This is a genomic window from Amycolatopsis sp. NPDC024027 (genome assembly GCF_040638975.1).
Classification (GTDB): domain Bacteria; phylum Actinomycetota; class Actinomycetes; order Mycobacteriales; family Pseudonocardiaceae; genus Amycolatopsis.
This window is the reverse complement of the sequence record NZ_JBEZYY010000008.1, coordinates 285,312-400,654: the sequence shown is the minus strand read 5'-3', so window position 1 is coordinate 400,654 and position 115,343 is coordinate 285,312. Positions and strand designations below refer to the sequence as shown.

Sequence of the window (115,343 nt, the reverse complement as noted above, 5' to 3'; positions counted from 1 at the left end):
AGCTGAGGGGTCAGTTTTTCAACGACCCGCGATCAGCCGGCCACCCACCGGCCGGCGCTGCCGAGGCCGATCGAGCAGCCCACTTCGATAGCCGCCGGGGCAGGGCTTCGCCGACCAGGCTCACCCAGTCCAGTGCCCCGCCTCGGGGACGAGAACCGGCCAGGGTGAACAACTCCTCGTTCTTCCGGCCCGATCTGCTCCAGCCGCACGGCAACGCAGCGGCCACCGAGCGCGGGGGCGGCCCGGACCACGGATACGGGTAAACCCGAGCTGACGGGTGTCGATTTCCAACACGTGGCCACCACCTCGTGCTTCGGTCGTCTTCAGCTCCGACGCCGGCGTCTTGCCCGACGGGGAGGCGGCGAGCCGGGGCAACTCGGTCAGGACATCCGGCGGCCTGCGGGACCGGTCAGTCCGCTACCCGCCGGAACCGCGGAACCCGGCCGGCCGGTGTCTCGACGGTCTCGGTGAACATCGCGGCCGGGCGGACCCACAGCCCGCGCTCGCCGTACAGGGCCCGGTACACCACGAGTTCCTCTTCGGTCTCGCTGTGCCGGGCCACGCCGAGCACCTCGTACTCGCCGCCCTTGTAGTGGACGTACCGGCCCGGCTCCACGTCAGACACGTCGAACACGTCGGACACGTCAGAACAGCCGGAACTCGTCGGACTCGATGCCGCGGAGTTCGTCGTAGTCCAGGGTCAAGCAGCGGATGCCGCGGTCCTCGGCCAGCGTGCGGGCCTGCGGCTTGATGATCTGCGCCGCGAAGACGCCCTGCACCGGCGCCAGGAGCGGGTCGCGGTTGAGCAGTTCCAGATAGCGCGTCAGCTGCTCGACGCCGTCGATTTCGCCGCGGCGCTTGATCTCGACCGCCACCGACTTGCCGTCGGCGTCGCGGGCCATGATGTCGACCGGGCCGATCGCCGTGGGGAATTCGCGGCGGACCAGCGTGTAGCCGTCGCCGAGGGTCTTGATGTGCTCGGCCAGCAGTTCCTGCAGGTGCGCCTCGACGCCGTCCTTTTGCAGGCCCGGTTCGACGCCCAGGGCCTGCGAGTAGTCGTGGAAGACCTCTTCGATCGAGATCACCAGTTTCTCGCCCTGCTTGTTTTCGACGATCCAGAGCTTGCCGTCCTCGATCAGCCAGCACGGCGGGCTCATCCAGTTCAACGGCTTGTACGCACGGTCGTCGGAGTGCACCGACACCGAGCCGTCGGACTTGACGAGCAGCAGGCGGGTGGCCATCGGCAGGTGGGCGGTAAGGCGGCCGGCGTAGTCGACCTGGCACCGCGCGATCACGAGACGCACTCGAGGAGGGTAGGACAGGGTCGGTGATACTGGGCGCGTGGACCCCATTCAGCGTGTCGCGTCCCGCGAGGTGTACCGGAACAACTGGATGACGGTGCGGGAGGACGAGATCCGCCGCCCCGACGGCTCGCCGGGCATCTACGGCGTGATCGACAAACCCACCTACGCACTGGTCATCGCCCAGGACGGCGACCGGTTCCGGCTGGTCGAGCAGTTCCGCTACCCGCTCGGCGAGCGGCGCTGGGAGTTCCCCCAGGGCACCGCACCGGACCTGGCGGACGTGCCGCCGGCCGAGCTCGCCGCGCGGGAGCTGCGCGAGGAGACCGGGCTGAGCGCCGGCTCGATGGTCCTGCTCGGCCGGCTCGACGTCGCCGCCGGCATGAGCAGCCAGCGCGGCTGGGTGTTCCTCGCCACGGACCTCACTGAAGGCGAGCCGGAGCGCGAGCACGAGGAGCAGGACATGCGCAGCGCGTGGTTCGCGCGCGCGGACATCGAAAAGATGATCCTCGCGGGCGACATCACCGACGCGCAGTCGATCGCCGCGTGGGCGCAGCTCATGCTGGCCGAGCGGCACCGGCCCTGAGCATCCCGCGGATCACCAGGTGGTGGAACGGCTTGATCAGCGCGAAGTAGGCCGGGCCGACGCGGTTGTGGAAGTGCACGATCGTGCCGAGCCGGAAGCCGCGCGGCACCGCCTCGAAGGTCAGGTACCCGGTCAGGTGGCTGTCGTCCACGCCGGCCACCAGGTACCGCTCCGGATCGCCGGACCGGACGGTGAAGAAGGCGACCCGGTCGCCGGGCGCGAAGCCGACGTCCTCGGGCCGGAGCCGGCCGGTGCGCGGGACGGACGCGGTGTCCAGCCGCAACGCCTTGGCGAGCACGTACCGGACCCCGAACAGGGCCTTCACCCAGGGCGGCGACCAGCCGAAGACACCCGCGACGAACTCGCGCAGGCTGTTCTCGCTCTCGATCTCCTTGAACTCGACGTAATCGGCGCCATCGACGTACGGCTCGGTCATTTCCGTCTCCCCAGTACGAGTTCCAGTGCGTCCTTGAGCTGCCGGCCGGTCAGCGGCGGCACGACCTGCCCCGCCCCGACGACCACCAGGTACAGCGCCCGCGCGAGGCCGGCGTCGCCGCTGATCTCGGTCAGGTAGGCCACGCGGGTCGAGTCCACGCGCTCCTGGACCGCCCGGGCTTCGGCGTCCTGCAGGGCCCACGCCCGGACGGCGATCTCCAGCTCCGGCCCGGGCCCCGGCGCGAGGACGAGTTTCAGCAAGGCGCCCAGCCGGTCGCCCTCCGCCGCTTCGGCCTGCGCCACGAACCGCGTGGTGCGTTCGGCCTCGAAGTGCTCCAGCAGCGCGGTGCGGTAGCCGGTCATGCCCTTGAAGTGGTGGTAGAAGGAGCCTTTCGACAGCCCGAGCCGCTCGGTGAGCCGCTCGATGGTCACCGAAGGCGCGCCCTGCTCCGCCAGCAGCACCAGTCCCGCGTCCAGCCAATCCCGTTTGCCCGCCATGGCCATACCATACCGTATGGTACGGCCCTCGAGCACGAAGAAACCCGGCCGGAGCCGGGAGGGTTCAGTCGGGCCAGGAGGGCTTGCGCTTCTCGAGGAACGCCGCCATGCCTTCACGGGCGCCGGGCAGCTGCGACGCCGCCGCCATGACCTCCAGCGCGATCGCGTACGCGTCGACCTCGGGCCGGTCGAGCTGGGCGTACAGCGTCACCTTGCCCATCGTCTTGCTGGCGCGGCTGCCGCGCGTCGCCCGCGCCAGCAGGTCCCCGACGGCGTCGTCGAGGTGGTCGTCGGGCACCACCCGGTTGACCAGGCCCCAGTCGAGCGCGGTCGCCGCGTCGATGACGTCGCCGGTCAGCGCCAGCTCCATCAGCCGCTTGCGGCCGATGGCGCGCGCCACCGGCACCGCCGGCGTGTGGCAGAACCAGCCGCCCTTGCCGCCCGGCAGCGCGAAGCCCGCCGACTCGGCGGCCACGGCCAGGTCGCACGACGCCACGAGCTGACAACCCGCCGCGGTGGCCAGGCCCTGCACCCGCGCGATGACCACCTGCGGGATCGACTGCATCGTCTTCATCAGGTCGGTGCACAACGCCAGCAGCTCGCGCACGCCCATCAGGTCGCGCTTGGCCACGTCGCCGAAGTCGTGCCCCGCGGAGAACACCGGTCCCGCGCCGGCCAGCACGACGCCGGTCGCGTCGGACGTCCCCGCCGCGCGGAACGCGGCGAGCAGCTCGGCGAGGTGGTCCGCGGACAGCGAGTTGCGCCGCTCCGGCCGGTTCATGGTGATCGTGACGGTGTCGCCGTCCCGGCTCATCTGGAGGTGCTCGTACATTCCCCGACCGTAGCCCCTCCGGACCGGAAAGTGCGCCGATAGCCGTCCGGGCCGACGCCGACCTCGGCCCGCATCCGCCGGCGCAGGTTGGCCGCCGTGCCCAGCCCCGATCGCTCGGCGACGCGCTCGACCGGCAGCGCCGTCGTCTCCAGCAGGCGCTGCGCGTACCGGACGCGCTGGACGCGCAGCCAGCGCCCCGGCGTGACGCCGGTGGCCGCCGCGAACTCGCGGTGGAACGTCCGTTCGCTCATCCGCGCGTGCCCGACCAGGTCCTCGACCCCGATCCCGGCGCCGAGGCGGGCCAGCGCCCAGTCCATTGTGGACGCCATGCCGGGCTGGGCCGACGACGGCGGCGGCAACGGGCTGTCGACGTACTGGCGCTGCCCACCCTCGCGAGCGGGCGGCATCACCAGCCGGCGCGCCAGCCTGGCGGCGACGTCGGCGCCGTGGTCGCGCCGGACCAGGTACAGGCAGAGGTCGAGGCCGCCGACGACGCCCGCGGACGTCAGGACCCCGCCGTCGTCGGTGTAGAGCACGTCACGCTGCAAATCCGCCCGCGGGGCGACGCCGGCGAGCGTGTCGAGGTCGCGCCAGTGCGTGGTGGCCGGGCGGCCGTCGAGCAGGGCGGCGGCGGCCAGCGTGAACGCGCCGGAGCACAGCCCGGCGACCGTGCGCCCGTCCCGGTGGGCCCGCCGCAACGCCGTGACCGCCGATGCGGGCACCGGCGCGAGAGGATCGTCGCGGCCCGGCGCCAGCACGAGGTCGCAGCCCTCGAGCCCGGCGAGCCCGTGCGTGGCCGCGACGTCACCGAACGGCGATGTCGGGGTCCGCACCCGGCCCGGGCTGCACAGGCGCACGGTGAACGGGCCGATGCCGCTGTCGGTCCGGTCCTGGCCCCAGACCTCGCCGATCACCGCGAGGTCGAACATCCGGGTGCCCGGCAGCAGGAGGACGCCGATCGTGCGCATGGCAGAAAAGTACCGCATCGCGCGCCTTCTGCCACTCCCCTTGCCGTGCCTGGGACGGCAACACTCGGCACCATGACCGAAACGGCACTCATCCTGATCGACGTCCAGCGCGGGTTCGACGACCCGGAATTCTGGGGCCCGCGCAACAACCCGGGCGCCGAGGCGAACATGAAGGCCCTGCTCGACGCGTGGCAGGAGCGGCGGCTGCCGGTGGTGCTGGTGCACCACGACTCGCCGAAGCCCGGCTCGCCGCTGCGCCCCGGGCAGCCGGGCAACGACTTCAAGCCCGAACTCGACGGCGCGCGGCCGGACCTCGTCTTCGGCAAGCGGGTCAACTCGGCCTTCATCGGCGACGTCGACCTCGACGCGTGGCTGCGCAAGCGCGGCATCACGAGCTTCGTGCTGGCGGGCATCCAGACGAACTTCTGCTGTGAGACCACCGCGCGGATGGGCGGGAACCTCGGCTACGACGTCACGTTCGCCCTCGACGCCACGTTCACGTTCGACCTCGAAGGCCCCGACGGCAGCGTGCTCGCCGCCGACGAGCTGTCCCGCGCGACGGCGACCAACCTGCACGGTGGCGGCTTCGCCACCGTGCAGTCCACAAAGGACATCCTCGCCGAACTCAGCTGAGGCCGTTCCGCTCCCGGATCAGGCTGACGATGCCGTCCATGATCCCGGTGAGCTCGTAGTCCTTCGGCGTGAACACCCGGGCGATGCCGCGTTCGGTCAGCAGCGCGGCATCGTCCGGCGGGATGATCCCGCCGACGATCACCGGCACGTCGCCGGCGCCTGCCGCCCGCAGGCCGTCGACGACGTGCGGGACGACCTCGAGGTGCGAACCGGAGAGCACGGAAAGCCCGACGACGTGCACGCCTTCCTGCACCGCGGCGGCGACGATCTGCTCGGGCGTCAGCCGGATGCCCTGGTAGACGACCTCGAAACCGACGTCGCGCGCCCGGACGGCGACCTGCTCGGCGCCGTTGGAGTGCCCGTCCAAGCCCGGCTTGCCGACCAGGATGCGCAGCCGCTCGCCCAGCTCCGCCCCGGTTTCCCGGACCCGCGCGCGCACCCGCTCCAGCTCGGGGTCGCCCACGCCGGCGACCGCGGCGGCGGACACACCGGTGGGCGCCCGGTATTCGCCGAACACCTCGCGCAGCGCGCCGGCCCACTCGCCGGTGGTCACGCCGGCCCGCGCACAGTCCACAGTGGCCTCGAAGAGGTTCTCCGTGGTCCGCGCGCGTTCCTTCAGCGTGGCCAGCGACCGCTCGACGGCGTCGTTGTTCCGCGCGGCGCGCCATTCCTCGATGGCGGTGACGGCGGCCTTCTCGACGGCGGGGTCGATCGTCTCGATCGCCTTCGCCCCCTCGGCCTGCAGCGGCGACGGCTCGGTCGTCCCGAACTTGTTGACCCCGACCAGGACCCGCTCGCCGTTCTCCATCTCGCGGCGGTACTCGGCCAGCGAGGCGACCAGCTGCGACTTCATGTAGCCGCTCTCCACCGCGGCGACCGCGCCGCCGAGGTCCTGCACGCGCGCGATCTCCTCGCGGGCACCGGCCATGATCTCGTCGACCTTGGCCTGGATGACGTGCGAGCCGTCGAAGATGTCCTCGTACTCCAGCAGGTCCGTCTCGAACGCGAGCACCTGCTGCATCCGCAGCGCCCACTGCTGGTCCCACGGCCGCGGCAGGCCGAGGGCTTCGTTCCACGCGGGCAGCTGGATCGCGCGGGCGCGGGCACCGCGGGAGAGCGACACCGCGAGCATCTCGAGCACGATCCGCTGGACGTTGTTCTCCGGCTGGGCTTCGGTGAGGCCCAGCGAGTTGACCTGCACGCCGTAGCGCAGCCGGCGGGCCTTGGGATCCGTTACGCCGTACCGGTCCCGCGTGAGCTCGTCCCAGAGCGCGGTGAACGCGCGCATCTTGGCCATCTCCTCGACGAACCGGACGCCGGCGTTGACGAAGAACGAGATCCGCGCGACGACCTTCGCCATGTCGGCCGCGTCGACCTGCCCCGAATCGCGGACGGCGTCGAGCACGGCGATCGCGGTGCACAGCGCGTACGCGACCTCCTGCGTCGGCGTCGCGCCGGCTTCCTGCAGGTGGTAGCTGCAGATGTTGATCGGGTTCCACTTGGGGACGTGGTGCACGGTCCAGGCGATCACGTCGGTGATCAGCCGCAGGCTCGGCCCCGGCGGGAAGATGTAGGTCCCGCGGGACAGGTACTCCTTGATGATGTCGTTCTGCGTGGTGCCGGCGAGCTTCGCGAGCACCTCGTCGACGTCCCGCCCCTCGGCTTCGGCCTGCTCGCGCGCCACGGAGACGTACAGCGCGAGCAGCCACATGGCCGGGGCGTTGATGGTCATCGACGTGTTGGCTTCGGCGAGCGGGATGCCGTCGAAGAGCCGCCGCATGTCGCCGAGGTGCGACACCGGGACGCCGACCTTGCCGACCTCACCGCGGGAGAGCTGGTGATCCGGGTCGTAGCCGGTCTGGGTGGGCAGGTCGAACGCCACCGAGAGGCCGGTCTGCCCCTTCGCGAGGTTGCGCCGGTACAGCTCGTTCGACGCGGCCGCGGACGAGTGACCCGCGTAGGTCCGCATCACCCACGGTCGGTCTCGCTCGCGGTCCGTTGGGTACGGCACTGGACACCTCCGGCGGTGGACGTTTCGTCGAGTGTACCGACCGGTAACTTATGGTGGCAGTGCAATCGGACACGTCCGGGTGACGTCAGTCCTGCGCCCGCACGATCAGGGCACCCAGCCCGTCGGCGTCCGGCACGTCGAACAGCTCGATCGGGGCCGCTCCACCCCGCTTCGGCATCGAGTAGCCGATCAGGTTCACGGACGCGTCCCGCCTCGTGAGGGTGAGCCTGCCGCCGCCGTCCTGGTCGCGCCGGACGACCGGCGGCTCCAGCTCACTCAGGTACTCGTACGCGCGGGTGCGGCCCGAGACGCGGTCGGCCACCACGACCCGCTGGTCGGTCACCGCGTACACCTCGCGGCGCGTCGTCCGGAGCCGCCAGAGCACCGGCCCCCAGACGACGGCGAGCCCGACGATCCCCAAGGTCACGGCCACCCCCGGGGCCGGCAGCCCGATGGCGGCGGCGAACCCCGCCACCATGACCGAGCCGAAGACGATGCGGTACCACTCGAGACCCGTCGGGGCGATCCGCCGCGGCCGTCCCGACCACAGCAGCCGCTCACCCGGTTCCAGGGCGATCAACGGTTCGTCCACGGCGACCTCCTCTTTGCCGGGCTGACGCTCCGGGAGGCCGTGCGGGTTGCCCGGCTCAGGCGGCCGGGCTGTCCGCTTCCGGCGGGGCCTGGCGGGCCTTGGCCTCGTCGATCGCCTTGGTGAGCAGGTCGCGGACCCGCTTGGGCTCGCCGATGCCCATCAGCGTCACGGTTCCCGGGCCGCCGAAGGCGATGGTTCCGGTGCGGGACGGCCCCGCCTTGAGCACCGGGGCCGGCAGGCCGGCCAGCTCGCTGGAGCGTTCCTTCTGCCGGAACAGGCCCGAACGCGCGATGATCCGGCTGTCCGTCAGCGCGTAGGTGGTGCGCCCGAGCGCGAGGTACCGGACGACCGACCGGCCGACAGCCCCGTAGCAGCCGAGCACCAGCGCGACCACCGCGGCGGCCATGGTGAGGCCGCTCGGCTGCTTCGTGAGCAGGAACCAAAGGGAGGCGGCGGCGAGGACGAGACCCGCCGGGGCGATCACCCCGTCCGCGGCGACGTAGAGCGGGCGCTGGACCGGCTCCCCCGCCCAGAGCACGCGTTCACCGGGCAGAAGATCGATTTCGCCTGCTGACATGGCCGAACACTACTCTGCCGGAGCGTCTCCCGCCGAGTCCCGCGCGCGCCGCACATGCTTGTGCACCCTGTGTGCGTGGCTGATCGCGCGGAGCACCAGGTCGCGTTCGGCGGACCGGTCGATGTGGACGTTCCGGCGCCGTCGCCGGTCTTCCGCGCCGGCGAAGGTGATCGTGCCGGTGCTGTCGGAGCACCGGGGCGGGCAGCTCGGCGGCGTCCTGCTGCCGCTGGGCGAAGAACGCGCAGATCCCGCCGAGGCGATCAGGAAGACGGCGCCCGTGACGTGCCCGCCGAGGGCGACCCGGCCGGTGCCGCCCGCGGCCTCCGCCCCCAAACAGGAGCCCCCATCCTCTCCCAGGGTTCCGCCAAAGTCGGTTGTGCTGGTCATGGGGTGATTCCGTAGAGGGTGAGTGGTTGGGTGGTGTCTTAGGCCATGTGCCGTGGCGCTCCGGCGCTGGTGTGGCCGGCCTTGCGCAGGGCGCTGATGGCCAGGTTGCGCAGGGTGGCCATGGCTCGGGACCGGTGCCGGTGCGGACGCGGGAGGCGTCTTCCCGGTATGTGACGTCGCGGACCCGGTGCAGCCGGTTTTCGGTTTCCCAGTGACGGCGCAGGTAGGTGGCAATGGTGGCCGGGCTGGTGTCTGCGGGCAGGCTGGTGATGCCGTAGCCGGTATGAGTGTGGCGGGTGCCGGTAGCGCGGTCGGTGCGGTAGCGGGTGATCTGGAAGACCCTGGGCGGTGGCGGGGAAGCCGAGGTCGTCGGGCGCGGGCAGGATTTCGATGGTGCGCCGTGACCTGCTGCTGGGCCAGCACGGTTCCGTTCCGGTGCGTGAGCACGGACAGCAGATGAACACCGGCTCCGCCGGCGCGGGGGAAGGTGCCGCGCAGTGCTTTGCCGTCCACCGCGATCGCCGGTGGGATGTCTGCGGTGGTGGTGATCCAGCCGCTGATCGCAGCGTCGAGGTCGTCGCCGTCAATGTCACAGAGCACTCGCCGCATGGTGGCCTCATCCGGTGCGATGTGCCGGTCGCGCCGGGGATCGAACCGGGTGCCCAGCCGGGCCAGTACACGCTGCGGTGCGTCCGCGGCCCATTCCCCGATCGCCGTGAACGACTGCGCGCCCGCCGCGACCGCTGCCGCGGCCAGCGCCAGGATCGATACCAGCGAATGCCGCACCCCGCGCCGTTTCCGCGGGTCGGGTCTCAAGGCCAGAGATATTCACGCAGGTCAGCTACCTGATCGAGGTCAGCGCAGGCCAGTCGGGTCAACACGGTCGGGAGGGGAGAAGATGCAATGGCAGGCACGGCTCTCTCACAGACCATGGGCTTCGACAACCACATGATCAGCACTGCCTACAACGACACGACGTTGCCGGAACCCTGCCACCCTCTCCGGGGCGTGCCCAAGTCCAGTCTATCGGCCGGGGCGGACGAAATCGGCGGAAAGCCCCTCCGGCGGCCGACTTGTCCACACCGTGCGCGAGATGTGGACTGTGACCGACTGTGCGACCGGCTGTGGGACCGACTGTGTGACCGAAATCCGCGAGACCGGGCCGGTCCCGTCGGTTAGCGTGGGCAGCCGTGACGTGGAGTTCGTACGGGAGTTACCTGGTCATCGTGGTCTTGATCGTGCTCGCGCCGGGGCCGGACACGATGGTCATGCTCAAGAACGCGCTGTCCGGCGGGTTCCGGGGCGGGCTGCTCGCGTCGCTGGGCATCTTCGCCGGCAACGCCGTGCAGGGCAGCGCCGCGGCGCTGGGGCTCGGTGTCCTCATCGCCCGCTCGCAGCCGGTGTTCCTCGCGCTCAAGTGGGCCGGCGCGGCCTACCTCGTCTTCCTCGGCGTCCAGGCGCTGCGCGGCGCGTTCCGCGGCAGCTACCACGCCGTCGAAGAGGCCCAGCGACGGCGGGGTGGCGGGTTCCGGCGGTTCCGCGAAGGCTTCCTCTCCAACATCACCAACCCGAAGGTGCTGGTGCTGTACCTGTCCGTGCTGCCGCAGTTCCTCGATCCGGGGCGCACCACGACGTGGGACGCGCTCGCGCTGGCCTATACCGTCGCCGTGCTCGGTGTGCTGTGGCTGCTGGTGCTGCTGGTGTTCGTGCACCGCGTGCGGGCGTGGCTGGAGCGCCGCCGGGTGCGCCGGGCGCTGGACGGCGTCACCGGTACCGCGCTGCTCGGCTTCGGCGCCGCCCTCGCCCTGGAGGCCTGATGACCTGGAGCACCTACGCGGGATTCGCCGGGATGATGGCGTTCCTGGCGATGATGCCGGGCCCGGACACGATGGTCGTGCTGAAGAACGCCCTGACCGGCGGCGCCCGCGGCGGCGGCTGGGCGTGCGCGGGGATCACCGTCGCGAACTTCCTGCAGGGCACGGCGGCGGCGCTCGGCCTGGGCGCGGTGATCACCCGCTACCGCCCGGTGTTCGAAACGGTGAAGTGGCTCGGCGCCGCTTACCTCGTCTTCCTCGGTGTCCAGGCCCTCCGCGGCGCCTGGCGCGGGAACTACGAGGCCCTCGACGACGTCCGGCGGGCCCGCGCCTCCCGCGGACGGCGGTTCCGCGAAGGGTTCCTGTCCAACATCACCAACCCCAAGGTGATCGTGCTGTACCTGTCGGTGCTGCCGCAGTTCCTGACGCCGGGCGTGACGGACCAGGGCGACGCGCTGCTGCTGGCGTACACGGTCGCGGCCCTGGGCGTCGTGTGGCAGGTGCTGCTGCTGTTCTTCGTGCACCGGGTCCGTGGCTGGCTGGGGCAGTGGAAGGTGCGCCGGGCGATGGACGGCGCGACGGGCACCGCGCTGGTGGGCTTCGGCGCGGCGCTCGCCCTCGAAGGTTAAAGCGTCCGGTCCAGCCAGTCGTAGATCCGGCCCGTCGCCAGCCGCTGGGCGCCGACGTGGCAGTGCGCGTCCGCGCCCTCCTCCGCCGTGAACGTCAGCAGCGTCTTCGGTGCCTCCAAGTGCGCGTACAGCCGTCGGGGCTCGGTCTCCCGCGAACCGCCGAAGAAGAGGTCGTCGGCCGCTTCGCAGACCAGGACCGGGCAGGTGATCTTCTCCGCCACGCCGTCTTCGAGCGTGTACTCCAGGTACTTCGCGACGAACTCGCGGTCGGTCGCCGCGCCCAGCACGTAACGGCCGTGGTCGCACGCCCAGCGCAGCGTCGGGCTCGTTCGACGCCCCGCGGCGAGCAGCGCGTCGAACTCCTCGTCGTGCGGCGCCCGGGCCCGGCGCACGATCTCCTCGCGCGGCCACGGCAGCATCGACGTCACCGCGGCACCCGCGTCGTACACGCCGTCCACCGCGACCACCGCGGCCAGGCGGGGCTCGAACGCCGCCGCGCGCGGAGCCAGCATGCCGCCCAAGCTCACGCCGAGCAGTGCGATGCGCGCCGGGTCGACTCCGTCGAGCGCCAGCGCGAAGTCCACCACCGGCGTCACCACGTGCTCCCAGTCCGGGCGGAACAGGAGCTTCTCGCGCCGGACCGCGCTCGGCTGGCCGGGGCCGTCGAACGTCAGAACGTGATAGCCGTGCGAAGCGCCGGCCGCCGCGCCCAGGTGGTGCAGTTCCTCGGCGCTGCCGTCGAAACCGTTGTGCATGATCAGCAACGGCTTCGGGCCGTCACCCGGCGCGCGGTAGAAGTAGCCGTGCAAAATCGTGCCGTCGTAAGGGATTTCGACCGGCTCGGCCACCCCCGCGCGCCGGAAGCACTCGACGCTGCGGTCGTACGCCGCCGCGATCCGCGGGTCCGCCGGGTTGCCGTGCAGGAAGAATTCCGAGGAGAAGTAGTACGTCGACGCGCGCAGCAGCAGGTCCCGCGCGGTGACCGGCCCCGCCTCGGCCGCTTCGGCGTACAGCCGGTCGGCCAGCGCGCGGTAGGCGTCGTGCCAGCTGTCGTAGTCGCCCGGCGTCACCGTCGAGGCCGCCGCGAGGACCTCGCCGAAGTCCGAGCCGCCGTAGGCCGCGTGCCCGAACAGGCGCAGGGTTTCGAACCAGAACTGGACGTCGTCTTCGAACATCAGCTGCTTCACCGGATCTCCTCCTGCACAAAAGTTTCGAACGACCGGGCCGGCCGTCCGGTGACCTGCTCGACGACCGTGGTGACGCGGTCTTCGGCGCCGCGGCGGACGTCCTCGTCGAGGGCGGCCAGCACGCGGGCGAGCTCGGCGGGAATCCCCGACGCCGTCACGTACTCGGCGAACTCGGCCGTGCCGACGGCGCGGTGCCGCACCGGGCGGCCGAGGTGCGCGGCCACGATCGCGGCCGCTTCGGCGTAGCTCAAGGCAGCCGGTCCGGTCAGGACGTGTCCGGTGTTGTGCGGTACCGGATCGGTCAGCGCGCGGACGGCGACCGCCGCGATGTCGCCGGCGTCGACGAACGCGACCCGGGCGTCGCCGGTGGCCGTGACGATCTCGCCGTCCCGCACGCCCTGGGCGACCAGGTGCTCGCCGGTGAAGTTCTGCATGAACCAGGACGGCCTGAGCACGGCCCACTCCGGCGCCGCGCGCACCAGTCGCTGCAGTGCGCCGAGCCCGGGCGTGTCCTCGGTGACGGCCGACGAGCTGAGCAGGACGACTCGCCGCACGCCCGCATCGAGGGCGTCCGCCAGGAACGGCTCCACCAACGCCGCGGGCGAAGCCTCGCCGATCGGAGCCAGCAGGTACACCGCGGAGGCGCCGCGCAGCGCGGCGGCGTGGGTCGAGCGGTCGGCCCAGTCGAACCGGACCTGACCGGGCTCCGCCGGCTTCCTCGTGGCCGCCCGGGCCGGGACTCCCGCGGCGCGCAGGCCCGCGACGACCCGGCGGCCGGTCGTGCCGGTGCCGCCGAGGACCAGGACGTCAGCCACGGTCGCCCCCGGCGAAGGCCGCCGTCAGCTCTTCGACGCCGCCGAGGACCTCGGCTGCGGCCAGCGGGCTCCAGTAGTCGCGGTAGCTGCGGATCTCGCCGTCTTCGACGGTGATCACGGCGATGTAGGACAGCTCGTACGGCTTCCGCGTCGCCACCACGACCCCGGCGACGGTGAACTCGACCACGACCACGGCCGGGTCGCTGGTTTCGTGCACGGTCTTCGCGGTGACTTCCCGGATGTCGAGCAGGTTCGGGTAGTCGCGCAGGTATTCGCGGATCGCGTCTCGCCCTTCGACGCGCTTCGGGTAGCCCGGCCCGGCGAACGGGAACTCGAGGACGCCGTCCTCGGCCCAGAGCCCGGCGAACCCGGCCATGTCGTGCTTCAGCAGCAACTCGAGCGCGTGCTCGACGAAGTCGTGCATCGCAGCCTCCTTCAACGTTCGGACGATACGGTACCGTCCCGTCGCAACCATAGACGGAACGGTACCGTCTCGTCCACCCGTTAGACTGCGATCCATGGCACGCACCCCGACCGGCGCCGCGGTCCTCCAGCCCGAGGTCACGCAGGCGATCACCGACGCCGTCCTGAACGAACTCGCCGAGCAGGGCTACGGGCGCCTGTCGATGGAAGCGGTGGCCAAGCGGGCGGGCGTCGGCAAGAGCGCGCTGTACCGCCGCTGGCGGTCGAAGCAGGAGATGATCACCGCGGTCGTGGCGGAGTTCAGCGTGGCCCGCGCGGCCGGCGCCGACACCGGTTCACTGCGCGGCGACCTGCGCGAAATGATGCAGGCCCTGATCGACTGGCTGACGCACCCGCTGTTTTCACGCATCCTGCCGGATCTGGTCGCCGAGGGCGTGCGAAACCCCGACACCGCGGAGAGCACGCGCACGAGCATCGGCGGGCCGCGGCGCGAGGTCGGCGAGGCGATGCTGCGCCGCGCCATCGCGCGCGGCGAACTGCCCGGAGACCTCGACATGGGGATGGCGCTGGACGTCTTGGCCGCGCCGATCTACTGGCGCCTGGTGGTCCGGCAGGCGCCCGCCGAGCCGGACTACCTGGACCGGCTCGTGGAGTACGCCCTGCGCGCACTGGGCGCGCAGGGCGGGTGACTCACTTCCGTTCGGGCTCGCCGGCGACGCGCTTGATGTTCGCGCCCAGGCGGTTCAGGTTCTCGACGAAGTGCGGGTAGCCGCGGTCGATGTGGAAGACGTCCCAGACCTCGGTGACGCCGTCGGCGCACAGGCCGGCGAGCACCAGCCCGGCGCCCGCGCGGATGTCCGACGCCCAGACCGGCGCGCTCGAAAGCCGTTCGACGCCGCGGACCACCGCGTGGTGGCCGTCCGTGCGGGCGTCGCCCGACAACCTGACCATCTCTTCGATGAAGCGGAACCGCGCCTCGTAGACGTTTTCCGTGATCATCGACGTGCCTTCCGACACCGCCGACAGCGCCACCGCGAACGGCTGCAGGTCGGTCGCGAAGCCGGGGTACGGCAGCGTCACCCAGTCGACCGCCTTCGGGCGCTCCGGCTGGACCACGCGGAAACCCTTGTCCCCGAACGTTTCGACGTCCGCGCCGGCCAGCTGGAGCTTGTTCAGCACCAGGTCGAGGTGGTGCGGGTTGACCCCGCGCACGGTGATGTCGCCGCGGGACATCGAGGCGGCGAACGCCCAGGTGGCGCCCACGATCCGGTCGCCGATCACGCTGTGCGTGGTCGGGTGCAGCTGCTCCACGCCGTGCACGGTCAGCGTCGACGTGCCGGCGCCTTCGATCTTCGCGCCCATCTCGATGAGCATCGTGCAGATGTCGACGATCTCCGGCTCGCGCGCGCAGTTGTCGATGACCGTGGTGCCCTCGGCCAGCACGGCCGCCATCAGGATGTTCTCGGTCGCACCGACGCTCGGGAAGTCCAGCCAGATCTGCGCGCCGACCAGCGTCTCGGCCTTCGCGACGACGCAGCCGTGCTCGATCGTGCTCGTCGCGCCCAGCTTGCGCAGGCCGTTCTGGTGCATGTCCAGCGGGCGCGAGCCGATCGCGTCGCCGCCCGGCAGCGCCACGACGGCCTGCTTCAGCCGGCCGACCAGCGGCCCCAGCACGCAGACGGACGCGCGCAGCTTGCCCATCGCCGCCGAATCCGCGCGGTGCGACAGCTCGGCCGGCGTCGTGATGGTGGCGGTGTCGCCCTCGATCACGACCTCGCAGCCGACGCTCCGCAGCACGTCGCCCATCAGCGGGACGTCGAGGATCTGCGGGCAGTTCGTGATGGTCGTGGTGCCCTCGGCCAGCAGTGCCGCGGCCATCAGCTTCAGCACGCTGTTCTTGGCGCCGACCACGTCGACCTCGCCGACCAGCCGGGCTCCGCCATGCACGTCGAAGTGCTCGCTCATGGCCGCCAATCATGCCCTCTCGCCCGGATTCGGCCCGGGCGGGGGCCGCTATGGTGGGTTCATGGTCGTTCGCATCAACCGCGTCTACACGAAGGTCGGCGACAACGGCACGACCGCGCTCGGCGACGGGTCCCGCGTGCCGAAGACGTCCCCGCGCCTGGGCGCGTACGCGGACACGGACGAGACGAACTCGGTGCTCGGCCTGGCCATCGCGGTCGGCGGCCTGCCGGCCGAGGTGACGGACGTGCTGCGCTCGGTGCAGAACGATCTCTTCGACGTCGGGGCCGACCTCTGCCTGCCGATCTCCGACGACCCGCCGTACCCGCCGCTGCGGATCACCGAGGAGTACGTCTCCCGGCTCGAGACCTGGTGCGACGAGTTCAACGAGCGCCTGCCGAAGCTGACGTCGTTCATCCTGCCGGGCGGCACGCCGGGGGCGGCGTTCCTGCACCAGGCGCGCACGGTGTCGCGACGCGCGGAGCGCTCGGCCTGGGCCCTCTACGAGACGGAGCCGGAGACGACGAACCCGATCGCCCTGAAGTACCTGAACCGGCTGTCGGACCTGCTGTTCATCCTCGCCCGGCTGGCCAATCCCGAGGGTGACGTGCTGTGGCAGCCGGGCGGGCAGCCCTAGATCCCCCAGCTCTGCCGCAGGGTCCCGAGCGCTTGGTGGAAGCCGGGGAAGGTCTTCTTCACGCACTCCGGATCATCCAGGGTCACTCCGTCGACCAGCAGGCCCGTGATGCTGAACGCCATTGCGATCCGGTGGTCGCGACGGCACGCCACCAGGGTGCCCGTGGGCTCCCCCGGCTGGATCTCGATCCAGTCGCGGCCCGTCTCGACGGCGATCCCCATCGCGCGCAGGTTCTCCTCGCACGCGTCGAGCCGGTCGCACTCCTTGATGCGCGTGTTGTAGACGTCCTCGATGCGCACCGGGCCGGAGGCGAACGGCGCGATCGCCGCCAAGGTCGGGACCGTGTCGGAGATGTCCCGCATGTTCACCGTGATGCCGCGCAGGCCGTCCGACGGGCCCGCGACCGTCACCGAGTCCGGCGTCAGGTCGACGTGCGCGCCCATCTCCCGCAGCACGTCGGCGAACTTCACGTCGCCCTGCAGGGCGTCCGAGCCGAGGCCCGGGATGGTCACTGTGCGGCCGGTGACCGCCGCCGCGGCCAGGAAGTAGCTCGCCGTCGACGCGTCCGGCTCCACCGGGTACTCGCACCCCTGGTACGGCTGCGCCGGGACCACGAACGTCTGCCCCTCGCGGCGGACGTCGACGCCGAAGCGGCGCATCATCTCCAGCGTGATCTCGACGTACGGCACCGACACGAGGTCGGTCACCGTGATCCGCAGGCCCTCCGCGGTCAGCGGCCCGACCAGCAGCAACGCCGTCAGGAACTGCGAGGACAACCCCGCGTCCAGGGTCAGCTCGCCGCCCTTGATGCCGTTCGCGCGGACCGTCAGCGGGTGGTGCCCCGGCTCGCCGCGGAACTCGAGGTCGACGCCCAGCTCCTGCAGGGCGTCGGTGAGCGGCCCGAGCGGGCGGCGGCGCATCTGGTCGGAGGCGTCGAAGCGGAAGGTGCCGGTGCCGGCCGCGGCCAGCGCGGGCAGGAACCGGGCCGTCGTGGCGCCGTCCCGGCAGAAGACGTCGGCTTCGGCGACCCCCGGACCCGACGGCCGGCCCTCGATGGTCCACTCGCCCGGCTGCCGGTCGACGCCGTAGCCGAGGTTGACCAGGCCCTCGGCGAAGCCCTCGGTGTCGTCCGAGTGCAACGGACGGCCGAGCACGGTGGTGCCGTGCGCGGCGGCGGCGAGGAACAGGCCACGGGCGGTGACGGACTTGGAGCCGGGGATCTCGACGAGAGTCACACCGTGAGTTTAGTGGGGGGAAATCTCGGCCATCGGGCCCCAGTCGGAGGCGTCCTGGACGTTGATGATCCGCGGGTTGTCGCTGATGTACGCACCCAGGTTCTCGACCGCCCACTTGAAGTGGTCGGAGCCGACGTGCGCGACGGCCGCGTCCTGGCCGTCGAAACCCTCGACCAGCACGTACGTGTTCTTGTCCTCGAGGCTGCGGGACCATTCGAAGAACCGGTTGCCGGCCTCGGCCCGGGTCTTCGCGGTGTAGTCCGCGACGAGGTCCGGCCAATTTTCCGCGTGCTCCGCCTTGACGGGGAACTTGACCACGATGAAAATCATGCGCTCAACCGTAGGCCAAGACCCTAGCCGCAACTGTCTCAGTTTGAGACAGTTATGGCTAGGGTTCAAGAGGCGCGCGGAAGGCGCCGCCCGGGTGGGGCGGATTCGAGCCACGAGAGGAACCCGGTGAGTGCGCCCGGGCCCATGGCGATTTCGATCGCCTCCTGGGTCTCCGACTCGCAGCGCAGGACCGTCGAGCCCTCGGGAACGGCGTAGGCCTCGGTGCCGGACGGGTCCCGGCGGTCGGCGATCTGCATGCTTTCGCGCTGGAAGACGCGGTCCGCGCCGGTGCGCAGGCTCCACACCCGGTACCAGACGAACTCGTCGCCCTCGTAGCGGCCGAGCCCCAGGTGCCAGCTGGACCGGGGGTTGTCCGGACGCCACCGCAGCGCGACGCTCACGCCGCCACCGCGGCGCATCCGGATCCACCGCTGGCCGTACCAGGCGGCCAGCACCGCGAGCACGATCAGGAGCCCTGCTACGACCACGGTGATCTTCACGGCCCGGCTCCTGCCCGTCTCGCGCTCAGGCCGTCTGGCCCGCTGCGCGGAGCTGGGCCGAGGCCCTCGCCCGCTCGATTTCGTCGTCCCCGGTCAGGGCCGCCTTCGCCGCTTCTACGTCGATCTCGTCCGAAAGCTCGGCGCTCTCGGCGAGGATGCTCACCCCGGTGCCGGTCACGGAGAGGAACCCGCCGTGGACGGCCGCGCAGACCGTCTCCCCGTCGGTGGTCGTCACCTTGACCACGCCACCCTCGACCAGCTGCCCGAGCACGGGTTCGTGACCGGCCATGATGCCGATCTCGCCCTCGGTGGTCTGGGCCACCACGAAAGTGGCAGTACCCGACCAGAGACGGCGCTCGACGGCCACCAGCTCCACGGACATCTCAGCCACGTAGCACTCCTTCGCTCGGGGTGTTACCACCGAGTGTAATAGGTCTGTCTCCTGGTATGAGAACGGCGGGGGCCGGAGTCCAAATAGGACACTGCCCCCGCCGCCCTCGACTGCGTCTTCTAGCGCATCACTTCTTGGTGATTTCCTTGTACTTCTTCTCGAGGTCCTCGAGGCCACCGATACCCAGGAACGCCTGCTCCGGGTAGTGGTCGAAGTCACCCTTGGTGATGCGGTCGAACGACTCGATGGTCTCCGACAGCGGCACCGTCGAGCCCGGGATCTGCGTGAACGCCTCGGCGACCAGCATGTTCTGCGACAGGAACCGCTCGATGCGGCGCGCGCGCTGAACGGTCAGCTTGTCCTCTTCCGACAGCTCGTCCATACCGAGGATCGCGATGATGTCCTGCAGTTCCTTGTACTTCTGCAGGATCCGGATGACCTCGGAGGCGACGCGGTAGTGGTCCTCACCGACGATGGCCGGGTCGAGGATCGTCGACGTCGACGCCAGCGGGTCCACCGCCGGGAAGATGCCCTTCTGGAACACCGACCGGGAGAGCTCGGTGGTGGCGTCCAGGTGGGCGAACGTCGCGGCCGGGGCGGGGTCGGTGTAGTCGTCCGCGGGGACGTAGATCGCCTGCATCGAGGTGATCGAGCGACCCCGGGTCGAGGTGATCCGCTCCTGCAGCTGCCCCATCTCGTCGGCCAGCGTCGGCTGGTAACCCACGGCCGACGGCATGCGGCCCAGCAGGGTCGACACCTCCGAGCCGGCCTGGGTGAACCGGAAGATGTTGTCGATGAACAGCAGCACGTCCTGGTTCTGGACGTCGCGGAAGTACTCCGCCATGGTCAGCGCGGACAGCGCGACCCGCATGCGGGTGCCCGGCGGCTCGTCCATCTGGCCGAAGATGAGGGCGGTGTCGTTGATGACGCCGTCCTCGGACATCTCCAGGAAGAGGTCGTTGCCCTCACGGGTGCGCTCGCCGACACCGGCGAACACCGAGGTACCACCGAAGTTCCGGGCGACGCGGGTGATCATCTCCTTGATGAGCACCGTCTTGCCGACGCCGGCACCGCCGAACAGGCCGATCTTGCCACCCTGGACGTACGGGGTGAGCAGGTCGACGACCTTGAGGCCGGTCTCCAGCATCTCGGTCTTGCCTTCGAGCTGGTCGAAGGACGGCGCGTTGCGGTGGATGCCCCAGCGCTCGAGGTCATCGCCGTAGCCGGGCTCGTCGAGGCACTCGCCGAGGGCGTTGTAGACGTGGCCCTTGACCTTGTCGCCGACCGGGACCGTGATCGGGCCGCCGGTGTCGGTGACCTCGGCGCCGCGCACCAGGCCGTCCTGCGGCTGCAGGGAGATGGTGCGGACGAGGTTGTCACCCAGGTGGGAGGCGACCTCGAGCGTCACCGTCTTGCGGAGCTGCTCGAACTCGATCTCGACCTTGAGGGCGTTGAACTGCTCGGGGACGGAACCGCGCGGGAACTCGACGTCGACGACCGGACCGGTCACCGACACGATGCGCCCCTTGGCGCGCGGGGCTTCAGTACTGGTCATCAATCATCACTTCCTGCTGCGGTGAGCGCGTTCGCGCCACCGACGATTTCGGAGATCTCCTGGGTGATCTGCGCCTGGCGGGCCTGGTTCATCTCCCGCGTCAGGTTGCCCACCAGGTCGTTCGCGTTGTCCGAGGCGGCCTTCATCGCCGTCCGGCGGGCGGCCAGCTCGGACGCCGCCGACTCGAGGAAGGCCGCGTAGAGCCGCGTGTTGATGTACTTCGGCAGCAGAGCGTCCAGCAGCGTGTCGGCACTCGGCTCGAACTCGTAGCTGGGGAGCAGGTCGCCCGGCTTCGGCTGCTGCTCCTCCTCGCCGTCGGTGTACTCGACCTCCAGCGGCGCGACGCGCTTGGCGACCGGCCGCTGGGTCAGCATCGACACGAACTCGGTGTAGACGATGTGGATCTCGTCGACACCCGTGACGCCGTCGGTGTTGCCGTGCTCGTCGTCGACACCGGCCATGAACGACTCGACCAGGGTCTCACCGGCCGCCACCGCGCCGGCGTAGGTCGGCTGGTCGGAGAAGCCCGTCCAGCTGTCCTCGACCGGGCGGTTGCGGAACCGGTAGTAGTTCAGGCCCTTGTTGCCCGTGACGTAGACCTGGGGCTCCTTGCCCTCCGAACGCAGAAGGGCGAGCAGCTCTTCGGTCGCGCGCAGCACGTTGGAGTTGTAGCCACCGCACTGGCCCTTGTCACTGGTCACGACCAGGACAGCGGCCCGCTTCGGGTTCGGACGCTCGACCAGCATCGGGTGGTCGAGGTTGGCCGCCGCACCGGCCAGCGCCGAGAGCACCTTGGTGATCTCGTCCGCGTACGGCCGGGAGGCAGCGACCTTCGCCCGCGCCTTGGTGATGCGCGCGGTGGCGATGAGCTCCATCGCCTTGGTGATCTTGCCGATCGACTTGGTCGCCTTGATGCGCGACCGGAGTTCCCGGAGTTGTGCGGCCATGAGCTATCAGCTCACTTCTTCGGGGCGGGCTTGTTGACCTTGACGGTCTCGTGCCCGACCTTGTCGGCGTCCATCGCGTCGGCGTCCGCCTCGACCAGGGACTTGCCCTCGGAGGTGGTGAACTCCTTCTTGAACTCGTTCACCGCGGCGACCAGCTTGTCGGCGGTCTCGTCCTCGAACTTGCCGCTCTCGCGGATCGTGTCGAGGATCTCGGCGTGCTTGCGGCGGGCCGAGTCGAGGAACTCGTGGTTGAAGCGGCGGACGTCCTCGGTCGGGACCGAGTCGTAGTGGCCGTTCGTGCCCAGCCACACCGTGCAGACCTGCTCCTCGACCGGGATCGGCGAGTACTGCGGCTGCTTGAGCACCTCGTACAGGCGGGCACCGCGCTCGAGCTGCGCCTTCGACGCGTCGTCGAGGTCCGAGGCGAAGGCCGCGAAGGCCTCCAGCTCGCGGTACTGCGACAGGTCGATCCGGAGCGAGCCGGAGACCGACTTCATCGCCTTGACCTGCGCGGCACCACCCACGCGGGACACCGAGATGCCCACGTCGATGGCCGGGCGCTGGCCGGCGTTGAACAGGTCGGACTGGAAGAAGCACTGGCCGTCGGTGATCGAGATGACGTTGGTCGGGATGTAGGCCGACACGTCGTTCGCCTTGGTCTCGATGATCGGGAGACCGGTCAGCGAGCCGGCGCCCAGCTCGTCCGACAGCTTCGCGCAGCGCTCCAGCAGGCGGGAGTGCAAGTAGAAGACGTCGCCGGGGAACGCTTCGCGGCCCGGCGGGCGGCGCAGCAGCAGCGAGATCGCGCGGTAGGCGTCCGCCTGCTTGGTCAGGTCGTCGAACACGATGAGGACGTGCTTGCCCTCGTACATCCAGTGCTGGCCGATGGCCGAGCCGGTGTACGGCGCGATCCACTTGAAGCCGGCGGAGTCCGAAGCCGGGGCCGCGACGATGGTGGTGTACTCCATCGCGCCGGAGTCCTCGAGGGACTTCTTGACCGCGGCGATCGTCGAGCCCTTCTGGCCGACGGCGACGTAGATGCAGCGAACCTGCTTCTTCGGGTCGCCGGTCTCCCAGTTGGCCTTCTGGTTGATGATCGTGTCCACGGCGACGGCGGTCTTGCCCGTCTTGCGGTCACCGATGATCAGCTGGCGCTGGCCGCGCCCGATCGGCGTCATCGCGTCGATGGCGGTGATGCCGGTCTGCAGCGGCTCCGACACCGGCTGGCGCTCGACCACCGAGGCGGCCTTCAGCTCCAGCGCGCGGCGGTCGGTGGTCTCGATCTCGCCGAGGCCGTCGATCGCCTGGCCCAGCGGGTTGACGACGCGGCCGAGGTAGCCGTCGCCGACCGGTACCGACAGGACCTGCCCGGTGCGCTTGACCTGCTGGCCCTCTTCGATGCTTTCGAAGTCACCGAGGATCGCGGCACCGATGGAGCGCGCGTCCAGGTTCAGGGCGACGCCCAGGACGCCGCCGGGGAACTCGAGCAGCTCGTTGGCCATGGCCGAGGGAAGGCCTTCGACGTGGGCGATGCCGTCACCCGCGTCGATCACGACGCCAACTTCTTCCCGGCTCACGTCCGGGGCGTAACTCGAGACGTAGTTCTCGATCGCGCTACGGATCTCATCCGAGGAGATCGTCAGCTCGGCCATGTCTTTCCCGCTCTCGCTTCGTTCTTGCCAGTATGCAAAGTCTTGTGTGACCTGGGGCTATGCCCGGGCCAGCCGCCTGCGCAACGCCGCGAGCTGTCCCGCCGCGCTCCCGTCGATGACCTCGTCGCCGACGCGGACGACGAGCCCGCCGCCGAGCCGGGGGTCGACCTCGACGTGCAGCGCGATCTGCCGCCCGTAGATGTCGTTGAGCTTCGCGCCCAGCTGGGCGGTCTGCTCGTCGGACAGGGCATTTGCGCTGGTCACGTAGGCGACCGAGCGCTGGCGCCGCTCCGCGGCCAGCTTGACCAGCTTGTCGAGCCCGACGCCGACGCCGCGGCCCTTGGCCCGGCGCACGACCTGCTCGACGAGGGTCTCGGTGACCACGTCCACCTTGTCGGCGAACAGCCCGCGCACCAGCGTGCGCTTCGCCTCGGCGGAACCGGTCAGGTCCGACAGCGCCTTCTCGAGCTCGGGGTGGTTGGCCACGACCCGCGCGACCTGGAAGAGCTGGGACTCGACGGTGTCGACGTTCCCGGTCTTCTCCGCCGAGGTGAGCAGGGCCGAGCGACCGAGCGACTCGAGCCCGTCGGTCAGCTCACGGGGGCTGGACCAGCGGCTGCCCGCCACGGCGTCGAGGACCTTGAGAGCCGGTTCGGACAGCTTGCCGTCGAACAGCCGGCGCACCAGCGCGGTGCGCGCCTCCGGCGCCGCCGAGGCGTCGCTCACCGCCCGGCGCAGGCCGATCTCCCGGTCCAGCAGGTCGACGACCGAGAGCAGCTCGTCGCCGACCGTGGCCGCGTCGGCTCCCGCATCGGCCAGAACCTCGCCGAGGCGTTCCTCGGCGAGGCCGAGCGCTTCACGGCTCGCAGCATGCAGCGTCATCTCTGGTTACTTCCCCGCTCCGTTGGAGGCACCCGAGGTCTCCAGCTCCGCCAGGAACCGGTCGACGGTGCCGCGGCGGCGCGCCTCGTCCTCGAGCGACTCGCCGACGATCCGGCTGGCCAGCTCGACGGCGTTGCGGCCCATGTCGGCCCGCAGCTCCGCGATGATCTGCGCCTTCTGGGCCTGCAGCTGGGCCTGCCCCTGGGCGACGATGCGCTGGGACTCGGCTTCCGCGTCGGCCCGCAGCTCCGCCTTGATCTGCTCGGCTTCGAGCCGGGCGTCGTCGCGGATCTTCGCGGCTTCGGTCCGGGCCTCCTGCAGCTGGGCCTTGTACTTGGCCAGCGCCTCTTCGGCCTCGGCCTGGGCCCGCTCGGCCTTCTCGATGCCTCCCTCGATCTTCTGCGCACGCTCTTCGTACGCGGCCTCGAAGCGAGGGACGACGTACTTCTTCAGAACGAGCAGCAGGATCACGAAGGCGACGATCCCGAGAATGACCTCGGGAATGTGCGGGATGATCGGGTTTGGCGCCTCTTCGGCGGCCAACACCAATTCAGTCTTCAGCACGACGTCTCCTTAAGCGATGAGCTGACGAACTCAGGCAGCGGAGGCGATGAAGTAGATGACGATACCGATCAGGGCCAGCACCTCGGTCAGCACGAAGGTCGAGAAGCCGATGCCCTGGAGCTTGCCCTGCGCCTCAGGCTGACGCGCGGTGCCGTTGATGACGGCGGCGAAGATCAGACCCACACCGATGCCCGGGCCGATCGCGCCCAGGCCGTAACCGATGGCGGCGAGACCGGGGTTGATGTTGACGGCCTGCTCCGCGGCCTGGGCCAGAACGATGTTGCTCACGTGCATTTCCCTTCACTTCGGTCCACGCGCTCGCGCGGATCGGGGGCTTGTGTTCTCAGTGCTCCGACGCCAGCGCGGCGCCGATGTACCCGGCCGACAGCAGGGCGAAGATGAAGGCCTGCAGCACCTGGATGAAGGCCTCGAGGAAAGTCATCAGGATCGCGAAGGCGAACGCCACCGGCGAGACGAGCTTCAGCCCGAACCCGTCGGTCTCGGTCAGCAGGAAAGTGCCGCCGAGGGTGAACACCATGATGATGAGGTGACCGGCGAACATCGCGGCGAACACTCGGATGGCGAGCGTGGCCGGCGCGATGAAGAACTTCTGCGCGAACTCGATCGTCGAAAACAGCGGCAGCACGAAGCCCGGCACTCCGGCCGGCGCGAGCTCCTTCTTCAGGTAACCCTTGAAGCCGTGGCGCTTGAAGCCGACGTAGTGGTACACCGGGTAGACGACCAGCACCGAGAGCGCGAGCGGGAAACCGATCCGCGCCATCGTCGGGAACTGGAAGAACGGGATGATCCCGAACAAGTTGTTCACCAGTACGAAGGTGAACAGCGCGAGGATCAGCGGGATGAACGGCTTGAAGTCCTTCGAGCCGATCTGTTCCCTGGCGATGTTGTTGCGGCCGAAGTCGTAGATGGATTCGGCGATGAACTGCGACTTGCCGGGGACGACCTTCAGCTTCCGGGACGCCAGTACGAAGTAGGCGATGATGATGACCACGGAGATCACCACGAGCAGCATCGGCTTGGTGAAGCTGCCCCAGTACCCGGAGCCGAAGAGAGGCGGCAGGTTGAAGTCCGCCACACCGGGGGGCTTGAATGTCTCACCCTCGGTCAGTACCAGCGCGCCCACTGGGCTCCTTCCGGTTCTCCCGGCCGGCGTTCACTCCGCCGGGGGAATCGTCACGATCTGGACTTAACGTACCCGATACGTATCGGGACGTCGGAGGCGGCTGCCCCACTGTGCGATGAACACGTCTTCACGTTCTGCACACGGGGTTGTCTCGCGTGAACACTGCCCTGCGGTCTACTTCGGACCAGCGGCCGGACGGCGGAACTACACGGTCGCCACTCTGCTGATCGCGGTTCGTCTGAGGGAGTGCGCGGTCGAGGCCACCACCCTTGACGCGGACCATACCAGCAGGTCAATCAGTGCCGGACAGGCGTACTCCTAACCAACCGATCAGCCCAGGACTTAGGTCCCGGGTGGTCCCGGGACCCAGGTCCGGTGCGGGCCGGGACCCGGTCCGGATCACCGCAGGCGAGGGGTCCCGGTCACCGTCCGCAGTCCGCACGAAAGCGCACCTTTGTGGCGCCGGTCACACTCGGGCGGCCGCAGGTGAGGGCACGAAGAGTAACGGCGTCAGGACGGGATGATCGTCGGGATCTTCGTCTTGCGGAAGGCGGCGAATTCGGCCGCGGCGGCGAGGAGAATGGCCACGATCATCGTGATGCCGAGCGACATCGGGTGCAGCGCGGTGACGCCCTTCAGCAGCGTCAGCGCCCCGAAGAGCAGGACGACCTTCACCACGTACCCGCCGAGCGCGATGACCATGACGAACATCGGGTCCTGGCCCGCGCTGAACTTCATCATGCCCAGCGTGGACAACGACGCCAGCATGGCGAGCACGCCGCCGACGAGCGAGCCCAGGAAGCCGGGCAGGCCGTTGAGGATGCTGAACAACGCGATGCACACTCCCACCGCGGGCGGGGTCACCAGCAGCGAGGCCTTCGTCATCGCGCGGGCCGCCTGCAGCACCACCTTGGCGTGCGGGTTCTCCTGCTCGTGCGTTTCGGCTTCGCTCACACCTGGCTCCCTGCTCGGTTGCCCCCGAGTGTAGAGACTCCCGCGGGTCAGGTCCCCGGCTGGTTGCGCGAGCGCAGCCGCGGGACGACCGAGACCACCACCGCGAACACCAGCCCGACGCCGATGATCCACAGCGCCGCGGCGTCGTCGAACAGCGTCACCGACACCGCGCCGAAGGCGAGGATGCCGGCCCACAAGTAGATCAGCAGGACCGCGCGGCGCTGGGAGTGACCGATTTCCAGCAGGCGGTGGTGCAGGTGCATCTTGTCGGCGGCGAACGGGCTTTCGCCGCGGCGGGTGCGCCGGACGACCGCCATGATCAGGTCCAGCATCGGCACGAACAGCACCGCGGCCACGACCACGAGCGGCGAGAGCAGCGCGATGGCGTCCTTGCCGCTGAACTGCGGGTACGGCACGCGCCCGGACGCCGACGTCGTCGCGCCCGCGAGCATCAGGCCGATCATCATCGAGCCGGAGTCGCCCATGAAGATCTTCGCGGGCTGGAAGTTGTACGGCAGGAAGCCCAGACACGCGCCGGCGAGCGTGGCCGCGATCAGCGCGGGCGGGTAGGTGCCGACGTCGCCGCCGGAGCTGTCGAGCAGGCCGAGGGAGAACGCGCAGGTGGCGGCGGCCGCGATGAACCCGAGGCCGCCGGCCAGCCCGTCGAGGCCGTCGACGAAGTTCATCGCGTTGACCATCACCACGACCATCACCACGGTGAGCAGCGCGCCCTGGTTCTTGTCGAGCACCAGCACCGAGCCGAACGAGGCGCCGGTGCCGCCCCACGGCACCCAGAACGACACCCACTGCACGCCGAAGATGACCAGGATCCCGGCGCACATGACCTGGCCGGCCAGCTTCGTCCAGGCGTCCAGCTCGAACCGGTCGTCGAGCGCGCCGATCAGGGAGATGACGCCCGCGGCCAGCAGCACGCCGACCGAGTCGAAGGAGGCGTCGAAGCCGTGCGACAGCGCGGGCAGCTGGTGGGCCAGGCCCATCGCGCCGGCGACGCCGAGGAAGATGCCGATCCCGCCCATCCGCGGGATCGGGGCGACGTGCACGTCACGGGCACGGGGGTTGGCGATCGCACCGACGCGGATCGCGATCCGGCGGACGACGCCGGTGAGCAGGTAGGTCACGGCCGTCGCGGTCAGCGCGACGAGGATGTATTCCCGGATGGGGAGGAGACCGGATGTGGGCGGCACGGGGACGTCACGCTCGCGAGGTCGGGGTCACCCGCGACACGCTATCGTGCCGCGGAAATCCCGGAGATCCGGCTTCAGGCCAACGATTCCGCGGGTACACCGAGCACCTCCGCGATGGCTTCCTTGCCGACCGCGCCCTCGCGCAGCACGACCGGCTCGGTGCCGGTGAGGTCCACGATGCTCGAGGCGACGGCCTCACCGCTCGACCCGCCATCGAGGTACACCGCGACCGAATCGCCGAGCTGCTCCTGGGCTTCCTGCGCGGTGCTGGCGGGCGGCCGCCCGGAGACGTTCGCACTCGAGACGGCCATCGGGCCGACGTCACGCAGCAGCTCGAGCGCGACGGGGTGCAGCGGCATCCGCAGCATCACGGTGCCGCGGGCGTCGCCGAGGTTCCACTGCAGGCTCGGGGCGTGCGGCAGCACGATGGACAGGTCGCCGGGCCAGAAGGCTTCGATGAGCGCCCGCGCCTGCGGCGGCACCCCGAGCACCAGCCCGTCCACAGTGGACCAGGACCCGACGAGCACGCCGACCGGCATGTCCGGGCCGCGGTTCTTGGCACGCAGCAGCGCCTGCACCGCGCCGGCGTCGAAGGCGTCGGCACCGATGCCGTAGACCGTGTCGGTCGGCAGGACGACCAGCCTGCTCGACCGCACCGCCCCGGCCGCCGCGGCCAGCCCGTCGGCCCGGGTCTCCCGCTTGCTGCAGTCGTAGACCACGCTCATGGGGGCCAAGGGTAGTCCGGCCGGTCGCGGGGGCGTTCGCCGCGTCACGCCGGCCCGGTCCGGTCCGCCGGCACCGCGGATGCGGTGAATGACTCATTCCTGTCGTCGGAGGACATGAATGAGTCATTCACGGCGTCGCGGGCGGTCCCGGCGGCGTGACAAACCGGCCAGACTTTCGTCGTGGGGCAAGCGGGTAAACCTCGCCGCGAGGCGGAACCACGACAGTGCGGCTCAATACGGTCGATCTTCGGGAACCACCACCCGTGGGTTCCCAGTGAAGGAGCCGCACATGCGCCCCAGCACCCCGAAAGCACTCGCCCTGCTCGCCGCGGTCGCCGTCCTCACCGGGCTCGGCACCGGCACCGCCGCGGCCGAACCGCTCACCCGGGGCTGGCCCGCCCCGATCGATGCCGCGCACTGGGAGAACCAGGACCACATGACCTGGTCCGACTACCGCAAGGTGCCCGGCACGAACTGGGCCGATCCGAACCTCAAGCCGACCCAGCGCACCTTCAAGGGCGCCGTCGTGCTCGCCGACTACCCGGACCAGGACTTCGTGGTCACCCGTCCCGCCAACTCGACCGTGTTCGGCAACCCCGCGCCGACGGCGGCGAACATCCCGCGGGCGAACGTCGCGAAGTACTACCAGGACTTCCTCAACAAGCCCGAGGCCCTCAACAACGGCCACACGATCAACGAGTACTGGATGGAGGACTCCGGCGGCCGGTTCGGCGTGCAGCTGACCGCCTTCGGGCCGTACCGGATGCCCGGGAAGTCCTTCGAGTACGGCATGGAGTTCCAGCCGAGCGCGTGCCCGCCCGGCGCGAACTGCGCCCGCGACCTGCGCAAGGACGCCGGGGACGCCTGGCGCGCCGACGTCGGCGACGCCGCGAAGCAGTTCGACTTCGTCTTCTACCTCTCCGCAGGCCAGGACGAGAGCTCGACCTGGCAGGAGTTCGGCGAGATGAAGTTCGGGACGAAGGAGAACGTGCCCGACAGCTTCGGCCCGCCCAACCACGACCTGCCGAACTACGCGGCCACCCGGTACGTGCCGTGGACGTCGTGGGCGTCGGCCGCCAGCATCTGGCCGAACGCCCAGGACGGCAGCTCGGTGCAGGCCGAAAGCTCCGGTCAGTCGACCTACGCCCACGAGTTCAGCCACATCCTGGGCATCGGCGACAACTACAACAACCCGTTCGGCGTCCCGCCTTCGCGCAGCTACAGCGGCCCGTGGGACATGCTGTCGCGCGGCACGTTCAACGGCCCCGGCGGCCCGCACACGCGGTGGCAGATCCCGGCGACGCAGGGCAGCTCGATGGGGGCCCAGCACCAGCTGCGCAACAAGCTGAAGCTCGGCATCGTCGACCCCGCCGACGTGCTGCGGCTGGACCGCGCCGAGCTGGCTGCTTCGGGGCCGGTGTCGGCGCGGTTGACGGCGCGCGAGGCCGAGGCGCAGCCCGGCGCGTTCACCGGCCTGAACATCACGCTCACCGGCGGCGACAAGGCGCCCAGGTGCGACCGGTCGAAGGACCCCTTCTGCGACGGCGGCGGCTACGACAACTACACCGTCGAGGTCGTCGACCGGATGGGCGCGGACTCCTTCGCGCCCGACTCGGGCGTGCTGATCACGAAGACGAAGAACCAGGACAACGCCCCGTTCGACTGGGTGATCGACGCCAACCCGCGGGACATCGGCATCACCGACTACACGAAGCCGGACGGGACGCCGGTGAAGATCACCATCGGTGACTACCGGCAGCTCAACGACGCCCTGTTCAAGGCGGGCACCGAAGCGGCGAGCCCGTACGAGTACACCGACGAGGCGAACCGCCTGCGGTTCCTGATCACCGACGTGGCCCGCGACCGCCACGGGATCCTGTCGTACACGGTGACGGTGGCTTCGCTGGACGGCTCGGGCGGCCAGGCCCGCGGGGCGGCGCTGACCCCGGCCCTGCCGGCCATCGCCCGGGGAGGCCTGGCCACCTGCGAGTTCGGCCTGCTGAACACGGGCTCGGCCCGGGGTGCGAAGGCACCGTACGACACGGACACGTACCGCCTGAGCGTGTCGACGGACGCCCGGGGCTGGGAGGTCCGCCTCCCGAACGAGCTCACCACGGCGAAGTTCGGCGGGCACGTGAAGGTGCCGTCGAACGCGAAGCGCGGCCAGGGCGGCGACTTGGCGGCGAGGGTGAAGCTGACGGCGACATCGGTGAGCGACCCGTCGAAGACGGCGACGGCGAGCTGCACGGCGTTCGGTTTCTGAGCGCCGCGCGGGTTTCACCGGCCGGGTGAACGTCGCGAATGACTCATTCGGGACCTCGGAGGTCCCGAATGAGTCATTCGCGACCTGCGGGTTCGCCGGGTCGCGGGCGCGGGCGGGGGCGCGGGCGCGGCGAGCAGCCTGCGCGGCGGCGTGCGAGCCCGCTGTGCCGAGGTTGTGCACAGGGCCGCCGTGATGTGGACAGCGAAGCCGAAGAAAGCCCTTTTCCCGAATTTCCGTCGGACGTCGCCGATACGCTGGACCCGGGGGGCGCCCCCGCGGGTCAGCCCAGCCGGCGGGCGGTGACGAACCGGGCGCGGCCCGTCAGGTCCGCGTGGCCCTCGACCCCGGTCAGCACCCGGCGGGCCCGGACCAGGGCCGGGACCGCCGAACCGTGCGTGTCGTCGTGCTCGATCGCCAGGCCGCCGCCCGGGCGCAGCAGCCTCGCGCCCGCCGCGATCGCGTGGCGGATCACCGCCAGGCCGCTCTCCTCCGCGAACACCGCGCGCGGCGGGTCGTGCTCCGCGACCTCCGGGGGCACCGGGGTGCCCTCCGGGACGTACGGCGGGTTGCACAGCACCAGGTCGACCAGGCCGTCGAGCTCGGCGAACATCGTCGGGTCGCCGATGTCGCCCGAATACAGCCGGATCGGGGTGTTGCCCGCGTCGGCGTGCACGTCCGCGTTGTGGCGGGCCCAGGCCAGCGCCTGCGGGTCGATGTCGACCGCGTAGACGACCGCGTCCGGGCGCGCGTGGGCCACCGCCAGCGCCAGCGCGCCGGAGCCCGTGCACAGGTCCACCACCACCGGGAACTCGCGGCCCTGCAGGAACTTGACGCCCCACTCGAGGAGCAGCTCGGTCTCCGGCCGCGGGACGAACACCCCGGCGCCGACCGCGACCGTGATGTCGCCGAGCGCGGCCCAGCCGGTCAGGTACTGCAGGGGGATGCGCTTGGCGCGCTGCTGGACGAGCTGGCCGATGGCCTCGATGACCGGCGGGTCGACCAGCGGCACCATCGGCAGCCGGCCGCGTTCGACCCCGAGCACGTGCGCGGCGATCACCTCGGCGTCGAACCGCGGCGAGGCGACGCCCGCGCGCTCGAGGATCCGGGTGGCCTCGATGATGGCCAAGCGCAGCGGCTGCCGATTCACTCGTCGTCCTTCACCTCGTCGAGCCTGGCACACCAGGCGGAACTCCCCCGTGAGGACACGCGCCGGTCCTACCCGACCAGCGTATCGAGGCACCCGCACGGTTTGGCCGACAAGTACCCCGCCGGCTCGGTGCCGATCGTGCCGCCGCGGGAGCCGTTCGCGCCGGCCCAGCAGGTTGCCACGCTCGACGGGCGGGAACCAGCCGGAGTTCGCCGAGGTCGGCGCGGACTTCGGCAGCCGGAGCCGGCGGCCGATGCCACCCTCGACCTGCCGGCCGAGCTGTTCCGCACCGGCCGCGAGCCCGGCGGCGGCCACTTCGCTCCCCGGCCGGCCGGGGTGGGCTGACCCGGGTCCGGGGATCGCGCCCGGTGCGGATCTTCTAGGATGCAGGGCACCAGGACGGGGGAATCGCCTGCTCGACGGCGCCGCCCGCACCTTCGACACCGAAACTCCGGGGAGCCCCGCAGTGCCCACAGAGCCGATCACCCGCCGGGTGGCGTTCATCTTCCCGATCTACAACGAGGAAGAGAACATCGACCTGCTGCACCGGACCGTGGACGAGGTGACCGCCCCCCTCGCCGGGAAGTACGACTTCAGCTTCCTCTACGTCGACGACGGCAGCCGGGACGGCTCGCTGGCCAAGCTCACCGAGCTCAGCGCCCGCGACGATCGGGTCACCGTGGTCGAGCTGTCCCGCAACTTCGGCCACCAGATGGCCGTCACCGCCGGGCTGGACCTGGTCGACGCGGACGCCGTCGTCATCATGGACAGCGACATGCAGGACCCGCCGCGGGTGGCGCTCGAGCTGATCGAGAAGTGGGAAGAGGGCTTCGACGTCGTCTACGCGCAGCGGCGCTCGCGGCAGGACTCGGCGTTCAAGAAGCTGACCGCCGGCGGGTTCTACTGGTTCCTGCGGAAGATGGCCGCGGTCGACATCCCGAAGAACACCGGCGACTTCCGGCTGATCGACCGCAAGGTGGTCGACGAGCTGCGCAAGTACCGCGAGCGCGACCGCTTCCTGCGCGGGCTGGTCAGCTACATCGGCTTCAAGCAGACGGCCGTGCTGTTCGACCGCGACAAGCGGCACGCCGGCGTCACGGGCTACCCGCTGCGCAAAATGCTGCGCTTCGCCGCCGACGGCATCCTCGGCTTCTCGGTGACGCCGCTGCGGATGATCACGCGCATGGGGTACCTGATCTCGTTCCTGAGCTTCGTCGGGGTCCTCTACGTCGGCGGCGTAAAGCTGTTCGCCCCGCAGACCGCGGTGCCCGGCTGGGCCTTCCTCGGGATCGCGATGTTCTTCCTCGGCGGGATCCAGATCATCATGCTCGGCGTGCTCGGCAGCTACATCGGCCGCACGTACTCCCAGGTGCAGAACCGGCCGCTCTACGGCGTCGCGTCGGTGCGCACCGGCCCCGGGGTGCCGGTCGAGGCCCGCGAGGGCGCCGAAGCGGGAAGAAGCGCCCGGTGAAGCTGATTTCGGCGACCCAGCTGCGCTTCGGGCTGGTCGGCGTGGGGAACACCCTCGTCGACGCCCTCGGCTACGCGCTGCTGGTGACGCTGGGCGTCCCGCTGTTCGTGGCGAACTTCATCTCGACGACGGCGGGCATGCTGCTCAGCTTCACCCTGAACCGGAACTTCACCTTCCGCGCGAAGGACGGCGACGTCCGCCGCCAGGCGCTGCTGTTCTTCGGCGTCACCGCGTTCGGGCTGTGGGTGGTGCAGGCGGCGATCATCTTCGCCGTCACCGCGGCGTTCCCCGGGGTGAACCTGCTGGTCCCGAAGTTCGCCGGGATCGCGGTCGGCCTGGTCTGGAACTACGTGCTCTACCACAAGGTCGTCTTCCGGCAGCGGCCCGCGGCGGCCGAGCCGCCGGTCGCCGAGGTCACGCATGACTAGGACGGCCGTCCCGTCCCGGCTCGCCGACGAGGTCGAGCCGGAACGTGCGGAACCGGCCCCCGCCGGTCGCTGGGCCTGGCTGAACGGCGACTACGCCCGCGTCTTCGCCGTGGTGCTGGCCTGGAACGTGGTGCTGCTCGCGGTGGCGTACCTGTTCGCGCCGTCCAGCCCGGTCGACGAGGGCATCCCGAAGACGGGCATCGGCTCGACGATGAGTCTCCTGGCGCACACCTACCGCTGGGACGCCGGCAACTACGGCGAAATCGCCGTGCACGCCTACACCGGCAGCTACGCCCCGACGCGGGCGTTCTACCCGGTGTTCCCGCTCCTGGTCTGGCTGGTGCAGACGGTCAGCTTCGGCACGCTCGGCCTGCTCGCCGCCGGCTTCGTGGTCAACCTGGTGGCCACCTGGCTGGCCGCGGTGGCGCTGCTGAAGATCGGCCGTCACTTCTTCGACGGCGAGCGGGCCCCGTGGCTGGTCGTCGCGGCGTTCCTCACCGCGCCCGCCGCGTTCTTCCTGCACTCGTTCTACAGCGAGGCGGTGTTCTGCGCGCTGGGCTTCTGGGCCTACCTGTTCGCGCTGCGCCGCCAATGGCTCTGGATGGGCCTGACGCTCATCCCGCTGACGGCCTCCCGCATCACGGCGGCGGTGTTCGTCGGCCTGTGCTTCCTGGAGTTCTGGCGGTCGAAGGACTGGAAGCCGCGCGGCCTGCTGTCGGCGAACGTGCTGTGGTTCCCGGCGGCGTTCCTCGGCCTCGGCGGCGTGCTGGTCGCCATGAAGATCCAGACCGGGGACTTCTTCGCCAGCTTCAACGCGCTCAAGGGCGTGCGGGAGTGGTCGTACCACCAGTTCAACCCGAACATCCTCGGAACGCTCTGGCGCGAAGCCAAGATCACCGGCCACGCGCTGCTCGGGGACACCCCGATGGACGCGTGGACGTTGATGAGCCACGTGCTGCCGATGATCGGCCTGGCGCTGCTGTTCGCGTCCTCGGTGTACGTCCTGGTGGCGCTGCGCGCGAAGGGTGTCCCGCTGGCGCTGTTCGGGTTCGCGTCGATCGTGATGCTGACGATGAACAACAACGTGGTGTCGGTGCACCGCTACCTGCTGCCGTGCCTGGTGATGTACGTGGCGCTGGTCCTGTTCGGCGAGCGGCGCCCGAAGCTGCGCGGCGCGGTGCACGTGGTCCTGTACGCGAACGCGCTCGTCTGCGGGATGATCTACCTGCGCTTCATCACCGGCTTCTGGTCCGGCTGAGCGGCCCGGGCACCCCAGCAGGTCCGCCTCGGCCTGCTGGTCGCCCCCGCTGCCGTCAGCCTGACTGAGCCGCCAGGCGCTCCTCGCGGTCCGCGGTCGCCAGGGCGTCCAGCACGCCGTCCAGGTCGCCGTCGAGGACCTGGTCCAGGTTGTACGCCTTGTAGTTCACCCGGTGGTCGGAAATGCGGTTCTCCGGGAAGTTGTACGTCCGGACGCGCTCCGAGCGGTCCACCGTGCGGACCTGCGAACGGCGGGCGTCGGACGCCTTCGCCGCCGCCTCCTCCTCCGCGACCGCCTGCAGGCGGGCCTGGAGCACCTGCAGCGCCCGGGCGCGGTTCTGGATCTGGGACTTCTCGTTCTGGCAGGACACCACGATGCCCGTCGGCAGGTGGGTGATCCGGACCGCCGAGTCGGTCGTGTTGACGCTCTGGCCGCCCGGGCCCGACGACCGGAACACGTCGATGCGCAGGTCGTTGGGGTCGATCTCGACCTCGACCTCCTCCGGCTCGGGGTAGATCAGCACGCCGGACGCCGAGGTGTGGATGCGGCCCTGCGACTCGGTCGCCGGCACGCGCTGGACGCGGTGGACGCCGCCCTCGAACTTCAGGCGGGACCACACCCCGTCCGCGGCGGCCGCCTTGGTCTTGATCGACAGCGTCACGTCCTTGAAGCCGCCCAGGTCGGAGTCCACCGAGTCGAGGACCTCCGCCTTCCAGCCGTGGCGCTCGGCGTAGCGCAGGTACATGCGCAGGAGGTCGCCGGCGAACAGGGCCGACTCCTCGCCGCCCTCGCCGGACTTGATCTCCATCACGACGTCGGAGCCGTCGTACGGGTCGCGCGGGAGCAGCAGTTCGGTGAGCCTCGACTCGAGGTCGGGGATCCGCGCGGCCAGCACCTCGGCCTCGGCGGCGAACTCCGCGTCCTCCGAAGCCATCTCCCGCGCGGCCGAGAGGTCGTCGCGGACGGTGTCCAGCTCGTGGACGGCCCGCACCACCGGCGACAGCTCGGCGTAGCGGCGGCCGAGCTTGCGGGCGCGCGCCTGGTCGGCGTGCACCGCCGGGTCCGCGAGCTGGGTCTCCAGCTCCGCGTGTTCGGCGAGCAGCCCCTTGAGCGAGCTCGAATCCACCTCTGCCACCTCTCAGCCCGGGTCAAGACGAGAAACGGCGCCCACCCGCGCGAGCGGGTGGGCGCCGTGCAAAAAGCTACTTGGCGTCGGCGTCCTTCTTCTGCCGCTTGCCGTAGCGAGCCTCGAAGCGCGCGACCCGGCCACCGGTGTCCATGATCTTCTGCTTGCCCGTGTAGAACGGGTGGCAGTTCGAGCAGATCTCGACGTGGATGTTGCCGCTGGTCTTGGTGCTGCGCGTGGTGAAGCTGTTGCCGCAGTCGCAGTTCACTTCGGTGACTACGTACTCGGGGTGAATGCCGCTCTTCATGGTGTCCTCTCTCGTTGGCTCCGGGTCCCCAGTCGTTCCCACGGGGTGAACCGGCGCCGGACTTCAGCGGGTAATTCTGCCAGACGGGCTGACGAGTACTGGAACGTACCCCGCTGACCAGCTATTCCCGGCGCGGAAGGGCCTCCCCGGGCACGCCGGGAAGGCCCTTCCGCAGGGCCAGGACTCAGTCGTCTTCGCCGCCACCGAGGGCGGTCTTCGACACCTGCATCAGGAACTCGGTGTTCGTCTTCGTCTTGCGCAGCCGCGAGATCAGCAGGTCGATGGCCTGCTGCGAGTCGAGCGCGTGCAGCACCCGGCTCAGCTTCACGGTCACGGCCAGCTCGTCCGGGTTGAGCAGCAGCTCGTCCTTGCGAGTACCGGACGGGTTGACGTCGACGGCCGGGAACACCCGGCGCTCGGCGATCTTCCGGTCGAGCTTGAGCTCCGCGTTACCGGTGCCCTTGAACTCTTCGAAGATGACCGTGTCCATCGTCGAGCCGGTCTCGACCATCGCCGTGGCGAAGATGGTCAGCGAGCCGCCGTTCTCGATGTTGCGCGCCGCACCCAGGAACCGCTTCGGCGGGTAGAGCGCGGTCGAGTCGACACCACCGGACAGGATCCGGCCGGATGCCGGGGCCGCCAGGTTGTAGGCCCGGCCCAGGCGGGTGATCGAGTCGAGCAGCACGACGACGTCGTGGCCCATCTCGACCAGGCGCTTGGCCCGCTCGATCGACAGCTCCGCGACCGAGGTGTGGTCGGCCGGCGGCCGGTCGAAGGTCGAGGCGATGACCTCGCCCTTCACCGAGCGCTGCATGTCGGTGACCTCTTCCGGACGCTCGTCGACCAGGACGACCATCAGGTGGCACTCGGGGTTGTTCGTGGAGATCGCGTTCGCGATGTCCTGCATGATCGTGGTCTTACCGGCCTTCGGCGGCGACACGATCAGGGCGCGCTGCCCCTTGCCGACCGGCATGATCAGGTCGATCACGCGGGTGGTGAGCTTGTGCGACTCGGTCTCGAGGCGCAGCCGCTCGTTCGGGTACAGCGGGGTCAGCTTGGTGAAGTCGGGGCGGCGCTTGGCCTCGTCCGGCTCCAGGCCGTTGATCGAGTCGACGCGCACCAGCGGGTTGAACTTCTGCCGCTGCTGCTCGCCGTCACGCGGCTGCCGCACGACGCCGGTGATGGCGTCACCGCGGCGCAGGCCGTACTTGCGGACCAGCGACAGCGAGACGTACACGTCGTTCGGGCCGGCGAGGTAGCCGGAGGTCCGCACGAACGCGTAGTTGTCGAGCACGTCCAGGATGCCCGCCACGGGCAGCAGGACGTCGTCGTCGCGGATCTCGGTGTCCGGCGAACCGCCCTCGCGCTGGCCGCCACCGGTGCCCCGGCGACGGCGATCGCGGAAGCGACGGCCGCGACGGCCGCCTTCCTCGTCGTCGTCCGGCTGCTGGTTGCGGTTGTCCTGCCCGCCGCGGTTGCCGTCCTGCTGGTTGTTGCGCTGGCGGTTGCCGTCCTGGCGGTTGCCGTCCTGGCGGTTGCCGTCCTGGCGGTTGCCGTCCTGGCGGTTGTCCCCGCGGTTGTCGCCGCGGTTGCCACCGCCCTGGCGCTGCTGGTCGCGGTTGCGGTCGCCCTGCTGGCGGTCGCCGCCCTGACCCTGCTGGCGGTCGCTCTGACCCTGCTGACGGTCGCCCTGTCCCTGCTGGCGGTCGCCCTGCTGGGCGTCGGGCGATCCGGCGGCCCGGTTGGACCCGCGGCGACGGCGGCTGCGGCCACCCTCCTCGGGCTGGCCGTCCTGCGGGGTGTCCTGCCGGTCCTGCTGCGGGCGCTCGGCCTGCGGCTGGGCGTCCGACGGCGCGGACGCGGGCGCCTCGGCCTTCGGCTCCGGCTTGGTCTCCGCCGGAGCGGCGGGCGCCTCGGCCTTCGCCTTGGGGGCCGCCTTCGGCGGCTCGCCGACGCCTTCCAGCGGCAACGTCTCGGCCGCCGCACGCGGCTTGCGGGACTTGCCCTGGCGCTCACGGATCGCGGCGATCAGATCGCCCTTGCGCATGCCCGTCGTCTCGCCGACGCCGAGCTCCCCAGCCAGCGAACGCAGTTCGGCGACGGTCTTACCGGTCAGCCCGCCGACCGCCCGCTTGGGAGCGGGGGCCGTGCCGTTCGATCCGGCCGTGTCGCTACCCACGTCGCTCAAAAGATCGGTGTTGCTCACACATGTCCTTCCTGACCGATCCACGCCTCCAGGCGGATCAGCGGACTGCCGCTCGCTTCTGATCGCGAACCGGCGTAATTGCCCCCCGATACGCGAGATGAGCTCTTCGGCCGTGCGGAACACAGCTGGAGCGCCTCCACCACAGGGGTTTGCGTCCTCCATTCGGAGGACACGGAATTCGGCACCGCCGAGACCGGAAACCCGCCTGCGTCCCTCCGCGTTACCCCGCGTGCCAGGCGGTGCGGATTCGGCGGATCGACGAAGGATGCGATCCGGGGGAATCCCCGGGACCGGCATCGGGTGCGGAAACGCACGGTGATCGAACGCCCCCGAGGGTAGACCGCAGCGGTGCCGGGTGCAACAACCACCCCCCGCGTGGCGGGCGTGGCGGCGGGCACGTGACCCACCCTTTACTGAGCCGCAACCCGCACGCCCGCAAGATCCACGGGCAGCTCGAAGACGTCGAAGGCCTCAACGCCCACCTCCGGCGGAAGTATTCCCGTGGTGGTCAGGGCGAGCACCGTGGGACCGGCGCCGGAAACGGCGGCGGCCACGCCGCGTGCACGGAGCGTCGCCACCAGCTCCGTGCTCGCCGGGTACGCGGGGGCGCGGTAGCCCTGGTGCAGGCGGTCTTCGGTGGCCGGGAGCAGGAGCTCGGGCCGCGCCGTGAGCGCGTGGACGGCGAGCGCGGCGCGGCCGGCGTTGTGCGCGGCGTCGGCGTGCGGCACGACCGCGGGCAGCAGGCCGCGCGTGGTCGCGGTGGCCGAGCGGACCGAGGGCACGGCCACGACCGGCCGGATCGACGGGTGCGGCGTGAGCCGTTCGGCGTGGAAGCGGCCGGCGTCGCACCAGGCCAGGACCAGGCCGCCGAGCAGGCTGGCCGCGGCGTTGTCGGCGTGGCCTTCGAACCCGGCGGCCAGCTGCAGCGCTTCGGACGCGTCGAGTTCCCGGCCGGCGAGGGCGTACCCGGCGGCCACCCCGGAGACCACCGCGGCCGCGGACGAGCCGAGGCCGCGCGCGTGCGGGATGGCGTTGGAGCAGCGCAGGTGCAGGCCGGGCGGCTCGACGCCGAGGTGCTCACAGGTGGTGCGGATCGCCCGCACGACCAGGTGGGTCTCGTCGGTGGGGACGTCCGCCACGCCACCGGCGCCGGCGTCCTCCACCTCGACCTTGAGCCCGGAGCCGGTGACCCGCACTTCGACGACGTCGTACAGGCTCAGGGCCATCCCGAAGGCGTCGAAGCCCGGCCCGAGGTTCGCCGTGGACGCGGGAACGGTGACCGTGAAGGCACTCACCGCAGGTCCAGCGCCGCCGCGACCGCCGAGGGGTCCACGGCGAGGGGTTCGACCTCGACGTTGCCCGCCAGCGCCGTCTGCGGGTCCTTCAGGCCGTGTCCGGTGACCGTGCAGACGACCCGGGAACCGCGCGGGAGCCGGCCGTCGGCGGCCGTGGCCAGCAGGCCCGCCACGCTGGTGGCCGACGCCGGCTCGACGAAGACGCCTTCGCGGCCGGCCAGCAGCCGGTAGGCCTCGAGGATCTTCTCGTCGGTGACGGCTTCGAAGAGCCCGTCCGACGCGTCCTTGGCCTTCACGGCGGCGGTCCAGGACGCCGGGCTGCCGATCCGGATCGCCGTCGCGATCGTGTCCGGGTCGCGCACCGGCTCGCCGTGCACCAGCGGCGCCGCACCGGCCGCCTGGAAGCCGAACATCCGCGGCGTGTTCTTCACCACACCGTCGGCCGCGTACTCCGAATACCCCGCCCAGTAGGCGGTGATGTTCCCCGCGTTGCCGACCGGCAGGCAGTGGATGTCCGGTGCCGTGCCGAGCACGTCGCAGATTTCGAAAGCCGCGGTCTTCTGGCCGGCGATGCGCACCGGGTTGACCGAGTTGACCAGGGTGACCGGGTAGTCGGCGGCGGTCTTGCGGGCCAGTTCGAGGCAGTCGTCGAAGTTGCCGTCGACCTGCAGGATGCGCGCGCCGTGCAGGACGGCCTGGGCGAGCTTGCCCATGGCGATCTTGCCCTGCGGCACCAGCACGGCGCAGGTGAGCCCGGCGCGGGCGGCGTAGGCCGCGGCCGAGGCGGACGTGTTGCCGGTCGACGCGCAGATCACCGCCTTGAGGCCGCTGGCCAGCGCGTGCGTGATGGCCACGGTCATCCCGCGGTCCTTGAACGAGCCGGTCGGGTTGGCGCCCTCGACCTTGAGGTACACCTCGCAGCCGGTCAGCTCGGACAGGTGGTGGGCGGGCAGCAGCGGCGTGTTGCCCTCCCCGAGCGTGACGACCCGCGCCCCGTCCGGGACCGGGACGCGGTCCCGGTACGCCTCGATGAGTCCCGGCCAGGGCTGCCTGATCATGCGTCTTCGCCTTCCACGCGCATCACGCTGACAACTTCGTGCACGACATCCAGCCGGCCGATCTCGTCCACAGTGGACTGAAGAGCCGCGTCGGGTGCCTGGTGCGTCACCACGACCAGGCTCGCGCGGTCGCCGACGTCGCTCTGGCGCACCGCCGCGATGCTGACGCCGTGGCCGGCGAACGCCTGCGCCACCTGGGCGAGCACGCCGGCGCGGTCGGCGACGGACAGGCTGACGTGGTACCGGGTCGGCGTCTGCCCCATCGGCCGCACCGGCAGGGCCGCGTGCGCGGATTCGCGCGGGCCGCGGCCGCCGACGACCCGGTTGCGGGCCACCGCGACGAGGTCGCCGAGCACCGCGCTCGCGGTCGGCGCACCGCCCGCGCCCTGGCCGTAGAACATCAGCTCACCGGCCGAGTCGGCCTCGACGTAGACGGCGTTGAACGCGCCGCCGACCCCCGCGAGCTGGTGGCTGCGCGGGATCATCACCGGGTGCACGCGGGCGGACACCGACTCGACGCCGTCGTCGTCGATGACCCGCTCGCAGATGGCCAGCAGCTTCACCGTGCGCCCGAGCCCCCGGGCCGCCGCGAGGTCGGAGGCGGTGACGTCGGCGATGCCCTCGCGGTGCACGTCCGACGCCGTCACGCGGGTGTGGAAGGCGAGGGAGGCGAGGATCGCGGCCTTCGACGCGGCGTCGTAGCCGTCGACGTCGGCGGTCGGGTCGGCCTCGGCGTACCCGAGCCGGCTGGCCTCGTCGAGCGTCTCGGCGTAGCCCGCGCCGGTGGAATCCATCGCCGAGAGGATGTAGTTCGTGGTGCCGTTGACGATGCCCATCACGCGGGTGATCCGGTCGCCCGCGAGGGATTCGCGCAACGGCCGCAGCAGCGGGATCGCCCCGGCCACCGCGGCCTCGAAGTAGAGGTCGGCGCCCGCGGCGTCGGCCGCTTCGAACAGGTCCGCGGAGTGCTCGGCCAGCAGCGCCTTGTTCGCCGTGACGACCGACTTCCCGGCCTTCAGCGCGGCGAGCAGCCAGCCGCGCACCGGCTCGATGCCGCCGACCAGCTCGACGACGACGTCGACGTCGTCGCTGGTCACGAGCTTCTCGGCGTCGGCGGTCAGCAGCTCCGGCGGCAGCTCGGGGTGCTTGTCCGGGCGGCGGACGGCGATGCCGGCCAGCTCGACCGGGGCGCCGGCCCGTGCGGCCAGCTCCCCCGCCTGCTCGGTGAGCAGCCGGGCGACCTCGCCGCCGACCGTCCCGCAGCCCAGCAGCGCGACCCGGATCGGACGTCGTTCGGCTGCGGGCAGTTCGGAAGCAGACACGGTGTTTCAGACCTCCAGGCGCAGCATGTCGTCGGTCGTCTCCCGCCGCAGCAGCAGCCGTGAGCTGCCGTTGCGCACGGCGACCACGGCCGGACGGGGCATCCGGTTGTACGTGCTCGCCATCGAGTAGCAGTACGCGCCGGTCGCCGCGACCGCCAGCAGGTCGCCGGGAGCCAGCGTGTCGGGCAGCCAGCAGTCTCGTACGACGATGTCGCCGGACTCACAGTGTTTTCCCACGACCCGGGACAACACGGCCGGCACCGGCTGATCGTTGTCGGCCGCGGAGCGGGAAACCAGCCGGACGTCGTAGACCGCGTCGTAGAGCGCGGTGCGGATGTTGTCGCTCATCCCGCCGTCGACGCTGACGTACCGCCGCGCCGACTCGTCGCCGAGCGAGACGTCCTTGATGGTGCCGACCTCGTAGAGCGTGATCGTGCCCGGACCGGCGATCGCGCGGCCCGGCTCGCCGGCGATCCGCGGCACCGGCAGGCCCGCGTAGGCGCACTCCTTGCGGACGATCTCGCGGATCTGCGTGATCATCTGGGCGGGCGGCGGCGGGTTGTCCTTCTCGGTGTAGGCGATGCCGAAGCCGCCGCCGAGGTCGACCAGGCTCAGCTGGTCGAGCAACTCCGGGCCGTGCTCCTTGGCCAGGTCGGCGAGCAGCCCGACGACGCGGCGGGCGGCGACCTCGAAACCGTCGGCGTCGAAGATCTGCGAGCCGATGTGGCTGTGCAGGCCGACGAGCTTGAGCGAACGCGCGTTGAGCACCCGGCGGACCGCCTCGGCGGCGTCGCCGCTGGCCAGGGAGAACCCGAACTTCTGGTCCTCGTGGGCGGTCGCGATGAACTCGTGCGTGTGCGCCTCGACGCCGACGGTCACCCGGATCAGCACGGACTGCACGATGTCGTGGCGGGCGGCGATGTCGGCCAGCCGCGCGATCTCGAAGTAGGAGTCGAGCACGACCGTGCCGACCCCCGCGACGACCGCGGCTTCCAGCTCGGCGGGCGACTTGTTGTTGCCGTGGAAGGTGATCCGCTCGGCCGGGAAGGCCGCCCGCTGCGCCACGGCGAGCTCGCCGCCGCTGCAGACGTCCAGGCTCAGCCCCTGCTCGGCCACCCAGCGGGCGACCTCGATGGACAGGAACGCCTTGGACGCGTAGTGCACCAGCGACGGGTCGTCGAAGGCTTCGGCGTAGTCCGCGCACCGGGACTTGAAGTCGGCTTCGTCGACGACGAACAGCGGCGTGCCGTGCTGCTCGGCGAGCTCGCGGACGTCGACGCCGGCGATCCGGACGACGCCGTCGGCGGCGCGGAAGGTGTTGCGCGGCCACACTTTCGCGGGCAGCTTGTCGAGCTCCTCGACCCCGGACGGCTGGAGCCCGGAGGTGTCGGCGTGGGTGTGGACGTCGGCGTGCCTGGGGCCTGCGGGGTGCGCCATTTCTTACATCCGTTCCGGAGCGGAGACACCGACCAGGGCGAGGCCGTTGGCGAGCACCACGCGCGCCGCCTCGCAAAGAGCCACGCGGGCGTGGTTGGCGGGAGTGGCCGCCTCGTCGCCCTTGGGCAGCACGCGGGCCTCGCGGACCGCGTAGAACTTGTGGAGCGCGCCCGCCAGCTCCTCCAGGTAGCGCGCGATCCGGTGCGGCTCCCGCATTTCGGCGGCGCGGCGCACGGTCTCCGGGAACTCGCCGATCGTGCGGATCAGGTCGCCCTCGACCGGGAGCGTCAGCAGTCCCAGATCGACGTCCTCTGTGGACTTGAGACCGAGGTCCGCCGCCCCGCGCAGCATCGTGCACAAGCGCGCGTGGGCGTACTGGACGTAGTAGACGGGGTTGTCGTTGGAGTGCTTGCGCAGCAGGTCCAGGTCGACGTCCAAAGTGGAGTCGACGGAGTAGCGGATCAGCTCGTAGCGGGCCGGGTCGACGCCGACGGCCTCGACCAGGTCCTCCATGGTGATCACGGTGCCCGCGCGCTTGGACATCCGGACCGGCTTGCCGTCGCTGACCAGGTTGACCATCTGGCCGATCAGCACCTCGACCGTGCCCGGGTCGTCGCCGAAGGCCGCGGCGGCCGCCTTGAGCCGCGCGGTGTAGCCGTGGTGGTCCGCGCCGAGCATGTAGATGCACAGGTCGAAGCCGCGGTTGCGCTTGTCCTTGAAGTAGGCCAGGTCACCGGCGATGTAGGCCGGGTTGCCGTCCTGCTTGATGACGACGCGGTCCTTGTCGTCGCCGTACTCCGACGACTTCAGCCACCAGGCGCCCTCGTTGAAGTACAGGTTCCCGGAGTCCTTCAGCTGCTGGACGGCGGCGTCGACCGCGCCGGACTCGTGCAGCGAGTTCTCGTGGAAGTAGACGTCGAAGTCCGTGCCGAAGTCGTGCAGGCTCTGCTTGATCTCGGAGAACATCAGGTTGATGCCGATCCGGCGGAACGTCTCGTGCCGCTCGGCCTCCGCCAGCGACAGCGCGCTCGGCTCGGCCTTGAGGACCTCGGCGGCGATGTCGTTGATGTAGCCGCCCGCGTAGCCGTCTTCCGGCGCGGGCTCGCCCTTCGCGGCGGCGATCAGCGACCGGACGAACCGGTCGATCTGGGCACCGGCGTCGTTGAAGTAGTACTCGCGGGTGACATCCGCGCCCTGCGCGGCCAGCACCCGGCCCAGCGCGTCGCCGACCGCGGCCCAGCGGGTGCCGCCGAGGTGGATCGGGCCGGTCGGGTTCGCCGAGACGAACTCGAGGTTGATCCGCGTGCCGGCCAGCGCGTCGCCGCGCCCGTAGGCCGCGCCGGCGTCGAGCACCTGGCGCACGATGTCGCCCTGCGCGGCCGCGGCGAGCCGGAAGTTGAGGAAGCCCGGGCCGGCGACCTCGGCCGAGGCGACGCCGTCGTCCGCCGAGACCGCCTCGGCGAGCGCCTCGGCGAAGTCGCGCGGCTTGAGGCCGGCCTTCTTGGCCACCTGGAGGGCGAGGTTCGTCGCGTAATCGCCGTGGTCGGGGTTGCGCGGGCGTTCGATGGTCACCTGCTCCGGCAGCACGGCGTCGTCGATGCCGCGTGCGGCGAGCACCTGCACGGCGGAGCTGCGGACCAGGTCGGCGAGAGCGGCGGGAGTCACTTGCCGAATTCTAGGTGTGCCCAGGTCCGGCGCTTGCAGCGGTCTCGGCCACGTCACGGGACGTGGGTGTGTGAGGCGTTAACGGTAGTCAGACGCGTGGTCTCTACACTGGCCCGGGCGGGAATCCGTCCGCAGCCACCAGAGGGAGAACGCGGGAGCCATGGCGAACGGGACAACTCGGAAAAAGGGGTCGGCGGTGAAGGCGGCCCGTGGTTCCGTGGTGAGCAAGAAGGGCACCCCGTGGGGCACGATCATCGCCGTCGTCGCCATCGTGGCGCTGGCCGCCTCGGTGATCATCTACTACATGGTGCAGTCCGCCCCGAAGCGCGCGCAGGCCGACCGCGAGGCCGCCGCCGCGTCGTTCGCGCCGACCGCGTCGGACCCGGACCCCTCGAAGCGCATCCCCGGCGTGGTGACCGCGACCTACACGGGCAGCGTGCACGTGCTGCCGACCGAGCGCGTCGCCTACGACAAGACCCCGCCGTTCGGCGGCCCGCACGACCAGACGTGGGCCACCTGCACCGGCACCGTGTACCCGACCGCCGTCCGCACCGAGAACATGGTGCACGCGCTCGAACACGGCGCCGTCTGGATCGCCTACAACCCGCAGCAGGTCACGGGTGACGCGGTCAACACGCTGAGCGTCCGCGCCAAGGGCAAGCCGTACACGATGCTGTCGCCCTACCCGGGCCTGGACAAGCCGATCTCGCTGCAGTCGTGGGGCCACCAGCTCAAGCTGGACGACGTCAACGACCCGCGGATCGACGAGTTCATCGCGGCGCTGCGGAGCAACCCGAACGGCGTCTACCCCGAGGTCGGCGCGTCCTGCGACGCGGTGCCGGGCCAGTTCGACCCGGACAACCCGCCGCCGTTCGACGCGTCGAAGCCGGGCCCCGACGCGAAGCCGATGGACTACAAGGGCAGCACCGCCGCGCAGGGTGAGCAGGGCATGCCGCCGTCCGCCCCCGCTTCCGCACCGGCTTCCGCCCCGACCACGAAGTGACCACCGAAGCCGGCCTCGACACCGACGAGGTCACCGAGCAGCCGACCTGGTCGCGCTGGGTGATCATCGGCGGGACGCTCCTCGCGGTCCTGCTGATCGGCGGGACGGCGGGGATGTTCCTCACCCGCGCCGTCGACGACCCGCCCGCGGCCACCCCGGCCGCCGGCTCGGTCGAGGTCGGCTTCGCCCAGGACATGTCGACGCACCACCTCCAGGCGGTGACGATGGCGGGCATCGCCCGCGACCGCACGACCGACCCGGAGATCAAGCAGCTGTCGTTCGACATCGAGCGCACGCAGCTCGAGCAGGTCGGCCGCATGAAGGGCTGGCTCATGCTGTGGGACCAGCCCGAGCAGCCGATCGGCGCCCCGATGCAGTGGATGACGGAACCGATGACGGGCCACGGTGGCATGCCGGGAATGTCGATGGCCCCGGCATCGGTCAACCCGGCGGGCGGCCCGCTGATGCCGGGCATGGCGACGGACGAGGACCTGAAGAAGCTGCGCTCCCTGTCGGGCCGCGACTTCGACGTGTTCTTCCTGCAGCTGATGTTGCGCCACCACCAGGGCGGGACATCGATGGCCCAGTACGCGGCCGCGCATTCGACGCTGCCGGCGTTGAAGGCGCTGGTGAACAGCATTCTGACGTCGCAGGGCGCGGAAATGGACCAGATCAAGCTGATGCTTTCCGGCCGGGGCGCCCAGCCGCTGCCGGCTTAGAGTGCAGTCGTTGATCCCGGAGTTCCGGCCCCGTCCGCGAGGAGGCGGGACGGCTCCGGTGGACGCTCGTGCGGTGCCGTTCCAGACCGCGCACCACCGCTTGCGACAAGCTCTTAGCCGGTTCCGGCGGCCGGGCGCTTCGGCGTCACCAGGAGAGTTCCTGGCAGCGGCGGGCGCACTGCGGCGCCTCCACCTGCAGCGTCGCGTGCTCGATCGCGTACCGCGAAGACAGCAGGTTCTGCGCCTCGGTCAGCACGTCCGACTGCTTCGCCGGCGGCGCCAGCGTCAGGTGCGCCGAAGCCACTTCCATGCCGGACGTCAGGGTCCAGACGTGCAGGTCGTGCACGTCGGCCACGCCCGGCAGGGCCGCCAGCTCCGCGTTGATCGCTCCGACGTCGACGCCCTGGGGCGCGTGCTGGAACAGGATGCGCAGCGCCCGGCGGGCCAGCGTCCACGTGCGGGGCAGCACGAACAGCCCGATCGCGACACCGATGATCGGGTCGGCGTAGCGCCAGCCGGTCAGCAGCGTCACCGCGCCGCTGATCAGGACGCCGGCCGAGCCGATCAGGTCGGCCAGCACTTCGAGGTACGCGCCGCGGACGTTGAGGCTTTCCTTCGCCCCCGACCGCAGCACGGCGAACGACACCAGGTTGGCCACCAGGCCGGCCGCCGCGACCAGCAGCACCGGGAGACCCGGGACCGCCGGCGGGTCGCCGATGCGGCCGATCGCCTCGATCAGGACGTACGCCGCGACGCCGAACAGCAGCAGCGCGTTGGCCAGCGCGGCCAGCACCTCCGCGCGGTAGAGCCCGAAGGTGCGGCTGACCGTGGGCCCGCTGCGCCGGGCCAGGATGATCGCGGCCAGCGCCATGCCGACCCCGAGGACGTCGGTGAACATGTGGGCCGCGTCCGAGAGCAGGGCCAGCGAGCCGGTCGTCACGCTGACGACGAACTCGAGCACCATGAACCCGGCGCCGATCCCCAGGGCGATGGCCAGCCGTCGCACGTGGCGCCCCGACGCGCTCGCCGGCGCGATCGAGTGCCCGTGGCCGTGTCCCTGACCCATGCCGCCTCCGTTCCCGGTTCGCCGTCGGGTCAAACATATAGTCGGATGCGCATATGTGCAACAGAGGACAGCCTAAGATCACCCACCGGCAAGCTACCGCGCGCGGTGCGAGCCACCCAATCCACCAGGCGGGGTTTCCCGCCAGGCGGACTCGTCACGCTTCGGCGTCGACGATTCGCCCGAGCAGGTCCCGCAGCCGGACGCGGTCCTCCGGCGCGAGCGCGGCCAGCGGTTCGGCCGCGAACCCCAGCGACCCCCGGAAGTTGCGCGCCAGTTCGGCCCCCGCCGGGGTGGCCACGATGTTCTTGATCCGCCGGTCCCGTTCACCCGGACGGCGCTCCACCAGGCCGCGGGCCTCGAGCCGGTCGATGATCCCGGTCACGTTGGACCGCTCGGACTTCAGCTTCTCGGCGATCCGGTGCATGGGCAGCGGTTGGTCGAGCGCGACGAGCACCTTCGCCTGCACCGTCGTCAGCCCCTGGGCCGCCGCCGCGGACTCGTAGGACTCGACGAACCGGTCGACGATCCGCCCGAGCAGGGCGACGACGTCTTCGGTGATCGGGTCAGCGCTCATCACGCGAGTGTATGCCGATAGTTGACTGCATGAACCATCCATGCCTATAGTCATTTTAGTTCACTACATTAACCATCACTCCCCTGAACAGATCGAGGTTCGTCGGATGAGCAACGACCGCGTCGCCCTGATCACCGGCACGTCTTCCGGGATCGGCCTGGCCACGGCAGTACTGGCGGCCCGGCGAGGCTTTCGCACGGTCGCGACGCTGCGCGACACCGGCCGCGCCGGCCGCCTGCGCGAGGCCGCCACCGACGCCGGCGTCGAACTGGACGTCCGCCCGCTCGACGTCACCGACGCCGAGTCCGTCGGCACGGCGCTCGAAGGCGTCCTCGCCGACTACGGCCGGCTCGACGTCCTGGTCAACAACGCCGGCGCCGGCCACCTCGGCACGATCGAGCAGGAGCCCGTCTCGGCGGTCCGCGAGACGATGGAGGTCAACTTCTTCGGCGTCGCCGAGACGACCAAGGCCGCGATGCCGGCCCTGCGCGCCGCCGGCGGCCGCCTGATCACGGTGACCAGCGTCGGCGGGGTGATCGGCCAGCCGTTCAACGAGGCCTACTGCGCGGCGAAGTTCGCCGTCGAAGGCATGATGGAGGCGCTGGCCCCGGTCGCCGCGGCGCAAGGTGTCACGGTGTGCGTGGTCGAGCCGGGAGCGGTCGCGACGGAGTTCGTCAACAACGTCGGCGTCGACGAGCGGCTCTTCGCCGAGGCCGGGCCGTACGCCGAATCCCTGCGGAAGTACATCGCCAACGTCACGAAGTCGTTCCAGGGCGCGCAGACCGCCGACGAGGTCGCCGAAGTGATCCTGGACGCGATGACGACGGAGAGGCCCGCCTTCCGCATCCAGACGTCGAAGTGGGCCGAGGAGTTCGCGGCGCTCAAGTTCGCCGACCTGGACGGCGCGGCCGTGCAGCGGCTGACCGGTGGCTGGCTCGCCTAGCGCACCAGCCGGAAGAACCCGCGCACCTGCTCGACGAACAGCCCGGGCTGTTCCAGCGCGGCGAAGTGCCCGCCGACGGGCAGCTGCTCGAACCAGCGCAGGTCGGTGTAGCGCTGCTCGGCTTGCCGCCGCGAAGGCCGCACGATCTCCTTCGGGAACACCGAAATCCCGGCCGGAACATCCACAGTGGACAAATCGCGGTCGTTGTTCGCCCAGTACATCCGCGCGGACGAGGCCGCCGTCGCGGTGAACCAGTAGACGGAGACCGCGTCCAGGATGCGCTGCCGGTCGACGGCGTCCTCCGGGCGGCCCTTGTGGTCGGTCCAGGCCCAGAACTTCTCGGCGATCCAGGCGGCCTGGCCGGCGGGCGAGTCGGTGAGACCGTAGCCGAGCGTCTGCGGACGGGTGCCCTGCTGGGCCGAGTAGCCGCTGCCGCTCCGCCGGAACTCCTCGAGATCGGCGAGGGCCTGCCGCTCCTCGGGCGTCGGATCGGCGGTGTCCATCCGCACGGGCGCGAAGTTGACGTGCACGCCGGCCACGTGACCGGACCGCGCCAAGGCGTTCGTGACGGCGGCACCCCAATCGCCGCCCTGGGCGCCGTAGCGGTCGTAGCCGAGCGACGTCATGAGCTGGTCCCACAGCTCGGCCACGCGCCCGATCTTCAGCGCGGGCTTGTCACTCCACCCGAACCCGGGCAGCGACGGCGCGACGACGTGGAAGGCATCGGCGGGATCACCCCCGTGCTTCCCGGGATCGGTGAGCGGCCCGAGGACATCGAGGAACTCCAGCACGGACCCGGGCCAGCCATGGGTGAGCACGAGCGGCAGCGCATCGGCCACCGGCGACCGGACGTGCAGGAAGTGCAGGCCGACCCCGTCGACGGTGGCCCGGAACTGGGGAAAGGCATTGAGCCGGCGAGCGAACCCGAAGTCGTATTCCTCGCCCCAATCCCGGCACAGCTCACGCACATAGGCGAGCGGAACCCCCTGCGACCAGTCATCGACGGTCTCGGCCTCGGGCCACCGAGTCCGCCGCAGCCGCTCCCGCAGATCGGCGACATCGCCCTCATCAAGAGCAACCTGGAACGACTCGGCCATCTCGGCTCCTTCAGGTGGGCCACCCACGCTAGCGACGACCCGCCGAATCGATCAACTTCACCGGGCTGACCAGCGGGATTGCCAGTCCGGCCACCTGCGGGAGGCGGGTCGCGGGGCATGCGCTAAGCTTTCGAAGTCGCCCAGCGATGGGCCCTCGTAGCTCAGGGGATAGAGCACTGCCCTCCGGAGGCAGGTGTCGCAGGTTCGAATCCTGCCGAGGGCACCCTTTTTGAATACGCAAAACCGGCCCCTACCAGCGAGAACGCGGTAGGGGCCGATTCGCGTCTAACCCGGTGGACCACGGCCGAATCCGGGCATCCGTGCATGGCGCCAGACCAGCCGACTCAGGTCCGCTCAGGTGGCCAGCATGGTGCGCCCAAGGTAGTCGCCACCCGCGCCCGTACTCGCCGGGAGGACGAAGAAGTAGCCTCCGCCGAAGGGCAGGGTGTACTTCTCCAGTGCCTCCCCCGCGAGCCGGCGTTGGATGGTCGTGAAGCCCGACTCCAGGTTGCGCTGGTAGCAGACGAAGATCTGGCCGGCGTCCTCGTCCGAACGGCGGTACGAGTGGCCTCGGCGCAGGATCCGATGTGCTTCGCTCTCCGGCGTCCGCGGGTTGGCTCGGCGGATGTGCGCGTCGAGGGCGATGACGCCGCCCTGGGGGTCGCCCGCGAAGTCGGGCTTTGCGCGTTCATCCCCCTGACCCAACGGGGCGCCGGAGTCCTTCCGGCGGCCGAACACGCGTTCCTGTAGCGGTACCGGCTCCGCGTCCCAGATCGGCATCGCGAGCCGGATGAGGCGGACGACCTGGTAGGTCCCGCCCGCGCACCAAGCGGGTTCGTCGTCGCCCGGCTGGACCCACACGTGCTGGTCCATGGCGCGCTTATCCGCGACGTCGGGGTTTCCCGCTCCTTCGCGGAAACCGAACAGGTTGCGGGATTCGCCGTCCGGGTGGAAGCCGGTCAGCTGCCAGCGTGGCGTCGTACCCGGAATCCGGCGGGCCAGCGCCGCGTCGAGCGCCTCCTGGCTGTCCGCGCTCACCTGGACGAGCAGATCTCCGTGGCACCACTGCGGATCCAGCACGTCGTTGCGGAACGACGGCATCGACGTCAGGTGGCGCGGGCGCTCGAGACCGAACCGGCCGTCGAACAGTGAAGCGCCCACGGCGACCGTCATCGTGGCGTCCGGGACCGGTGAGGCGCACGCCCGCAGGGTTTCGGCGAGGCCGCTCCGGTCCCGCGTGGTCACGTCGAACGCCGCGAGCGCCGTCTTCGAGCGCGCGGCCGTCACCACGCCGGGCTGCCCCGGCGCGGGCCGGGGAGGCCGTGGCGGAGGCGGCGGTGGCTGGCCCGCGCAGCCGGCGAGGCCCGCCACCCCCACCGCGGCCAGGAACGACCGGCGGCCGAGGCGGGGGGCCGTCATGGCGTCCTGACCAGGCCGACCGCGATCGAGCCGGTCTCCGCGGACGCCGGATCGAGCAGCACCCGGTAGCTGCCCGCCGTGGGGAGCGTGGGCAGGTCGTACGGGTTCTGGTCGGGTTTGTACGCCCGGTCCACGAGGGTCGTCCCGTCCGGCTTGAGCACCGTGAGCCGGAACGTCTTGCTTGCGAACGTGCTGCCGCTGAACGTCAGCCGGAGCTTGTCGCCCGCGGCGCCGGTGAACGCGACCTGACCGTCCTGGCCGGCCCGCGTGACCGGAACCGTCGCCGCGGCGCCGCCGATCGTGATCGTCCCCGCGTCGGCGAGACCGGACAAGGTCAGGGTGACCGTGCCGGTGGCGCCGCTGGTGGGCGCCGCCACGAGCTCGTAGGTGCCCGTCACCGGCATCGCGCCGAACGCGGCACTGTCCGCGCCCGTGGTGTTGTCCCCGTAGTTCAGCGCCGTGCCGTCCGGTTTGTACACCCGGAAGAACTGCTGGTCGAAGCCCGCCGTCGCGTTGGTCACGCCGAGGCTGAGGCGTTGCCCCGCCGTGCCGTCGAACTTCAAGCGGGTGTGCTGCCCGACCCGGCCGACGCTGATCGGCTTCGCGGCGCCGCCGACGGCGAGCGTGCCCGCCGCGATCTCTTCGGACAGCCAGGCGGTCACCGTCCCGGTTCCGGAGCCACCGTTGACGAGCACGTCGTAGCTGCCGGTTTGGCTCAGTGCGGGGAAGATCGCCCCGGCCCCGTAACTTTCCGCGTTCAGCAGTGCGCCGCCTGGGCCGACGAGAGCCGCCCTCGGCGAGCCGTTGGACAACGCCGCGCCGGCGAACCCCAGCCCGAGCCGCTGCCCTTGAGTTCCGTCGAACCTGAGCCGCGCCTGCTGTCCGGGCCTGCTCAGGGTCAGCGCTTTGCCCGCGCCGGTCGCGCTGATGTCCCCCGCGGCCACCTCCGTGGAAAGCCACAGCTTTCCGCTGCCGGTGCTTTCGCCGAAGTACTGGCCGACGACCAGCCGATACCTGCCGGCCACCGGAATTCGGAACCGGTCCGAGGAACTGGGAGTGACCACCAGTGGATTGCCCACCCGGGAGCCGCTCGGGTCGAACACGTACACCATGAGGTAGGTGGAGCCGGGCTGATCCGTGACGCCGACGTCGTACCAAGTGTCCTGCGCGCCGTCGAAACCGAGATCCACGAATTGGCCGGATCGACTCCGGCTGTAGGCGAATCCCGCCGAAGCGGTGTCGGTGGTCCCGACGATGCTCTTCGACAACTGCACGGTCACCGCACCGGTCCCGGTGCCGTCCGGATCGACGAACACCTGGTACGTCCCCGTGGTCCGCAACGCGGGAAGCGTCACGTCACGCCCGAGGCCACCGACGAGATACGTAGGCCCGTTGTTCGTCTCGACGGTGAACGACCGGCCACTCGGATCGACCAGCCAGAGCCGTGCCGAAGTGGTGAGCGAATTCGACGGAACGCCGATGCCGACCTTGTCCCCCGCCGTCGCGTCGAACTTCAGCCGCAGCACCTTGTCCGCGGGAATCGCCGGATTGACCGCCGCACCGTCCGCCACGATCGTGCCACCGTCGACGACATCCGCCGCGCCCGCGACCGTGAACGTGTACGTGACCGGCGCGGATTGGCTGCCACCCTTCGCGGCCCGGACGGTCAGCGTTCGCACGCCGGACGAATTCGGGGTGACGCCCACGGACACCTCGCCCGTGCCGGTCACCTCGACCGGCTGCGAGTCGGAGTCGAGCTGGTAAATGTATTTGTCGACCGGCTCGGTGCCCCCCGGTTTGAAGGTGAACGTCCCCGGCAAACCGGTGCCACCGTTGGGATGCCCATCGGCGGGGTAGTCGAAGGACGACACCAATGGCGTGGCCGGCGGTGCTACGTCGGCGACGACGAAGTCGTACGGGACCGGTGCGGACGGCTCGCCGACGGCGTTGAACGCGCGCACCGTCAGCGTCCGGCGCCCGCCCGAGCCCGGTGTGACGGTCACCGAAGCCTCGCCGTTGGCCGCGGTCACCTCCTTCGGCTGCGCCTCGGTGTCCAGCTGGTACGAGTACTTCGCGACCGGGACCGAGCTGCCGGGCTTGAACGTGAAGGTGCCGGCGACTCCGGCGCCGCCGTGCGGCTGGTTGTCCGAGGGGTAGGCCGTCGACGACACGACGGGCAGCGCCACAGCGGGCTCGGCCAGCACCAGGTTCCAGCCGGCCAACGCGCCTTCGTCGAAGCCGAAGTTGTCGCGGACGACGAGCTTCCAGACGCCATTGGCGTCCTTCGTGGTCAGATCCGGCAGCGGGTAGGTCTGGTCGAGATCGGCTGCGCCGTCCGTGCCGTCGGCGTTCTTCAGCGGCAGCTCGGCGCCGTCCGGCGTGACGAGGCGGATCGAGAGGTCACCGCGCGCCGGGTGCTCGGCCCGCACGCGCACGCGCGCGGTGGAGGCCACCTTCCGCCCGCAGGCGGTCATTTCGATCGTGCTGGTGACGCTGCCCAGGTCCGGGATCGGCTGCCGGGTGTCGTTCGCGGCCGTGCAGACCTGCTGCGGCGGCACGCCGGTGTAGAGCAGCTTGTTCGGGGAACCGGTCTTCAGCGTGTCCTGCTTGAGGACGCCGGCCGTGGCCCGCCCGAGCAGGGCGTTGGTCACTTCGGCCGGGCTCAGGCCGGGAGACTGGGACAGCAGCAGTGCGACCGCGCCGGCGACGTGCGGTGACGCCATCGACGTACCCCGGAGGGTCACCGTCGCGGTGTCGGTGGCGTTGTGCGCGGACTTGACCGACTCCCCCGGCGCGAACAAGTCGACGCAGGATCCGTAGTTCGAGCCGCCGGTGACGCCGCCCGTCTCTTTCCAGTCGCGGGCTCGTTCGTCGACGGGGTTGCTCGCGCCGACGGTGATCGCCGTGGGCACGTCCGCCGGGCTGGCGAAGCAGGCGTCCCGATCGTCGTTCCCGGCGGCCACGACGTAGGTGATGCCGGCCGCGATCGAGTTCTTGACCGCGAGGTCTTCGGCGGCCGACTGACCACCGCCCAGGCTCATGTTGACCACCGCGGGGCGCTGCGCGTGCTGGGTCACCCAGTCGACACCCGCGATGATCTGGCTGGTCGCGCCGAGGTTCTCGCAGCTGAGCACCCGTACCGAGACGAGCTTGGCCTTCTTCGCCACCCCGTACGTCTTGCCGCCGACCGTGGCAGCGACGTGCGTGCCGTGCCCGGAGGTGCTGCAATCCTGGCCGTTCCAGCCGTCGTTGATCGCGTCGAAGCCAACACTGGCGCGCCCCTCGAACTCCGAGTGGGAGATCCGGACGCCGGTGTCCATGATGTACGCGGTCACCCCCGCGCCCGCCCCATCCGGGTAGGCGAACGCGTCGTCCAGCACGGTGCTGCGCTGATCGACCCGGTCCAGGTTCCACGGCGGCAGCGGCTGGGTGGCCTGACCCGACACGATCGCGTCGGCCTCCACCCGTTCGACCAGCGGATCGGCGGCCAGCTTCGCGGCCTGCTCCGCCGTACCGGTGAAGAGGAACCCGTGCAGGGCCGCCTGGTAGGTGCGTCCGGCCTTGCCGCCGTAGTGGCTCGTGAGCACGCCGGCCGCGGCCGGGACCGCGAGCTGGCTCGGCTTGGTGAGGACGATGTAGCTGCCGTCGATCACCTTGGCGCCGGCCGGTTTCACCACCTGCCCCACGGCCGCCTGCGCGGGCGCGCTGGCACCGGCCGGCAGCCCCGCGAAGACAGCCGCGGCGGCAGCACCCGCGGCAAACGACCGGCAACCTCTTACCCACCCGCGCATTCGCCAGTCCCCCATCCTTGCCGGTCGGCAACGTCACGTTCTTCTCATGTGCTCAGTCGACGGCACCGAACAGCTTCTCCCGGCGAGAGAGCTTCGCCACTGCGGTTTCCTCGACGCGAGAGCTGGAATTCCCGAGCGCGGCGTACTGATCCTCGGCAAGCTCGCGCACGGTTTCGACCTCGTCTTCGTCGGTGAGGTCGACTCGAGTTGCCTGTTCGAACCTCCTGGACCGGACGTCGCCGGGCAACGCGGTGAAAAGCTGGGCGAACAGCTCGTCGAACACCGCCGGGTCACCGCGCTCGCCGAGCCGGACCAGAACCTGATCGGCCAGCACCCGGAGCACCCACAGCCGGCGCTTCGGCTCGGTGGTGAACTCGACCAACCGGACCGGAAGCGGCCAATCCGAACGGGTCACGAAGTCGGTGTCCGGGTAGAGGTCCGGGGGCTCCAAACCGGGGCACAGCAAGATGTCCTCGTCATCCCCCGCCGGATCGAATGCCTCCTCGTCCAGCGCGACCAACTGCTCGATCTCGCCGACCGGGACCTCCAGACCGCTTCGCGCGCGCAACAGAATCGCCAGTTCGGTCAGGGACAGCGGACAGTAGAACTCGTGCAGCGTTGCGAGAACCGATTCCCGCACAGCCGCGGATTGCCGCTCGTCCATGACGGTCCTTCCGACCTGGTTCGCCAGCGCCGGCTCAATAGGAGGTCCGGTCGCGTTTGACGTCCTGGATGCCACTCTGCCAGTTGCGAGTCGTCGGGACGGAACCAGCCCAGCGTTCGTAGTTGTCCGGCCCGGGCCAGCGTTCGGTGAGATAACGCTCATTGGACAGGGCATCCATACGGTCGTCGTAGTTCTTGATGATCTGCATACGGCTGCCATCCTCGTAGTCACGAGCCGGATAGCGGTTGATCGGATTCTTGGAGATGCCCCATTTGTAGATCTCGCCGGTAGTCGGGTTGTAGCGGGCGTAAAGGGAGGTCTGACCGTAGTCGGGCAAAGGCCCGTCGATGTAACTCGACTTCGGCTTTTCCCCATCCGGGTCGGTGTGCGTGGTCGGCTGGTTGCCGACGTAGCCGTACAGGTTGTTCCCGCCGTCGAACCCGATCGGGTCCTCGCTCAAGAACCGCTGCAGGCCGGGGCTGTAGTAACGGGCGCGGTTGTAGTACAGCCCGGTGCCGTCGTCCTCACGCCCCGCGTACCGGTAGGCGTTCCCGCCGTCGTTGCCGGCGACGTAGGTCCGGCCGAACGGCTCGTAGGTGTACGTGGCACCCGCACCGGCGCTGTCGACCAGCCCGAGCGTGCTGCCCAGACCATCGGTGAGGTACCGGCGGGTCACGCCGCCGGCGTCGCGGAGCTGGTACCCGTCCACACCGGACGACGTGATCGTCGCGGTGACCGCGCCGTTCACCTTCTCCTGCACCGGGTTCTTCCCGTCGTACAGGAAGCCGGTGGTGACACCGTTGATCGTCTTGGACCGGCGGCGGCCGTCCGCCTCGTAGCTGAAGCCCGCCGTCATCCCCGGGCCGGACTCCGTGGCCAGCTGACCACGGGCGTCCCAGGTGTAGCCGGCCACGCCGTCGGAGATCAGGTTGCCGTCCGCGTCGTGGCTGACCGGGGTCGCGCCGATGCCGCGGATCCGGTTCGCCTGGTCGTAGGTGGCCACTCCGAACTGCTCCGGCAGCATCGCCCGGGAGTAACTGCCGCCGGTCCGGACCGGCTGCCCCGCGGTGTCGTAGTCGTAGGCGAGATCACCGAGCACGGTCTGGCCCGCCCGGTAGGTGATCGTCTTGACTTCGCCGGCGTCGTCGTAGCCGTACGTCTGGGAGACGCCACCACCGGGTGCGCCGATCCGCTGCACGCGCCCCACCGCGTCCCGGCTGACTGTCGTGACCGCGGTGCCGCCCTGCTGGACCTCGGACAACGCGCCCGCCGCGTCGAAGACGTACCGCACCGCAGGCCGGCCGGGCACGTTCAGCACCCGGTCCCGCCCGGCGGTGTCGTAGTCGTACGACACACTGCCCTGCGTGGTGGTCTCGGCCTTGACGCGGTCCAGGCCGTCGTACTCGGTGGTCGCCACCCCGGCCACCGAGTCTTCGGTCCGCTTCAGGCGGTTGCCCAGGTCGTAGCCGAACTTCGTGCTGCTCTCGGCGCCGAACCGGCTTTCGGACTTGCGGTCCAGGTCGTCGTAGTCGTTTTCGGTGACGATCCCGCGGCGGCTGGTGTGCTTCTTCAGGTTGCCGTTCTGGTCGTACTCCGCCTGCTCGAACTTGCCGAGCGGGTCGGTGACCTTCGCGAGGTGGTCCATGTTGTCGTAGTCGAAGACCGTTTCGCCGCCGCGGGCGTCGGTGACCTGGTGGCGGTTGCCGTTCGGGTCGTACCCGTACGCCATGGTCCGGCCGAGCGGATCGGTCACCGAGGCGACCTCGCTCGCCGCGGTGTACGCGGTTTCGGTGACCGCACCCCGTGGATCGGTGGCCAGCACCGTCCGGCCGAGCGAGTCGAAGCTCGCCTTGCTCACCCGGCCGAGCTGGTCGGTGGTCTTGACCGGATCGGTGCCCGCGTACTCGGTGGTGGCGAACTTGCCCGCCGGATCGGTGACCTTGGTGACCAGGCCCTTTTCGTTGGTGTCATAGGTCTTCACGCGCTGCGCCGGGTCGGTGACCGACTGCACCGCGCCCCGCGGGTCGAGCCCGTACACCGTGTCCTTGGCGTAGCTGTCGGTGTACTTGGTCAGCTCGTGATGCGGCCCGGTGCGCTCGAACTTCTCGGTGCGCGCGTCCGGCGTGCCCGCCAGGACCGTCTTTTCCTTGACCTGGCCGAAATCGTCGTAGACGTAGGTCGTCTTGCGCTGCAACGCGTCCGTGACGGCCTTCAGCCGGACGCCATCCGTGTCGTACTCGCTGGTCGTCGTCTCGGCGACGCCGGTGCCGAACGCCTTGGTGTCGGTGAGTACCGATCCCCGGTCGTTGAAGGTCATCCGCCGGACGTGTCCGCGGGGGTCGGTGATCCGGGTCTCGACGATCGCGTCGCCGGACGTGACGTACTCGAACCGCGTGATCCCGTTGTCCGCGGCCGTCTGGGTCTTCACCCGGCCCTTGTCGTCGTACTCGTTGAGCAGGTACCGGGTGCCCCTGGGGTCGGTGATGGTCTTGAGCCGGCCCTTTTCGTCCCAGGTGTACCGGGTGAGGCCACCCCGGACGTCGGTCACCGTCTCCAGGTGCCCGGTGGCGTCGTAGGTGTAGCCGACGCGCCGGCCCAGGTTGTCCTCGATGGACTTGACGCGCGGCGGGTTCGACTCGTCGTAGGCGAACTTCACCCACCGGCCGTTCGGCGAGGTGATCTGCGTGACCGGCCCGTTGGCGCGGACCTTGCCGTCGGTACCCGGCGGCGCGGTCGCCCGCGTGAGGGTGGTGGTGTTGCCGAACTTGTCGCGGATCTCCTGCAACGGCGCCTCTTCGCCGATCACCATCACGGTGCCGTCGCGAAGCGTCACGTCCCAGCCGCTGTCGATCCACTTCACGATCGAGCCGTCGAACTTCGTCGGCGTCGGATCGGCCCTGAACACCGCGCCCGCGTAGTCCTGCCCCGGCGAAGTGCGGCGGTAGTGGATCTTGCTCCCGTCCGGCTGCACCAGGTCGAACTCCTGGAACGTGAACTGCCCGATGATGCCGGGAGACCACGGGTAGAGGCCGTAGTTGAAGCTCGTCCCGACGCCGAACGCGCGGATGTCGGTGTCGCCCTGCTGGTAGCTGCGTTTGATCTCGATCGGCGCGATGTCGTCGACGACCATGTCGGTCGTCTCGTCCACCAGGAGCCCGGTCGCCGGGTCCACCGGGTCCCCGACGCGGGGCACGCCGGCCCTCGGCGCGACCGGTGGCGGGTTCATCCCCGGCACGGCGGTCATCGCGCCGGTCAGCCGGTAGAACTTGACCGTCGGGTCGGGCACGATCTGCTTGCCGTCCGGCGAAACCGTGCCGTAGCCGTAGATGTGCCAGCCCTGGCCGTCCGGGTCGTAGTTCCAGAACTGGGTCCGGGTCCCGGGCCGCTCCTTCGTGTAGTTCGGGTAGACGATCGTGGCGCCCTCGGGGAAGAGGTAGCTGCCGCCCGGCTGGACCGTGAAGTACACCGGCACCTTGGTGGGCGGCAACGGGAACGGCGGCCGGTCGATCGGGATCGGGGTGAGGCTCAGCTCGGTCGCCACGTTCCCGTCGGCGTCGCGGACGACGGTCCCCGCCGGCAGCCGGACTTCCAGGCCGGGGATGGCCTTGGTGGTGAGGACGGTTTCGGTCGTCGTCGGACTGGGCACGTGCACCGTCGCGGCGGCGTCGATCTCCGGCAGGAACACCGTGTAAGGCAGGACGAGGACCTGGCCGCCCTTGAGGTCGACGCCGATGTCGAACGAGCCGAACGGGCGGCCGGAGGTGCCGGTACGACCGTCCACCCGCACCACGACGTGCCCGCCGGGCAGCCCGGTCAGCACGAACTTGCCCTTGTCGTCGGTGGTGACGCGGCTGCCGCCGGCGCTCACGGTGACACCGGCAAGGGGCTGGCCGGCCGTGGACTGGACCTTGCCGACCAGGCCGGTGAACCCGACGTCGAACTGCAGCGGCCGGTCCCGCACCGGCGCCGGGTCGTAGCGGGTGCTCCAGTCGGTGCCGTTCAGGTTGGCGGTGTCCGGCTGCCAGCCACCGGGCGACCCGCAGGTCGACGAGGACGGCGGGGCGGGCGGGGGTTCCGGTGCGGCCGGGGGCTGCGCCGAGCCCTCGGGCGCCTTGCCGGACTTCGCGGGAGCCGGCACCGGTTCGGCGGGGACGCACTTCGGCGTGACCGGCTTCGGCGGGTCGATCCGCCCCTGCGGGGCCGCCATCGCGGCCGCGGCGGGTTTGGCGAGCGCCACGGTCATCGAGCCGGTGGCCTGGCCACCGGGGTCGAACACCATGGTGTAGGTGCCCGTCATCTTCAGCGCGGGCAGCTTGAACCGGCTGAACGAAATCCAGGAGTGGTTCGGCGAGATCGTGCCGTCCGGCGCGATCAGGCTGTAGTAGGACCCGCCGTTGTTCGGGAAACCGAACGTGAAGTCCGCCTGCAGGACGTCGTTCGCGGTGCCGTCGAAGGTCACCTTCGCGTTCTGCGCGGTCCGCCCGATGGTGACCGTGTTGGCGGCGCCGCCGACGGCGACCTTGCCACCGTCCACTTCGGACGAGAGCAGGACGGTCAGGTCGCCCGCCGCCGGGCCGGCCCCGTCCTCGAGCGGTTCGAGCACGATCCGGTAGTCGCCCGCCACCGGCAGCGTGGTCAGGTCGAAGCCCCACGGCAGGCCGAAGTTGAACGGCGAGTCCAGCGTGGTGCCGTCCGGCTTGTACACCGTCGGCTTGAGGAACGGGATGTTCGGCGACGTGAAGCCCAGGCTCAGGCGCTGCCCGGCCTGCCCGGTGAACTTCGCGACGACGCGCTGGCCCGGCACGGTGACCGAAGCCGTCGGCGGCGGCCCGTCGATGGCGATCGAGCCGAGGTCCAGCGGCTCGGACGCGGCGATCGTGACGTCGCCCGTGGTGGCGTACGCCGGTTCGAGCTGGATGCGGTACTTCCCGGTCTCGGGCAGCGCGGGAACGTCCAGCTTGCCGTCGATCGAGCTGGTCACCAGCTTGCCGCCGGTCGGCTGGAAGACCCGCATGGTGAGGTAGCCGGGCAGGCTCTTGTCCCGGGTCTGCAGGTGCAGCGGCCGGCCCTGGACACCGTTGTAGTCGAACCACACCTCCCGGGCCGGCCGGTCGATGGTGACCTTGGTCTGCGCGTTGATCGGCAGCTGGCCGGCTTCGGTCGCGGAGGTCAGCCAGCCCCGGGCGCTGCCGACGGCTTCCCAGCCGCTCATGAACAGGCTGTGCTGGCCGCTCTTGCGGATCGGGACGTTGCGGATCTCCTGCGTGCCGGTGCGCAGCTCGACCTGGTTGTCGTCCGGTTCGGCCAGGATTCCGCCCGGGTAGCCGGGGCGGCCGTTCTCGCGCAGCGTGTTCTCGGTGACGCCGAACCGCAGGTTCTTGCCCGCGACACCGGTGAACGGCAGCCGCACGGACTGGCCGGGCCGGTTGATCTTGAACTGCGTGCCCGCCCCGTCGACCGCGACCTGGCCCGCCTCGAGCACCCCGGACAACCAGACCTTCCCGGCCCCGAGCTCGTTCGCGCCGAAGGTGACGCCGACGGTGAACGTGCCGGTCTGGCGGGCCTTGAACACCATCGTCGGGGTGTAGAGGGTGAGCGAGGCCTTCCAGGTGTTCTTGTACCCGTCGGGCTGAGTCACCAGGACGTCGAAGGTGTTGGCCGGCATGCTCAGGTCGGTCAAGCCGAAGCTGAGCCATTCGCCGGCGGTGGCGGTGAACGTCATTTCGGCGCGCTGCTGCGCCACGCTGACGGTGAACGGCACGCCGGTGCCGTCGCGGGTCAGCTTGTCCCCGGTCAGGGTGTGCGACGCGGTGATCCGCACCTTGCCGGACGCGTCGTCGTCCGGCGCCACCACGATCGTGTAGGTGCCGGTGGCGCCGAACACCGGGATGTCCTGGCGCAACGTGCTGCCGGACCACAGGTCGAGCGGGTCACCCATGGTGCGGCGGGCGAAGTCGCCACCGTGCGGGGAGAACATCCACATCGCCGAGCGCACCGGAACGGTGTTGTTCTCCAGGTCCAGGTGCACGCGCTCGCCGGCCTTGCCGTCGATCAGGACGACCGCTTCCTTGCCGGCCGGGATGTCGAGTTCCATCGGCTTGCCGAGCTCGATCCGGCCGCCGTAGACCAGCTGGTCGATCTTGAACCCGCGCGGTGCCACCAGGAAGTCGGCACCGCTGGTCGCCGTTCCGCCGGGCGTGCGCACGCTGATCCGGCCGGACGCCACCGCGGCGGGCACCTCGACGGTCAGGCTGGTCGGACCGGCCTGCTTGACCCGCGCGGCGGTCTGGTGGAACAGCACGACATCACGCGTGGCATCGGGATCGAACCCGGTGCCGGTGATGGTGATCGTGTCCCCGGAGTTGCCGCGGTCGGCCGACACGCCGGTGATCGCCGGTGCCGGCACGCCCTTGGTCACCGCGAACGGGGCGCGGGCGGCCGCGGTCTTGCCGTTCGCGGTCACCTTGACCGCGCCACCGCCGGTGCCCGCGGGGACGACCACGGTGAGCCGGGTCGCCGTCGCGGCGGTGACCTGCGCGGCGATCCCGTCGAAGGTCACCTGGTTGCCGGACGGCTGCGTGGCGAATCCGGTGCCGCCGATCTCCACCGTGCTGCCGGTCGGACCGCGGGTGGGCACCAGCGCGAAGATCGACGCGGTGTCCGTGCGGTAGCGGTCGGTCGCCTCGAGGTTGCCCGCGGCGTCGTACCGGTAGGCCGCCGCCTCACCGGAGTTGTTCGTGACGCCCGCCAGCTGTCCGGCGGCGTCGTAGAAGTAGTCGCGCGGGCCGGACGGCGCCCCGACGGCGAACGTGTACTTCGCCGGTGCCGAAAGCACGCCACTCGACGTGACCTTCGCCCAGACGGTCAGCGTGCGCTGGCCGGAGCGGACCGGGGTGAGGCTGACGGTCGCGGTGCCGGTGCCGGCGGGCACCTCGGTGGGTGCGGCGTCGGTGTCCAGCTGGTACCGCACGGCGTCCGCGGCGACGGCACCCTGGCTGCGCAGGGTGAACGTGCCAGCCTGGCCGAGGCTGCCGTGCAGCTGCCCGTCCGCGGGGTAGTCCGTGGAGGACACGAGCGGCGTCGCCGGGGTCGGTGCCGCTCCGGCGACCAGGAACGTGTAGGCGGCCGGCGCCGAAGCGCTGCCCGCGCTGCCGATCGCCCACACGACCAGGGTGTGCGTGCCGCCGGTCGGCGGGGTGATCCGCACCCCGACGTCGCCGGTGCCCGGTACGTCCGTGGTCGTGCCTTCGTCGAGCTTCCAGCGGAAGCCGGAGACGGCCGTGGTCCCGGTGGGGCGGAAGGTGAAGCCGCCTTCCTGGCCGGCGTTCCCGTGCGGTTGCCCGTCCGCCGGGTAGTCCGTGGAGAACACGCCCGGCGCGTCCGGCGGCGGCAGCGGCGCCACCTCGAACGTGTAGTTCGCCGGTGCCGAAACCGCGCCCGCCGCGGTGAACGTCCGCACGGTGAGTGTCTGCGGACCCGCGGTGACCGGCGTGATCTTCACCGCCACCTTGCCCGCACCGGCCACGTCGGTCGCCTGGCCACCGTTGAGCTGCCAGCGGTAGCCCGCGATCGCCGTCGACCCGGTCGGCCGGAAGGTGAACGTCCCTTCCTTGCCGGGCGCCCCGTACGGTGCCCCGCCGGACGGGTAGTCCAGCGAAAGCACCTGCGGCGCACCGGGTCCGTTCGGCGCGTCGGCCACGACGAACGTGTACGTGGCCGGCGGCGAGATCAGGTTCTCGACGCCGAGCGCGCGCACGGTCAACGTGTGCTGTCCCGGCGTCGGCGGCGTCGCGCGCACCTGGACCTCACCGGTGCCGGGCACGTCCGCAGGACCGCCGTCGTCGAGCTGCCACCGGTACCCGGTGACCGCGGCCGGGCTGCCCGGCTTGAGCGTGAAGACGCCTTCCCGGCCGGGCACACCGTGGGGCTGACCGTCCGCGGGGTAGTCCACAGAGGACACCAGTGGCGCGGCGGGGGCCTGTGGAGGCGTCGCGACGACGAACGCGTAGGTGGCCGGCGGCGAAGCCAGGCCACCGGCGGTGACCGCGCGGACGGTCAAGGTCCGGTTGCCCGCGGCGAGCGGCGTCACGGTCACCGAGGTCTGCCCGGTGGCCGGCACCTCCGTCGGCTGCGAGTCGGAGTCGAGCTGGTAGACGAACTTCGCGATCGGCACGGCGTCGCCCGGCTTCAGGACGAACGTGCCGGGCAGGCCGGGGCGGCCGTGCGGCTGACCGTCCGCCGGGTAGTCCACCGAGGAGGCGAGCGGCGTGGCGGGCGGCACCGGCGCCGGGGTGCCCGGACCGGCGGCGAACACGCTGGGCCGCGGAACTTCGGCGCCCACCGCGAAGTGGTTGTGCCACTGGACGCCCGCGCCGAAGCGGGCGCCGTCCGAGGCACCGACGTAGACCTTTCCGGTGCTGCCACGGGTGAAGGTGGCGATGTCGAACTTGCCGTCCCCGGTGAAGTCGCCGATGCCGGGGAGCTCGTCGCCGGGTGCGAAGTTCGCGTTCCACTGCCGTGCGGCGCCGAACGCCGAGCCGGTCGAGATCGCGGCGTTCACCTGGCCGTTCGAGAACGAGACGACGTCGTCCTTGCCGTCACCGTCGATGTCGCCGACGGCGGCCCGGTTCGCGTCCGGGGCGAAGTTGTCCTGCCAGTTGGCCGCGGCGCCGAACTTCGTGCCGTCGGAAAGCGACACGAAGACGTCCGCCGCTTCACCGCCGGAGAACCCGACGATGTCGTCCTTGTTGTCGCCGTTCACGTCGCCGGCCGCGGGCATGGCGGTGCCCAGCGCGAACGAGCTGTGCCACTTCACCGGGGTACCGAACTTGGTGCCGTCGGACAGCGCGACGAACACGCCGCCGTCCGTGCCACGGGCGAAGCCGGCGACGTCGTCCCGGCCGTCGCCGTTGAAGTCGCCCACCACCGGGATGTCGGTGCCCGCGGCGAAGCTGCCCAGCCACTTCGCCGGGGTAGCCGCGAACTTCGTGCCGTCGGAGAGCGCGACGTGGACACTGGCGTCGGTGCCACGGGTGAACGTGACGGCGTCGGCCTTGCCGTCGCCGTTGAAGTCACCGGTCAGCGGGATTTCGTTCTGCGCCGCGAAGCTGTCATGCCACTTCCAGCCGTCCTGCACGAACTTCGTGCCGTCGGACAAGGAGACGTAGACCGCCGGAGCGCTGCCGCGGGTGAACGTGACGACGTCGTCCTTGCCGTCGCCGTTGAAGTCCGACTTTCGCTTGCGGTGGGTCGGTGGCTCCGCGACGGAGTACGTGTACGCCGTCTCGCCCGAGGACACGCCGTTGGCATCGAGCGCCCACACGCTCAGGGTCCGCCGGCCCGGCGCGGCGGGTGCCAGGTTCACCGTGACCTGACCGGTCGCGGGCACCTCCGTGGGGCGCGGATCGGAGTCCTGCTGGTAGACGAACTTGGCGATCGGCACGGTGTTGCCCGGCTTGAACACGAACGCGCCTGCCTGCCCTGGCGCACCGTGCGGGCCGTCCTGCGGATAGTCCACTGAGGACACGATCGGTGCGGCGGGCGGAGGCGGCGGGGTGCCCAGGTAGGACACCGCGAGGTGGGGCCGCAGCGAGGGTTCCGGCGCCTCGTTGGACAGGAACAGCACCCGCTGGGCCGCACCCGCTTCGTCGTGCAGCTTGACCTCGAAGCCGTTGTTGGAGGCCGGGTTGTTCACCCAGCCCTGCGCCATGCTCGCGTTTTCCCAGATCTGCCAGGTCGGGCGGTCGGGAACGCCCGAAACGAAGTCCGCCCGGGTCGCCGCGATGTCACCGCCCGGCGCGGTCCACGCGGCGGCCGCGGACGCCCGGTTCCAGGTCGCCTCGCCTTCCACGAAGGCTCTGCCGAGCGTGTGCCCGTCGAAGGTCGCGCCGGACCCGTTGGAGTAGAACCCCCACATCGACACGTCGGCGTCGACGATCGTGGTACCCGCCGGGATCGCGCTCAGGCCGCCGAACTTCAGCAGTGCCCGGCTCTTCCCGAGGGTGGCGCCGTTGTTGCCGACCTGAAGCCACGGCTGGCCGGTGAGCACGTTGAAGTTGGTGTTCGGCTGGGTGGCGGACACCGTGGTGTCGGCCGTGGCCGGGAAGATCTGCCGCACCTGCCCCGCCTTCGGCGTGCGGGTCAGCTGGGTGGCGCTCGGGATGCTCTCGCCGCTGCGGGTCTGGACGACGATCGTGTAGTAGTAGGCGTTCCAGCCCAGGTCCGGCGCGCTGTCCGGGGTGACCGGTGCGGTGGTGTCGACGAACCGGGTCGCCTGCGGCCCCAGCGAAGTGACCAGCGTCGCGGCCGAAGGGGTGTACACCTGCGACACCGAACGGTGCACCTGATATCCGACGATGTCGTCGGGACCGTTGCCGGGACCCGGGTTCGTGTAGGGGGTCCAGGCCAGCTCGGCGCCGGTGGCGTAGGCCTTCGTGATCGGCTGCAGGACGGCGCCCGGCTTGCCGTAGGTCAGCATCAGCTTCGGGAACGTCGCCGTGTCGCCGTTGTAGTCGAACTCGGCGCCGTGGTGGATCGCACCGCCTCGCTTGAGCGTCTCGTCGGTCGCCTTGACGAGGAGCCCGTTGTTGCCGGCGGAACCGGAAACCCACGACTGCGCGATGTTGCGGACGTCCCATTCGGACCAGGCCTGCGTGACGTTGGCGCGCTTGACCGCGGTCGTCAGGCCCGCCTCGGCGAAGGCTCCGTTGAAGCTGTTCCAGGTGACCGTGTTCTCGGCCCACGCGGTGGTGACCCGGCGCGCCTCCATGGTGACGTCGTTGGCGTTGGTGTAAAGCTCGTTGTCGTAGTACATCCGCAGCTTCGCCGACGTCAGGCTGGTGCCGGCGGGCACCACGGACGTGTCGAACTTGACCAGGCTGCGCGCGATACCGGAGCCATCGGTGCCCACCGAGAGCTGGTAGCTCGCGCCGTCGTTGCGATCCGGGGTGTCGGACCAGAGCTGGCTGTCCTGGCCGGAGTTCGACGTCGGCTCGACCTTGATCGTCGGGTCGATCACGACCGGGTACTTGCGCTGCGGGGCGGCCAGCCAGTCGTGGTCCGCCCGCACGACCACGGTGATGTCCGCCCCGTGCTGCTCGACCGTCTGGGAAACCTGGCCGCTGAAGGAATTCGTGCGCGAACCCGACGCGTCGAGCATGAACGGCTTGGGCATCACGTACCGCGGCGGCCCGTCGGTGCCGGTGCCGAAGAACGCGATCGAGCCGTCCGGCTGCGCTTGGGCGGAGACGCCGGACAGGTGCAACCTGAAGCGGTACGTGGCGTCGCGGGGCGGTGCCGCGAGGACGATCCGTTCCTTGAGGGAATCGCGAGTGACCTGGTAGTTCAGCTCGGCGCCGTCGAACGCGCCCGGATAGCTGACGGAGTCCTTGCCCACCTGGGGTTCGACCGGCTGGCCCGCGCCGTCGAGCCCCAGCTCGACCCGCGTGCCGTCGATGGCGAACCGGGCCAGCCGATCCGTCCGGTCCCCGAAGGAGGTGCTGAACCCGTTGGTGTCATTGGCGAATCGGTAGCCGTCGCCCGCGTGCTCGCGCACCGTCGTGTCGATCGGCTGCCAGGTTCCTTGCCGGTCGCGGAAATGCTGCGGTTGGGCGGAGAGCTCCGCTTCGAGCTGGCCGTTCGACAGCTCGAACACCCGCATGTCCGCGGTACGGCGCTCGGCCAGCTCACGCACGCGCACCGGCGCCCCGGCGGGCTGGTGACGTGCGTTGTTTTGGCTGCCTCCCAGGGAAATCGGCAAGGATGCGGGCAGTCCGACGGAGACCACCGCAAGCACCAAAGCCAGGACCAGGACGCGCGAGAGCACACCAGAGCGACGTCTACCGTGCACTGATCCCCCCAGATCGTGGCCGCCGGAAGCCATCCCCCCCTTTGACGATGGTGCCGGCGGCCGCTGCTGATCCTCAGCCTAACGAGCTTCGGATCACGCGCCATCGCCCAAACAGCGTCATCTTCGTACAATCGGGAAGAAGCCGGGCAATCTCACCGATCGTCGGCAGCCGCCTTCAAGCAGTCGAGCATGGCGGACTTGGCCTGCGGATCCGCGGCGACCTGATCGAGCGGGCGATCTCCCGCCTCGCCTTCCACGAAGGCCGAAACCTGCTCCGCCGTGGCGTACTTCAGGTACCACTCAGCGAGACATCCGGCCGTGCGGTCCGACGTACCCTGAGTTTGCGGATCGGACTTGATCTTCGCGATGATCACATCCCGGCCCGGCGGCTCGTCGCCACTGCAGGCGGTCAGGAATCCCATGAGCACTACGGCTGCGCAACCACCGGCGAGGCGGACATGGCGAGTCATGGCGTCCAGCGTAGGCCAGAACCGGGTGACGCCGGCTGGAATTCGTGCCCGGCCGCTTTCGGCGTCGCCGGACTTCGGTCGGCGCCGGGCGCCGGCGGCTTGCCCTTGCTCGGTGTTGGGCAGCGTTGGTGGACCGGCGCGTGGTTGACGCCCTGATCGCATGCGGCTGAACTCGCGAGCTGGGTCCGGCCGCTTCGATGAGGTCCCGTGGGCCGAAGACGAACTCAGCGCCCCACGAACCGGTGCAGGGCGTCGAGCACCGCCGGGGCGGGGGTGTCCGGGTGGTCGGCGTCGTGGAGCAGGTGGTCCAGTCCGGGCAGCCGCACCCGGCCCGGTCCGCCGACGTGCGCCCGGCGTAACGCGGCGGTCAGGGCGTCCGTTGTGGCGCAAGGGACTTGGACGTCGTTCGTGCCGCAGGTCAGCAGCACCCTGGTCCCCGGCCGCAGGGCCGCGGCGGTGGCCGGCGGGTAGACGGCGTCGTCGCTCTCCACGAACCGGCCGTTCGGGCCTTGGAAGGCCTCGAAGAGCTGGGCGACGGCCGGCGGCAGGCCGGTGGTGTCGACCGGGCGGTGTTCGCGCAGGGCCGTGACGGCGGCGTCGACCGCCGCGTCGATGGTCCGCTGCTGCTCCGGGGTCAGCTGGCCCTGCCGGGTCGCTTCGGCGACCTGGGCGTGCAGTTGCAGCGCGACCAGGTCCAGCAGGCGGATCGCCTGCGGTTGCAGCAGGGCCAGGCCGGCCGGGCGCGGGTGGACCGTGCCGCCCAGCAGGAGGGCCGTCATCGCGCCCTCGCTGTGCCCGACGACCATCAGCGCGTGCGGGTCGGTCTCCGGCTGGTCGCGCAACGACTCGTACGCGGCCGTTGCCTGACGGACGAATGCCGGGTAGTCGAGTTCCGCCGGGTGGTCGCGGTAGGCGCCGAGGCCGGTGCGGCCGGTGCCGTACTTGTCGAACCGGAGCGTGGCGACCCGGTCGGCGTCGAGTGCGGCGGCCAGCTGCGCCAGGGTGTTCGGAGACGCGTGGGGTGGTTGGTTGCCGTCGCGGTCGGTGGGGCCGCTGCCGGGCAGCAGCAGCGCCGCGCGCAACCGGTGCCCGGCGCGGTGGGCAGGGACGTGCAGGGTGCCGTACGTCGCCGTTCCGTCGACGGTGAAGACGACCTCACGGTCGGCGGCGGGCACGAGGCCGGGCGCCGCCTCGGCCGGGGTGGCGGTCACGACGGCCAGCGACATCGCGGCCGCGGTGAGGTGGGGAAGCATCTTCACCGCAGGGCGTTCTCGACGAGCGTGACGGTCTCGCGCGGGTTGTCGACTTGGAGGACCAGGCGGGCGTAGCGCTCGTCGGCGAGTTCGATCACGACGGCCTTCGACGCGTCCTTGATGTCCCAGAAGACTTTTTCGCCGTCGAGGTGGAAGGTGCCCGCCGTGATGACGCCGGGCAGGTGGGCGCCCGGCGCGCGGATCCCCTTGGGATCGGCGGCGATGCCGGGATCCGCGGTCGCGCCGCGGACGTTGGCCAGCGGGATGGTGAGGCTGCTCTTGAAGGCCCAGAGCTTGTCGAGACCTTCGATCACGACGACGAGGTCGTCGCCGTCGATGTGGACCAGTGCCATGTCTGCTTTCCTTGTCAATCGAGGGGATCGAGGCGTCGGGTCAGCGCGGCGGCGGCGCCGTCGGGGTTGCCGCGCAGGTGGATGCCCAGTGCGGCGGCCGTGAGGGCGGCGGCCAGTGCGGTGGATGTGCCGAGGGCGCCGGCGATCGCCTGGTCGACGGCGGCCAGCGCCGCGGCCACCTCGGCGGCCACCTCCTCGTCGGCCGGGGCCCGTTCCACCGCCGCGAGCAGCAGCAGGCCGAGGTCGGCCGACGTGACGAGCCGCAGCACGGTCGCGGCGTCCGGTGCCGCGGCGAGCGCTTCGGCCAAGGGGCCGACGTCGTCGGCGAGGTGGCGGCGCAAGGCGACCAGGTAGAGGCCGCGCTTGCTGCCGAACGCCTTGTACAGGCTGTTGCGGTGCACGCCGAGGTGGGTGACGAGGTCGTCGACGGACACCCCGTCGTACGCGCGGCCGCCGAACAACGCGACGGCGGCGCGCACCACTTCGTCCTCGTCGAACGCTCTTGGCCGGCCCATGGCACGACCGTAGACCGTTGAGGAACGATCAGTCAAGAACGATCGTTCCTCAACGGTCCGCCGCGGCCGGGCCGACCGCGTGAAGTGCTACGAAAGCGCCTTGCGGGCGTGGGCCGCGAGGTCGTCGACGTAGCGGTCCAGCAGCGCCGCGAGATAGCCGGGGCCGAAGCCGAAGTCGTCGATCTCCGGTGCCAGCTTGCGCAGCTTCGCGATGCTCGCGATGGAGCGCTTGGCCGGCTTGCCGTGCACCACGGTCCGCTCGGCCTGCGTCCCCAGCCGCTGTTCGAGACCGTTGACGATGAGCTCGATGTCCTCGGGCTGTCCCGACGCGATGTTGACGATCTCGTCGCGGACGTCGCGGGTCAGCAGCAGGTCGACGGCCCGCATCAGGTGCTCGATGTCCAGCAGATCCCGCGATGCGCCGCTGTAGACGGTGACCTTGCCGCTGAGCAGCTGCCGGGTGAGCGAGGGCAGGAGCTGGTGGGCCACCTGCATCTCGCCGACGATGTGCGTCAGGCGCAACCCGAGCCAGCGCACGCTGGAGGCCGCGAACACCGCCTCCAGCGCGAGCTTGTGCCGGCCGTAGTGGGTTTCCGGGAACACCGGGCCCTCCTCGGTGCCCGGCGAGTCGGGTGCGCCGTACATCCCGGCCGCCGCCGTGGAGAGGAAGACCGCCGTGCGTCCTTCGGCCTTGCACCGGCGGATCACGTCGTAGACGAGGTTCGCTTCGCGCTCGAACGCGGGCGCGTCGGTCAGGTACACACTGGACACTCCCGCCGCGATGAGTGTCGCGTGTGGATGCGAGGCGCCGAAGTACGCGCGAGCGTGCCCCGCGATGAAGCCGTTTCCGATGATCTCCATCAACTCTCGCCTTCGTCACGCACACCGACACACACTGCCCTCTTGCGGATCTCGTCGATGAGGCCGGCGGTCGCCACGGCCGCGTCGCGCCACGGACGCTCGACGTCGTTGTCCGCCACCGGCCCGGTCGCCGCCCCCACGAAGGCTTCGAGGGAATTGCGGAACTGGTCCGACGGCGGCAGCACGATCTCCTCGGCGTGGTCCTGCTCGTCGATGCGCAACACGGGCAGCCGGCTCGGGGGCGGCGTGAACGCGCGATCGAGCGTGACCGAGGCCGAGCTCCCCCACAGCGAGTACCGCGAGCCGTAGCTGTGCTGGATCCCGAATTCGAGCGTCGCGAACACGCTGTCGGCGGAAACCAGCAGCACCTGGCCGGCGAGGTCGACCGAAAGCCGCTCGTCGACGCGCAGGGTCGCGCCGGCCACGGTCAGGTCCGGGCCGAGGAACAGCTGGGCGGCCCGCAGCGGGTACACCCCGATGTCGAGCAACGCGCCACCGCCCAAGGCCGCGTTGTAGCGGGTGTCGTCCGGGGGAAGCGGCGGAATGCAGAACGAAGCCGTGAACGTCCTCGGTGTACCGAACCGCCCTTCGGCGAGGAGCTGCCGCACCTTCGTGTGCTGGCTGTGGTGTTCGAAGCTGAAGTTCTCCCGCAGCACCAGACCGTTGCGGGCCGCCAGCTCGGTCAGCTCGAGGGCGTCCTCGCGCGTGGTGGCCAGCGGCTTCTCGCACAGCACGTGCTTGCCGGCGCGCAACGCGTTTCCCGCCCATTCGCAATGCAGCCCGTTGGGCAAGGAAATGTAGACCGCGTCGACGTCGTCGCGTTCGAGGATCTCTTCGTAGCCGCTCGCGACGGTGCCGAGCTCCGCGGCGATCTCCTTCGCGCGCTCGACCTCGCGCGCGGCGACGCCGCTCAAGCGAACCGTGTCCACCAGGCCGATGGCCGGCAGCATGCGGCGGCGGGCGATCGGGGAACACCCGATCAGTCCCAAGCGCAACGGCGGGCCGGCGTGCTCGTTCATCGCAACCCCCTCGGAAATGCGAGCGTGCTCCGCGACCGCGTGCCGGCTTCCGGGCGCGGCGCCGCGGCTCGAGGGTGGGGCGAACTCGGTTCGCGGTGGCGGGACATGCACTCTCCTCACGGGAAAACTCGGCCACTCCCCGAGTTCTGTCGGTCAACACTAGGCGGAATCGGGAGTTCTTCCGGCCCCGCGTGCGACCCACTAGGGAATCTCTCATTACTCGGCACCGTCGGTTGGCCGTGACCTCGGCGGACGGCATGGTGGTCGCGTGTCCAAGCCAACCGCCGCCGAGTTCCCGCACGCGCCGAGAGTGCCTCGCCGCGGCGAATCCGGCCGCCCCCGTCATGTCGCGGTCTTCAACTTCCCCAGGTTCGGGCACATCCGGCCGACCCTGCCGGTCGTGCGCGAACTGCTGCGCCGAGGACACCGGGTCACCTACTTCGCCGCCGAGTCGTACGCTGACGCGGTGGCGGCCTCGGGCGCGGACGTCGTGCCGTACCCGTCGTACTTCCCCTCCGCGGTGGGGCCGGTGGACACGCCGGAAGAGCTGACCGCACTCCTCGTCGACTTCCTGCGCGAAGGGCTGGCGGCCCTGCCGGCCGCACGCAAGCACCTCGGGCACCAGCTCCCCGACCTGGTGCTCGAGGACGCGCTGAGCACCGCGACCAGTGCCCTCATCGCCCGCGACGCCGGCTGCCCGGTCGTGCGGACGTTCGCGGGTTTCGCCGGCAACGACGAGGTCTCGCTCGACGGCGGCGAGCCGGCTCCGGAGAACCCGCTGATCCCGGACACGGCGATCATCGAACGGGCCGGCGAGGAACTGTTCACCTCGCTGGTGCCGTACGGGCTCGACGAGGCCGCGTTCGAGTACGCCCAGCGCGGCCGGGCGGCTTCGGCGAACCTCGTCTTCATCCCCAAGGCCCTCCAGCCCTACGCGGACCGGTTCGACGGCACCTTCGCGTTCGTCGGCCCCGAACCGGGACCGGACACCGGCAAGCTGCGCCCGCACCAGGACCGGGACCGCGCGGTGCTCGTCTCGCTCGGCACGTCGGCGACCGCGAACCCGGAGTTCTTCCGCGGCTGCGCGGACGCCTTCGCGGGAAGCGGCTGGCGGGTCGTCCTCGCGACGGCGGGCCACCTCGGCGCGGCCGACGTCGAACGGCTGCCCGCGGGTGTCGAGGCGCACGACTGGGTGGACCACGACGAAGTGTTCCCCCAGGTGCGCGCCGTGGTCTGCTCGGCGGGCGCGGGAACGGTCCTCGACGCGCTGCGGCACGGCGTGCCGGTGGTGATGGTGCCGCAGCAACCGGACGCCGTGACGTTCGCCCGCCACCTCGAGAAGGTGGGGCTCGGCAAGACTCTCGACCCCGCCGACGCCACCGGCGCGACGATCCGGGCGGCGGTCGAGTCGGTCACCACCGATCCCGGGATCGCCCGGCACGTCGCCCGCATGCACACCGAAATCCGGGAGGCCGGCGGCTCGGTCCGGGCAGCGGACGTGCTCGAATCGCTGTGGCCGCGCGCGGCCGCACCCTGAGCGTTCCCCTCCGCCGCCACCGATCCCGGACGCGGTGCCCCCGTTCCGTTCGTCCCGACAACCTCACGAGGTTCCCATGAAGGGCATCATTCTCGCCGGCGGTAGCGGCACCCGGCTGCACCCGGTCACGCTCGCCGTGTCCAAGCAACTCGTGCCGGTCTACAACAAGCCGATGATCTACTACCCGTTGTCGGTGCTCATGCTGGCCGACATCACCGAGATCCTGATCATCACCACGCCGACCGATCTCCCCGCCTTCCGGCGCCTGCTCGGCGACGGTTCCTGGCTCGGGCTGCGGATCGACTACGCCGAACAGCCGGAACCGAACGGCCTCGCGGAGGCGTTCATCATCGGCGCCGACCACATCGGCAACGACGACGCCGCGCTCATCCTCGGCGACAACATCTTCCACGGCCCCGGCTTCTCCGGGATGCTCAAGGCCAAGACGCAGGACCTCAAGGGCTGTGTCCTCTTCGGCTACGCGGTGTCCGACCCGCACCGGCACGGCATCGGCGAGGTGGACGACGACGGCAAGCTGATCTCGGTCGAGGAGAAGCCGGCCGAGCCGAAGTCCAACCGCGCTATCACGGGGCTCTACTTCTACGACAACGACGTGGTGGAGATCGCGAAGGGCCTGACCCCCTCCAAGAGGGGGGAGCTCGAGATCACCGACGTCAACGCGACCTACATGGAGCGGGGCAGCGCGCACGTCGTCGATCTCGGGCGCGGCTTCGCCTGGCTGGACACCGGTACGCACGAGTCGCTGCTCGAAGCCGGGCACTACGTGCAGACGCTGGAGGAACGCCAGGGCGTGCGCATCGCCTGCCTCGAGGAGATCGCCCTGCGGATGGGGTTCATCGACCCCGCGGCCTGCCTTCGGCTCGGCGAACGGATCAGCAAGTCGGTCTACGGGCAGTACGTCATGGAAATCGCGCTCGCCGCACAACGGAACGGGAGGTGAGCCGGATGCGCGTCGTGGTGACGGGCGGAGCCGGGTTCATCGGTTCGCACTACGTCCGGCAGGTGCTCTCCGGCGCCTACCCCGGGTTCGAACCGGAAGTGCTGACGGTGCTGGACCTGCTGACCTACGCCGGGAACCGGGCGAACCTCGCCCCGGTCGAGGCCGACGAGCGGCTGCGGTTCGCCGTCGGCGACGTCTGCGATCCCGCGATCGTCAAGCAGACGATGTCCGACGCCGACCTGGTCGTGCACTTCGCCGCCGAGTCGCATGTGGACCGTTCGATCGAGGGCGCGGCCGATTTCGTCCGGACCAATGTGGTCGGCACCCAGACGCTGCTCCAGGGAGCGCTCGACGCCGGCGTCGGGCGCTTCGTGCACGTGTCCACCGACGAGGTCTACGGCTCGATCGACCACGGCTCGTGGACGGAGGACTTCCCCCTCTCGCCCAACTCCCCCTACGCGGCCTCGAAGGCGTCGAGCGACCTGATCGCGCTCGCCTTCCACCGCACGCACGGGCTGAACGTCTCGGTGACCCGCTGCTCCAACAACTACGGTCCGTACCAGTTCCCGGAGAAGGTCATCCCGCTGTTCGTCACGAACCTCCTCGACGGCCTCCGCGTCCCGCTGTACGGCGACGGGCTCAACGTGCGCGACTGGCTGCACGTCGACGACCACTGCCGGGGCATCCAGCTGGTCGCCGGCGGCGGCCGGGCCGGCGAGGTCTACAACATCGGCGGCGGAACCGAGCTGACCAACAGCGAGCTGACCCACCGGCTGCTCGAAGCGACCGGCCGCGACGAGTCCGCCATCCTCCCGGTCGACGACCGCAAGGGCCACGACCGCCGCTACTCGGTCGACATCACGAAGGCGTCGGCCGAGCTCGGCTACCAGCCGAGGGTCGACCTCGAGACCGGGCTTCGCGAGACCGTCTCCTGGTACCGGGACAACCGGTCGTGGTGGGAGCCGCTGAAGGCGCGCTGATCGCGGCGGCGCACGCTCCTTGAGCGAGCCATCCCCCAAGTGTCCCAGCGTCCCACCCCCACCCGGGGCACGGCAACCCTTGACCAGGCCTGACGCGGGCAGGACTGGCATTTTCCCTCAAAGCCGCAGACCACCGCGCGAGCAACCACCGGATGTTCTAACGTCGGCATCATTGATCACCTAGTGCTCTGGGGGAGTACTACATCGTGCGGTCCGATCGATGCAAACGATTGCTGTCCGGATTTCTGGTGCTCGCCACCACCGCGACCGGCGTCGCCACGGCTTCCGGTGGCGGCGTGCCGTCCGCGGCGGCGGCTCCCGGAGCCCAGCGCGGCGGCTGGGACGTCTACCGCGACCTCGACGGCCTGAGCTCGCTGCGCGCGGGCGACCGGAGCGGCCGGTTCTCCAGCTTCGACCGGTCGGGCGCCAACGACGACGGCTTCTTCGGCACCTACACCTGCCTGCGGGAGAGCCCGGACGGCTGCGTCATCGCCGACCGGACCGGCGCCGGGGAGCTGACGTCGATCTGGATGGTCGGCGACACGCCCCCGGACGAGCCGGATCCCCCGGCCAAGCAGGCGATCAAGCAGGCGGCCGGGCCGCCGGACCTGGCCGGAGCGGCCCACGTGCCGCCGCCCGACCGCTACGAGAACAACACGATCAAGATCGAACTCGACGGCAAGACGGTGCTCGCCGCCCGCATGGGCGACGTCGTGTCCGGCAAACTCGGCGGGCCGTTCGTCTGGCCGCTGGTCGGCGACAGCCTCGGCACCAAGGGCGGCATGTCGATCGGGATCCCGATGCCCTACCGCCAGTCGATGCGGGTCACCATGAGCAATTCGCCGCTGTTCTACCACGTCGACTACCGCGACTTCGACGACGCGTCCCAGGTGCGCACGTTCGACCCCGCCGACCCGGCCGGCGACGTGGTCCAGCGGCTGCGGCGGTTCGGCTTCGACGACCCGAAACCACCGGCCCCCGGCGCGACGGCCGCGACCCGGACCGCCGACATCCCGAGCGGCCGGGCCACCGAGCCGGTCCGGCTGACGGGCCCCGGTCGCATCACCCGGCTGCGCGTCGCACTTCCGCAGGTCGTGCCGGCTTCCGCGGGCTACGAAGACGGTCGCACGCTCGGCGCGGGCGGCGGGAGTTCGTTCCGCGTCGCCATCGATCCCCGCAACCAGGGGGTCCGGCTCACGCGCGAGGTCGATCCGGCGGAGGCCGGGCCGCCCGCGCAGGTGTTCGTCGACGGCAAGCGGGCGGACGTCACCGCGAAGGCCGCCGGTGACGCCGCGTTCGAGTCGCTGCAGGTGCCCGCGGAGCTCACGGCGGGCAAATCGTCGCTCGCGATCACCACCAAGACCGGCCCGGGCACGGACCGCTCCACCGAGTTCCGCTTCGACGTCCACAGTCTCGTCGACGGCTCCTACACCAGGACCGACACGCTCGACGTCGGCCACTGGCACGCCGCCGAGGAACGCGCCCACGACTACACGAACCGCGGCGAGGTGTGGCACGGGCTCCGGAAGCTGCGCATCCCGGTGCCCGAGGCCGCCGCGGAGCGCTCTCGCGCGCTGCTCGCCGGGGCGCGGCTGCGCATCTCCTTCGACGGGCACACCACGGTCGACGCGCCCATCGGCGAGTTCTTCGGCTCCGGGCTCGGGGCGTTCGACACCAGGACCCTGCTGTACGCCGTGGACCCCTCGCCGGGCGGCTGGTTCACGGCGTGGTGGCCGATGCCCTTCGCCGACCACGCCGAGGTCGAGCTCGTGAACGACGCCGGCGTGCCCATCACCGGTGCGAAGGTCGAGGTCACCTCGGCGCCGGACAGCTCGGTCGCCGGCAAGCTCGCGGCCCAGTCCATCGGCTACTTCCACGCCACCCACGGCCGGTCGGGCAAGCTCCCCGACGGCCAGGACGTGCCGCTGCTCGACGCGCGGGGCCGAGGGACCTTCTACGGTGTCACCGACACGATGCGGGGCGCGCCGGGTGGCCTGAACCAGCTTGAATTCCTCGAAGGCGACGAGCGCGCCTACGTCGACGGCCGCGCGACACCGGCGCTGCACGGCACGGGCACGGAGGACTTCTACGGCGGCGGCTGGTACTTCCTCGGCATCACCATGCCCGGCTCGACGCCGACGGCCGCGCTGTCCGGCTTCTCCGAGGAGGCCGACGGCTGTACCGCTCTGTGCGTCGGCGCGACCAAACTGCTGCTGACCGACTCGATCCCGTTCTCCAGCTCGCTGCGGTTCTCCGCCGAACGCGGCTCGGTGAACACCGATCCGGTCGAGCACAGCTGGACCTCCTACTGGTACGGCCAGGAGAAGGTCGGGCTGCGGGAGACCGACCTCGTCGACACCGCCGACGGCGCGAGCCGGGCGGCACACGGTTACCGAGCCGGCGGCGAGACCGTGTCCACCCTGGACAGCACGGTCGAGGGCGTGGCCTACCGGGCGAAGCTGCAGCGGCCGACGACCTCGGCGACCGGCACCGTCGCGTTCACCGTGCGGACCGCGCCGGACAGCCGCGGCGCGCTCCTGCGGCGGCTGGCCGATCAGCAGCTCGCCGGCCAGGAAGCCGAGGTGTTCGTCAACGGCACGGCGGCGGGGACGTGGCGGCAACCGCTGTACGACAAGACCTCGCGCTGGCTCGAGGACGAGTTCCCGCTGCCCGCCGCACTGACCGGGAACAAGCGCGAGCTCACCGTCGAACTCCGGCCGAAAGCCGGCGCGCCCGCGTGGTCGGCCTCGCAGTACCGGCTGTTGTCCCGCGTCGCCCCCTTCGCCGACACGACGCCACCGGCCGTTCCGGGTCCGGTGCGCGCGAGGGCGGACCGCACCGACTCCGTGAACGTCGCGTGGGCGCCGGCCCGTGACGACGGGATGATCTCGCAGTACGAGGTGTACGCGGCGAAAACGCCCGATGTGCCACTGACGCCGGCGAACCTCGCCGGCACCACGACCGGCCTCTCGTTCCAGCACCGCGGTGCCGGTCCCGGCGACCGGTGGTACTACCGCGTCCGGGCGGTGGACGGCGCCGGCAACGCGAGCGGTGCCTCCGCCGCCGTCGCGGGAACCGCAGGACGGCAATACGAGATCGAGGCCGAGGCGCTTGCCTCGAAGGCGCAGTCGAACGTGCAGCTCTACGTCCCGCTGAGTCCCCTCATGTCGGACACGGCCTACGTGCTGGCCGCGGCGGACCACCCCGGCGACGGCTTCACCGCGTCCGTCTCGGTGCCCCGGGACGGGGAGTACGAGCTGAGCGCATTCTGGTCGGCCTCCCCCGAACGCGGCCTGGGTGCGATCGAGATCGACGGGAAAGCGGTCGGCGAGCCGTTCGACGCCTACCGGCCCGGCGGCGAGGAAGTCGTGAAAAACGACCGGGGCACCGTGCGGCTGACCGCCGGAAAGCACGAGCTCGCGGTCCGGAGCGCCGGAAAGAACGCGGCGTCGACCGCGCTGGTGTTCGGCCTGGACAAGCTTGTTCTCACACTCGTTTGATCCGCGGCCGAGGACACTGACCTGCGGGGGCACCGCACCCTCTCCGGCTTCGAGACGAGCCGGCCGCGATGCTTTGCGATCCACGACAAGGGGATGAGATCCAGGCAACAGAAAAATATCCCAAGGTATATCAAAAGATATCCCAAGGTCTCTTGCCCGACCGAGAACAGTTCGCATGAATGACGGGATTCAGTCCCTTATTAGCCATGATCATTTGTCGTTCGGTCCACTTAACCCAAGAGTAAAACTCCCGACTTCAACACTTATCAAAGCCTGGTTGACTGACCCACCCACTGCTGATAGGTTACAGTTAGAAGTTCACCATGGCTTCTGCATACATGCAATTAATATACAATTAACATTATTCGTAGGTCTCTGGGGGGTCTACTAATGAATGTGCGTATGGAAGCTTCGCCGGCACCGGGAGCTATTTGCCCGACGCAGCGAACAGGCTGGCCGGCAGCCGCCGGTCAGCTTTCCGAATTCTGTGTAGCCAATCTCGACCACAACCTCCTCGTACTGGAAGCGAACGCCGAGTTTCTCCACTACCTCGGCCGGTCCGCGACCGACGTCTACGGGCGGACGTTCAGCAAGTTCGTCCATCCCAGCGTCGAACGTCTCGTCTCCCAGCACCTGGCCGGGCTCCGGGCGGGTACCCGGGACCGGTTCACGACCCGGATGCTGGCCGAACGGCCGAGCTTCACGGTGGCCTCCGGCATGCTGACCGGGATCGCCGTGCGCAAGGCCGGGGGCGAGGTGAGCGGCATCGTCATGCTGCTCAGGCCGGATCGAGCCCGCGCGGCGGTGCCCCCGCCCGAGCCCGACCAGCGCAAGACGCTGAGCGAGCTGGACGCGCGCGTGCTCGAAGGGATCGCCACCGGCATTTCGACCGCACGACTGGCCACCAAGCTCTACCTGAGCAGACAGGGGATCGAGTACCACGTCAGCGCGATGCTGCGCCGATTCAAAACTCCCAACCGTTCAGCACTGGTTTCCAAGGCGTATGCACAAGGAATCCTGCCCGTCGGCCAATGGCCACCGAAGGTTTCACCGGAAAACATTCATTGACAACGTGGTTGACGTAACTCGAACTACCGAAAAGGGCACCGCGCACTCCCGAAGGGGGCGCGGTGCCCTTTTCTTATGGACCGCCGAGACCGGGGTCGGCCGACCCACCGTGAGATCTCAATCACATTATGTTTAAACATCGCCCGTCGGTGTCAGCGCACTCCCGCCCACTTCGTGGGATCCGATCACTCACCGCATCCACCCTCCCGATGACATTACCCAAATGGGGTAATACCTTTTCACGCGATCCGATTGGGGCATACCAAAGTCTTGGGTCATCCGCACCAATCCTGGACCTTGGAGAGGTCGAAACCGCGCTTGATCCACGGTCAGATGGGTATCCGTAACTGAGAGTCGAGCTGGTTCCCACTGAAAGGACCGCCGGTACCCGTGATGCTTTCCAAAAACGCACGGACGCTGACCGCCCCGGCAGGCGCCGCGAGAGCCGGCACTGCGACACCGATTCCCGCTCCTCCCACGGTGCCGCGCATCGCGTGGGGGCCGGTACTCGCCATTGTCTTCCTCGTCGGCGTCGTGATGGTGGTGACCAGCGCGAATTACGCCCGCGGGTTCGACGAGATGTACTTCCTCATCGCCGGGCGTGATCACCCGGCCCTGGGCTACTTCGACCAGCCGCCACTGGTGCCGCTGCTGGCCGGCCTGCTGGACCAGTGGTTCCCGGATTCACTGGTCGCCCTGCGCCTGCCGGTCAGCCTCGCGGCCGCGGCGGGGGCGGGGATCACCGCGCTCATCGCCCGGGAACTCGGCGGCGGCAAGGGCGCGCAGGCCATGGCCGCCGGCGCCTACGGCTGCAGCGGCGTCATCACGGTCAGCCACTGGCTGGCGACCTACACCCTCGACCCGTTCTTCTGGACCTTGCTCAGCTGGCTGGTGGTCCGCTGGGTGCGGCTGCACCGCGCCGGCGTTCGCGACGACCGGCCGCTGCTCTGGGCGGGCATCGTCACCGCGGTTTCGCTCGAGACCAAGTTCATGATCCCGGCGTTCTGGGTGTTCACCGGGCTCGGCGCGCTGGTGCTCGGCCCGCGCGAACTGCTGCGCCGGCCGATGCTCTGGCTCGGCGCCGCCGTGGCCGTGGCCTGCACCGTTCCGACGCTGGTGTGGCAGGCCACGCACGGCTGGCCGTACCTGCAGATGGGCCAGGTCGTCGCGGGCGAGTCCGCGGGCAAGGTGGCCTTCGTCATCACGAGCGTGTCCGGCGCCGGGTTCTTGGCGGGCGTGCTCGGGCTCTGCTACGGGTACTGGCGCTTGCTGCGCGCACCCGAGCTGCGGAGCTACCGGTTCCTCGCGGTCGCGCTGCTGGCGACGTTCGTCGCGTTCCTGCTGACCGACGGGCGGTTCTACTACACGATGGGGCTGTACGCGCTGCCGTTCGGCGCCGCGGCCGCCGAGCTGAGCCGGCGCAAGATGGCGAAGCCCTGGCGCCTGCTGGTCTGGCCGGTGTTCGCGCTCTCGGCCGTGCTCGCCGTCGTCCAGCTGCCGATCTACCCCGCGAGCAAGGTGCGGGGGATGCCCCAGTCGTGGCAGGGCATCCCGCTCGGCTCGACCTTCGCGAGCGGCGAGCTGCCCCAGCAGGACGTCGGCATTCGCGCCGGCCAGGCGTACGCCGCGCTGCCCGCAGAGGTGCGCGCGCACACCGCGGTCTTCGCCGAGATCTACCCGTTCGCGGCCGCGACCGACTACTACGGCCGCGCCTACGGCATCGAGCAGGTCTACAGCGGACACCGGGGCTACTGGTACTTCGGGATGCCGTCCGACACCAAGGACAAGGTCCTCGTCGTCAACCCGAGCCGCGGCGACGGCGAACACGAGCAGCTCGCGCCCTACTTCAGCAGCAGCCGCGAGGTGGTCGGCGGCCTGCTGACGTTGTACGAGGGCCGCCAGCGGCCGTGGAGCGAGATCTGGCCGCACCTGCGGACCAGCTGATGCCCTGACCGGGAGGGGCAGAAGCCGCAGCAGATCGCGCGCCGCGGCACCGGTTCGGTGCTCGACCGGCGCGCGATCACGCTGCCGGCGCCGGCCGCGCTCAGGTCGATCCGCGCGCCCGCCCGGACGTCCTCGCCGCCCAGCGGAAGGAACCCCGCCGAGAACATCGACGACTGCCGCGGTGAGCAGGGCCGCGGCCACGTGGCCGATCCCGCGGTGGCAGCCGGCGCTGATATTCACGGCATGGGTCGGCTTGACGCCGAGGCCTGCTTCCAGCTCGGGCTCGTCCGCGTGCTCGGCCTCGAAGATGCTCTCTTCACCGCCGACCCCAGCAGGCCATGACGCCGTTGCTGGCCGCCGGGCGGCTCACCGGGCCGGCGCGCCGAGACGTGCTTCGACGACGTCCGCGGCGCGCGTGGCGCCGCCCGCGTTCCTCGTCGCCTCGCGCAGCCGCTTGACGCTCTCTCCCACCGACTCGTCGCTCGCCACCGCCAGCACGGCGTCGCGCAGGGACCCGGCGTCCGCCGCGGCCGGGTCGAGCAGGCGGCCGGCGCCGAGCTCGACGGCGCGCCGGGCGACGAAGTGCTCCTCCGGGGTGCCCGGGACCAGCACCTGGCGCACGCCGGCGTGCATGGCGCGCATGACGCTGCTCATCCCGGCGTGTGAGAGCAGGACCGTGGTGTGCGGCAGCACCTCGGTGTGCGGCAGCCAGCGGTACGCCGTGGCGTTCGCCGGCAGCGTGCCGAGGTCGGCCGGGTCGAGGCCGCCGCCGAGGGTCAGCACCACCCGCCACGGCAGCCCGTCGAACGCGGCGGCGCAGCGGGTGAAGAAGCCCGCGTCCCGGTTCTTTTCCGAACCGAGCGACACGACCACGAGCGGGTCGTCGCCGGCCGGTGGCCGCCACGACCGTTCGCCGGCGGGCGCGGCCTCCACGCAGGGACCGACGAACGCGTGCCGGTCGTCGAAGCTTCCGGACTCGAGCTGGAACACCTCCGGGAGGAACACGATGTTGCTGCTTTCGCACGGGGCGTGGAACTCCTCCATCGGCAGCTCGGCCAGGCCGTGGCTGGCCAGCAGCTCGCCCATCCACGCGAAGAACTCCGAGAAGGCGGGGTGCGTGGCGTCCAGCTCCGGGGCGAACTCCGCCCCGACCAGCGGACCGAGCTGGAACTTCTCGTTGGCCGCGAACGTCGGGTACAGCTGGATCGCCCGGCGCCGCCACTTCGCGGCGAGCACTCGGCCGGCGGCGTAGGTGCTCGAGTCGTAGAGCAGCAGGTCAGGCACCTCCCGGCCGGTGAAGTACGACTCGACCGGCGGGATGGTCGCCATCGCCTCCAGCATCGCGCGCAGCGGTTCCCTGGCCAGGTAGTCGGCGTCGAACACCTCCGGCAGCGGACGCCCCGCCAGCGCCGAGACGTACGGCAGCACCTCGGCGCCCGCCGCCTCGGCCTCGGCGGCGAAGCGCGGGGTCGTCGGCATCGTCACCCGATGCCCGCGCCGGACCAGCTCACGCACCACCGGCAGCACCGGATTCACGTGCCCGTACCCGGGAAACGGCCACACCAGCAGGTGCTTGCCCGTGCTCGCCCGGTCCGGCGCCGTGCCGCTCTCGTTGTCCTTCGCCGTGGTGACCGTCATCGCGCTGTCGTCCTTTCCGCTGGGGAGGTTCCGGTAACTGTCAATTCGGCGGGGAGGTGCTCGGCGAGCCAGGTCCGCATCACTTCCGCGGTGCCGGCGGCCAGCGACTCGACCATGGTGAAGTGGTCGCCGGGCACTTCGAGCACCGTGTGCGCTTCCTTCCAGGTGGGCTGCCACGGCTTGCCGCCGTCCGGATCGGGTTCGGGTTCGCCCATCGGGTCCGCCGCGCGCAGGAACAGGATCGGCGCGGCGGGCTCGCCCGGCGTCCACTCCCCGCTGATCCGGAAGTACCAGTCCATCGAGGTGAGCCGGGTGCTGTCCATCCGGCCCGCGATGTCCTCCCGCGACAGGAGACCGGCCATCATCTCCGGCCCCGAGACGCCGAGCGCCGCGCTGTCGTCCGGCCGGAAGCTGTCCATCATCACGATCGCCGCCGGCCGCACCCCGAGCCGTTCGAGGTAGCACGCCGTCGCGTGGGCCATGAGCCCGCCCGCCGAGTGTCCGAACAGGACGAAGGCGCCGTCGTCGACGAGCGGCAGCGTCGCCTCGCCGAGCACGGCGGCCGCCGCTTCGATCGAGACCGGCAGGCTCTCCCCCTTCGCGAAGCCGGGATTCGGGAAGGCGTGCAGCTCGTGCGTGCCGCGGAAGGCGGCCGCCATCCGCGCGTACTGGTGCACGCCGCCGAGTCCCGCGTAGGACGAGAACGCGATCAGCTTCGCCGGCGACGGCCCGCGCGAGAGCGTCACCGGCTTGGGGGTCCTCGTCGCCTCCGCGACCGCGGAGAACGTGGACCGCAGCTTCGAGACGGCCCGCAGGATCTCCCACGTCTCGCGCTCCTTGCCCTGCTCGATGCCGAGGCGGAACAGGTCGCTGAGCGTCTCGCCGTCGTCGTCCGGCGCGGCGACCGCGCCCGGTGGGTTCCCGCCTGCCCCCGGCGGCGCGACGGTGCCGAGCGCGTCCGCGAGCTGCTCGAGCAGGAACTCCGCCAGGTCGGTCGGCACCGGGTGGTCGAAGACGAGCGAGGCGGGCAGCCGGAGCCCGGTCGCGGCGGCCAATCCGTTGCGCAGCTCGACGGAGGTGAGCGAGTCGAAGCCGAGCTCGGCGAGCCCGCGGTCCGGTTCGATCGCGTCGGGCCCGGGGAAGCCCAGCACGGCGGCCGCGTAGGACCGCACGAGCCGGACCGTCTCGTCGACGCGGTCGGCGGGCGGCAGCGCGGCCAGCCGCGCGACCAGTTCCCGGCTGTCGGTCTCGGCGGCCGCGCCGGCCACCCGGCGGGTGACCGGCGCGAGCGACCGGAACACCTTCGGCAGCAGCTCACCCTGGGTGCGCAGCGCGGCCAGATCGAGCGCCACGGGGGCGAGCACGGGTTCTCCCGAGGCGAGCGCGACGTCGAGCAGCCGCAGCCCCTTCTCGGTGGGCAGCGGGGCGACCGCGCCGCCGCCGACCCGGGCCTGTCCCACCTGCTCGGGCGTGCGGCCCGCCTCGACCGACCGCGCCCACAGGCCCCAGTCGAGCGCGAGGGCGGGCAGCCCCAGCGAGTGGCGGTGGTGCGCGAGGGCGTCGAGGAACGCGTTCGCGGCGGCGTAGTTGCCCTGCCCGGGCAGGCCGAGCACGCCCGCGACCGAGGAGAAGAGCACGAACGCCGCGAGCTCCCGGTCGCCGGTCAGCTCGTGCAGGTTGAGCGCCACGTCGACCTTCGAGCGCAGCACCGTGTCCATCCGCTCGGGCGTCAGCGAACCGATCGTGGCGTCGTCCATCACGACGGCCACGTGCAGGACCGCGGTCAGCGGGTGCGCGTCGGGGATGCCGGTGAGGACCGCGCGGAGCGAGTCCCGATCGGTCGCGTCGCACGCGGCGACGGTGACCTCGGCGCCGAGCTCGGTGAGTTCCCCGACCGTCTCGGCGACGCCGTCGGCCTCGGCTCCGCGCCGGCTGGTCAGCAGCAGCCGGCGCGCGCCGCGCTCGGTGACGAGGTGCCGGGCGACGCTCCGGCCGAGCGTGCCCGTGCCGCCCACGACCAGCACCGTGCCCTCGGGATCCCACTTCGCGGGCTCGGCCGGAGCATCGCCCCGCACCCGGGCGAGCCGCGCGACGCTCGTGACGCCCGCGCGCACCGCCAGCTGGGGTTCGCCCGCCGACGCGGCCGCGGGCAGCGCGGCGAGCGAAGCGGGGTCGTCGTCGTGGTCGATCAGGACGATGCGGCCGGGGTTCTCCCACTGCGCCGTCCGGACGAGCCCCCAGACGGCCGCGCCCGCGAGGTTCGTGACGGCTTCGCCCGCGGTGGTGACCGCGCCCGACGTGACGACGACGAGCCGGGTCGAGGCCAGCCGATCGTCGGCGAGCCAGTCCTGGAGCACCGCCAGCGCCCGGTTCGCCGCCGCCCGGACCGCCTCGGCCGTCGAACCGGTCACGACCGGCAGCACCACGGTCCGCACGCCCGCGACACCGGACTCGACGACCTCGCCGAGCGCGTGGGCGTCCGGATAGGACTCGATCGTCCGCCGCCCCCGCCCGGCCTCGTCGAGGCGGTCGCGCAGCGCCGGCTCGTCGTCGCCGAGCACCACCCAGATCCCGTCGTCGGCCGCGTCGGCGACGGCGGCCGGCGACCACTCCAGCCGGAACAGCGATTCGTGGTGGACCGCGCTCGCCGCCGCGATCGCGTCGGCCGGCATCGGCCGGAAGGCGAGCGAGCCGACGGTCAGCACCGGCGCGCCCGCCTCGTCGGCCGCGTCGATCGAGACGCTGCCGGTGCCGGCGGACGCCACTCGCACGCGCAGCACCGAGGCGCCGGCGGCGTGCAGGGTCACGCCCGACCACGAGAACGGGAACATGGCCGCGCCGTCCTCGCCGATCCGGACGACGCCGAGGCCGAGCGTGTGCAACGCGGCGTCGAGCAGCGCGGGGTGCAGGCCGTACCGGTCGGCCTCGCCGCCCTCGGGCAGCGCGACCTCGGCGAGCACCTCGTCGCCGTGCCGCCACGCGGCGCGCAGGCCGCGGAAGGCGGGCCCGTAGCCGTAGAAGCCGTCGTCGCCGTAGAAGCCGTCGAGCGGAATCGGCTCGGCTCCCACCGGCGGCCACTCGCCACCGAACGGTTCGGCCGGGGCGGCGGTGGCTCCGGCGGCCAGCAGGCCGTTCACGTGCCTCGTCCAGGGTTGCTCGTCCGGGGCCCCGTCCGGTCGCGAATGGACGGTCACCGGCCGGCGGCCGGACCCGTCGGCCGGTTCGACCCGCACCTGCAGCGCCACCCCGCCGCGCGCGGGCAGCACGAGCGGCGCTTCGAGCACGAGCTCGTCCACGGTGTCGCAGCCGGCCTCGTCGCCCGCGCGGATCGCCAGTTCCACGAACACCGTGGCCGGCACCAGGTTCGTGCCGGCGACGACGTGATCGGCGAGCCAGGACTGGGTGTTCGCCGAGAGCCGGCCGGTGAACAGGTGCGCCTCGGAGCCGGCCAGCGACACCCCGGCGCCGAGCAGCGGGTGCTTCGCGGCCGCCAGCCCGAGCGAGACGGGGTCGCCGCCGAAGTCGGGGGCCTTCGGCCAGAACCGCTCGGACCGGAAGGCATAGGTCGGCAGCTCGACCGGCCGCGCGTCGTACGGGGCGAAGAAGCGCTGCCAGTGCACGGCTCCGCCGTGGGTGTGCCACTCGGCCAGCGAAGCGTGGAAGCGGCCGAGCCCGCCGTCGTCGCGGCGCAGCGTGCCCGTCACCGCGCCACTGCGGCCCGCGTCGGCCAGTGTCTCCTGGATCGCCGTCGACAGCACCGGGTGCGGGCTGACCTCGACGAACGCCGTGTAGCCCGCGTCCGCGAGCCCGCGCACGGACGTCGCGAACCGCACCGGCTCCCGCAGGTTCGTGTACCAGTACGCGGCGTCGAGCTCCGCGCCGCCGATCCAGTCGCCGGTGACGCTGGACAGCATCGGGATCGCACTTTCGCGCGGCCGCACCGCGGCCAGCACCTCGCCGAGCACGGATTCGATCCGTTCCACGTGCGCCGAATGCGAGGCGTAGTCGACCGCGATCCGCTTGGCGCGCACCCCGTCCGCCTCCAGGGACGCGACCAGCTCGTCGATCGCGTCCCGCTCCCCCGCCACCACGACCGCCGAAGGCCCGTTGACCACCGCGACGGAAACCCGCGGTTCCCACCGGGCGATGCGGCGCCGCGCCTCCTCCTCGGGAAGACCGACCGACGCCATGCCGCCGTGCCCGGACAGGCCGGCTTCGATGGCCTGGCTGCGGCGCACGACGATCGTCGCGGCGTCCTCGAGCGACAGCGCACCGGCGACGCAGGCGGCGGCGATCTCGCCCTGCGAGTGCCCGGCGACGGCGTCCGGCTCGACACCGGCCGCCCGCCACAGGGCGGCGAGCGAGACCATGACGGCGAACGAGACCGGCTGGACGACGTCGACGCGCTCGAGCGAGGGTGCTCCCGGCGCGCCGCGGAGGACGTCGGTGAGCGACCAGTCGACGAGGCTCGCGAAGGCGAGCGCGCACTCCGAGATCCGCTCGGCGAAGACGGGCGAGGCGTCGAGCAGCTCGGCGCCCATCCCGGCCCACTGCGCGCCCTGGCCGGGGAACACGAACGCAGTCTTGCCGGCCGGCACGGCTTCCGCGCGCACGAGGTTGCTCGCCACCGTCCCGCCGGCGAGGGCGGCCAGCCCGGCCCGGAAACCGGCGACATCGCCGGCCGTCACCGCGGCGCGGTGGGAGAACACCGCGCGCCGCGTCGCCAGGGTGAAGCCGACGTCGGCGAGGTCGACCTGCTCGTTTTCGTCCACATAGGACAACAGCCGGGCGGCCTGCCCGCGCAGGGAATCCGCGGTCCTGGCCGAGAGCACCCACAGCAGTGCCGGGCCGGTGCGCGGTTCGCGGGCCGCGGGCTCGCCCGGTTCGGGCTCTTCGAGGATCACGTGCGCGTTGGTGCCGCTGATGCCGAAGGACGACACCGCCGCGCGGCGCGGCCGGTCGCGGCGTTCCCAGGGCACGGGTTCGGTCAGCAGGCGGACGTTGCCCGCGGACCAGTCGACCTGCGGCGTGGGCGCGTCGACGTGCATGGTCTTCGGCAGCAGGCCGTGCCGCATGGCGAGGATCATCTTGATGATGCCGGCCGCGCCCGCCGCCGCCTGGGTGTGGCCGAGGTTGGACTTGACCGAGCCGAGCCAGAGCGGCCGGTCGTCGGGGTGGTCCTGCCCGTAGGTGGCCAGCAGCGCCTGCGCCTCGATCGGGTCGCCGAGCCGCGTGCCGGTCCCGTGGGCCTCCACGACGTCGACCTCGCCGCCGTCGAGGCCCGCGTCGGCGAGCGCCCGCCGGATGACCCGCTGCTGGGACGGCCCGTTCGGGGCGGTCAGCCCGTTCGACGCGCCGTCCTGGTTGACCGCCGTGCCGCGCACGATCGCCAGGACGGGGTAGCCCGCCTCGATCGCGTCCGAGAGCCGCGCGACGAGCAGCATGCCGAGCCCCTCTCCCCAGCCGGTGCCGTCGGCCGAGGCCGCGAACGACTTCGACCGGCCGCTGGCCGAGAGGGCGCGCTGCCGGCTGTAGTCGATGAAGGTGCTCGGCGTCGACATGACCGTCACGCCACCGGCAAGCGCGAGCGAACATTCGCCGCGGCGCAGCGCCTGCGCGGCGAGGTGCAGGGTGACCAGCGACGACGAGCACGCCGTGTCGATGGTGACGGCGGGGCCTTCCAGGCCGAGCACGTAGGACACCCGGCCGGAGGCGACGCTGCCCGAGGTGCCGGTCCCGACGTAGCCCTCGGCGCCGTCGGGGAGCATGAACAGCTGGGCGCCGTAGTCGTGGTACATCACGCCGGTGTAGACGCCCGTTTCGCTGCCCTTCAACGACGTCGGGTCGATCCCCGCCGACTCGACCGCCTCCCAGCAGCCCTCCAGCAGCAGCCGCTGCTGGGGGTCCATGGCGAGGGCCTCGCGCGGGCTGATCCCGAAGAACGCGGCGTCGAACTCCGCGGCGTCGTGGAGGAACCCGCCCTCCCGCACGTAGCTGGAGCCGGCCTGGTCCGGGTCGGCGGCGAACAGCGCCTCCAGGTTCCAGCCCCGGTCCAGCGGCATCGGCGAGATCCCGTCGCCGCCCGCTTCGACGAGCGACCACAGGTCATCGGGGTTGCGCACGCCGCCGGGATAACGGCAGCTCATCCCGATGATCGCGATCGGCTCGTCGCCGGACCGCCGGACCGTCCGCGTCCCCGCCCGGGCCTCTCCCGGCCCGAAGACGCGTTCGAGCAGGTGCTCGGCGAGCACGGCCGAGTTCGGGTAGTCGAAGATCAGGGTGGCGGGCAGGCGCAGCCCGGTCGCCGCGGCGAGCCCGTTGCGCAGTTCGAGCGCCGTCAACGAGTCGAAACCGAGCTCGCGGAACGCGCGGGCGGGATCGACCCCGGTGCCGTCGGGGTGGCCGAGTACGGCGGCGGCCTGCGCGCGGACCAGCTCGACGACGGCGTCCCGCCGCTTGTCCGGGGCCAGCTCGGCGAGACGTTCGCCGAGCGCGGTGGCGGATCCGCGCGGTGCCGCGGCGCCGGCGCTGCGGCGGCGGACGGCGGGCACCAGCGTCCGCCAGATCGGTGCGAGCGCTTCGCCGATCCCGCGCAGCGCGGGCAGATCGAGCCGCATCGGCACGTGCAGCGCACCCGGCGCCGACAGGGCCGCGTCGAACAGCGCGCGGCCCTCGTCGGCGGACAGCGGCAGCACCCCGCCGCGGGCGATCCGCGACCGGTCCGCGTCGTCGAGCCCGCCGGTCATCGCGCCGGCCTCGTCCCACAGTCCCCACGCGAGCGACCGGCCGGGCAGGCCCATGGCCGCGCGCTGGGACATCAGCGCGTCGAGGAACGCGTTCGCGGCAGCGTAGTTGCCCTGTCCGGCGGCGCCGACGACGCCGGAGATCGAGGAGAACACCACGAACTGGCGCAGGTCCGTCTCACGGGTCAGCTCGTGCAGCCGCCACGCGGCGTCGACCTTCGGCCGCAGCACGGTGCCGAGCCGGTCCGGGGTCAGCGATGCGATGATGCCGTCGTCGAGCACCCCGGCCAGGTGCACGACGGAGCTGAGGCGGGCGGACGCGGGCAGCCCGGCCAGCAACCCGGCCAGCGCGTCCGGATCGGCAACGTCACAGGCGACGACCTCGGCGTGGGCACCGAGGCCGGTGAGCTCGGCGACGAGCTCGGGCACCCCGTCCGCCGCCAGGCCGCGCCGAGCCGCCAGCAGGAGCCGTCGGACGCCGTGCGCCGTCACGAGGTGCCGGGCGAAGATCCCGCCGAGCGCACCGGTTCCCCCGGTGAGGAGCACGGTCCCGTCGCCCCAGTCCACAGTGGAGTCCGAGGCCAGCGGTGCGGCACGGGCGAACCGCGGCGCGCGGAGCACGCCGGAGCGCACGGCCAGCTGGGGCTCGCCGGAGCCGAGCGCGGCCGCGACCACGGCATCGCCGGAGTCCTCGCTGCCGTCGGTGTCGAGGAGCACGAACCGGCCGGGGTTCTCCGCCTGCGCCGAGCGCACCAGCCCCCAGACCGTCGCGGCGGCGGGATCGGTGACGTCGGAGCCGGCGCCGGCCGCGACGGCTCCCCGGGTGCGGAAGACGAGCCGGGACGCGGCGAACCGCGCGTCGGCGAGCCACGCCTGGACGAGGCCGAGCGCCTGACCGGCCAGCGCGTGCGCCCGCTCCGGCAGTCCGCCCTCGGCCGCCGGTGACACCAGCACGTGCTCGGGCACGGTGGCGCCGTCGTCGATCCGCGCGGCCAGCTCGGCCAGCTCGGACCCGGCCAGTTCGGTCCAGCCGGCCTTAGCCCCGGCCGGCACCTCCGACCAGGCGAGCTCGAACAGCGACTCGGTCGCGCCGGCCGTCCCCGGATCCGCCGGAGCCGCGCGCAGCGTCAGCGACTCCACGGTCAGCACGGGCGCGCCCGACGGGTCCGTCACGTGCAGCACGACCGCGTCCTCGGTGCCGGCGGGACTCAACCGCACGCGCAACGAGGCCGCGCCCGTCGCGTGCAGCACGACCCCGGTCCAGGAGAACGGCAGCACGGTGGTCCCGGACGCCGCTCCCGGCAGCGCCGCGCCGGATCCGACGCCGAGGGCGTGGAGACCGGCGTCGAGCAACGCCGGGTGCAGCCCGAAGCGGGCGGCCTCCCCCGTCGCGTCCTCGGGCAGGGCGACTTCGGCGAAGAGCTCGTCGCCGCGCCGCCACACGGCGGTCAATCCCTGGAACACCGGGCCGTAGGCCAAGCCCGCGGCGGCCAGCTTGCCGTACGCATCGGTCAGGTCCACCTCGCTCGCGCCTTCTGGCGGCCACGCGGTGACATCCGGGGCTTCGCCCCGGGCCGGGGGCTCCGCCACCCGGAACCCCCGAAAAGAAGCGGTATCCTGGTCGGTCCCGGCCGGAGCCCCGGTGCCGAGCACGCCGGTCGCGTGCAGGGTCCACGGTGCCTCGGCGCCCTCGTCCTCGCGCTGGGAATGGATGCTGATCGCCCGCGCGCCCGAGTCGTCGGCGTCGCCGACGACGACCTGCAGCCGGACGCCGCCACGTTCGGGCAACGCCAGCGGCACGGCGAGGGTGAGCTCTTCCACGCGTGCGCAGCCGAACTCGTCGCCCGCACGCACCGCCAGTTCGAGGAACGCCGTGCCGGGCACCAGGATCGTTCCGGCGACGACGTGGTCGGCCAGCCACGGCTGGGTGCGCGTCGACAGCCGGCCGGTGAACACCGCACCACCGGCCCCCGCGAGCCCGACCACCGCGCCGAGCAGCGGATGCTCCGCGCCGCTCAGCCCGGCATAGCGCATCCCGTCGCTCCCGCCGGGCAACACGACGTCCGGCCAGTAGCGGCTGCGCTGGAACGGGTAGGTGGGCAGGTCGGCGCGGCGCGCGCCACGCCCGGCGAAGACCGCGGCCCAGTCCGGCGAGACCCCGGCGCCGTGCAGGACGCCCACCGCGGTGGTCAGCGCCCCGGCCTCGTCACGATCCCGGCGCAGGACCGGGATGACCACGCCTTCGCCGGGGTTCCCGGCCAGGCTCTCCTCGGCCATCGGGGTGAGCACGGCGTCCGGACCGAGCTCGACGAACCGGGTGGCGCCCAGCTCGCGCAGCGAGCGGACGGCGTCGTGGAAGCGCACCTCGCGGCGCACCTGCCGGACCCAGTATTCGGCGGTATTCAGCTCGCCCGGTTTCGCCGCTTCGCCCGTCACCGTCGAGACGACCGTGATCGCCGGGTCCCGATAGGACAGTCCGTCCGCGACCGCGGCGTACTCGGCGAGCATCGGTTCCATCCGCGGCGAGTGGAACGCGTGGCTGACCCGCAGCCGCCGGGTCTTGCGGCCCTGTTGTTCGAACCGCGCGGCGACATCGAGCACCGCCTGCTCGTCACCGGACAGCACGACCGAGGCCGGCCCGTTGATCGCGGCCAGTGAGACGCCGTCGGCGAGCAGCGGCACCACCTCGGCCTCGGTGGCCGCGACGGCCACCATCGCGCCCCCGGCGGGCAGCCGCTGCATGAGCCGGCCGCGCGCGGCGACGAGCACGGCGGCGTCTTCGAGCGCGAGGACCCCGGCGACGTGCGCGGCGGCGAGCTCGCCGATCGAGTGGCCCGCGACCAGATCGGGGGCCAGCCCCCACCGGCCGAGGAACCGGTACAGCGCGACCTCGACCGCGAACAGCGCGGGCTGGGTGTACTCGGTCCGGTCCAGCACATCGGCCCCGGCGCCGAGCAGCTCGCGCAGCGGCCGGTCGAGGTGGCGGTCGAGCTCGGCGCACACCCGGTCGAGTTCTTCGGCGAACGCGGGGAACGCCGCGGCGAGACCGGCGGCCATCCCCGTTCGCTGGGCACCTTGCCCGGAGAACAAGAACGCCGTGCGCCCTTCGGCGGCCACCCCCGTGAGCACGCCGGGCGCCGGCTCGCCCGCGGCGAGCGCGTCGAGGCCGCGCAGTGCGGTTTCGCGGTCGTCGGCGAGCAGGACGGCACGATGCTCGAAAGCAGAGCGGGCGGAAGCCAGCGAGTAGGCGACGTCGACGGGCGCCGGCTCCGGAGCCGACCGGAGCAGCTCGCCCAGCCGCCGGGCCTGGGCCCGCAACGCCGCTTCGGTGCGGCCCGACAGCGGCCACGGCGTCGGCGCGTGCACCTCCGCCGGTTCCGCCGCGGTCTCGTCGGTCCGGGGTGCCTCTTCGATGATCAGGTGCGCGTTCGTGCCGCTGACCCCGAACGCCGAGACCCCGGCCCGGCGCGTGTCACCGGTCCACGGCCGCGGCTCGGTCAGCAGGCGCACGTCGCCCGCCGTCCAGTCGACCCGGCTCGACGGCCGGTCGACGTGCAGCGTCTTCGGCAGCTCGCCGTGCTGGAGCGCCAGCACGACCTTCAGCACGCCCGCGACGCCCGCGGCCGCCTGCGTGTGGCCGAGGTTCGACTTGACCGAGCCGAGCCACAGCGGCCGGTCGCGGTCCTTCCCGTAGGTGGCGAGCAGCGCCTGCGCTTCGATCGGGTCGCCGAGCGAGGTGCCCGTTCCGTGCGCCTCGACGGCGTCCACATCGGACGGGGAGAGCCCCGCGTCGGCCAGCGCCTGCCGGATGACCCGTTGCTGCGACGGGCCGTTCGGCGCGGTGAGCCCGTTCGAGGCACCGTCGGAGTTGATCGCCGAACCGCGCACGACCGCGAGCACGGGGTGGCCGTTGCGCCGCGCGTCGGAGAGCCGTTCGAGCAGCAGCATCCCGGCGCCCTCGCTCCAGCCGACGCCGTCGGCCCGGTCGGAGAACGCCTTGCAGCGGCCGTCGGCGGCGAGCCCGCGCTGGCGGCTGAACGCGACGAACGCGCCCGGCGTCGCCATCACCGTCACGCCGCCGGCCAGCGCGAGCCGGCACTCGCCGGCCCGGAGGGCCTGCGCCGCGAGGTGCACCGAGACCAGCGACGACGAGCACGCCGTGTCGACGGTCAGCGTGGGGCCTTCGAGCCCGAGCGCGTACGCGATGCGCCCGGACAGCACGCTGGCCGAGCTCCCGGTGCCGAGGTAGGCCTCGGTGCCGGGCGCCAGCGCCGCGAGACCGCCGTAGTCCTGCCCGTTCGTCCCGGCGAAGACCCCGACCTGCCCGCCGCGCAGGGAGGCGGGATCGAGGCCGCCGCGTTCGATCGCCTCCCACGACGTCTCCAGCAGCAGCCGCTGCTGCGGGTCCATCGCCAGCGCCTCGCGCGGCGAGATGCCGAAGAACGCCGGGTCGAACTCACCCGCCGCGTCGAGGAAGCCGCCTTCGGAGACGTAGCTCGTCCCCGGCTTGTCCGGATCGGGGTCGTAGAGCGAGTCGAGGTCCCAGCCGCGGTCGGCGGGGAACTCCGACATCACGTCGACGCCGCCGGACAGCAGGTCCCACAGCCGTTCCGGGGTGTCGGCGCCGTGCGGGAAGCGGCAGCTCATCCCGACGATGGCGATCGGCTCCGGCAGGCCGGCCTCGGCTTCGCTGAGCCGCTGCCTGGTCTGGTGGAGGTCGGCCGTCACCCGCTTGAGGTAGTCGAGGAGCTTGTCCTGGTCCGCCATCCTGGTCTCTCCGGTTCGTCGTCTCGCTGGCTGGGTGGCGCTTCGGACCGGCCTCAGCCGAGGCCGAGCTCCTTGTCGATGAAGTCGAAGACCTCGTCCGAGGTCGCCGTCTGCAGCTGCTCCGCGACCTCGTTGCCGCGCTCGCCGTGCTGTGCGTCGCCGAGCTGTTTCACGAGGGCCTGCAGGCGCGCCGCGAGGCGGGTGCCCGCGAGCTGCTCGACCGGGAGCGCGGCCACGGCGCTCTCCAGCCGGTCCAGCTCGGCCAGCACCGGCACGACCTCGGCCTCGCCGCCGGCGAACAGCTCGCTGCGCAGCCGCTGCGCCAGCGCGGCGGGGTTCGCGTGGTCGAACACGACGGTCGCCGGCAGCGCGAGGCCGGTGATCGCGCCGAGGACGTTGCGCAGCTCGACCGCGGTGAGCGAGTCGAAGCCGAGGTCCGAGAACGCCTTCCCCGGTTCGATCGCGCTCGCGCCCTCGTGGCCGAGCACCGCCGCGGCTTGCCCGCGCACGAGCTCGAGCACGGCGTTGGCCCGGTCGCTTTCCGGCAGCGCCGCGAGCCGGGCCGTGAAGTCCGACGGCGAGCTCTCCGGTTCCGCGGCGGCAGCGCGCCGGGCCTCGGGGATCTCATCGAACAGCCGGCTCGGCCGCAGTGCCGTGTACCCGGGCGCGAAGGCCGCCCAGTCCACGTCGGTCACCACCAGGCACGCGCCGGGACGCTCGGCGGCGCGAGCCATCGCGACCACGGCCAACCGCGGCGGGAGGGCCCGCACGCCGCCCCGGCGCTGCCGGCTCGCCACCGTCTCGCCGGCGGCCATGCCCGCCTCGGCCCACGGCCCCCACGCGATGGAGGTGGCGGGGAGGCCGGCCGCCCGGCGCTGCTCGGCCAGCGCGTCGAGCGCGCTGTTCGCCGCGACGTAGTTGCCCTGGCCGGCCGCGCCGATCGTGCCCGCGAAGGAGGAGAACAGCACGAAGGCCTTGAGCTCGTGGTCGCGGGTCAGCTCGTGCAGGTGCACGGCGGAGGCCACTTTGGCCTCGAGCACGGCGGCGAGCCGGTCCGGGGTCAGCGCGTCGAGCACGCCGTCGTCGAGCACGCCCGCGGCGTGCACCACCGCCGTCAGCGGGTATTCCGCCGGGATCTCCGCGAGCAGGTGCCGCACCGCGTCCCGGTCGGCGACATCGCACGCGACGACGCTGACCCGCGTGCCCAGTCCGGCCAGTTCGGCGGCGAGTTCCGCCGCGTGGGGCGCGTTCTCGCCGCTCCTGCTCGCGAGCAGGATGTGTTCCGCGCCCTGGCCCGCCGCCCAGCGGGCGACCTCCGCGCCGAGCGCACCCGTGCCGCCCGTGATGAGCGTGGTGCCCGGCACCGGCCACGCGCCCGCCGTGTCCGCCGTGTCCACGGGGGCGGCGCGCAGCAGCCGCCTGCCGAAGACGCCGGTCGCCCGGATCGCGACCTGGTCCTCGCCGCCGAGGCCGGCCAGCACCGCGACGAGCTGGTCGGCGCCGCGTTCGTCGAGCACCTCGGGCAGGTCCACGGCGCCGCCCCAGCGGTCCGGCGCCTCCTGCGCCGCGACCCGGCCGAGGCCCCAGGCCGCGGCCCCCATCCGGCTGCGGACCGGTTCCGCCGGGTCGACCGACACCGCGCCCGTCGTCAGGCACCAGAGCGGAGCCGCGACGCCGGCGTCGCCGAGTGCCTGCACGAGCGCCAGCGTCACCGCCGGTTCGCCCGTCTCGGCCGGCTCGGCCGTCTCGTCCGATGAGGACAGGGAGACCACGCCGGCGAGGCCGGGTTCCGCCGCGGCGGCCGCGCGCAGCCGCTCCGCGAGCGAGGCGCGGTCGAGGTCCGCGCCGGTCTCGATCTCGACCGGCACGCAGCGGCCGAGCCGCTGTTCGAGGGCCTTCCGGACGGTCGTGTGCCAGTCGCCGGCACGCACGGGCAACACCAGCAGCCAGGTCCCGGCCGGCGCGGGCCGGGCCGTCGCCTCGATCCGCCGCCACCCGATCCGGTAGTTCCAGGAGTCCACAGTGGACTTCTCGGTCCGCTCGCGCCGCCAGGCCGACAGCACGGGCAGCAGCGACCCGAGCGTGGTTTCGCCGTCGACGGACAGGGTCTCGGCGAGCGCGCCGAGGTCCTCTCGCTCGACGGCCGCCCAGAACTGCGCGTCGACGTCGTTCGCCGTGCCGGCCGCGGCGGCCCGCGCCGCGTCGAACCGGGGCCAGTAGTGCCGGCGTTGGAAGGCGTAGCCGGGCAGCGCGACCCGGCGCGCGCCGGTGAACAGCCGCGTCCAGCCGACTCGCTGTCCGGTGACGTGGAGCGCCGCGAGGGCCGTCAGCACGCTCTCCGGCTCGGATCCGCCGTTCTTGCGCAGGACCGCGGCCATCGTGGCGTCGGCCGACTCGGCGGCCATCGCCGCGAGCACGCCGTCGGGGCCGAGTTCGAGGAACCGGGTGACCCCCTTCCCGGCGAGGCAGGTGATCCCGTCGTGGAACCGCACCGCCTGCCGGACGTGCCGGACCCAGTAGTCCGGCGAGGTCAGTTCGCCGTCCGCGGCCAGGGTGCCGGTCACGTTGGACACGACCGGGATCGACGGCTCGTGGTAGGTCAGCCCGGCCGCGACGCGCCGGAACTCGGCGAGCATCGGCTCCATCAGCGGTGAATGGAACGCGTGGCTGACGGTCAGCCGGCGCGTCTTGCGGTCGTCCCGGAACCGGGCGGCGATCGCCTCGACGGCGTCCTCGTCGCCCGAAACCACGACCGAGGCGGGCCCGTTCACCGCCGCGATCGACACTCGGTCGGTGAGCAGCGGGGTGATTTCGGCCTCGCTCGCCTGGATCGCCACCATCGCGCCGCCGGGCGGGAGTGCCTGCATCAGCCGGCCCCGCGCGCCGACGAGCCGGCAGGCGTCGACGAGCGAAAGCACGCCGGCCACGTGAGCCGCCGCCAGCTCGCCGATCGAGTGGCCGGCCAGGTAGTCCGGCGTGACACCCCACGACTCCAGCAACCGGAACAGCGCGACTTCGAGCGCGAACAGCGCGGCCTGCGTGTACCGCGTCTGGTCGAGCAGGCCGGTGTCGCCGAACATCACCTCATGCAGCGGGTGGTCCAGTTCGGTGTCCAGGTGCGCGCACACCGCGGCCAGCGCCTCGGCGAACGCGGGGAACGTCTCGGCCAGCTCCCGGCCCGCGCCGGCGCGCTGCGCGCCCTGTCCCGAGAACAGGAACGCCGAGCGGCCTTCCGCGACCACGCCGGTGACGCCGCCCCGGCCGCCCTCGGCGAGCGCCGCCAGCCCGGCCAGCGCGGCGGCCTGATCGCCGGCGAGCACCACGGCCCGGTGTTCGAGCGACGCCCGGCTGGTGAGCAGCGACCAGCCGAGGTCGGCGAGTTCCGCTTCCGGGCGGGACTCGACGAAGGCGGCGAGCGCCCGGGCCTGGGCGCGCAGCGCGTCGGCACCGCGCGCGGAGAGCACGAGGGGCACCGTGCCCCCGGAGACGACGGGCCCGGCGTCCCGAGCCGGCGCCGGCTCGGTGTCCTCCTCGATGATGACGTGGGCGTTCGTGCCGCTGAGGCCGAAGGACGAGATGCCGGCGCGGCGGGGACGATCGCCCCCGTCCCACGGCACCGGTTCGGTCGCCAGGGCGACGTTTCCCGCGGTCCAGTCCACGTGCGACGTCGGCGAGCCCACGTGCAGCGTCCGCGGCAGGACGCCGTGGCGCAGGGCCAGCACCATCTTCAGCACGCCGGCCACCCCGGCGGCCGCCTGCGTGTGCCCGAGGTTCGACTTGACCGAGCCCAGCCACAACGGCCGGTCCCGGTCCCGCCCGTAGGTGGCGAGCAGCGCCTGCGCTTCGATCGGGTCGCCGAGCGAGGTGCCCGTTCCGTGCGCCTCGACGGCGTCCACATCGGACGCTTCGAGCCCGGCGGCGGCCAGCGCGTCGCGGATCACCCGCTGCTGCGAAGGGCCGTTCGGCGCGGTCAAGCCGTTCGACGCGCCGTCGGAGTTCACCGCCGAGCCCTTGACGACGGCCAGCACCGGGTGCCCGTTGCGGCGCGCGTCGGACAGGCGCTCGACCAGCAGCACGCCGGCGCCTTCGCCCCAGGCGGTGCCGTCCGCGTCCGCGGAGAACGCCTTCACCCGGCCGTCGGGGGCCAGCCCCCGCTGGCGGCTGAACTCGATGAACGAGCCCGGCGTCGACATCACCGTCACCCCGCCCGCCAGCGCGAGCGTGCACTCGCCGCGGCGCAGCGACTCACTCGCCCAGTGCAGGGCGACCAGCGACGACGAGCACGCCGTGTCGACCGTGACCGCGGGGCCTTCCAGGCCGAGCGTGTACGCCACGCGGCCGGACACGATGCTCGCCGCGTTGCCGGTGCCCGCGTGCCCGGCGGAGTCCTGGTCGGCGTACGCGAGCAGCATCGGGTAGTCCTGCCCGTTGGTCCCGACGAACACCCCGACCGGGCTGCCCTGCACCGACCGGGGGTCGATCCCGGCGTCTTCGATCGCCTCCCAGGACGCTTCGAGCAGCACCCGCTGCTGCGGGTCCATCGCCACCGCTTCCCGGGGTGACACCCCGAAGAAGCCCGCGTCGAACTCCGCGGCACCGGCGAGGAATCCCCCGTGCCGGGTGTACGACGTGCCGGGCCGCTCGCCGTCCGGGTCGTACAGCCCCTCGACGTCCCAGCCGCGGTCCTCGGGGAACGGCGTCATCGCGTCCACGCCGAGGTCCAGCAGCCGCCACAGGGCTTCGGGCGAGTCGACGCCGCCGGGGAACCGGCAGCTCATCCCGATGATCGCGATCGGCTCGTCGAGCGCGACGGTCCGCGCGGGGCGGGCCGGTTCCGGCGTGTCGCCGAACAGTTCGGCGTGGACGTAGCCGGCCAGCGCCTGAGCCGTCGGGTAGTCGAAGACCAGCGTCGACGGCAGCGGCAGGCCGGTGGCCGCGCCGAGCGCGTTGCGGAACTCGACGGCGGTCAGCGAGTCGAACCCGAGTTCGCGGAAGGCACGGGCGGGATCGACCTGCTCGGGACCCCGGTGGCCGAGCACGGCCGCGGCCTGGGCGCGCACCAGTTCGAGCACGGCGCCCGGCCGGTCGGCGCCGGGCAACTCGGCCGGCACCGGGCTCGCGACCGGCCGGCGTCCGGCGGCGCGGCGCACCTCCGGGAGCTCGGCCAGCAGCGGGCTCGGCCGGGCGGCGGCGAAGCCGGGTGCGAACCGTTCCCAGTCGACGTCGGCGACCGTCACCGTGACGGCGCCGGTGACCTGCCCGAGCGCGAGGGTGGCAGCGGACGGCGGCAACGGGGTGAGGCCGCCGCGGCGCATCCGCTCGGCCCCCTCGGCGGCCATGCCCGCCTCGGCCCACGGGCCCCAGGCGATCGAGGTGGCGGTCAGGCCCGCGCCGCGCCGGTGTTCCGCCAGCGCGTCCAGGTAGGCGTTGGCCGCCGCGTAGCTGCCCTGTCCCGCCGCGCCGACCGTGCCGGCGAACGACGAGAACAGCACGAACGCGTCCAGCTCGAGCCCGAGCTCGGCCGAGACCTCGTGCAGGTTCCGCGCGGCCACGCCCTTCGCCCGCACGACGTCCGCGAGCCGCCCGGGGGTCACGGCGTCCAGCACGCCGTCGTCCAGCACGCCCGCCGCGTGCACGATCGCCGACACCGCGACGTCGCTTCCCGCCGACTTCACCGCCACCCGGCACTGATCGGGGTCGGCGACGTCGGCGGCGAGCACGCTGACCGCGACGCCGAGGTCCGTCAGTTCCGCCGCCAGCTCCCGGGCGCCGGGCGCGTCCGGTCCCCGGCGTGACACGAGGGCCACGTGCTCGGCGCCCGCCTCGGCGACCCACCGCGCGACCCGCGCGCCCAGCGCGCCCGTGCCCCCGGTGATCACCACGGTCCCGCGCGGGCGCCACGCGCCGTCCTTCGCCGGTGCCGTCCGGATCAGCCGGCGGCCGAGCAGCCCGGAGTCGCGGACCGCGAGCTGATCCTCACCGTCCACAGCGGACAGAGCGGCGGCCAGGTGCCGCGCCGAGCGGTCGTCGAGCTCCGCCGGCAGGTCGACGAGCCCTCCCCACCGATCGGGGAACTCGAGGGCCGCGACCCGGCCGAGCCCCCAGAGCTGGGCCTGCGCGGGTTCGGCGACGGTGTCGCCGGGCCGCGCCGGCACGGCTCCGCGCGTCACGCACCACAGCGGCGCCGTGACACCGGCGTCGCCGAGCGCCTGGATCAGCGCGAGCGTGCCCGCCACCGCACGGGACCGGTCGGGATCGGGAGCGTCGTCGAGCGCGAGCAACGACACCACTCCCGCGTATCCGGCCTCCGGGAAGGACCGCGCGAGCGAGGCGCGGTCGGCCGCGTCGAGGTCGACCGCGATCGTGGTGACGTCGGCACCGCCGTCGGCGAGGGCGCGAAGCACCGCGTCGTGACGGGACGCCCCGGCGGGCACGACGGCCAGCCAGGTGCCGGCGAGCCTTCCGGGCTCGGCGGGCAACGGCTTCCAGGTGGCCCGGTAGCACCACTGGTCCACCACGGACTTCTCGGTCGTCCGGCGGCGCCACGCCGACAGCGCGGGAAGCACCTCGGCGAGGTCCTCGCGGGCCACGCCGAGCTCGTGGGACAGCGCGCCGAGGTCGGCCCGTTCCACGGTCTCCCAGAACGCGGCGTCGAAAACGTCGCCGGCGGCTTCTCCCGGGTCCAGCCAGAAGCGCTCGCGCTGGAACGCGTAGGTCGGCAGCGGGACGCGCACCGCCGCGCGGCCGGCGAAGAACCGCTCCCAGTCCGGGGACAGCCCGCTCACGTGCAGCCGGCCGACGGCGGCTGTGACCGACTCGACGTCGGCGCGGTCCTTGCGCAGCGCGGAAACCAAAGTGCCTTCGACGGATTCGGCCGCCATCGCGGTCAGCACCCCATCGGGCCCCAGCTCCAGGAACCGGGTCACGCCACGCTCGGCCAGGGAGGTCACGCCGTCGTGGAACCGCACCGTTTCCCGCACGTGCCGGACCCAGTACTCCGGCGAGGTCAATTCTTCTGCCGTGGCGAGGGTTCCGGTCACGTTCGACACCACCGGAATCGAAGGCGCGTGATAGGTCAGCGTCTCGGCAACCTCGCGGAACTCCGCCAGCATCGGCTCCATCAACGCCGAATGGAAGGCGTGGCTCACCGGCAACCGGCGAGTCTTCCGGTCCTCGAAATGCTTGACGACCGCGTCGACCGCGTCCCCGTCACCGGAGAGCACCACCGATGACGGCCCGTTCACCGCCGCCACCGACACGCCCTCGACCAGCAGGGGCAGCACTTCGGCCTCGGTGGCCTGCACCGCCACCATCACCCCGCCATCGGGCAGGGCCTGCATCAGCCGACCACGCGCCGCGACCAGCACACACGCGTCCTCCAAAGAGAAGACGCCCGCGCACTGCGCTGCCGCCAGTTCGCCGATCGAATGCCCGACCAGGAAGTCCGGCCGGAGGCCCCAGGACCCGAGCAGGCGGAACAACCCCACCTCGACGGCGAACAACGCCGCCTGCGCATACATCGTCTGGTTCAACCGCTCGGCGTCCTCGCCGAACATCACCGCACGCAGACCGTCCACCTGCGCGCACACCGCGTCCACCACCTCGGCGAAAACCGGGAAGGTGTCGTACAGCTCCTGCCCGGCACCCAGCCGCTGCGCCCCCTGACCGGAGAAGAGGAACGCCGTCTTGCCCGCTTTCCCCTTGGCCGGCACGACACCACGGACCTGGCCCGGCGAGTGGTGGCCCCCGGCCAGTGCCGCGAGCTCCGTGCGCAGCGACGCCCGGTCGGAACAAACGAGCACGGCCCGGTGCTCGAACGCCGCCCGCGCAGTGGCCAGCGAGCAGGCCACGTCGACGAGGCCGACGTCCGGATTTTCGTCCACATGGGACAAGAGGCGCGCGGCCTGCCCGGCCAGCGCCTCGTCGCCGCGGGCGGACAGCACGACCGGCACGACTGCCGTTGCCGCCCGGACCGGCTCCGGCTCCGGCTCCGGCTCCGGCTCGGGAACGTCCGCCGCGGGCGGTTCCTCGACGATCACGTGCGCGTTCGTGCCGCTGATGCCGAACGACGAGACCCCGGCGCGGCGGACCCGCTCTCCGCCGGGCCACGGCCGCGCCTCGGTGAGCAGCTCGACCGCACCGGCGGACCAGTCCACGTGCGACGTCGGCTCGTCCACGTGCAGCGTGCCGGGCAGCAGCTCGTTCTGCAGCGCCAGCACCATCTTCATCACGCCCGCGACGCCGGCGGCGGCCTGGGTGTGCCCGATGTTGGACTTGATCGAGCCCAGCCGCAGCGGTTCCGCGCGGTTGCGGCCGTAGGTCGTCAGCAGCGCGTGCGCCTCGATCGGGTCCCCGAGCGCGGTGCCGGTCCCGTGCGCCTCGACGGCGTCCACATCGGACGGTTCAAGTCCCGCGCCGTCCAGTGCCTCGCGGATGACCTGCTGCTGGGAAGGTCCGTTCGGCGCGGTCAAGCCGTTCGACGCGCCGTCGGAGTTCACCGCCGAGCCCGTGACGACGGCCAGTACGGGATGCCCGTTGCGCCGCGCGTCCGACAGCCGCTCGACCAGCAGCAGCCCGGCCCCTTCGGCCCAGCCCGTGCCGTCGGCGGCCTCGGCGAACGGCTTGCAGCGCCCGTCCGCGGCGAGCCCGCGCTGCCGGCTGAACTCGAGGAACATGCCCGGCGTCGACATCACCGTCACGCCGCCCGCGAGCGCCAGCGAGCATTCCCCGCGGCGCAGCGACTGCGCCGCCCAGTGCAGCGCGACCAGCGACGACGAGCACGCCGTGTCCACCGTGATCGCCGGTCCCTTCAGGCCGAGCACGTAGGCCACCCGGCCCGACGCGATGGCGGTCGAGGTGCCGGTCAGCAGGTGCCCCTCGACGCCGTCGGGCAGGCTGGTCAGCCCGGAGCCGTACCCGGTCGACGCGGCTCCGACGAACACCCCGGTCCGGCTGTTCTTCAGTGTCAGCGGATCGATCCCGGCCCGCTCGAACGCCTCCCACGACATCTCCAGCAGGATGCGCTGCTGGGGGTCGGTGGCGAGCGCCTCGCGCGGGCTCATCCCGAAGAACGCGGGATCGAACTGCGCCGCGTCGTACACGAACCCGCCCTCGCGGGCGTAGGTCGTGCCGGACCGGTCCGGGTCCTCGTCGAACAGCGCGGCGGGCCAGTTGCGGTCCAGCGGGAACGAGGAGATGCCGTCGCCGCCGGCGGCGAGCAGCCGCCACAGCTCCTCCGGCGTGCGAACGCCACCGGGGTAGCGGCAGCTCATCGCCACGATGGCGATCGGCTCCGACTCCTTCTCCTCGGCCTCACGCAGCTGTCGATGGGCCTGCCGCAGATCAGCGGTCACCTTCTTGAGGTAGCCGAGCAGCTTGTCCTCGTCCGCCACGTTCGTCACCTTCCTCGCCGGGCACCGTCAGGACCCGAACTCCTTGTCGATCAGGTCGAACAGCTCGTCGGCGCTCGCGGCCGCCACGTCGCCGTCTCCGGTACCGGCCGCGGGCGTGCCGCTCCACCGGCCGAGCAGGTCCTCGAGCTTGCGCGTGATCGCCGAGCGCAGCCCGTCGTCCGCGGCGACCCGGGAGAGCAGGCCGCCCAGCTGGTCCAGCTCGCCGAGCGCGCGCTCGGCGGCCGGTTCCTCCTCCGGCACGATCTCGCCGAGCAGGTAGCCCGCGAGCGCGGTCGGGGTCGGGTAGTCGAACACGAGGGTCGCCGGCAGCCGGAGCCCGGCGGCGACGCCGAGCCGGTTCCGCAGCTCGACCGAGGTCAGCGAGTCGAAGCCGAGCTCGTTGAACGACCGCTCCGGCTCGATGTCCCCGGCCGAGGCGTGCCCGAGCACCGCGGCGACCTGGCCGCACACCAGCTCGACCAGGGCCTCGGCCCGCTCCGCTTCGGCCATCCCGCCCAGCGCTTTCGCCAGCGAGCCGGCGACGTCCGCCTGGCCCGCGGACTGCGCGCTGCGCCTCGACGGCGTCTTGACCACGCCCCGGTAGAGCGGCGCCAGCGCGTCGCCCTGCTCCCGCAACGCGGCCGTGTCGAGATCCATCGGCAGCAGCGCCGGCTCGTCCGTCCCGAGTGCCGCGTCGAACAACGACAGGCCCAGCTCGACCGTGAGCGGCCGCATCCCGCCGCGCGCCATCCGGGCGAGGTCGGCTTCGGTGAGCCGGCTCGTCATCCCGGCGCCCTGGCCCCACGGCCCCCACGCGAGCGCCGTGGCGGGCAGCCCGTGGTGGTGCCGGTGCGCGGCGAAGGCGTCGAGGAAGACGTTCGCCGCCGCGTAGTTGCCCTGGCCCGCGCCGCCGAAGAGGCCCGCGGCGCCGGAGAACAGCACGAAGGCGGCCAGCTCCTGGTCCTTGGTGAGCTCGTGCAGGTGGACCGCGGCGTCGAGCTTCGGCCGCAGCACCCGGTCGATCCGCTCGTGGTCGAGCGAGGCGAGCAGCCCGTCGTCGACGACACCCGCCGTGTGCACCACCGCGGTCAGCGGGTGTTCGGCGGGCACCCCGGCCAGCACGGCCGCGAGCGCCTGGCGGTCCGCGACGTCGCAGGCCGTGATCACGACGTCGGCACCGAGCCCGGCGAGCTCGCCGGCCAGCTCCGGGGCGCCGTCGGCATCGAGCCCGCGCCGGCTGGTCAGCAGCAGGCGGCGAACGCCGTGCCCGGTGACGAGGTGACGGGCCAGCTCGCGGCCCAGTCCGCCGGTACCGCCGGTGACGAGGACCGTGCCCTCGGGGTCGAGCTGCCGCGGCATCGTCAGCACGACCTTGCCGATGTGCTTCGCCTGGCTCATGAACCGGAACGCCTCGGGAGCGCGCCGCACGTCCCAGGTGGTGATCGGCAGCGGGCGCAGTGCGCCGCCGCGCAGCAGCTCCACCAGTTCGGCGAGCATCCGCCCGATGCGGTCCGCGCCCGCCTCGACGAGGTCGAAGGCCTGGTAGCGCACCCCCTCGTGGGCGGCGGCGACCTCGTCGCCGGCGCGCACGTCGGTCTTGCCCATCTCGAGGAACCGGCCGCCGGGCGAAAGCAGCCCGAGCGAGGCGTCGACGAACTCGCCCGCGAGCGAATTCAGCACCACGTCCATCCCGCGTCCACCGGGCGCCGCGAAGTCCGCCGCGAAGCCGAGCGACCGCGATGACGCGATGTGGTCGTCGGCGAGGCCGAGTTCGCGCAACGCACCGTGCTTGCCCGCGCTCGCGGTGCCGTAGACCTCCGCCCCGAGGTGCCTGGCCAGCTGCACCGCCGCCATGCCGACACCGCCCGCGGCGGCGTGCACGAGCACCGCATCGCCCGGCCGGACCCCGCCGAGATCGACCAGCGCGTAGTAGGCGGTCAGGTACGCCAGCGGGATCGAAGCGGCCTGCACGAACGACCAGTCGTCCGGGATCCGCGCCACCATCCGGTGATCGGCGAGCACGAGCGGGCCGAACGCGCCGCCGAACATGCCCAGCACGCGGTCACCGACGGCGAACCCGGTCACGTCCGGCGCGACTTCGGTGATCACGCCGGCGCCTTCGAGCCCCATCGCCCCGACCTCGCCGGGATACATCCCGAGGGCGTTCAGCACGTCGCGGAAGTTGACGCCCGCGGCACGCACGGCGATGCGCACGTGGCCGGGCAGCAGCTCGCCGGCGGCTTCGGGGGCGGGCTGCAGCCGGAGGTTCTCCAGCGTGCCCCGCTGCCCGATGTCCAGCCGCCAGGACGGCGCGTCCTGCGGTAGCACCAGCACTCCCGGGGCCGGCTTCGCCAGCCTCGCCACGTGGGGGACGCCCGCCCGCAGCACCAGCTGCGGCTCACCGCTGCGCAGTGCCGCCGGCAACGCCTCGATCGACGCGGGCTCGTCGTCGACGTCGACCAGCAGGATGCGGCCCGGCTGCTCGGTCTGCACCGAACGCACGAGGCCCCAGACCGGCGCGTACGCGAGGTCCCGGACGTCCTCGCCGGCGCGCGCGACCGCACCGCGGGTCACGACGACCAGCGTCGAGGCCTCGAACCGCTCGTCGGACACCCAGTCCTGCAGCAGGTCGAGCAGCCCGTGGGTCGCGGTGCGGACGTCCGCGGGCAGGTCACCGGTCGCGTGGCCGTTGGCCACGCACGGGACCAGCACGGCGTCCGGCACCGTGGCCCCGCCGAGCGCGGCCAGGTCCGGGCAGGCCGCGACCACGGCCCCGGCGCGGGTCAGCTCGGCGGCCAGTTTGAGGTCGTCCGCGCCGAGCACGGCGAACGACGCCGAGCCCGTCGCCTCGCCGGGCTCGATCGGGGTCCAGTCGAGGCGGTACAGCGATTCCGGCGCCGACGGCGCGCTCTGCAGCGCCTCCGCCGAGATCTCGCGCATCGCCAGCGACTCGATCGAGGCGACCGGCAGGCCGGCCGCGTCCCACACGGTCAGCGAGAGCGCGTCGGGACCGGCCTGCGCGAGCCGCACCCTGGCCGTCGCCGCCCCGCCCGCGTGCAGCGACACCCCGCTCCAGGAGAACGGGAGCCTGCTGCGGCCCGAACCTTCGAGCGGGAGGAACACCAGCGGGTGCAGCGCGGCGTCGAGCAGCGCGGGGTGCAGGCCGAAGCCGGCCGCCGCCTCCTGCTGCGCCTCGGGCAGCGCCAGCTCCGCGAAGACCTCGTCGCCGATCCGCCACGCCGCCTGCATGCCTTGGAACGCCGGGCCGTACGCGAACCCGCTGCGGGCGTACATCTCGTAGAACTCATCGACGTCGAGTGCTTCCGCGCCCGCCGGCGGCCACGCGTCGAGCCGGTCCGCCGGCTCGGCGGCGCCGGTGTCGAGCACACCGGTGGCGTGCAGCGTCCACGGCTGGTCCGCGTCCGCCTTCTCGGGTCGCGAGTGGACGGTGAGCGACCGGCTGCCGTGCTCGTCCGGCTCGCCGGCGACGACCTGCAGCTGGACGCCGCCGTGCTCGGGGAGCACCAGCGGAGCGGCCAGCGTCAGCTCGGCCACGCGAGCGCAGCCGACCTCGTCGCCGGCCCGGATCGCCAGTTCCAGGAACGCCGTTCCCGGCAGCAGGATCCGGCCCTGCACGGCGTGGTCGGCCAGCCACGGCTGGGTCTGCACCGACAGCCGGGACGTGAACAGGTGGCCGTCCGAGGCCGCGAGGGGCACGGCCGCCCCGAGCAACGGGTGACCGGCCGACCCGAGCCCGGCCGCGCGGACGTCGCCGAAGCCGAGCGCCGATGCCGTCGGCCAGAACCGGCGGCGCTGGAAGGCGTAGGTGGGCAAGGCGACCCGGCGCGCGTCCCGGCCCGCGAAGAACGCGGCCCAGTCCGGCGACGTGCCGTGGACGTGCAGTGTGGCGACGGCCGTCGTGATGCCGGTGACCTCGGTGCGGTCCCGGCGCAGTGCGGGCACGAGTACCGCGTCGGTGTCGGCCAGGCAGTCGGCGGCCATTGCGGTCAGCACGGCGTCCGGGCCGAGTTCGAGGAACCGCGTGACACCGTGCCCGGCGAGGTAGCGCAGCCCGTCGTGGAACCGGACGGCCTGGCGGACGTGCCGGACCCAGTACTCCGGCGAGGTCAGCTCCTCGGCCGTCGCCAGTGTCCCCGTCACGTTCGACACCACCGGCAGCCGCGGCTGCTCGAAGGTCAGGCTCTCGGCGACCCGGCGGAACTCGGCGAGCATCGGCTCCATCGACGGCGAGTGGAACGCGTGGCTCACCGTGAGCCGGCGGGTCTTGCGCCCGGCCTCGCGGAAGTGCGCCGCGATCGTCTCGACCGCCGCCTCGGCCCCGGAGACCACGACCGACGCGGGCCCGTTGACCGCCGCGATCGACACGGATTCCGTCAGCAGCGGCGAGACTTCGTCCTCAGTGGCCTGGATCGCGATCATCGCGCCGCCGGCCGGGAGCGCCTGCATCAGCCGGCCCCGCGCGGCGACCAGCTTCGCCGCGTCGGGCAGCGAGAGCACACCCGCGACGTGCGCCGCCGCCAGCTCGCCGATCGAGTGGCCCACCAGGTAGGCCGGCGTCAGGCCCCACGACTCGACGAGCCGGAACAGCGCGACTTCGATGGCGAACAGCGCCGCCTGCGTGTAGACCGTCTGGTCCAGCAACGCGGCGGTCTCCGCTTCGGCACCGCCCGCTTCGGCGAACAGCACCTCGCGCAGCGGCCGGTCGGCGACCACGGGGCCGCCCGCGGCGTCGAACTCGGCGTCGAGCTGCGCGCACACGGCGTCGAGGGCGTCGGCGAACACGTCGAAGGTCGCGTACAGCTCCCGGCCCATGCCCGCCCGCTGGGCGCCCTGGCCCGAGAACAGGAACGCGGAGCGCGCGTCCGGCGCGGCCACGCCCCGGATGACCTCTGTGACTCCCCCGCCGGCCAGGGCGTCGAGCGCGCCCAGGAACTCCACCGGCTCGGTGGCCACGATCGCCGCCCGGTGCTCGAACGACGACCGCGCGGTGGCCAGCGTGTAGGCGACGTCGAGCGGAGCGGCGTCCTCGCAAGCAGCACGCAGCCGCGCGGCCTGCGCCGCGAGACCGTCGGCGGTCGCCGCGGACACGAGCCACGGCACGGGCCCGGGTGCCTTCCGCTCGGGTACGACCGGCGCGGGTTCCGCGGCCGGCGCCTGCTCGACGATCACGTGCGCGTTGGTGCCGCTGAGCCCGAACGAGGAGATCCCGGCCCGGCGCGGCGTCCCGTTCGCCCGCCACGGCACCGGCTCGGTGAGCAGGGCCACGTCGCCGGCCGACCAGTCCACGTGCGACGACGGCTCGGTGACGTGCAGCGTCCGCGGCAGCAGCTCGTGCTGCAGCGCCAGCACCATCTTCATCACGCCGGCCACGCCCGCCGCGGCCTGCGTGTGCCCGACGTTGGACTTCACCGAGCCGAGCCACAGCGGCCGGTCCCGGTCCCGGCCGTAGGTCGCGAGGAGCGCCTGCGCCTCGATGGGGTCGCCGAGCACGGTGCCGGTGCCGTGCGCTTCGACGGCGTCCACATCGGACGGGCGAAGGCTCGCGGTGGCCAGCGCCTCCCGGATCACCCGCTGCTGCGAAGGGCCGTTCGGCGCGGTCAGGCCGTTCGACGCGCCGTCGGAGTTGATCGCCGACCCCTTCACCACCGCCAGGACGGGGTGGCCGAGCCGCCGGGCGGCGGAAAGGCGCTCCAACACGAGGATCCCGGCACCTTCGGCCCAGCCCGTGCCGTCGGCGCTCTCCGAGAACGGCTTGCACCGCCCGTCGAGGGCGAGCCCTCGCTGCCGGCTGAACTGCACGAACGACGACGGCGTGGACATCAGGGTCACGCCGCCCGCCAGCGCCAGGTCGCATTCGCCGGTGCGCAGCGCCTGCGCCGCCCAGTGCAGGGCGACCAGCGACGACGAGCACGCCGTGTCGACGGTGACCGCCGGGCCTTCGAGACCGAGGGTGTAGGCGATGCGCCCGGACAGGATGCTGCCCGAGTTGCCCGTCATCACGTAGCCCTCGACGTCGTGGTCGGACATCGCCAGCAGCGGCGTGTAGTCCTGGCCCGTGGCCCCGGCGAAGACACCCGTCCGGCTGCCGCGCAGCGTCGTGGGGTCGATCCCGGTGCGCTCGAGCGCCTCCCACGAGGTTTCGAGCAGCAGCCGATGCTGCGGGTCCATGGCCAGGGCCTCGCGCGGGTTGATCCCGAAGAACGCGGCGTCGAACTGGGTCGCGTCGCCGACGAAACCACCGGAGCGCACGTAGCTCGTGCCGGTGTTGTCGGCGTCCGCGTGGTAGACGGCGTCGAGGTCCCAGCCGCGGTCGGCGGGGAACTCCGTGATCGCGTCGCCGCCCTCGGCGAGCAGGTCCCACAGCTGCTCGGGCGACCGGACGTCGCCGGGGAACCGGCAGCTCATGCCGACGATGACGATCGGGTCGTCGGACGGCTGCGCGACGACGGCGGCGGCCGGGGGTTCGGCGGCGGGTGCGTCGTCGTCGACCAGTTCGCCCCGCAGGTAGCGGGCCAGCGCGGTCGGCGTCGGGTAGTCGAAGATCAGCGTCGACGGGAGCCGGACCCCGGTCAGCGAGCTGAGCCGGTTGCGCAGCTCCACCGCGGTCAGCGAGTCGAAGCCGATGTCGCTGAAGGCCCGCGCGGCGTCGACCTCGTCGGCGCCGTCGAACCCGAGGACGCCGGACACGAACAGCTTCACGATGTCGAGCAGCTCCCGCTCCCGCTCGGCCTCGGACAGCCCGGCGAGCCGCGCCGAGAGCGCCGAACCGCCGGCGTCCGCGTCGCCGGCGGCGTCGGCGGTCAGCTCCAGCGCGCGCTTCGCCTCGGGCACGCCTTCGATGAGCCTGCTCGGCCGCAGCGTGCCGAAGCCGGGCGCGTAAAGCGACCAGTCGACGCCCGCGACGGTCACGCACGTCTCGTCGTGGTCGAGCGCCTGCCGCAGCGCGGCGAACGCCTGCTCGACCTCCAGCGCGAGGATGCCGCCCCGGCGCTGGCGTTGCAGCAGCGCGGCGTGGTCGGCCATCCCGCTCTCGGCCCACGGCCCCCACGCGATCGACGTCGCGGTCAGGCCGAGCCCGCGCCGGTGGTCGGCGAGCGCGTCGAGGAACGCGTTGGCGGCGGCGTAGTTGGACTGGCCCGGCCCGCCCCAGACGCCCGCGGTCGAGGAGAACAGCACGAAGGCCGACAGCTCCGCGGTCCGGGTCAGCTCGTGCAGGTTCAGCGCCGCGTACGACTTCGCCCGCAGCACGCCGGCCAGCCGGTCCGGCGTCATCGAGTCGAGCATGCCGTCGTCGAGCACGCCGGCCGCGTGCACGACCGCCGTCAGCGGGTGCTCGGCGGCCACCAGGGACAGCGTCGCCGCGAGGCTGTCGCGGTCGGCGGCGTCGCACGCGGCGATCGTCACGCCCACCCCGAGTCCGGTGAGCTCGGCTTCGAGCTCCGCGGCCCCCGGGGCGTCCGCGCCCCGGCGGCTGGTCAGCAGCAGGTGCTCGGCACCCTCGTGGGCGAGCCACCGGGCGATGTGCCCGCCGAGGGCGCCGGTACCACCGGTGACGAGCACGGTGCCGGACGGGGACCAGGCACCGTCGGTGCCGGTGCCGCCGAGCGGAGCCCGGCCGAGCCGCCGCCCGAAGATGCCGGACGCCCGCACCGCGAGCTGGTCTTCGCCGTCGATGCCGGTGAGCGCGGCCGCCAGCCGGCGGGCGGACCGGCGGTCGGGACGCGCGGGGAGGTCGACGAGACCGCCCCAGCGTTCCGGGTGTTCGAGCGCGGCGACCCGGCCGAGGCCCCACACGAGCGACTGCGCCGGGTGGTCGAGCGAGTCCGCGCGTCCGGTCGACACGGCGCCACGCGTCGCGCACCACAGCGGCGCGTCGACGTCGGCGTCGCCGAGCGCCTGCACCAGCGTGGCCGTGCGGGCCAGGCCCGCGGGAAGCTCCCGGTGACCGTCCTCGGCCGTCTCGTCCAGCGCCAGCAGCGAAAGCACGCCGCCGACGGTGCGGCCGTCCGCGGCATCGCGGACCGCCTGGGCCAGCGCAGCACGGTCGGTGCCGGCGGTGAGTCGCTCGATCTCGGCGCCGTGCGCGGCGAGTGCTTCGGCCGCGGCGGCCGCCCACGCGCCGGTCGCGGCATCGGTGTCCGCGCCGGTGACGAGCAGCCAGGTCCCCGACAGCTCGGGAGCGGCCGGATCGGCGACGGGCCGCCAGCTCACCCGGTAACGCAGGTTGTCCAAGGTGGACTCGTCGCGGCGGCGCCTGCGCCACGAGGACAGCGCGGGCAGCACGGGCTCCAGCGCCGCCCGGTCGAGGTCGAGCGTCTCGGCGAGCGAGCCGAGGTCTTCCTGGTCGACGGCGTCCCAGAACCGCGAGTCGGCCGGGTCGGCGGCGCTGTCCGGGCCCGCGGCGCTGCCGGGCTCGGGGAACGTCGGCCAGAACCGCTGGTGCTGGAAGGCATAGGTGGGCAGCTCGACGTCGGCCGGCTCGCGCCCGGCGAACACCGGGGCCCAGTCGACCGGGTAGCCACCGCAGTGCAGCTCGCCGAGGGAAAGCAGGAACCGCCTCAGGTCAGCCTGCGTGCGGCGGAGGGTGCCGACCACCAGCGGCCCGGTCCCGTCCTCGCCCGCACCGCGCGCCACGTCCTCGACCGCCGTCGTGAGCACCGCGTCGGCGCTCACCTCGACGAACACGCCACCTTCGCGCGTCGCCGCGAGCACGGCGGCATCGAGCAGCACCGGAGCGCCCAGGGCGCGGGCCCAGTACCCGGCGTCCAGCACGCCCGCCGGTTCACCGGTCACCGTCGAGAGGACCGGCACCCGCGGCTCGGCGGCCTCGAAGCCGGCGTCGCCGAGCTCCGCGAGCAGCCGGTCGGCCGCCGAGGGGTCTGGCGTGTGCGCGGCGCCCACGGAACGAGCTTGGCCGCCACGGGCCCGGCAGGCCTCGATGAACTCCTCGATCGCGCCGGGGTCACCGGACACCACCGCCTCCGCGGGCCCGTGCGAAGCCGCGAGCCGCACCCGGCCGCCGGTCTCGCCGAGCAGCACGTCCAGCTCGGCCCGGGCCAGCACCACCAGCGCCGCCGCCGGGTCCGTGCCGGTCAGCACCCGGCCCCGCGCGACGAGCACCTTCACCGCGTCCCGGACGGAAAGCGCGCCCGCGACACAGGCCGCGGCGAGTTCGCCGTCGGCGTAGCCGAGTACCGCCGACGGCCGCACGCCGTGGGCGCGCCACAGGTCGGCGAGCGCCACCGACACGGCGAACGCACACGCCTCCGCCACGTCGGACCGGTCGGGCGAGGGGGCTCCTTCCCCGCCGCGCAGCACGTCGAGGACCGACCAGCCGGTGGCCTCGGCGATGGCGTCCGAGCATTCGCCGAGCCGGTCGGCGAACACGGCCGACTCGGTCAGCAGCCGCGACACCACGCCGGGCCGGCCCGCCTGCCGGCCGGGGAACACGAACACGGCCTTGCCGCGCGCGGCCGTGACCCCGGTGACCAGGCCGCTGTCCGCCCGCTCGTCGGTCAACGCCCGCAGCGCGCCCCGGAACCCGGTGAGGTCGCCGGCGACGAGCACCGCCCGGTGCTCGAAGTGCGTCCGGCCCGTCGCGAGCACCTTGCCGATCGCGGCGGGGTCCTGGTCGTCCACAATGGACAACAGTTGCCCGGCCTGCGCCCGCAGGGCAGCGGCCGACCGCGCCGAGACCGGCCACGCGACCGTGCCGCCCGCCGGCTCGGAGTGCCGCGCCGGCTCGTCCGGGGCCGACTCGATGATCACGTGCGCGTTGGTGCCGCTCATCCCGAACGACGAGACGCCCGCGCGCCGCGGCGCGCCCGTCTCGGGCCACGGCCG

General features: G+C 71.8%; 74 protein-coding genes, 1 tRNA gene and 1 pseudogene (1 of these 76 only partly in view). 21 read left to right on the top strand and 55 right to left on the bottom strand.

All coding sequences use genetic code 11. From position 1 onward, the window contains the following. Window positions 1-409: 409 nt before the first annotated feature. The gene (locus AB0F52_RS22255; RefSeq protein WP_360174031.1) at window positions 410-616 is read right to left on the bottom strand and encodes a DUF1653 domain-containing protein; all 207 of its coding nucleotides are present in this window, start codon (window positions 614-616) and stop codon (window positions 410-412) included. 28 nt (window positions 617-644) lie between these two features. After that, complete coding sequence (gene nucS, locus AB0F52_RS22250) at window positions 645-1,304, bottom strand: endonuclease NucS (protein WP_285476211.1); 660 nt, start codon at window positions 1,302-1,304, stop codon at window positions 645-647. A gap of 37 nt (window positions 1,305-1,341) precedes the next feature. Between nucS and AB0F52_RS22245 the strand changes: the two genes are divergently transcribed. Continuing rightward, a complete protein-coding gene (locus AB0F52_RS22245; RefSeq protein WP_360173954.1) occupies window positions 1,342-1,887 on the top strand; it encodes an NUDIX hydrolase in 546 nt (181 codons plus the stop codon). Here AB0F52_RS22245 and AB0F52_RS22240 read toward each other — a convergent pair. From AB0F52_RS22240 to AB0F52_RS22225, 4 genes are all read right to left on the bottom strand, one after another. Next, window positions 1,859-2,323, bottom strand: a complete 465-nt coding sequence (locus AB0F52_RS22240; protein WP_360173951.1) for a DUF2867 domain-containing protein — start codon at window positions 2,321-2,323, stop codon at window positions 1,859-1,861. The genes AB0F52_RS22245 and AB0F52_RS22240 overlap by 29 nt on opposite strands. Further along, window positions 2,320-2,820, bottom strand: a complete 501-nt coding sequence (locus AB0F52_RS22235; RefSeq protein WP_360173948.1) for a TetR/AcrR family transcriptional regulator — start codon at window positions 2,818-2,820, stop codon at window positions 2,320-2,322. The genes AB0F52_RS22240 and AB0F52_RS22235 overlap by 4 nt, the downstream gene beginning before the upstream one ends. Before the next feature lie 64 nt (window positions 2,821-2,884). Further along, the gene (locus AB0F52_RS22230) at window positions 2,885-3,652 is read right to left on the bottom strand and encodes an enoyl-CoA hydratase-related protein (RefSeq protein WP_360173945.1); all 768 of its coding nucleotides are present in this window, start codon (window positions 3,650-3,652) and stop codon (window positions 2,885-2,887) included. Continuing rightward, window positions 3,631-4,620: a helix-turn-helix domain-containing protein gene (locus AB0F52_RS22225; RefSeq protein ID WP_360173942.1), complete on the bottom strand. Its 990-nt coding sequence runs from the start codon at window positions 4,618-4,620 to the stop codon at window positions 3,631-3,633. The genes AB0F52_RS22230 and AB0F52_RS22225 overlap by 22 nt, the downstream gene beginning before the upstream one ends. Window positions 4,621-4,692: 72 nt before the next feature. On the opposite strand from AB0F52_RS22225, the gene AB0F52_RS22220 reads away from it, so the two are divergent. Further along, window positions 4,693-5,253, top strand: a complete 561-nt coding sequence (locus AB0F52_RS22220) for a cysteine hydrolase family protein (protein WP_360173939.1) — start codon at window positions 4,693-4,695, stop codon at window positions 5,251-5,253. Here the strand turns inward: AB0F52_RS22220 and AB0F52_RS22215 are convergent. From AB0F52_RS22215 to AB0F52_RS22200, 4 genes are all read right to left on the bottom strand, one after another. Further along, window positions 5,246-7,264, bottom strand: coding sequence for a protein meaA (locus tag AB0F52_RS22215; RefSeq protein ID WP_360173936.1), 2,019 nt, complete (start codon window positions 7,262-7,264; stop codon window positions 5,246-5,248). The two genes, AB0F52_RS22220 and AB0F52_RS22215, sit on opposite strands and share 8 nt — an antisense overlap. 85 nt (window positions 7,265-7,349) lie before the next feature. Then, on the bottom strand, window positions 7,350-7,856 hold the full coding sequence (locus tag AB0F52_RS22210) for a hypothetical protein (RefSeq protein WP_360173933.1): 507 nt from the start codon (window positions 7,854-7,856) through the stop codon (window positions 7,350-7,352). 55 nt (window positions 7,857-7,911) lie between these two features. Continuing rightward, window positions 7,912-8,433 carry a PH domain-containing protein gene (locus tag AB0F52_RS22205; RefSeq protein ID WP_360173930.1) on the bottom strand — a complete coding sequence of 174 codons (522 nt, stop codon included), beginning with the start codon at window positions 8,431-8,433 and terminating at the stop codon, window positions 7,912-7,914. 9 nt (window positions 8,434-8,442) lie between these two features. Next, a complete protein-coding gene (locus AB0F52_RS22200) occupies window positions 8,443-9,606 on the bottom strand; it encodes a transposase family protein (protein WP_360173927.1) in 1,164 nt (387 codons plus the stop codon). A 404-nt stretch (window positions 9,607-10,010) separates the two neighbouring features. On the opposite strand from AB0F52_RS22200, the gene AB0F52_RS22195 reads away from it, so the two are divergent. Both AB0F52_RS22195 and AB0F52_RS22190 read left to right on the top strand, forming a co-directional pair. Then, window positions 10,011-10,637, top strand: coding sequence for a LysE family translocator (locus AB0F52_RS22195; RefSeq protein WP_360173924.1), 627 nt, complete (start codon window positions 10,011-10,013; stop codon window positions 10,635-10,637). After that, window positions 10,637-11,263, top strand: coding sequence for a LysE family translocator (locus tag AB0F52_RS22190; RefSeq protein ID WP_360173922.1), 627 nt, complete (start codon window positions 10,637-10,639; stop codon window positions 11,261-11,263). The genes AB0F52_RS22195 and AB0F52_RS22190 overlap by 1 nt, the downstream gene beginning before the upstream one ends. On the opposite strand, the gene AB0F52_RS22185 is transcribed toward AB0F52_RS22190, so the two are convergent. Genes AB0F52_RS22185 through AB0F52_RS22175 form a run of 3 tightly spaced genes read right to left on the bottom strand, consistent with a single transcriptional unit; the run spans window position 11,260 to window position 13,740 of the window. After that, entirely contained in the window at window positions 11,260-12,450 is a 1,191-nt protein-coding gene (locus AB0F52_RS22185; protein ID WP_360173920.1) for an alpha/beta fold hydrolase, read from the bottom strand. The two genes, AB0F52_RS22190 and AB0F52_RS22185, sit on opposite strands and share 4 nt — an antisense overlap. Next, on the bottom strand, window positions 12,447-13,265 hold the full coding sequence (locus AB0F52_RS22180) for an NAD(P)H-binding protein (protein WP_360173918.1): 819 nt from the start codon (window positions 13,263-13,265) through the stop codon (window positions 12,447-12,449). The genes AB0F52_RS22185 and AB0F52_RS22180 overlap by 4 nt, the downstream gene beginning before the upstream one ends. After that, window positions 13,258-13,740 carry a nuclear transport factor 2 family protein gene (locus AB0F52_RS22175; protein WP_360173915.1) on the bottom strand — a complete coding sequence of 161 codons (483 nt, stop codon included), beginning with the start codon at window positions 13,738-13,740 and terminating at the stop codon, window positions 13,258-13,260. Before AB0F52_RS22175 ends, AB0F52_RS22180 begins: the two co-directional genes overlap by 8 nt. 43 nt (window positions 13,741-13,783) lie before the next feature. Here AB0F52_RS22175 and AB0F52_RS22170 point away from each other — a divergent pair, with 43 nt between their 5' ends. Then, the gene (locus AB0F52_RS22170; RefSeq protein ID WP_360173912.1) at window positions 13,784-14,377 is read left to right on the top strand and encodes a TetR/AcrR family transcriptional regulator; all 594 of its coding nucleotides are present in this window, start codon (window positions 13,784-13,786) and stop codon (window positions 14,375-14,377) included. A gap of 1 nt (window position 14,378) precedes the next feature. Here the strand turns inward: AB0F52_RS22170 and murA are convergent, their stop codons facing one another. After that, the gene (murA, locus tag AB0F52_RS22165) at window positions 14,379-15,653 is read right to left on the bottom strand and encodes a UDP-N-acetylglucosamine 1-carboxyvinyltransferase (RefSeq protein WP_360173909.1); all 1,275 of its coding nucleotides are present in this window, start codon (window positions 15,651-15,653) and stop codon (window positions 14,379-14,381) included. A 61-nt stretch (window positions 15,654-15,714) separates the two neighbouring features. Between murA and AB0F52_RS22160 the strand changes: the two genes are divergently transcribed. Next, window positions 15,715-16,287 (top strand): cob(I)yrinic acid a,c-diamide adenosyltransferase, encoded by a 573-nt coding sequence (locus AB0F52_RS22160; RefSeq protein WP_360173906.1) that lies wholly within the window; start codon window positions 15,715-15,717, stop codon window positions 16,285-16,287. On the opposite strand, the gene aroA is transcribed toward AB0F52_RS22160, so the two are convergent. The 14 genes from aroA to AB0F52_RS22090 form a co-directional block, all read right to left on the bottom strand. Then, window positions 16,284-17,522: a 3-phosphoshikimate 1-carboxyvinyltransferase gene (aroA, locus tag AB0F52_RS22155; RefSeq protein WP_360173903.1), complete on the bottom strand. Its 1,239-nt coding sequence runs from the start codon at window positions 17,520-17,522 to the stop codon at window positions 16,284-16,286. The genes AB0F52_RS22160 and aroA overlap by 4 nt on opposite strands. 9 nt (window positions 17,523-17,531) lie before the next feature. Then, the gene (locus tag AB0F52_RS22150) at window positions 17,532-17,852 is read right to left on the bottom strand and encodes a putative quinol monooxygenase (RefSeq protein ID WP_360173900.1); all 321 of its coding nucleotides are present in this window, start codon (window positions 17,850-17,852) and stop codon (window positions 17,532-17,534) included. A gap of 65 nt (window positions 17,853-17,917) precedes the next feature. Beyond that, window positions 17,918-18,352, bottom strand: a complete 435-nt coding sequence (locus AB0F52_RS22145; protein WP_013229520.1) for a DUF2550 domain-containing protein — start codon at window positions 18,350-18,352, stop codon at window positions 17,918-17,920. Between the two features lie 25 nt (window positions 18,353-18,377). Then, window positions 18,378-18,734 carry a F0F1 ATP synthase subunit epsilon gene (locus AB0F52_RS22140; RefSeq protein ID WP_360174027.1) on the bottom strand — a complete coding sequence of 119 codons (357 nt, stop codon included), beginning with the start codon at window positions 18,732-18,734 and terminating at the stop codon, window positions 18,378-18,380. Between the two features lie 136 nt (window positions 18,735-18,870). Next, entirely contained in the window at window positions 18,871-20,298 is a 1,428-nt protein-coding gene (atpD, locus tag AB0F52_RS22135; RefSeq protein ID WP_103344263.1) for a F0F1 ATP synthase subunit beta, read from the bottom strand. Next, window positions 20,298-21,245, bottom strand: a complete 948-nt coding sequence (locus AB0F52_RS22130) for a F0F1 ATP synthase subunit gamma (protein WP_360173895.1) — start codon at window positions 21,243-21,245, stop codon at window positions 20,298-20,300. The genes atpD and AB0F52_RS22130 overlap by 1 nt, the downstream gene beginning before the upstream one ends. An 11-nt stretch (window positions 21,246-21,256) precedes the next feature. Then, window positions 21,257-22,897 (bottom strand): F0F1 ATP synthase subunit alpha, encoded by a 1,641-nt coding sequence (atpA, locus tag AB0F52_RS22125; RefSeq protein WP_360173892.1) that lies wholly within the window; start codon window positions 22,895-22,897, stop codon window positions 21,257-21,259. Window positions 22,898-22,954: 57 nt separating this feature from the next. After that, window positions 22,955-23,779, bottom strand: a complete 825-nt coding sequence (locus AB0F52_RS22120; RefSeq protein WP_360173889.1) for a F0F1 ATP synthase subunit delta — start codon at window positions 23,777-23,779, stop codon at window positions 22,955-22,957. Window positions 23,780-23,785: 6 nt separating this feature from the next. Next, a complete protein-coding gene (locus AB0F52_RS22115) occupies window positions 23,786-24,343 on the bottom strand; it encodes a F0F1 ATP synthase subunit B (RefSeq protein ID WP_360173886.1) in 558 nt (185 codons plus the stop codon). Between the two features lie 30 nt (window positions 24,344-24,373). Continuing rightward, a complete protein-coding gene (locus AB0F52_RS22110; protein WP_026468506.1) occupies window positions 24,374-24,631 on the bottom strand; it encodes an ATP F0F1 synthase subunit C in 258 nt (85 codons plus the stop codon). A gap of 55 nt (window positions 24,632-24,686) precedes the next feature. Continuing rightward, complete coding sequence (gene atpB, locus AB0F52_RS22105) at window positions 24,687-25,487, bottom strand: F0F1 ATP synthase subunit A (RefSeq protein WP_360173883.1); 801 nt, start codon at window positions 25,485-25,487, stop codon at window positions 24,687-24,689. A gap of 510 nt (window positions 25,488-25,997) precedes the next feature. Then, window positions 25,998-26,441 carry a hypothetical protein gene (locus tag AB0F52_RS22100; protein ID WP_360173880.1) on the bottom strand — a complete coding sequence of 148 codons (444 nt, stop codon included), beginning with the start codon at window positions 26,439-26,441 and terminating at the stop codon, window positions 25,998-26,000. A gap of 47 nt (window positions 26,442-26,488) precedes the next feature. Continuing rightward, window positions 26,489-27,646 (bottom strand): MraY family glycosyltransferase, encoded by a 1,158-nt coding sequence (locus AB0F52_RS22095; protein ID WP_013229530.1) that lies wholly within the window; start codon window positions 27,644-27,646, stop codon window positions 26,489-26,491. 74 nt (window positions 27,647-27,720) lie between these two features. After that, window positions 27,721-28,371, bottom strand: a complete 651-nt coding sequence (locus tag AB0F52_RS22090) for an L-threonylcarbamoyladenylate synthase (protein ID WP_013229531.1) — start codon at window positions 28,369-28,371, stop codon at window positions 27,721-27,723. Between the two features lie 289 nt (window positions 28,372-28,660). On the opposite strand from AB0F52_RS22090, the gene AB0F52_RS22085 reads away from it, so the two are divergent. Further along, window positions 28,661-30,634, top strand: coding sequence for a M6 family metalloprotease domain-containing protein (locus AB0F52_RS22085; RefSeq protein ID WP_360173876.1), 1,974 nt, complete (start codon window positions 28,661-28,663; stop codon window positions 30,632-30,634). Between the two features lie 280 nt (window positions 30,635-30,914). Here the strand turns inward: AB0F52_RS22085 and prmC are convergent, their stop codons facing one another. Then, a complete protein-coding gene (gene prmC / locus AB0F52_RS22080; RefSeq protein WP_086840672.1) occupies window positions 30,915-31,781 on the bottom strand; it encodes a peptide chain release factor N(5)-glutamine methyltransferase in 867 nt (288 codons plus the stop codon). A gap of 102 nt (window positions 31,782-31,883) precedes the next feature. Here prmC and AB0F52_RS22075 point away from each other — a divergent pair, with 102 nt between their 5' ends. The 4 genes from AB0F52_RS22075 to AB0F52_RS22060 all read left to right on the top strand — a co-directional run bounded on the left by AB0F52_RS22075 (window position 31,884) and on the right by AB0F52_RS22060 (window position 34,938). After that, window positions 31,884-32,126, top strand: coding sequence for a hypothetical protein (locus AB0F52_RS22075; RefSeq protein WP_360173871.1), 243 nt, complete (start codon window positions 31,884-31,886; stop codon window positions 32,124-32,126). 121 nt (window positions 32,127-32,247) lie between these two features. Continuing rightward, window positions 32,248-33,252, top strand: a complete 1,005-nt coding sequence (locus tag AB0F52_RS22070) for a glycosyltransferase family 2 protein (protein ID WP_103344254.1) — start codon at window positions 32,248-32,250, stop codon at window positions 33,250-33,252. Further along, window positions 33,249-33,680: a GtrA family protein gene (locus AB0F52_RS22065; RefSeq protein ID WP_360173867.1), complete on the top strand. Its 432-nt coding sequence runs from the start codon at window positions 33,249-33,251 to the stop codon at window positions 33,678-33,680. The genes AB0F52_RS22070 and AB0F52_RS22065 overlap by 4 nt, the downstream gene beginning before the upstream one ends. Then, window positions 33,673-34,938, top strand: coding sequence for a mannosyltransferase family protein (locus AB0F52_RS22060; RefSeq protein ID WP_360173864.1), 1,266 nt, complete (start codon window positions 33,673-33,675; stop codon window positions 34,936-34,938). Before AB0F52_RS22065 ends, AB0F52_RS22060 begins: the two co-directional genes overlap by 8 nt. Before the next feature lie 55 nt (window positions 34,939-34,993). Here AB0F52_RS22060 and prfA read toward each other — a convergent pair whose 3' ends face one another. The 8 genes from prfA to argS all read right to left on the bottom strand — a co-directional run bounded on the left by prfA (window position 34,994) and on the right by argS (window position 45,354). Further along, complete coding sequence (gene prfA, locus AB0F52_RS22055; protein ID WP_360173861.1) at window positions 34,994-36,064, bottom strand: peptide chain release factor 1; 1,071 nt, start codon at window positions 36,062-36,064, stop codon at window positions 34,994-34,996. Window positions 36,065-36,140: 76 nt separating this feature from the next. Next, window positions 36,141-36,371, bottom strand: a complete 231-nt coding sequence (rpmE, locus tag AB0F52_RS22050) for a 50S ribosomal protein L31 (RefSeq protein WP_086863515.1) — start codon at window positions 36,369-36,371, stop codon at window positions 36,141-36,143. A 184-nt stretch (window positions 36,372-36,555) separates the two neighbouring features. Beyond that, the gene (gene rho, locus AB0F52_RS22045) at window positions 36,556-38,577 is read right to left on the bottom strand and encodes a transcription termination factor Rho (protein WP_360173857.1); all 2,022 of its coding nucleotides are present in this window, start codon (window positions 38,575-38,577) and stop codon (window positions 36,556-36,558) included. A gap of 410 nt (window positions 38,578-38,987) precedes the next feature. Further along, window positions 38,988-39,872, bottom strand: a complete 885-nt coding sequence (thrB, locus tag AB0F52_RS22040) for a homoserine kinase (protein ID WP_360173854.1) — start codon at window positions 39,870-39,872, stop codon at window positions 38,988-38,990. Next, window positions 39,869-40,930, bottom strand: a complete 1,062-nt coding sequence (gene thrC, locus AB0F52_RS22035) for a threonine synthase (protein WP_285985936.1) — start codon at window positions 40,928-40,930, stop codon at window positions 39,869-39,871. The genes thrB and thrC overlap by 4 nt, the downstream gene beginning before the upstream one ends. Next, window positions 40,927-42,252 carry a homoserine dehydrogenase gene (locus tag AB0F52_RS22030; protein WP_360173850.1) on the bottom strand — a complete coding sequence of 442 codons (1,326 nt, stop codon included), beginning with the start codon at window positions 42,250-42,252 and terminating at the stop codon, window positions 40,927-40,929. The genes thrC and AB0F52_RS22030 overlap by 4 nt, the downstream gene beginning before the upstream one ends. 6 nt (window positions 42,253-42,258) lie before the next feature. Continuing rightward, the gene (gene lysA / locus AB0F52_RS22025) at window positions 42,259-43,689 is read right to left on the bottom strand and encodes a diaminopimelate decarboxylase (protein WP_360173847.1); all 1,431 of its coding nucleotides are present in this window, start codon (window positions 43,687-43,689) and stop codon (window positions 42,259-42,261) included. A gap of 3 nt (window positions 43,690-43,692) precedes the next feature. Continuing rightward, entirely contained in the window at window positions 43,693-45,354 is a 1,662-nt protein-coding gene (gene argS, locus AB0F52_RS22020; RefSeq protein ID WP_360173844.1) for an arginine--tRNA ligase, read from the bottom strand. A gap of 196 nt (window positions 45,355-45,550) precedes the next feature. On the opposite strand from argS, the gene AB0F52_RS22015 reads away from it, so the two are divergent. Together AB0F52_RS22015 and AB0F52_RS22010 are read left to right on the top strand one after the other, a co-directional pair. Beyond that, entirely contained in the window at window positions 45,551-46,357 is an 807-nt protein-coding gene (locus tag AB0F52_RS22015) for a DUF3105 domain-containing protein (RefSeq protein WP_360173841.1), read from the top strand. Further along, the gene (locus AB0F52_RS22010; protein WP_360173838.1) at window positions 46,354-47,076 is read left to right on the top strand and encodes a DUF305 domain-containing protein; all 723 of its coding nucleotides are present in this window, start codon (window positions 46,354-46,356) and stop codon (window positions 47,074-47,076) included. The genes AB0F52_RS22015 and AB0F52_RS22010 overlap by 4 nt, the downstream gene beginning before the upstream one ends. A 145-nt stretch (window positions 47,077-47,221) precedes the next feature. Here the strand turns inward: AB0F52_RS22010 and AB0F52_RS22005 are convergent, their stop codons facing one another. Beyond that, complete coding sequence (locus tag AB0F52_RS22005) at window positions 47,222-48,142, bottom strand: cation diffusion facilitator family transporter (protein WP_360173835.1); 921 nt, start codon at window positions 48,140-48,142, stop codon at window positions 47,222-47,224. 154 nt (window positions 48,143-48,296) lie between these two features. Further along, a complete protein-coding gene (locus AB0F52_RS22000) occupies window positions 48,297-48,716 on the bottom strand; it encodes a MarR family transcriptional regulator (RefSeq protein WP_360173832.1) in 420 nt (139 codons plus the stop codon). Window positions 48,717-48,822: 106 nt separating this feature from the next. Between AB0F52_RS22000 and AB0F52_RS21995 the strand changes: the two genes are divergently transcribed. After that, complete coding sequence (locus tag AB0F52_RS21995) at window positions 48,823-49,659, top strand: SDR family oxidoreductase (protein ID WP_360173829.1); 837 nt, start codon at window positions 48,823-48,825, stop codon at window positions 49,657-49,659. On the opposite strand, the gene AB0F52_RS21990 is transcribed toward AB0F52_RS21995, so the two are convergent. Further along, window positions 49,656-50,756: an epoxide hydrolase family protein gene (locus tag AB0F52_RS21990; RefSeq protein ID WP_360173826.1), complete on the bottom strand. Its 1,101-nt coding sequence runs from the start codon at window positions 50,754-50,756 to the stop codon at window positions 49,656-49,658. The genes AB0F52_RS21995 and AB0F52_RS21990 overlap by 4 nt on opposite strands. Window positions 50,757-50,906: 150 nt before the next feature. Here AB0F52_RS21990 and AB0F52_RS21985 point away from each other — a divergent pair. Beyond that, a tRNA-Arg gene (locus tag AB0F52_RS21985) sits at window positions 50,907-50,979 on the top strand. Between the two features lie 131 nt (window positions 50,980-51,110). On the opposite strand, the gene AB0F52_RS21980 is transcribed toward AB0F52_RS21985, so the two are convergent. From AB0F52_RS21980 to AB0F52_RS21935, 10 genes are all read right to left on the bottom strand, one after another. Then, on the bottom strand, window positions 51,111-52,175 hold the full coding sequence (locus AB0F52_RS21980; protein WP_360173823.1) for a Dyp-type peroxidase: 1,065 nt from the start codon (window positions 52,173-52,175) through the stop codon (window positions 51,111-51,113). Further along, a complete protein-coding gene (locus tag AB0F52_RS21975; protein WP_360173820.1) occupies window positions 52,172-55,861 on the bottom strand; it encodes a S8 family serine peptidase in 3,690 nt (1,229 codons plus the stop codon). The genes AB0F52_RS21980 and AB0F52_RS21975 overlap by 4 nt, the downstream gene beginning before the upstream one ends. 157 nt (window positions 55,862-56,018) lie before the next feature. Beyond that, window positions 56,019-56,630, bottom strand: coding sequence for a hypothetical protein (locus AB0F52_RS21970; protein WP_360173817.1), 612 nt, complete (start codon window positions 56,628-56,630; stop codon window positions 56,019-56,021). Window positions 56,631-56,664: 34 nt separating this feature from the next. After that, a complete protein-coding gene (locus AB0F52_RS21965) occupies window positions 56,665-68,328 on the bottom strand; it encodes a DNRLRE domain-containing protein (protein ID WP_360173814.1) in 11,664 nt (3,887 codons plus the stop codon). Between the two features lie 302 nt (window positions 68,329-68,630). Continuing rightward, window positions 68,631-68,948: a hypothetical protein gene (locus AB0F52_RS21960; protein WP_360173811.1), complete on the bottom strand. Its 318-nt coding sequence runs from the start codon at window positions 68,946-68,948 to the stop codon at window positions 68,631-68,633. 224 nt (window positions 68,949-69,172) lie between these two features. Then, a complete protein-coding gene (locus AB0F52_RS21955; RefSeq protein ID WP_360173808.1) occupies window positions 69,173-70,207 on the bottom strand; it encodes an alpha/beta hydrolase in 1,035 nt (344 codons plus the stop codon). After that, entirely contained in the window at window positions 70,204-70,554 is a 351-nt protein-coding gene (locus tag AB0F52_RS21950; protein WP_360173805.1) for a hypothetical protein, read from the bottom strand. The genes AB0F52_RS21955 and AB0F52_RS21950 overlap by 4 nt, the downstream gene beginning before the upstream one ends. A gap of 14 nt (window positions 70,555-70,568) precedes the next feature. Further along, window positions 70,569-71,069 carry a helix-turn-helix domain-containing protein gene (locus tag AB0F52_RS21945; RefSeq protein ID WP_360173802.1) on the bottom strand — a complete coding sequence of 167 codons (501 nt, stop codon included), beginning with the start codon at window positions 71,067-71,069 and terminating at the stop codon, window positions 70,569-70,571. A gap of 87 nt (window positions 71,070-71,156) precedes the next feature. Then, window positions 71,157-71,930, bottom strand: a complete 774-nt coding sequence (locus AB0F52_RS21940; RefSeq protein WP_360173799.1) for an NAD-dependent epimerase/dehydratase family protein — start codon at window positions 71,928-71,930, stop codon at window positions 71,157-71,159. Beyond that, window positions 71,930-72,949, bottom strand: coding sequence for a Gfo/Idh/MocA family oxidoreductase (locus AB0F52_RS21935; RefSeq protein WP_360173796.1), 1,020 nt, complete (start codon window positions 72,947-72,949; stop codon window positions 71,930-71,932). The genes AB0F52_RS21940 and AB0F52_RS21935 overlap by 1 nt, the downstream gene beginning before the upstream one ends. Before the next feature lie 268 nt (window positions 72,950-73,217). Here AB0F52_RS21935 and AB0F52_RS21930 point away from each other — a divergent pair, with 268 nt between their 5' ends. The 6 genes from AB0F52_RS21930 to AB0F52_RS21905 all read left to right on the top strand — a co-directional run bounded on the left by AB0F52_RS21930 (window position 73,218) and on the right by AB0F52_RS21905 (window position 82,939). Continuing rightward, the gene (locus tag AB0F52_RS21930; RefSeq protein WP_360173793.1) at window positions 73,218-74,486 is read left to right on the top strand and encodes a macrolide family glycosyltransferase; all 1,269 of its coding nucleotides are present in this window, start codon (window positions 73,218-73,220) and stop codon (window positions 74,484-74,486) included. A gap of 76 nt (window positions 74,487-74,562) precedes the next feature. Further along, a complete protein-coding gene (rfbA, locus tag AB0F52_RS21925) occupies window positions 74,563-75,447 on the top strand; it encodes a glucose-1-phosphate thymidylyltransferase RfbA (RefSeq protein WP_360173790.1) in 885 nt (294 codons plus the stop codon). Window positions 75,448-75,452: 5 nt separating this feature from the next. Next, window positions 75,453-76,427 (top strand): dTDP-glucose 4,6-dehydratase, encoded by a 975-nt coding sequence (gene rfbB, locus AB0F52_RS21920; RefSeq protein ID WP_360173787.1) that lies wholly within the window; start codon window positions 75,453-75,455, stop codon window positions 76,425-76,427. Between the two features lie 248 nt (window positions 76,428-76,675). Then, window positions 76,676-79,927 carry a glycoside hydrolase family 172 protein gene (locus AB0F52_RS21915; protein WP_360173784.1) on the top strand — a complete coding sequence of 1,084 codons (3,252 nt, stop codon included), beginning with the start codon at window positions 76,676-76,678 and terminating at the stop codon, window positions 79,925-79,927. Window positions 79,928-80,329: 402 nt separating this feature from the next. Beyond that, on the top strand, window positions 80,330-80,995 hold the full coding sequence (locus AB0F52_RS21910; protein WP_360173781.1) for a LuxR C-terminal-related transcriptional regulator: 666 nt from the start codon (window positions 80,330-80,332) through the stop codon (window positions 80,993-80,995). A gap of 480 nt (window positions 80,996-81,475) precedes the next feature. Continuing rightward, window positions 81,476-82,939 carry a glycosyltransferase family 39 protein gene (locus AB0F52_RS21905; protein WP_360173778.1) on the top strand — a complete coding sequence of 488 codons (1,464 nt, stop codon included), beginning with the start codon at window positions 81,476-81,478 and terminating at the stop codon, window positions 82,937-82,939. Between the two features lie 210 nt (window positions 82,940-83,149). Here the strand turns inward: AB0F52_RS21905 and AB0F52_RS21900 are convergent. The 5 genes and pseudogenes from AB0F52_RS21900 to AB0F52_RS21880 all read right to left on the bottom strand — a co-directional run. Beyond that, window positions 83,150-83,215 (bottom strand): annotated as a pseudogene (locus AB0F52_RS21900) (hypothetical protein); the annotation flags it as partial. Window positions 83,216-83,305: 90 nt separating this feature from the next. Beyond that, complete coding sequence (locus AB0F52_RS21895) at window positions 83,306-84,577, bottom strand: macrolide family glycosyltransferase (protein ID WP_360173775.1); 1,272 nt, start codon at window positions 84,575-84,577, stop codon at window positions 83,306-83,308. Beyond that, window positions 84,574-96,087: a type I polyketide synthase gene (locus AB0F52_RS21890; RefSeq protein WP_360173772.1), complete on the bottom strand. Its 11,514-nt coding sequence runs from the start codon at window positions 96,085-96,087 to the stop codon at window positions 84,574-84,576. Before AB0F52_RS21890 ends, AB0F52_RS21895 begins: the two co-directional genes overlap by 4 nt. A gap of 53 nt (window positions 96,088-96,140) precedes the next feature. Further along, entirely contained in the window at window positions 96,141-105,479 is a 9,339-nt protein-coding gene (locus tag AB0F52_RS21885; protein WP_360173769.1) for a type I polyketide synthase, read from the bottom strand. A gap of 27 nt (window positions 105,480-105,506) precedes the next feature. Next, window positions 105,507-115,343, bottom strand: the 3' portion of a protein-coding gene (locus tag AB0F52_RS21880) for a type I polyketide synthase (RefSeq protein ID WP_360173766.1). It continues 15,186 nt past the right edge of the window; 9,837 of the gene's 25,023 nt are visible here — the last part of the coding sequence; its start codon lies off the right edge, out of view; it ends in the stop codon at window positions 105,507-105,509.

Excerpts from the sequence above, each read along its gene's own strand:
- AB0F52_RS22240 (WP_360173951.1), bottom strand. The coding sequence starts at position 2,323 with ATGACCGAGCCGTACGTCGATGGCGCCGATTACGTCGAGTTCAAGGAG.
- AB0F52_RS22235 (WP_360173948.1), bottom strand. The coding sequence starts at position 2,820 with ATGGCGGGCAAACGGGATTGGCTGGACGCGGGACTGGTGCTGCTGGCG.
- AB0F52_RS22230 (WP_360173945.1), bottom strand. The coding sequence starts at position 3,652 with ATGTACGAGCACCTCCAGATGAGCCGGGACGGCGACACCGTCACGATC.
- AB0F52_RS22225 (WP_360173942.1), bottom strand. The coding sequence starts at position 4,620 with ATGCGCACGATCGGCGTCCTCCTGCTGCCGGGCACCCGGATGTTCGAC.
- AB0F52_RS22220 (WP_360173939.1), top strand. The coding sequence starts at position 4,693 with ATGACCGAAACGGCACTCATCCTGATCGACGTCCAGCGCGGGTTCGAC.
- AB0F52_RS22205 (WP_360173930.1), bottom strand. The coding sequence starts at position 8,433 with ATGTCAGCAGGCGAAATCGATCTTCTGCCCGGTGAACGCGTGCTCTGG.
- AB0F52_RS22190 (WP_360173922.1), top strand. The coding sequence starts at position 10,637 with ATGACCTGGAGCACCTACGCGGGATTCGCCGGGATGATGGCGTTCCTG.
- AB0F52_RS22175 (WP_360173915.1), bottom strand. The coding sequence starts at position 13,740 with ATGGTTGCGACGGGACGGTACCGTATCGTCCGAACGTTGAAGGAGGCT.
- AB0F52_RS22170 (WP_360173912.1), top strand. The coding sequence starts at position 13,784 with ATGGCACGCACCCCGACCGGCGCCGCGGTCCTCCAGCCCGAGGTCACG.
- murA (WP_360173909.1), bottom strand. The coding sequence starts at position 15,653 with ATGAGCGAGCACTTCGACGTGCATGGCGGAGCCCGGCTGGTCGGCGAG.
- AB0F52_RS22160 (WP_360173906.1), top strand. The coding sequence starts at position 15,715 with ATGGTCGTTCGCATCAACCGCGTCTACACGAAGGTCGGCGACAACGGC.
- AB0F52_RS22150 (WP_360173900.1), bottom strand. The coding sequence starts at position 17,852 with ATGATTTTCATCGTGGTCAAGTTCCCCGTCAAGGCGGAGCACGCGGAA.
- AB0F52_RS22140 (WP_360174027.1), bottom strand. The coding sequence starts at position 18,734 with ATGTCCGTGGAGCTGGTGGCCGTCGAGCGCCGTCTCTGGTCGGGTACT.
- atpD (WP_103344263.1), bottom strand. The coding sequence starts at position 20,298 with ATGACCAGTACTGAAGCCCCGCGCGCCAAGGGGCGCATCGTGTCGGTG.
- AB0F52_RS22130 (WP_360173895.1), bottom strand. The coding sequence starts at position 21,245 with ATGGCCGCACAACTCCGGGAACTCCGGTCGCGCATCAAGGCGACCAAG.
- atpA (WP_360173892.1), bottom strand. The coding sequence starts at position 22,897 with ATGGCCGAGCTGACGATCTCCTCGGATGAGATCCGTAGCGCGATCGAG.
- AB0F52_RS22120 (WP_360173889.1), bottom strand. The coding sequence starts at position 23,779 with ATGACGCTGCATGCTGCGAGCCGTGAAGCGCTCGGCCTCGCCGAGGAA.
- AB0F52_RS22090 (WP_013229531.1), bottom strand. The coding sequence starts at position 28,371 with ATGAGCGTGGTCTACGACTGCAGCAAGCGGGAGACCCGGGCCGACGGG.
- AB0F52_RS22085 (WP_360173876.1), top strand. The coding sequence starts at position 28,661 with ATGCGCCCCAGCACCCCGAAAGCACTCGCCCTGCTCGCCGCGGTCGCC.
- AB0F52_RS22060 (WP_360173864.1), top strand. The coding sequence starts at position 33,673 with ATGACTAGGACGGCCGTCCCGTCCCGGCTCGCCGACGAGGTCGAGCCG.
- rpmE (WP_086863515.1), bottom strand. The coding sequence starts at position 36,371 with ATGAAGAGCGGCATTCACCCCGAGTACGTAGTCACCGAAGTGAACTGC.
- thrC (WP_285985936.1), bottom strand. The coding sequence starts at position 40,930 with ATGATCAGGCAGCCCTGGCCGGGACTCATCGAGGCGTACCGGGACCGC.
- lysA (WP_360173847.1), bottom strand. The coding sequence starts at position 43,689 with ATGGCGCACCCCGCAGGCCCCAGGCACGCCGACGTCCACACCCACGCC.
- AB0F52_RS22005 (WP_360173835.1), bottom strand. The coding sequence starts at position 48,142 with ATGGGTCAGGGACACGGCCACGGGCACTCGATCGCGCCGGCGAGCGCG.
- AB0F52_RS22000 (WP_360173832.1), bottom strand. The coding sequence starts at position 48,716 with ATGAGCGCTGACCCGATCACCGAAGACGTCGTCGCCCTGCTCGGGCGG.
- AB0F52_RS21995 (WP_360173829.1), top strand. The coding sequence starts at position 48,823 with ATGAGCAACGACCGCGTCGCCCTGATCACCGGCACGTCTTCCGGGATC.
- AB0F52_RS21990 (WP_360173826.1), bottom strand. The coding sequence starts at position 50,756 with ATGGCCGAGTCGTTCCAGGTTGCTCTTGATGAGGGCGATGTCGCCGAT.
- AB0F52_RS21980 (WP_360173823.1), bottom strand. The coding sequence starts at position 52,175 with ATGACGGCCCCCCGCCTCGGCCGCCGGTCGTTCCTGGCCGCGGTGGGG.
- AB0F52_RS21970 (WP_360173817.1), bottom strand. The coding sequence starts at position 56,630 with ATGGACGAGCGGCAATCCGCGGCTGTGCGGGAATCGGTTCTCGCAACG.
- AB0F52_RS21960 (WP_360173811.1), bottom strand. The coding sequence starts at position 68,948 with ATGACTCGCCATGTCCGCCTCGCCGGTGGTTGCGCAGCCGTAGTGCTC.
- AB0F52_RS21950 (WP_360173805.1), bottom strand. The coding sequence starts at position 70,554 with ATGGCACTGGTCCACATCGACGGCGACGACCTCGTCGTCGTGATCGAA.
- AB0F52_RS21945 (WP_360173802.1), bottom strand. The coding sequence starts at position 71,069 with ATGGGCCGGCCAAGAGCGTTCGACGAGGACGAAGTGGTGCGCGCCGCC.
- AB0F52_RS21940 (WP_360173799.1), bottom strand. The coding sequence starts at position 71,930 with ATGGAGATCATCGGAAACGGCTTCATCGCGGGGCACGCTCGCGCGTAC.
- AB0F52_RS21935 (WP_360173796.1), bottom strand. The coding sequence starts at position 72,949 with ATGAACGAGCACGCCGGCCCGCCGTTGCGCTTGGGACTGATCGGGTGT.
- rfbA (WP_360173790.1), top strand. The coding sequence starts at position 74,563 with ATGAAGGGCATCATTCTCGCCGGCGGTAGCGGCACCCGGCTGCACCCG.
- rfbB (WP_360173787.1), top strand. The coding sequence starts at position 75,453 with ATGCGCGTCGTGGTGACGGGCGGAGCCGGGTTCATCGGTTCGCACTAC.
- AB0F52_RS21910 (WP_360173781.1), top strand. The coding sequence starts at position 80,330 with ATGGAAGCTTCGCCGGCACCGGGAGCTATTTGCCCGACGCAGCGAACA.
- AB0F52_RS21895 (WP_360173775.1), bottom strand. The coding sequence starts at position 84,577 with ATGACGGTCACCACGGCGAAGGACAACGAGAGCGGCACGGCGCCGGAC.
- AB0F52_RS21890 (WP_360173772.1), bottom strand. The coding sequence starts at position 96,087 with ATGGCGGACCAGGACAAGCTCCTCGACTACCTCAAGCGGGTGACGGCC.